This is a genomic window from Billgrantia antri (assembly GCF_017868935.1).
GTDB lineage: Bacteria > Pseudomonadota > Gammaproteobacteria > Pseudomonadales > Halomonadaceae > Halomonas > Halomonas antri.
The window spans coordinates 906,696-1,017,675 of the sequence record NZ_CP053383.1; the positions used below are offsets into that span (position 1 = coordinate 906,696).

Genomic DNA, 110,980 nt, shown 5'->3' on the forward strand with positions numbered 1-110,980 from the left:
GCATGAAGCGGATCACTTCGATATCGCGGCCCGAGTCCGGCTCCAGCGCTTCGAGTTCCTGCTTGTCGAACACCACCAGGCTGCCCTCGTCGGTGCGATAGGCGCGGCGGGTCTCGGCGTGGGGTACGATCTGCTCGGTGTCGGGATTGACCATGGCCTGCTTGACCGGCGAGCGGTCCTTTTCGTGCAGCAGGCGGAAGTGCACGCTGCGATCCTGTACCGCAGAGTAGAGCTTTACCGGTACCTCCACTTCACCGAAGCGGATCACGCCCTTCCACATCGCTCTGGCTGCCATCAGCCTTTCCCCCCATGGTTTACGCCTTCTTCATGGCATTCGGGGCACAGCGTCTCGCGGCTCTCGAAGCGTGTTTCGACGCAGATCGGACAGATCGGCCGATCACAATAGATGCAGTGATAGCCCGCCTCGTAGTGAAAGGTGCGCAGACAGAACTGGCAGGTCTCGGGACCGGATTCCATCCACCAGGGCACTTCGCTCATCTCGTTCCTCCCGCTCCTGACCCAGACTGCCGTCACTTCACGCCCACGGCCTTGAGCAGATCGGCTTCCAGCGGGCGTGCCGCCTCGTCGAAACCCGCCCAGGGGTCCTCGCGGAGGGCCGATAGCCGGCGACGCAGATTCTGTACGTTGTAGCGGTCGGCACGCAGCGCGGCGTTGAGTTCGTCCCAGCGAATCGGTACCGCCACCGGGGCGTTCTCGCGTGCGCGTACCGTGTAGGAAGCTACCGCCGTGGCACCGCGACCGTTGCGCAGATAGTCGATGAAGATACGCCCTTCGCGCTTGGCCTTGGACATGTTGGTGGTCAGCCGCTTGGGGTCATCCTTGGCGTGTGCTTCGGCCATCCCCTTGGCGAAGGCCTTGGCCTGATCCCACTCGGCGCTGGGCACGAGCGGTACCACCAGGTGCAAGCCCTTGCCGCCGGTGGTGCGCAGGAACGCCGTGAGGCCCAGCGATTCGATGCGCTCGCGCAGGGTGCCGGCAACACGCAAGATCTCCTTCCACGCGATACCTTGGTCCGGGTCGAGGTCGAACACCAGGCCGTCGGGCTGCTCGAGGTGGTCGATGCGGCTGCCCCAGGGGTGGATCTCCAGCGCACCGGCCTGGACCAGGCCGATAAGGTCGGCAGCCGTTTCGACGTAGACGTACTCGGCGCTGCCTTTCTTCTCCGGCACGTCGATGCGCGGCACGCTGTCGGGAATGGCGGTGCGCGGGTGCTTCTGGAAGAAGCATTCGTCGTTGCGTCCCTGGGGGCAGCGCACCAACGACAGTGGCCGGCGGACCAGATGGGGCAGCACCCAATCCTGAATCTGCTCGTAGAAGCGCGCCAGGTCGAGCTTGGTCAGGCCCTGCTCGGGGAACAGCACGCGGTCGGGGCTGGTGAGACGAACGCCGAGCAGCGAGGTCTCGTCCTTGCGCTTGCTGGGAGCCGGCTTGTCGGGCTTGGTATCCTGCTCCGGCGTGCCTTCGGCGGCCATTTCCTTGGTCGGGGTCATGCGGATCTCCTCGGGGTTGCGGTCCTCGCGCAGGCCGCGAAAGGCAGGGTGGCGCAGGCGACCGTCGCGGGTGCGCTCGGTGAACTCCACTTCGATCACGATTTCCGGCCGCACCCAATGTACCGAGCGGCTGTCCGGCACGCTGCCGTGGAAGGGCGAGCGTTTCACTTCGAGTTCCTGCAGGGTGGCGCTGAGCTGCTCCAGCAGCCGATTGTTGAAGCCGGTGCCCACGCGCCCGGCATAGGCCAGGCCCTGCTTGCCGTAGGCGCCCATCAGCAGCGAGCCGAAACCGCTGCGCGAGCCGCCGGGGTCGGTGTAGCCACCGATCACGAACTCCTCGTGGCTGACGCACTTGACCTTGAGCCAGTCGCGGCTGCGCTTCTGCCGGTAGTGGCTGTCGGCGCGCTTGCTGATGATGCCCTCGAGCCCCATCTGGCAGGCGCGTTCATGGAAAGCCGCGCCTTGTGCGTCGAGATGGTCGGAGTAACGGATGGTGCCGGTGCCCGATGCCATGTCCGCCACCTCGAGCAGCGCCGCGAGGGTGCGCTTGCGCTCCAGCAGCGCCACATTCTGTAGATCGTGGCTCTGGAGATAGGGCAGGTCGAAGAGCTGGTAGACCAGCGCGGCGGTACGCCCGCTGGAGAGTGCTTCCTGCAGGTCACCGAAGCGGCTGACTCCATCCTTGCCCATGGCGACCACTTCGCCGTCGAGCAGCGCCGAGTCCACCGGCAGCGACTCGAGCGCCCGGGCGATCTCGGGGAAGCGGTGGGTCCAGTCCTTGCCGTTGCGGGTGATCAGGCGCACGTCACCCTTGTCGAGGCGGGCGAGCAGACGGTAGCCGTCGAGCTTGATCTCGTGGACCCACTCGCCCTGGGCCGGCACCTCGCGGGCCAGAGTGGCGAGCTGCGGCTTCACTTCTTTTGGCAGCCTGGCCTTGCGTGCGCCGTCGAGTCGGCTGGGGTCGGGTGGGGCAAGCGTGGCCTCACCCGCATCGTCGGCCGAGCCCCAGGTGTCATCACGATCCTCGGCGATCTCGCGCATGCTGCGCCCGCTGGCGACGCTCGCGTCGAGTTCCACCGTGAGCGAATCCTCCATGCGCGCCCTGTCGTCGTGGCGCTTGATCATCAGCCAGTTGCGCCCATGCTTGTCCTGGCGCTTGCCGCTCATGCGGGTCAGGGTCCAACTGCCCTTGAGCCGCTCGCCGTCAAGCTCGATATCGATTCGATCCGGCTTGGCTTTGCCCTTGAGCTGCCAGGTGCCGCGGTCCCACAGCATGACGGTACCGCCGCCGTAGGCCTTCTCGGGAATGACCCCTTCGAAGTCGGCGTATTCGAGCGGGTGATCTTCCACCTCGACGGCCAGGCGCTTCTCGCCGGGTTCGAGGCTGGGCCCCTTGGGCAGGGCCCAACTCCTGAGCACGCCATCCTGCTCCAGGCGCAGGTCGAAGTGGTCGTGGCTCGCCGCATGCTTGTGCATCACGTAGAGGTTTCCCGTGGCGGCTTCACCTTGAGCCTCTCCAGCGGGTTCCCGGGTGCGCGTGAAGTCGCGCTTGCGGCGGTATTCCTCGAGTCGTTCCATCGGCTCCATCCTTGGCCGCTGTACTCAGGCAACGAGTCCTGCCTCTCAGCCTAGCCGCGCTCGAGGCAAGGGCCAAGTACACGGGCGCGGCAACCGACTACCTGGCTGCAGCAGTGGGTCTTGTAAGAAGTAGATGGGACTTTGCGTGCCGTTTTGTTTCCCCGGGGTTTGAAAGGGTAAAGAATCGCTCAGGTTATGGAACCTTGGACGTCGCCTACTTATCTTGAGGTGTGTATGGAAGAGAGGAGAGCCCATTACTGGGCTTTCCAACGATACTGTCATGGAGATAGACGGATGAAGCGGAACATCTTTGTCGTGGCTCTGGAAGACCAGCAGCGCCAGGAGCTGGAAACCCTGCGCCACTCGGAAAAGTTCAAGGTACACAGCCTGCTGTCGGTCAAGGAGGCCGTAGAAGCCCCAAGCTTCTCCTTCAATACCCTGCTGGACGAGGCGCGTAGCAAGCTCGAGGCGTTTTATGGCTCCGTTGACGCCATTGTGGCGCAGTGGGACTTTCCCACCAGTGTCATGGTTCCCATCCTGTGTCGAGAGTACGACATTCCCTCGCCTTCGGTGGAGAGCGTACTCAAGTGCGAACACAAGTACTGGAGCCGGCTCGAGCAGCAGAAAGTCGTTCCCGAAGTGGTACCGGCGTTCTGTGGCGTCGATCCCTTTGCGGAGGACCCGCTCTCTCAGGTCACGCTGGACTATCCGTTCTGGCTCAAGCCGGTCAAGGCCTTCTCCTCGCATCTGGGCTTCAAGATCGAGAACGACGAGCAGTTCCATGAAGCCATCAAGGAGATTCGCGAAGGCATTCGTCAGTTGGGCGATCCGTTCAACGAGGCGCTGAATCATGCCGAGCTGCCGCCGGAAATCCAGCACATGGACGGCAATTCCTGTATCGCCGAGCAACTCGTCGCAGGCGTGCAGGGCGCTCCGGAGGGGACCGTTTATCGCGGTGAATTCAACGTACACGGCATCATTTCCCAGCCCAGCACGGAAATGAGCGATGCTCCCTACGACCGTATCGAATACCCAAGCCACCTGCCGGAGCCCATCCATCGTCAGATGATCGATGTCTCCAAGAAGTTTCTCGAGCATATCGGTTACGACAACGGCTGCTTCAACGCCGAGTTCCTCTGGGATGAGTCGCAGGACAAGCTGTGGCTGATCGAGGTCAACACGCGTATCTCCCAGTCCCACAGCGAGATCTTCATCATGGTCGATGGAATGTCGAATCATGAAGTGGCCATCGATATCGCCTTGGGCGAGCGTCCCTCCCTGGCCAATCGCCTGGGCGAGCATGCCGTCGCCGCCAAGTGCTTCATCCCCTACAAGCATGAGGATGGTATCGTCCGGCGGGTGCCGAGCCGTGAGGAGATCGAGGCGCTTGCCGAGCGCTTTCCCGGCACCAAGGTGCGGCTCGACGTGCAACCGGGCGACCGTCTGGGCGATCTCATGCACCAGGACAGCTTTAGCTATCGCCTGGGAACCCTCTATGTTGCAGGGGAGGATCACGAACAGGTCGATCAGCGCTACAAGGCTTGCCTGGAGGCGCTCCAGTTCGAGATCGAACCCATTGAATGAACCAGCAAGGAGGCGCTGTGAGTGTCATAGACTCGTTTCCCTACCAGGTTCGCGAAATAGAGAACGTCTTCATCCCGATGCGTGACGGGGCTCAACTGGCAGCCAGGATCTGGCTGCCGGAGGAGGCCGAACGTGCGCCGCTGCCGGCGATCATGGAGTACATACCTTACCGCAAGCGCGACATCACCCGCGGCAGGGACGCCGCCAACCATGCCTACCTGGCCGGCCATGGCTACGTCTGCGTGCGGGTCGACATGCGCGGCAGCGGCGACTCGGATGGCGTGCTCACTGACGAGTACACCCAGCAGGAGCAGGAAGATGCCGTCGACGCCATTGCCTGGCTGGCCGAGCAGCCCTGGTGTGACGGCAATGTCGGCATGATGGGCATCTCCTGGGGTGGCTTCAACAGCCTGCAGGTAGCGGCCAAGCAGCCGCCGGCGCTCAAGGCGATCATCAGCATCTGCTCGAGCGATGATCTCTATGCCGACAACATGCACTACATGGGCGGCTGCCTGCTCGGCGACAACCTCTCCGAGGCGACCGTGATGTTCGCCTTCAATACCCTGCCGCCAGACCCCCAGATCGTCGGCAACCGCTGGCGCGACATGTGGTTCGACCGCATGGAGAACAGCGGGCTGTGGCTCGAGCAGTGGATCGAGCACCAGCGTCGCAGCGCCTATTGGTCCACCAGCTCGGTCAACGAGTACTACTCGGCGATCCAGTGTCCGGTCTATGCCATTGGCGGCTGGGCAGACGGCTTCACCAATACCGTGCTGCGCCTGATGCAGCATCTGGAAGTGCCGCGCAAGGGATTGATCGGGCCCTGGGGCCACAAGTACCCTCATCAGGGCATCCCCGGGCCGGCCATCGGCTTTCTACAGGAATCGCTGCGCTGGTGGGATTACTGGCTCAAGGGCAAGGACACCGGCATCATGGACGAACCCATGCTGCGTGCCTGGGAGCAACACAGCGTGCCGCCGGACACCTCGTACGACGAGCGTCCCGGCCGCTGGATAGGTGAGGCGAGCTGGCCGTCCGACAACATTCGCACGAGGCGCTATGGCCTGGGGCCCTATACCATTGCCATGGGCGAGGGGCATGGCGGCCCCCATCAGCAGGAGGGGCATGAAAGCGCGCTGGCGCTGCAGTCTCCCATCAGCGTGGGGCAGTCGGCCGGCAAGTGGTGCTCCTATGCCGCCACGCCGGACCTGCCTGGCGACCAGCGCGAGGAGGACGGCGGCTCGTTGATCTTCAGCAGCCGCCAGTTGGCCGAGCCGCTCGAGATCTTCGGCATGCCGGTGGTGGAGTTCGAGCTCTCCTGCGACAAGCCGCAGGCGATGCTGGCCGTGCGTCTCTCCGACGTGGCGCCGGATGGCAAGTCGACCCGCGTCACCTATGGCCTGCTCAACCTGTCGCATCGTGACAGCGACGCCGATCCCGAGCCGCTGGTACCGCATCGCCGCTATCGCGTGCGCATCCCGATGAACGGCATCGCCCAGTGCTTTCCGGTAGGTCACCAGTTGCGCCTTTCGGTCTCGACTTCCTACTGGCCGCTGGCCTGGCTGCCGCCAGAGCCGGCCCAGGTCGACATCTACCCGGACAGCAGCGTGCTGATACTGCCGGAGCGCACGCCGGGTGAGGAGGACGAACGCCTGCTGGCGTTCGATGAGCCGCAGGAGGCCTCTCCCCTGGACGTCCACACCTTCGCCGCCAGCGAGCACAACTGGCTGCTGCATCGCGACCTGGCGAGCAAGGAGTCCACTCTCGAGGTGATCAACGATCAGGGGCACTTCCGCATCGAGGACATCGGCACTGAGATCAGGCGCAGCACTCGCGAGTGGTACAGCACCGTCAATGATGACTTCACCTCGGCGCGCGGCGAAACCTATACGGAGCGTTCGTTCAAGCGCGATGACTGGAACGTGGAGATCTATACGCGCAGCATACTGAGCTGCGATGAGAGCAATTTCTTCATCCACGCGCAGCTCGACGCCTATGAGGACGATTATCGCGTCTTTTCCAAGAACTGGGAGAAGGTGATTCCCCGCGACCACATGTGACACCGTGAAGGTACAGCATGCAAACATGGCGCCGCTCCTGCGTGGGGCGGCGTTTTCTCGTTGAACATTCGGGTGTTCGCCAGGCAAAAAGCCCCGGCGAGGAGCCGGGGGAAGCGAGGGGGCTATCTAAATCGTTGAAAAAATACGTGGCAACGTCCTCTGAAGCTCGCTGTGTCTTCAGGTCTTGGCGCGCAGATCGCTGTCCTCGGAGCGCTCCAGGAATTGGCGTGTGGTTGCGTCGAGATGCTGGCCCAGCCACTCGGCCATGGCTTCCTCTTCGCGCAGGATCTGTTCGCAGATGCGAGCGATCTCGGGCTTGCCGACCTTTTCTGCAGCCTGGATCAGCGCCTTGTAGCTGGCGATCTCGAAGTGCTCGAAGGCGTAGCTGGCGAGGCCGCCCTTGACCACCTCGTCGCCTGCCATCATGCCGCCTATGGCTTGGCCGAAGGCGGCCAGCTTACCGCCGATGTCTTTCATGGAAGAGAGGTCGGCGCCGAGCAGCGAGATACACTGTTCGATCTTTTCCGCCTGGCCGCGAGTCTCTGTCAGGTGCTGCTCGATGCGTGCCTTGAGTTGTGGATAGTGCTCCAGCCGGCTGGCCTGGGCTTCGAGCATCTTCTCGGCCTGCTTTTCCATGGCGTGAGCATCGCGTAGCCAGTCTTCCAAATGCTTCGGGGCTTGCGGTTCAGTGCCCATGGGCTATCTCCTTGCGGTTGCGATAGGGTATCCGCTCACTTGGACGGATGGATCTGCTCTTCACACGTGCTTGAGTGCGGCTTGGCGGGGCCCAGCTTGGGTTCTTGGCTTGCGGTGCAGACTGGTTCATGACCGTATATTTGCTGCGACCGGCCAAAGCGGCTCGAACCGCGCATCCGACCTGCAAATAGGGTGCGGATGGCATGTTCATACCGTTCGGTGCGGGAGAAGAAGCTGCCGGAGGCAGGCTCCGGCAGCTTGAGTCGGTCAGCGCTGGATCAGACCAACGCCGAGGGCTGAAGAGAGCGGCAGCACTCAGCTGTTCTTGCCGCCCTTGCGACCGGCTTCGGAGGCTTTCTGGCGGTCGTTGGCGAAATTGCCGCCGCTGTGCTGGCCGCCTTTCTGGCCGGCCTGGGAGGCCTTTTGCGGGTCGTTGGCGAAGTTGCCGCCACTGTGCTGGCCGCCTTTCTGGCCGGCCTGGGAGGCCTTCTGCGGGTCGTTGGCGAAGTTGCCGCCGCTGTGCTGGCCGCCTTTCTGGCCGGCCTTGGAGGCCTTCTGTGGATCGTTGGCAAAGTTTCCGGGGTTCTGGTTACGCTGTGCCATGGGTTATCTCCTTGAATCCTTTCCGCATGTTTCCATGCTTGTACTTCCATTTACCGGGAATCCGGCACCGCTGGCGTCTGCCATCGTCTTTGAAGATAGAAGCGGCTTTAAACGATCGGCAAGGGGATTGCTGTTTCCAAGTGAAAAGAAAATTGTCCCGGTTCGCTTGGCCTTTCTCCTTGCACTCATATTTTCTCGAACGTTGTCGACAACTGCTGCCGTACGCTTGGGAAGCGCCCAAGCATGGGGTAACATGCGATGAACAATCGATGAGCCCTAAGAGGCGGCCCCAGGCCCCGAGCTCGAGGAACCGGAGGAGTATCCATGGCCTTTGCCCAGAAATTCATCGTTGCCGATGACCATCCGCTGTTCCGTGCGGCGCTGACGCAGGCGCTGCGCCAGCTGGCGCCACAGGCCGAGATCGTCGAGTCCGACACCATGGAGGCCACCTGCGAGGTTGTCACCCGGCATCCCGACGCCGATCTGATACTGCTCGACCTGCACATGCCGGGTGCCCATGGCTTCTCCGGCCTCATCCAACTGCGTGGCCAGACGCCGGACATCCCCGTGGCGGTGGTATCCGGCAGCGACGAACCCCACGTGGTGCGTCGCGCGATCGACTATGGGGCGTCGGGCTTCATCCCCAAGTCCTCCTCCCTGCAACTGATCGCCGAGGCGGTGGGCGAGATCCTCGATGGCGAGGTGTGGCTGCCCCAGGAACTGGCCGACGCCATGGGCGATGCCAACGAGGAGGAGACCCGCTTTGCCGAGGCCATCGCCTCGCTGACGCCGCAGCAGTTTCGAGTGCTCAACATGCTCACCGAAGGCCTGCTCAACAAGCAGATCGCCTATGAGCTGAACGTCTCCGAAGCCACCATCAAGGCCCATGTCACTGCCATCCTGCGCAAGTTGGGCGTGCACTCGCGCACCCAGGCGGTCATCGCCGCGCAGAGGCTCGAGGTGGAACCGCCGAAGGTCGAATCCTGAACACCGCACGCCAAGCCTGAACACAAGACAGGACCGCCGGATGGAAACATGCGGCGGTTTTTCTTTACCTGGGCCTGCTGTCGGCGTCGCGGCTTGCCCCGTCAGCGGGACGTGACCCTGTTCTAACTCTCTTGCCGGGCAGCCCGGCTGGCCTGCAGCGTTCGGGTCAGCAGGGCGCGCAGCGCGGCAGGGCGTACCGGTTTCTGCAGCAGATGATAGCCGCTGCGACGTATCTCTTCGGCCACCTCCTCGGTGCGGTCGGCGGTGATCACGATGCCCGGTACGGCGCCCTGAAGCCGCTCGCTGAGTGCCTCCAGCGCCATCAGGCCGGTCACTTCGTTGTCGAGGTGGTAATCGGCCAGTATGGCATCCGGCTCGCCGTCGAGGTTGCGCAGCACCGACTTGGCCCCGCCGATGGTAGTGGCGGTGTAGACCTCGCAACCCCACCCCGACAGCATCGCTCTCATGCCTTCGAGAATCAGCGTCTCGTTATCGATGCACAGGATACGGGAGCCGACCAGCTTGTTGCCCACGCGGCGCGGCGAGGCGGCTTCTTCGGCACGCTCGGCGGCACTGCGGGGTGCCACTACCGGCACGCCGACCGAGAACATGGTACCGATGCCTTCCCGCGAGAAGACCTTGATCGGATGATCCAGCACGCGGCTCATGCGATCGGCGATCGATAGTCCCAGGCCCAGCCCCTTCTCGCTCTCCTTGTGGCGCGTGGCCTGGTCCAGGCGACGAAACTCCTGGAAGATCTCGGCCTGCTTGGATTCGGGAATGCCCGGGCCCGAGTCCCACACTTCGATGGTCAGGCGCGCCCCGCGGCGCCGGCAGCCCAGCAGTACCCGTCCTTCCTGGGTATAGCGCAGCGCATTGGAGAGAAAGTTCTGGATGATCCGGCGCAGCATCTGCGGGTCGCTATCGACCCATTGACGGGTCGGGACCACCACCAGGTCGAGGCCACGATCCTCGGCCATCACCTCGAACTCGGCGCGCAGGGGCTGGAAGATGTCGGCCAGGGCGAAGTGGCTGCGCCTCGGCGTCAGGGCGCCGGCATCGAGCTTGGAGATGTCGAGCAGGGTGCCGAGCAGCTCCTCGGCAGCCTGCAACGAATTGTCGATATGGCCGATGGTGCGCTTCATGTCCTCGGCGTCCATCTCCTGCGACAGCGCCGAGGTGAACAGGCGGGCGGCGTTGAGCGGCTGCAGCAGGTCGTGACTGGCGGCGGCGAGGAATCGGGTCTTCGAGGCGTTGGCATCCTCGGCCACCTGCTTGGCCTGGCGCAAGGCCTGTTCGGCCTCGGCGCGCACGCGGTTCTCCTGGCGCAGCGCGGTGTTGGCCTCGGACAGCGCCTGGGTACGCTCCCGCACGCGCTCCTCCAGGGTCTCGTTGGTCTCTTTCAGCGCTATCTCCGCCAGGCGACGCTCGGTGATGTCCTGGTAGAGAGCGAAGAAGCCCAGAATCACGCCGCTATCGCCGAAGTGCGGGGTATAGGTCACCAGCATGTAGCGCAGATCCTCGGCAATGCGCATCGACACCTCGAAGCTGACGCGCTCGCCGGCCAGGGCGCGGCGAATCCAGGGGTCGCGCTCTTCGGCCATCTCGGCGCTGATGACGGCCTCGAGGGGCTTGCCGATTACCTCGTTGCGATCGATGCCGAAGGCCTGCTCATAGGCGCGGTTGGTGAAGAGGTAGCGGCACTCCTTGTCGAAGTAGGCGATCAGCGCCGGCACGTTGTCGGTGTAGATGCGAATGTTGTTCTCGGAGCGTATCAGCGCTTCCTCGATGCGCTTCTGCTGGGTGATGTCCTGATAGGTGTAGACGAAGCCGCCGCCCGGCATGGGATTGCCCTGTACCTCCAGTACGCTGCCGTCCTGGCGGTAGCGCACGTAGCGGTGAGGCTGGCCGTCACGGATGTTGTCGATCAGCAGCTGCACGTGCTCCTCCGGATCGCCGGGGCCGTACTCGCCGTTATGGGCGTTGTAGCGGAAGATCTTGTCCATCGGCGCACCGACCCGGATCAGGTGGTCGGGGAAGCGGAACAGTTCCAGGTAGCGCTGGTTCCACACCACCAGGCGCATGTTCTGATCGACCACGCTGATGCCCTGGTTGATGTTCTCTATGGTGGCTTGCAGCAGGGCGCGGTTGAACTCCAGTACCTGCGAGGCTTCGTCGACGATGGAAATCACGTCGGAGATACCGATGCCGCGCCCCTGTAGCGCCGAGTTGACCACGATGCGCGCCGATGACGCCCCGAGTACCGAAGCCAGGAAGCGTTCGGTGAACTGGATCACGTCGATGGAGGCGCGGTTGCCGTCCTCCAGCGGTTTGCCGGTGCGTCGGGCGTAGTCGTCGAAGGCGCGCGACACCTGGCCGGCGGCGAGGAAACGCTCGCACAGCACCTTGAGGTCGCCGACGGTGGTGGCACCGGTCCAGGGGCGGTTGATCGAGGTCTGGCGGGTCTCGACGCTGTCGACGAACAACGAGGCCTGGATGCGTTCGACAACCCGCTGCGAGGTGATCTGTGAAACGAAGATGTAGCAGAACAGATTGACGCCGAGCGAGAGCATCACGCCATGGGTGAAGCTGTCGCCGAAGTTGAGCCCGAACAGCGCAGTGGGCGTCAGCCAGGGGTGGCCGAAGGGGCCACCGGCGAGCCACTCGGTCGGCAGCACGCCGGCCTGGATCATTCCCGGCATCAGCAGGCTGTAGGCCCAGATGGCAAACCCGGCGTTCATCCCCACCACCACCCCGAGGCGGTTGCCGCGCTTCCAGTACAGTCCGCCAAGTAGTGCGGGAGCGAACTGCGCGGCCGCGGCGAAGGAGAGCATGCCGATCGAGGCCAGCGAGGTGAACTCGCCGATGAGCCGGTAGAAACCATAGGCCAGCGCCAGGATCACGCCGATGGTGATGCGCCGCGCCTGAAGCACCAGGCGGCCATAGTCACGTGGCCGAGCATCCAGCCAGCGCAGCCGGAACAGCAGCGGTATCACGATCTCGTTGGAGATCATGATCGAGACCGCGACCGTGGCCACGATGACCATCCCGGTCGCCGCGGAGAAGCCGCCGATATAGGTGAGCAGGGTCAGCCACTGCTGGCCGGCGGCCATCGGCAGTGCCAGCACGAAGGTATCGGGTTCCACCGAGCCGTCGGGGAACAGGGCCAGGCCGGCGGCAGCGATGGGCAGAATGAAGAAGGCGAATGCCACCAGGTAGAGCGGGAACAGCCAGCGCGCCTTGGCGGCATCGTTGGGATGGGTGTTCTCCACCACGGCGACGTGGAACTGGCGTGGCAGGCAGAAGATCGCCAGCATGGCGAGCAGTGTCTGGGCCCAGAAGCCGCGGCCGAAATCCTGATCGGCGAGCTGGCGCTGCAGTTCCATCTGGGTGTCGGCGATGGCCATCAGCTCGCCAAGCCCGTCGAACATGCCCCAGGTGACATAGGCGCCCAGCAGCAGGAAGGCCAGCAGCTTGACCATCGACTCGAACGCGACGGCGTGAATCAACCCTTCATGATGCTCGGTGGCATCGGTGTGGCGGGTGCCGAACAGAATGGCGAACGCAGCCATCACGATGGCCACGAAGAAGGCCGTATCGGCGAACAACGGGGTACGGGTGATGTCGGCTGCATCCGTCAGCACGGCGAACGAGGTCGACACGGCCTTCAGCTGCAGGGCGATGTAAGGCAGCGTGCCGATCAGCGCGACCAGGCTGGCGAAGGCCGCCAGGGACTGCGCCTTGCCGTAGCGCGAGGCGATGAAGTCGGCGATCGAAGTGACGTTCTGCCGCTTGGCCACGCGGATCATCTTGGCCAGTATCGGCCAGAACAGCATGAAGGTCAGGATCGGCCCGACGTAGATACTGGCGAAGGACCAACCCGAGGTCGCTGCCTGGCCGACCGCACCGTAGAAGCTCCACGAGGTGCAGTAGATGGCCAGCGCCAGGATATAGATGACAGGACGCTGGCGACTGGTGCCACGCCGGCGTGCGTTGCGATCGCCCAGCCAGGCGATGCCGAACAGGATGGCGATGTAGAGCAGCGAAACGGCGACCAGCAGCCAACCGGCAAACATGATTTCTCCCCCCGGCAAGTGCCGATCATTCTATCGGGATATCGGCCCGAGGGCACTCGGGCCTGGCGGTGGCTTGGCAGGGGCTCCGCAACTACTCGGGCGAGCAGACCGCCTGATAGAGAGCGGATTCCCGATCGAGCTCACGCAGGGCATCGACGCGTGGCTGGCGGCTCTCTTCGGCGAGCGGCACCAGCTCGGCCGAGGCGCAGTTCATCAGGTACGGCTGGTGGTGGAGTCGATCCACATGGGCCCTCTGGAAACGATAAAGAATGAATTCAACCAGCTGATGATCGTCGGCCTGGCGTCGCTCCATGCTGCTGTGGTCGACCACGCTGAAGCCCACTGTCAAGGGAGAGGCGTAGGTCCACGGGCGCCAGAACATGCGGTCATGTTCGGTATCGACCACCTGCGCCGTTGCCGGCAGCTGATTGCGCTTGTGCTCGTACCAGCTGTACTCATGGTTGATCTGATAGCCAAGGATACCCAGGCCGGCAAAGACCGGGACGATCCAGCGGGGCAGTCGCTTGCCGCTCAGGGTCCGCAGCAGGAGTCCGACGCCTGCAGCGCCCAGTCCGGCGAAGACCGCCGCAATAAAGTGCCAAATCATATTGGGAGCTTCCTGACAGCCATCGGGCTTCCCGAAGGAAGCCCGATGTGAGATGGGTTCCGGCGCCAGGGTGACGCCGGGATAGGATTATGACTCAGTGGTCGACCGCCATGCCAGCTCCCTTGGGATAGCGAACGCTTTCCACCAGTTCCTGGATCTCCTGGGGCGGCTCCTGGGTCGCCTTGGAGAGGGCGAACGCCACGGCGAAGTTGATCAGGGCCCCGATCGCGCCGATGGAGAGCGGCGAGATGCCCAGCACCCAGTTGTCCGGGGTATCCGGCAGGTTGTTGGTGCCCGGGATGAAGAACCAGCCCTTGTAGACGAAGATGTAGCCCACGGTGAAGATCAGACCGGCCAGCATGCCGGCGATGGCCCCCACGTTGTTTACCCGCTTGGAGAAGATACCCATCATCAGCGCCGGGAACAGCGAGGCGGCGGCGATACCGAAGGCCAGTGCCACTACCTGGGCGGCGAAGCCCGGCGGGTTGGCCCCCAGGTAGGTGGCGACGATGATGGCCACGGACATGGAGATTCGCGCCGCCATCAGTTCGCCTTTCTCGGAGATGTTGGGATTGATCGAGCCCTTGATCAGGTCGTGACTGATCGCCGAGGAAATGGCCAACAGCAGACCCGCGGCCGTCGACAGTGCGGCAGCCAAGCCGCCTGCGGCGATCAGGCCGATGACCCAGCCGGGCAGGTTGGCGATTTCCGGGTTGGCCAGTACCAGAATATCGTTGTTGACGGTCAGTTCGTTGCCTTCCCAGCCGCGATCGGTGAAGTCGGCATTGCCGTTATACATCTGAATGCGGCCGTCGTCGTTGAGATCCTGGAAGGAGATCAGACCGGTCTCTTCCCAGGTGCGGATCCACTCGGGGCGATCCTCATAGAGGATGGGGTTGGTAGCGGCTTCTTCCATGTTCTCGACCTGGCCGGCCATCTCGGGATAGATGGTGGTCGCCAGGTTCAGGCGTGCCATGGAGGCCACGGCCGGAGCGGTCAGGTAGAGCAGGCCGATGAATACCAGGGCCCAGCCGGCGGACCAGCGTGCGTCGGCCACCTTCGGCACGGTGAAGAAGCGGATGATGACGTGGGGCAGACCGGCCGTACCGATCATCAGCGTCAGGGTGAACAGCACCATGTTGAGCTTGTTGTCCACATCCGCCGTGTACTCGTTGAACCCCAGCTCGGTGACCACCTCGTTGAGCTTGGTCAGCAGCGGTACGCCGGATTCGGCGTGATCGGAAAACAGGCCCAGCGGCGGAATCGGATTGCCGGTCAGCTCCAGGGAGATGAATACCGCCGGAATGGTATAGGCGATGATGAGGACGATGTACTGGGCCACCTGGGTGTAGGTGATCCCCTTCATGCCACCGAGTACCGCATAGAAGAACACTACCACGGCAGCAATGATCAGGCCGGTGGTCGCTTCGACCTCCAGGAAGCGAGAGAAGGCCACGCCCGCGCCCGCCATCTGGCCGATAACGTAGGTCACCGAAGCCACGATCAGGCAGATGACCGCAACCAGACGGGCCTGCTTGCTGTAGAAGCGGTCACCGATGAATTCGGGGACGGTGAACTTGCCGAACTTGCGCAGGTAGGGGGCCAGCAGCATGGCCAGCAGCACGTAACCGCCGGTCCAGCCCATCAGGAACGTCGAGTTGGCATAACCGCCGGCAGCGATGAGGCCCGCCATGGAAATGAACGATGCCGCGGACATCCAGTCGGCACCGATTGCCATGCCGTTGGTAATGGGGTGCACCCCACCGCCGGCGACGTAGAAATCCTTGGTCGAGCCGGCCTTGGCCCATATCGCGATACCGATATAGATGGCAAAGGAGCCGCCGACGAAGAGAACGTTGATCGCAAATTGACTCATGCTGGCTTACTCCCCGAGGCCGAACTGCTGATCGAGCCGGTTCATCTTCCACGCGTAGAAGAAGATCAGCACGATAAAGGTCAGGATGGATCCCTGTTGGGCAAACCAGAATCCAAGGTCGGTGCCGCCGACAGGAATGCCTGACAGCAGGGGGCGGAACAGGATGGCACAGCCGTAAGAGACGAATGCCCAGACGATCATACAGCCGGTAATCAGGCGTAGGTTCGCCTTCCAATATGCAGTCGCGTTGGATTTGTCATCTGCCATAGTGATGCTCTCCACTTGTTGTTAAGGTTGGGAAGCCGCCAAGAGAGTTGCCAAGCTTCATCAGGGGGCGCTCCAAGCGAGTCGAGCGGTAAGGACTATAGATGCTAGCCAGCATCAGTTGACCCATGATCCCTGCGGACGAGCCGCACTTCCCACCACGTCTGGTTACCTGTCATCGAGCCGCTTTAAACAGGCGCGTTTTCCCCAATGGCTCAAGAGCAATAGTGGTCAATAAATCAAAAAATTAAAATCCCAGACTTTCGTATCATGAGCAAACTGCGATGCTCTCATCTTTGTATAATATTTTTAAATTCAGAAAGTTACGTTTACTTGACATGTATATTGCGATACCGCTTCCGTTGATGGTAGGACGATTGTCTAGCATAGAACTTTTGTCTATCTCACTGGCTCGTAAGACCATTGTCTAGTGCGGATGGAAAGTCTTCGGAGTCGGTGCCCTTTGACGTTGGTCTAGGTTATGTCTTGAAAGTCGGGACTGTTATTCTGCCACTGTAAGGCCGGTTAGGCGTAAGTCCCCCAAATGGGAAGACGTGTTTCTTCGAGTTTCAGGCGGCGGGGCGTGTATGCCCAGGCTTGAGTGGTCCCTCGATACCGCGACTTGCCAGCCAGGCTTCTCTTTCGGACTCGTTCGAGTGCTGACGGCGATGACGGCCGCACCACGAGGGTTACCAATATGGTCGATGTCGATCTTTCTCAGCCCCCTTTCTCCTTTTTGAACGAAGAGGGGCGTGAGCGTGTCCGTCATGGCATCGACCTGGCTTACTTCGACCGCGACGAGATCATTCTCGAAACCGGCCAGCCCGGCGAGTACGTCTTTCTCATTCACAAGGGTGAGGTGGCCGAGCTGGACACCACCCAACCGGGAGCCCGCGAGCGAATCGGCCACTACACCGCGGGTGACCTGTTCGGTGCCATCAGTATCCTCAACGGCAAGAGTCGCTATCGCTTCCGCGCCGAGCAGGAGTGCCTTTGTTACCTGATGCCGAAGGCACTGTTCCTGCAGTTGTGCGATGACTATCCCCCCTTTGCCGAATTCTTTCGCCAGACCCTTGCCCACAAGGCGCGCCTGCTGACCGAGCAGCGCGCCGAGGGCGGAGTGACCATGGCCGGCTTCATGCTGGCGAGAGTCAGTGAATGCATGCGTCCGCCGCTGTGCATGGGGGCGCAGACGACCATTGCGGAGGCAGTCGCCAGATTGCACGAGAGCCATGCCGACAGCCTGCTGGTGGAAAGCGAGCAGGGCGCGGGTATGGTGACCAAGACCGATCTGCTCAATGCGCTGGTCCTGGAGGGGCATGACAGGGAGAGTCCGCTGCGTGAGATCGCTCACTTCGCGCTGGTGACGGTACGGCCCGAACAGTACCTGTTCGAGGTGCTGGTCATGATGACACGCCACAAGGTGGAGCGTGTCGTGGTGCAGGAGGCCGAGGGGGCGCCACCGACCGGCGTGGTCGAATTGACCGATGTGCTGAGCTATTTCTCCAGCCGCAGCTATGTCGTCAGCCTGCAGGTGGAGCAGGCCGATAGCCTCGATGCCCTGTTCCGCGCCAGCCGCCGAACCCCCGAGCTGGTCAAGGCGCTCATGGCGCAGGGCGTCAAGCTGCGTTTTGCCATGGGCCTGCTGGCGGCGCTCAACGGGCGCATCATGTCCAAGGCGTGGGGTTTTCTGATCGACGAGCGCTACCATCGCGACAGCTGCCTGATGGTGATGGGCAGCGAAGGGCGCGGCGAACAGATCCTCAAGACCGATCAGGATAACGGCCTGATTCTGGCCGACGGGCTGGAGTGGCCTGGAGTCAGCGAGCAGATGCAGCGCCTGACCGAGACGCTGATCGAACTCGGCTACCCGCCTTGTCCCGGACACATCATGGTCAACAATCCCGAGTGGGTGGGCACCGTCAGCCAGTGGCGCGAGCGTATTGCCCGTTGGGCGCAAAGACGCGATGGCGACAGCCTGATGAAGCTCGCCATCATGCTCGACTCCCACGCAGTGGCGGGCAACCCGGCGCTGCTCGAGCGGGTGCGCGAAGCGCTGTTCGAGCAGTGCTCGCGTGACGAACTGCTGCTCTCCTATTTCGCCCGCACTGCGCTGCGCTTCTCCACGCCGCTGACGCTGTTCGGCTCACTCAAGAAGCCCCAGCACGGCATCGACATCAAAAAGGGCGGCATCTTCCCCATCGTGCATGGGGTCCGCACCATGGCGCTGGAGCGCAAGATCAAGCCGACTTCGACTTTGGAGCGTCTCGAGGCATTGACGGCGGACGGCAGGCTGGAAGAGCGCGTTGCCGAAAATCTGGCCGAGGCGCTGTCTTTATTCACCGAGCTGCGCTTGAAGCAACAGCTCGAGCGCCTCGACGGCGACGGCAACGGCAAGAGCCCCGACCGTGTAGTGGTCCAGCAGCTATCGTCACTGGAGCGCGACCTGCTGCGTGAGGCGCTGCATATCGTCAAGGACTTCAAACAGAGCCTGTCGCAACGCTACCACCTCGAATATTCGTGAGGTTCGTGGCGGCGGGAGGCGGACAGATACAAAGGAGGTAGGCATGTTTCGAGCGCTGCGTCGGGCCAACGACCGTCGGCGCCATGCAGGTGGCGAGTATGGCTGGCTTTTTCGTCCCTATACCGGGGACGAGCTGGTCGCCATCGACTGCGAAACCACCGGTATCGATACGCGCACCGCCGAGCCCGTCTCCATCGGTGCGGTCAAGGTCCGCGGCGACAGGGTGCTCACCAGCGAATCGTTGGATCTGCGCCTTAGGCGACCCGCGACACTGACCGGCGACTCCATCCGCGTACATGGGCTGCGCGGTGTCGATCTGGACGATGGGGTCGGCCTGGACGACGCGCTGGCGACCCTGCTCGACTTCATCGGCAACCGGCCGCTGCTGGGCTGGCGGCTCGACTTCGACATGACCATCCTCAATCGCCAGATCCGTCCCCGCTTCGGCTTCGACCTGCCCAACAGCGGAATCGATGTCGCGCAGCTGTACCATCGGCAGCAACGTCGCAGCGTCATGGAGCCAGAGTCACCTGCGCAGCGATTCGAGGCAGTGGCGGAAGCGCTCGGCGTTCCGATCATGGGCCGCCATACTGCGCTCGGCGATGCCGTGACCACGGCGCTCATGTACCTGCGCCTGGAGCGGGCCGGCATGCAGGACCGCCGCGAGGCATGAGACAGTAAGTCGCTGCCATGGCGTCGCCTACGGGCGGCGTCGATGGTAGCATGTGCGGCCTCACCCACCGTTCGCTCTGGCAGTGCCCCGACCATGCAAGACGCCGTCTCATTCGACCCCCGTGCCGTTGCCGATCTCGATGTCTCTCTGCCGCAGGACGAGGCGCACGCCCCGCTGGAGCAGCTCGATGCCAAGGGGCGGCGAGAATTCAACAAGCTGCAGAAGCGCCTGAGGCGCCAGGTGGGCAATGCCATCATCGACTACGGCATGATCCATGAAGGCGATCGTGTCATGGTTTGCCTGTCGGGCGGCAAGGATAGCTATACGCTGCTCGAGATACTGCGCAATCTGCAGCGCAACGCACCGGTGAACTTTTCTCTGGTGGCGGTCAACCTCGACCAGAAGCAGCCCGGCTTTCCCGAGCACGTGCTGCCCGAGTATCTCGAGACCACCGGCATCGAGTACTACATTCTGGAGCGCGACACCTATTCGGTGGTAAAGGAGAAGACGCCGGAGGGCAAGACTACCTGCGCGCTCTGTTCACGTCTGCGGCGTGGCTCCCTCTACGGCTTCGCCGAGGAGATCGGGGCGACCAAGGTAGCGCTGGGCCACCATCGCGAGGACATTCTCGAGACGCTGTTCCTCAACATGTTCTATGGCGGAAGCCTTAAGGCCATGCCGCCCAAGTTGCTCTCCGACGATGGCAAGAACATCGTCATCCGGCCGCTGGCCTACTGCCGTGAAGCGGACATCGCCGAATTCGCGCGGCTTATGGCTTTCCCCATCATCCCCTGCAACCTGTGCGGTTCCCAGCCCAACCTGCAGCGTCAGGTGGTCAAGGAGATGCTGGCCGAGTGGGAGCGTAAGCACCCCGGCCGCATCGAGTCGATGTTCAAGGCGGTGTCCAACGTGGCGCCGTCGCAGCTGGCCGACCGCGAGCTGTTCGACTTCGAGGGGCTCGAGGCCAAGCAGGCGCGACTGCGCGACAGGCGCATTGATGCATTGAATGTTGCGCACGACAGCTGAGCCGTCAGTCCATCCCGAATAGTTCGTCCGAACGTAAACCGCCCGGCATTGGCCGGGCGGTTTGCGTTTGCTCGTGGTGACGGCAAGGATCAGTGATCGTCCTGGGCCTGTGCCACCAGCGCTTCGAGATTGAGGATGTTCACTTCGCGCCCCGACACCTCGACCAGCCCCTGCTGCTGGAAGCGCCCGAGAATGCGGCTCACCGTTTCCACGGCCAGCCCCAGGTAGTTGCCGATATCGGCCCGCGACATGGAGAGGCGGAAGCTGTAGGGCGAATAGCCGCGACGACGGAAGCGGTCCGACAGGCTGGTGAAGAAACTGGCCAGGCGCTGGTCGGCCGTCTTGCGCGACAGCAGACGCATCATCTTGCGGTCGTCGCGCAGCTCCTTGCTCATGCTGCGATAGAGTTGGCCGCGCAGCTCCGGCAGCTGCTCCGAGAGCGAGTCGAGCCGGTCGAAGGGAATCTCGCAGACGGTGGTGGTCTCCAAGGCGATCACGCTGCCGGGGTACTGCTGCTCATCGATCCCGTCGAGACCAACCAGTTCGCTGGGTAGATAGAAGTTGGTCACCTGGTCCTCGCCCGAGCCCTCGGTAGTGACCTGTTTGAGGCTGCCGGAGCGCACCGCGAAGACGCTGCTGAAGGCACTGCCCTGGCGGAACAGCGACTCGCCCTTCTTCAGCGGTGAGCGACGCCGAATGATGGCGTCGAACTGCTCCATGTCCTCGAGCTCCAGCGCAAGAGGCAGGCACAAGGAGCTCAGGCTGCAGTTCTGACAACGAGTCTCATGCAGCAGCGAACGACGCTTGCCGAGTGCATTGGCCGCGTTGACCGGCATGCTCCACCTCCTCAATCACAATCTTGAGGGCATTATGGGACATTATTCATGTAGGTGAAATGCCCCTTGCGACTATTGGCCGCAATGTAGTTAATCTTTAGTGTGCTACCGGGCTCTCAGACGATGCGTGAGAAACGTTCGTCGGGAGTGGGGGACAGGTGAGCGTCGAAGGCCATGGCCAGGTGGCGGATCAGCAGCCGACCGAGCGGCGTGGCCACGATCCTATGGCCTTTCATTGTCAATAGACCATCGCGCTGGAGTGCTTCCAGCCGTGACAGGGCATCCGCCAGGTAGCGCGGGGCGTCGATACCGAACGTTTCGCTCAGCTCGTCAAGGTCGAGCGTCATGTCGCACATCAGGCGCTCGATGGCATGCCACCTCAAGCGATCGTCGAACGTCAGACGGATGCCGCGCGCAATAGGCAGGCGGCTGGCGTCGAGCGCCGCTTCGTAATCGGCGAGATGGGTATGATTCTGGACATGGACGTCATCGATGCTGGAGATGGCCGAGACCCCCAGTCCCACGAGGTCGCACTGGGCGTGGCTGGAGTAACCCTGGAAGTTGCGCTGCAGGGTGCCTTCGCGCTGGGCGATCGCCAGGCTGTCGTCGGCGCGGGCGAAGTGATCCATGCCGATGTGCACGTAGCCCGCTCCGGTGAGCATGGCGATGGTGGTGCGCAGGATTGCCAGCTTCTCCTTGGGGCCGGGCAGGTCCTCGGTGTTGATGAGACGCTGGGCCGCGAAGCGCTCGGGCATGTGCGCATAGTTGAAGACCGAGATGCGCGCCGGCGCCATGGCGATCACCTGCTCCAGGGTGGCGGCGAACGTGTCCCGGGTCTGCAACGGCAGGCCGTAGATCAGATCCAGGTTGAGCGAATGAAAGCCGAGACGGTCGGCCTCGTCGAGCAGCGCTTCGGTGAGAACGCGCGGCTGTACCCGGTTGACGGCGCGCTGTACCCGTGGATCGAGATCCACCACGCCGAGACTGAGACGATTGAAACCCAGTGCCTGCAGGTGGCGCAGGGTGAAGACGTCGGCCTCGCGGGGGTCGATCTCGATGGCGTAGTCGCGATCGCGGGCATTGGACAGTCCGAAGCGGGCATCGAGTCGGTCGATCAGATCACTCATCTGATCGAGGCTGAGAAAGCTCGGCGTGCCGCCACCCCAGTGCAGCTGGGCCACTTCACGGCGCGTATCCAGATGCGGCTTGATCAACACCATCTCGCGATCCAGGCGCGAGAGATAGGGCTCGGCCAGCTTGCCGCTTCGGGTGGCGATCTTGTGGCAGGCGCAGTAATGGCATGCCTTGCGACAGAAAGGAATGTGCACGTAGAGCGATAGGGGCCTGGCATCGGTGTTGCTGCGGCTCAGGGCGGCCAGGTAATCCTGTTCGCCGAATGCCTCGCTGAAAGAATAGAGGGTGGGGTATGACGAATAGCGTGGTCCGTGGGTGTCGTAGCGTTGCAAGAGGGCTTCGTCCCAGGCGAAAGGATCGGCCATCGCTTGATGCACGCAGCGTGCGGGGACGGACATGATGACACTCCGAAAGGCTAACGGTTACCTCATGCTAGCGGTATGCTGCCCAAGGCGGATTGAGCTGCGTCAAACGAAGTGGTAATGCCGCTTCGCGGCGGCGCCATCAGTGGCCCGTGGCACTCTGCGGCAGCAGCGCGACGAGCTGCCACAGGGCAAAGGCGATGATCGCAAGGGCAGCCAGGGTGCGGGTCGCCGGGTGGCGAATCAGCGTGCTGAGCTGGCGCGCGGCGAAGCCGGTGACCAGTAGCGCAGGTAGAGTACCGAGCCCGAAGGCGCCCATCAGCAGCGCACCGCGCAGCGGATCCGCCGTGGCCAGGCTCCAGGCCAGCATCGAGTAGACCAGGCCGCAGGGCAGCCAGCCCCACACCGCGCCGAGGCCGATGGCCTGGGGTATCTTAACCACCGGCATCAGCCGCTTGCCGACCGGCTCCAGGTAGCGCCACAGGTGCCGGCCCAGGGCTTCCACCTTGAGCAGTCCCTTCCACCAGTTGGCGATATAGAGCGCCATCAGGATCAGCATGAGCGCGGCGAATAGCTGCAGGCCGACTCGCGCCGTCGATGACAGCGCCACCACGGTACCGAGCGAGGCCACTAGGGCACCGGCCAGCGTGTAGCTGGCGATGCGCCCCAGGTTGTAGCCGAGCAAGAGCCCCGACAGGCGTGCCGGGCTGCGCATGCTGGGCGGCACGGCGAAGGTCAGCGCGCTCATGATACCGCCGCACATGCCGATGCAGTGGGCACCGCCGAGCAGGCCGAAGACGAAGGCCGCCAGCAGCGGCGGCAGGCCGAGGCCGGTAGGATCCATCAGCGCTCCACCGGGTCGTCGCCATCCGCGCCGGCCGACTTGTGCCGGCTGGCCTGGCGTCGCCGCTCGCGCTCTTCCGGCGTCAGGTCGTTCTCGTCCTCGTCGAAGAGAATGCGGTGGGCCGGTCCTTCGAGATCCTCGAACTGGTCGTTCTTCACCGCCCAGAAAAAGGCCCACACGGCCAGGCCGAGCAGGATCAGCGAGAGCGGAATGAGAAGATAGAGGATCGTCATGCGTTCACCCATCGTGCGTCGGGAGTCGGTGTCTGGCTAGGGCGCAGACGAAATCGGTTCAGCCGCAGCGCGTTACCCACCACCACCAGAGAACTACCCGACATGCCCAGCGCCGCGACCCAAGGCGGTACGATGCCGATGGCGGCCAGCGGCAGCGCCGAGAAGTTGTAGCATACCGACCAGATCATGTTCTGGCGCATGACACGCCGGGTGGCCCGGGCGATCTCGATCGCCTCGACGATACGCATCAGCCGTGGGCTCAGCAACACCGCATCGGCGCTGGTGCGCGCCAGATCGGTGGCGCCGTTCATGGCGATCGACACGTCGGCACCGGCCAGTACCGGCACGTCGTTGATGCCGTCGCCGATCATGGCGACCTTCTCACCGGCCGCCTGGCACGCGCGGATGCGCTCGAGCTTGCCCTCGGGACCGACGCCGGCGTGCCAGGTGTCGAGGCCCAGCTGTTCGGCCATGCCGCGTACGGCGTCGCTAGTGTCGCCGGAGAGCAGCTCGACGTGTATGCCTCGCGCCACCAGCTCGGCAATGGTCTGCGCGGCGTCGTCGCGCAACCGGTCGCGCAGGGCGAACCAGGCACGCGGCTCGCCGTTCTCGCTGAGCAGCAGCCATTGCCCCTCGCCGGGGGCGGCCAGGGAATGGTCGGGCGCGGCGAAGTCGGCGCGCCCGAGACGCCAGCGCCGGCCGTCGATCGTGCCCTCCACGCCCTGGCCGGTAAGGCTCATGCGTTCGCGTGCCTCTACCGTCGCTTCGCGCCAGGGGCGGAAGGCGCGGGCGATGGGGTGCTCGGAGTGGGCCTCCAGCGCTGCACCGATCACCCTGGCCCGCTCCGCCGGCAGGTTGCCGAGCGGGCGGGTGTCGACCAACTGCATCTCGCCGCAGGTCAGCGTGCCGGTCTTGTCGAAGATCACCCGGTCGACCTGGGACAGCGATTCGATGGCATCGGCGCGGGTGATCAGCACGCCGCGCCGACGCAGTTGGCCATGTCCCGCGGTGAGCGCGGTGGGCGTGGCCAGCGCCAGGGCGCAGGGGCAGGTCACCACCAGCACCGAAAGCGTCACCCACAGCACGCGGCTGGGATCGATGAACCACCAGGCGACGCTGACGCAGGCGGTCACCACCAGCAGACGCAGCACGAACAGGTGCGCCATGCGCGCGGCCATCTGCGCAAGGCGCGGGCGGCTGGCGAAGGCACGGTCGGTAAGGTCGACGATGCCGGCCACCCGCGCCTGCTTGCCCGCGTGGGTGACACGCACCACCAGCGGGCTCTCGATGTTCTGGCTGCCGCCGGTGACGCTGTCGCCGACACGCCGAGTCACCGGCAGGTACTCGCCGGTGAGCATCGATTCGTCGAGGCTCGACTCGCCCTCCTCGATGACGCCGTCCGCGGGTACCCCGTGGCCGGGCTTGATCACCACCCGGTCGCCGGCGACGAGCTCGCTGGCCGGCAGGATGCGCTCCTCGCCGTTCGCCTCGAGGCGCACGGCGGAGATCGGCAGGGCGCCGGTCAGGGCATTGCCGGTATGGCCGCTGCGGCGTCGTGCACGGGCTTCCACGTAGCGGCCGAAGAGCAGGAAGAAGGTGAACATCGTCACCGAGTCGAAATAGACCTCGCCGCTGCCGGAGAGTACGGCATAGCCGCTGGCGAGGTAGGCACCGCCGATGGCGATGGAAACCGGCACGTCCATGCCCAGCACCCGCGCGCGCAGGTCGCGCGCGGCATTGCGGAAGAAGGGCATGGCGGAGAAGAACACGACCGGGGTGGCCAGGGCGAACGACAGCCAGTGGAACAGCGCTAGGAAGTCCTCGCTGATCTCGCCGGGACCGGCCGTATAGATCGGGATCGAGAACATCATCACCTGGGCCATGCCCACCGCCGCCACGATGAGACGGCGGATGTTCATGCGCTCCTCGAACTGCAACCGCTGCTGGGCCGCATCCGGCTCGTAGGGCTGGGCGCTATAGCCGATGCCGGCCATCTCGGCGAGAAGGCGCGACAGCTTGAGGCGGGCCGGGTCCCAGGCCACGCGGACGCGATGATGGGTGAGGTTGACGGCGCTGGCGGTCACGCCTTCCAGGGCGTTGAGGCGATGCTCGATCAGCCAGGCGCAGGCGGCGCAGGTGATGCCGTCCACTGCCAGAGTGGCGTGTACCTCGCCATCGTCGCCTTCGGCATGCACGAACTGCTGCTGCAGGCCCGGATCGTCGAATACCGCCCAGGTCTCGGCCTTGACCGCCTGGCGTTCGTCGGGCCGCTCGGGCAGCTCGGTGCGAAAGCGATAATAGCTGGCCAGGCCGCCCTCGACGATGGCGTGGGCCACCGCCTCGCAGCCGGGACAGCACAGGGGGTGCGTTGCCTCGTCCAGAGTGATCGACCAGGGCGCCTGGGCAGGCACCTGGTTGCCGCAGTGATAGCAGCACTGGCCCGGGGGTTGCTGGCCGGCAGCCAGACTCATGTCGTCAGGCGTCAAGGGTCGTCACTACGCTCATCAGCTGCTCCGCTCGACGCCGGGGGTGAGGCTGAAGCTCTCGTCGCTGGGAAAGCGCGCCTCGCCCACCAGGCGCCACTCGGGCGTCTCCGCGCTGGGCTGCAGCTGCAGATACCAGCGGTGGCGCAAGTTGTCGGGCGCCTGACCCAGGTAGTGCCCGTCGCGCACATGCTCCAACGTCAGGTCCTGGTCGCGGTTGTCCTGGGTGGGGAAGATCAGGCGCAGGTGGAGCCGCTCGGGACGGTCGTCGCCATCGAGCTGGACGATGATGTCACTGGTCAGCGGGTCGATACGCAGGTCGGCGGCAAGGTTGAGCGCATGGGCGCGCTGCTGCTTGGCCAGCACCATGTTGATGGCGCGGCCATGCTCATAGTAATCCTCCTGCACCATGCCGTCGAAGGAGCGAACCGAGAGAACGGCAAAGGTGGAGCTGACACCGATTGCCGAGAACAGCAGGCCGATCAGAAACCACGGCCAGAACTGCTTGTACCAGGGCGTGGGGGTGGACATGACGGTCATCTCCGGATATTTCCGATGAAGCGGGTTTCGCGCTTGAGAGCGATGCTTTCGTCGTGCTGCGCTTGCAGCAGCAGCTCGATCGGATGGCTGGGCATCTCCAGCGCCGCGGGATCGACGGTGGCCTGTACGGCGAACAAGCGCGTGCTGCCGGCCGGCACCTCCAGCGTCGCGGTATCGAGCGTGAGACCTGGCAGGCCGCGTGCATCGAGTCGATAGACATGATCCCGTTCGTCGAGGTTGCGCACCGTCAAGGTATAGACATTGCTGATACGCCCGTCACGGGTCATCTGGTAGAGCTGGCCGCGCTCGCGCTCGACTTCGACATTGAGCGGCATGCGATCGCCCAGCGCCCAGGCGAACAGGCCGATCATGACCACCAGGGCGGCAAAGTAGCCGAGCAGGCGAGGTCGCAGGATATGCGACCGCTTTCCTTCCAGCGCGTTCTCGGTGGTGTAGCGGATCAGCCCGCGTGGGTAGTTCATGCGGTCCATGACGCTGTCGCAGGCATCGATGCAGGCGGCGCAAGTGATGCACTCATACTGCAGGCCGTCGCGAATGTCGATGCCGGTGGGGCAGACCTGCACGCACAGATCGCAGTCGATGCAGTCGCCATGGCCGGCTGCACGCGCCTCGGCGTGGCTCAGACTCTTCTTGCGTGACCCTCTGGGTTCGCCGCGCTCGGTGTCGTAGGAGACGATCAGGGTGTCGGCATCGAACATCACTGACTGGAAGCGTGCATAAGGGCACATGTAAATGCATACCTGCTCGCGCAGCCAGCCGGCATTGAGGTAGGTGAAGACCAGGAAGAAGCCGACCCAGAAGTAGGACCAGCCATGGGCCTCGAGGGTGGGCAGCTCGGCGACCAGCTCGCGGATCGGCGTGAAATAGCCGACGAAGGTGACCCCGGTGGCCAGCGCGATGGCCAGCCAGATGGCGTGCTTGGCCCCCTTGCGCCAGGCCTTGTCGAGGCTCATCGGCGTGCGGTCGAGCTTGATGCGGCGATTGCGCGAGCCCTCCAGGCGATGCTCCACCCAGATATAGAGGAAAGTCCACACGCTCTGCGGACAGGTATAGCCGCACCATACGCGTCCGGCGAATACGGTGATGAAGAACAAGCCGAAGGCGCAGATGATCAACAGCCAGGAGAGCAGCACGAACTCCTGCGGGTAGAAGGTGGCGGCGAAGATGTGGAACTCTCGCCCGGGCAGATCGAACCAGATCAGCGGACGGTCGCTCCAGGTCAACCACGGCAGGCCGAAGAAGGCCAGCATCAGCAGCCAGTTCGCCACACGGCGCACGCGCTGGAAGACCCCTTTTATCTCCCGCACGTAGATGTGGCGACGCCTGGCGTACATCTCCTGGCGAACCGTCGTCTGGGGCGTGTGGTGGCCCACGGCGTCCGGGGTCACGTCTCGAGTGGGAATCTTGTTGCTCATGTCGGACTCGCGACGGGCCGCGCTGGCCCGCTTGGGAAGGCAATGAAGTGGGCTTCATTGTATCGGGAGCCCGTCGGGTGGCGGGGCAGTGCGACGGTGGGTCGCACTGCCCCGCCCGGGCGGAGTCGTCAGTCGTTCAGGCGCAGGCTGTAGATATAGGCGGCCACCAGGTGCACGCGCTCGGCACCGATGTAGGCCTCCTGGGCCGGCATATGGCCGTTACGGCCGTTACGCAGCGTCTGGCGTACCGAGTCGAGGACGCTCTGGCCAGGTGCCTGATAGAGCCAGGTGTCGTTGGTCAGGTTGGGTGCGCCCAGCGCCTGGTTGCCGGTACCGTCGGGCCCGTGGCAAGCCGCGCACACCGAGGTGAAGACCGAAGAGCCCAGCTCGGCGCGCTCGGCGTCGTGCTCCAGGCCGGAGAGCGACAGCACATGGTTGGCGACGTTCTCGATGTTCTCCTCGCCGAGCTGCTGCCAGGAGGGCATCAGACCGTTGCGCCCGCGGACCAGCGTGGTCAGGATCTGTTCCGGCTCGCCGCCGTACAGCCAGTCGTCGTCGGTCAGGTTGGGAAAGCCGTAGCCGCCTTGAGCGTTGGCGCCGTGGCATACCGCACAATTGTTGAGGAAGATCCGCTCGGCCACTTGCATGGCCTCGCCGTCCTGAGCCAGCTCGGGGATCGGGATCTCCTCGTACTGAGCGAAGATCGGCGTGAAGCGCTCCTCGGCGCGGGCCACCTCCTCTTCCCACTGGCCTTCCTGGGTCCAGCCGAGCAGACCGGCGAAGTTGCCTAGCCCCGGGTAGAGCAGCAGGTAGCCGAGCGAGAACACCACGGTGGCGACATACAGCTGGAACCACCAGCGCGGCAGCGGGTTGTCGTATTCCTCGATCTCGTCGGCGGCATGGCCGGTGGTTTCCACGTTGCCTTCGGCATCGGGCACCTTGTCGGTCTTGCGGTTGGCATACAGGATCCAGAAGGCGAAGGCGATAGAGCCCAGCGTTATCAAGATGATCCAGGCGCTCCAGAACCCGGAAAGGGAGTCATCCCATAGATTGCTCATGCGTTTTCGTCTCCCCTGTCTTTACGGGAATCGGCTTCGCCTGCCTGCTCGCGATGCGAGCCCTGCTGCGAGGCGCTGCGGTCTCGGTTCGATTGTTCGTCTTCGTCGGCGAAGGGCAGCTGGGCCGCTTCGTCGAAGTCCGGCTTGCGCCGCCGGGAATAGGCCCACCACACGATGCCGAGGAAGGCGATGATCAGCAGACCGGTGATAATGCCGCGAAAGGTACCGGTATCCATGATCAGCGCGTGCCCTCGAGTACGGTCCCCAGCTGCTGCAGGTAGGCGACCAGCGCCGTGATCTCCTGCTCGCCGCGCACCTCACGGGTGGCATTGGCGATGTCCTCGTCGGTGTAGGGCACGCCGAGGCTGCGCAGCACCTCCATCTTGCGCGGCGTGTCCTCGCCGTCGAGGGTGCGCTCGAACAGCCAGGGGTAGGCCGGCATGATCGACTCGGGCACGACGTCGCGCGGGTTGTACATGTGGGCGCGGTGCCAGTCGTCGCTGTAGCGGCCACCGACGCGGGCCAGGTCCGGGCCGGTACGCTTGGAGCCCCACAGGAAGTTGTGCTCGTAGACCGATTCGCCGGCCACGCTATAGTGGCCGTAGCGCTCGGTCTCGGCGCGGAATGGACGCACCATTTGCGAATGGCAGCCGACGCAGCCTTCGCGGCGGTAGATGTCACGCCCTTCCAGCTCCAGGGCGGAGAGAGGGCGCAGGCCGTCGACCGGCTCCGTGGTCTGCTTCTGGAAGAACAGTGGAACGATCTCGGCCAGGCCGCCGAAGCTGATCACCACCAGAATCAGCACGGCGAGTAGGCCAACGTTCTTTTCGACGATCTCGTGTTTCATTGGTGTCGGTTTCCCCGGTTACTCAGGCAGACTGCGGAATCGGCTGCTGGCTGGCGGCTTCACTGCGCTTGACGGTCATGAAGACGTTGTAGGCCATGATCAGCATGCCGGTGACCCAGAACAGACCGCCGATCAAGCGCACGATGTAGCCCGGGCCGCTGGCCTCGACGGCCTCGATGAAGGTGTACATCAGCGTGCCGTCCGGGTTGATGGCGCGCCACATCAGGCCCTGCAGGATGCCGTTGACCCACATCGAGGCGATGTAGAGCACGGTGCCGATGGTGGCCAGCCAGAAGTGCACGGCGATCAGCCCGACCGAGTGCATCTCGGTGCGGCCGAACAGGCGCGGAATCAGGTGGTACATGGAGCCGATCGTGATCATCGCCACCCAGCCCAGGGCGCCGGCATGGACATGGCCGATGGTCCAGTCGGTGTAGTGGGACAGCGCGTTGACCGTCTTCACCGCCATCATCGGGCCTTCGAAGGTGGACATGCCGTAGAACGACAGGGCCACGACCAGGAAGCGCAGGGTCGGATCGGTGCGCAGCTTATGCCAGGCCCCGGAGAGGGTCATCATACCGTTGATCATGCCGCCCCAGGAGGGCGCCAGCAGGATGATCGACATCACCATGCCCAGCGACTGCGCCCAGTTGGGCAGTGCGGTGTAGTGCAGGTGGTGCGGACCGGCCCACATGTAGATCATGATCAGCGCCCAGAAATGGACGATCGACAGGCGATAGGAGTAGACCGGACGCTCCGCCTGCTTGGGCACGAAGTAGTACATCATGCCGAGGAAGCCGGCGGTCAGGAAGAAGCCCACCGCATTGTGGCCGTACCACCACTGCACCATGGCGTCGATGGCGCCGGCGTAGATCGAGGTGGAGTACATCCATGACACCGGGATGGCGGCGTTGTTGACGATGTGCAACACCGCCACGGTCAGGATGAAAGCAGCGAAGAACCAGTTGGCCACGTAGATGTGGGAGGTCCTGCGCTGCTTGATGGTCATCAGGAAGACGATGGCATAGCTGACCCAGACCACGGCGATCAGAATGTTGATCGGCCACTCGAGCTCGGCATACTCCTTGGTGGTGGTGTAGCCCAGCGGCAGCGTGACGACGGCGGACAGAATCACCGCCTGCCAGCCCCAGAAGGTAAAGGCGGCCAGTCGGTCGCTGAACAGCCGCGTCTGGCAGGTGCGCTGTACCACGTAATAGGAGGTGGCCATCAGCGCGGAGCCGCCGAAGGCGAAGATGACTGCGTTGGTATGCAGCGGGCGCAGGCGGCCGAAGCTCGTCCAAGGCAGGTCGAGGTTGAGTTGCGGCCAGACCAGTTGTGCGGCAAGGATGACACCGAGGAGCATGCCCACGATGCCCCACACCACTGTCATGATCGCGAACTGCCGAACTACCTTGTAGTTGTAGGTCGGATGCTCTAGTGCTGTGCTCATGTCAGGTTCCCGTCGAACGCGAATCGAGAGCTCGCGGTGGCGCAGGCCACGGCAAGATTCCCGGTTGAGGGTGATGCAGGTTAGAAAGCAGGGCGGATTCTAGCGCAGCCGCCTGACAGACTGAACCAAGGATACAGGCGAAACTGGTATAGGAAATTGACGTGTGTCCAACTTTGCTCGATTAGATGCGGTTCCCATTGAGGTAATTCAGATGCATGAACAGGGAGGCGTATGGGAGCCAGGACGCTGGTACTTCGAGGGACTCGGGCCGTTGGAGGTGAAGGGGGATGGCGGTGCCGGACGCCTGCTGATCGCCCATGGCGCGGGGGCTGGGCAGCACTCTCTTTACATGAATCAATTGCGTGATGCGCTTGCCGAACGGGGCGTGCAGACCCTGGCCATCGAGTTCGCCTACATGCAGCGTGCCGAGCATGAAGGCAGGCGAATACCGCCACCACCCGTTGAGCGCCTGGTAGAAGAATTATCACGCTGGTGCGACATTCTGACACATCCTCAAGGGGGTACGTTGTGGCTCGGCGGCAAGTCGATGGGCGGCCGGGTAGCCAGCCTGTTGGCGGCGCGCCAACGAGCGGCTGGGTTGATACTCTGCGGCTATCCTTTCCATCCTCCCGCCAAACCGGAAACCTTGCGTCTCGCCCATTGGCCGCAAATCGACAGTCCCACCCTGGTGGTGCAGGGCAGTCGCGACCCGTTTGGCACCCGTGAGGAGGTCGAGAGCTATGTATTGGGCGAGCGGGCGTGCGTCCACTGGTTGGAAGATGGCGATCATGACTGGAAACCGCGGCGACGCTCGGGTCGTACCCAGGCGGAACTGATCGAAGAGGGGGCGACCGCGATCGCCGCTTTCATGAAAGCGCATCGGGTGCCGCAGTGAGCAAAGATACGAACGACGCGGGGTTGAGCCACTTTCGTCTCGAGAAAACGTGCTGCCCTGGTCGTTTTGCACGGCCAGGGCATTGACAACCAAGCCGATCCCTGTAGAATTCAGCGCCACGTGACCAGGGGTGGTTAGCTCAGCTGGGAGAGCACCAGCCTTACAAGCTGGGGGTCACAGGTTCGAACCCTGTACCACCCACCATCGCGCTCAAACATGGGCGATGGCGAATCCTGAACACGTAGGAAACATGCAGCGGACCGGTAGTTCAGTCGGTTAGAATGCCGGCCTGTCACGCCGGAGGTCGCGGGTTCGAGTCCCGTCCGGTCCGCCATCGTTTCCATCACTGGTGTCATCTGTTGTGGACCGGTAGTTCAGTCGGTTAGAATGCCGGCCTGTCACGCCGGAGGTCGCGGGTTCGAGTCCCGTCCGGTCCGCCATGATGTCCTGGTTTGGCAAGTCCTCATCGCAGCAGTGCGATATCCGTGGGTGATTAGCTCAGTTGGTTAGAGCACCAGCCTCACATGCTGGGGGTCACTGGTTCGAGTCCGGTATCACCCACCATGCGGACCGGTAGTTCAGTCGGTTAGAATGCCGGCCTGTCACGCCGGAGGTCGCGGGTTCGAGTCCCGTCCGGTCCGCCATTCGATTTCAGGCCCCGAGCTTATGGCTCGGGGCCTTTTCGTATCGTCTATACTCCCTCCGTCTTCGCTTTCGCCCGTTGGGCATGAGCCGCGGCACCTCCTGTCGCGAGAGCCAGACGCACTTCGTCTTTGGGCGAAAGCGTCGCCTTTTCTTTGCGCCTGCCGTCTGGCTATCATACAGTTGTTTGAAATTACCGTGACTCGACCCAAGGAGGAGTTCGGCGTGCGCTATCCTCATCTGTTTCGCCCGCTCGAGGTAGGCCATCTGACGCTGCCCAATCGTGTGCTGATGGGCTCCATGCATACCAACCTCGAGGAAGCGCAAGGTGGCTTTGCGCGCCTGGCGGCCTTCTATGCCGAGCGCGCCCGTGAAGGCGTCGGCCTGATCGTCACCGGCGGCATCGCGCCCAACAAGGAGGGTGCCGTCTTCCAGGGTGCCGCCACCTTGGAGCGGGCCGAGCAGGTAGCCGACCATGCCGGCGTGGTCGAGGCGGTGCATGCCGAGGGCGGTCGCATCTGCCTGCAGATCCTGCATGCCGGGCGCTATGCCTACTCACCCGAGCTGGTGGCGCCGTCGCCGATTCAGGCGCCGATCAACCCGTTCACGCCGCACGAACTCTCCGACACGGAGGTGGAGCAACAGATCGAGGCCTACGTGCGCTGCGCTTCCCTGGCGCGGGAGGCGGGCTACGACGGCGTCGAGGTGATGGGTTCCGAAGGCTACCTGATCAACCAGTTCCTGTGTCTGCGCACCAACCAGCGCGAGGATCGCTGGGGTGGGCCGTTCGAGAATCGCATGCGCTTTGCGATCGAGATCGTGTCGCGGATCCGCGCGGCGGTGGGCGACGACTTCCTGATCATCTTCCGCCTGTCGATGATCGACCTGGTGGAGGAGGGCAGCACCTGGGAGGAGGTCGTGACCCTGGGGCGTGCCATCGAGGCAGCCGGGGCCAGCCTGATCAACACCGGTATCGGCTGGCACGAGGCGCGCGTACCCACCATCGTCACCAGCGTGCCGCGGGCGGCCTTCACCGAGGTGACCCGGCGCATGAAGGCCGAACTCGCCATCCCGCTGATCACCACCAACCGCATCAACATGCCCGGGGTGGCGGAACGCGTGCTCGCCGAGGGCCATGCCGACATGGTCTCCATGGCGCGCCCCTTCCTCGCCGACCCGGCCTGGGTCAGCAAGGCGGCCGAAGGGCGCGACGACGAGATCAATACCTGTATCGCCTGCAACCAGGCGTGCCTCGACCATACCTTCCAGGGCAAGCTCACCTCCTGCCTGGTCAACCCCCAGGCGTGCCACGAGACCGAACTCGTGATCGAGCCGGCCGAGACGCCGCGTGACGTTGCCGTGGTCGGTGGCGGCCCGGCCGGCATGGCGGCGGCGCTGACCGCTGCCCAGCGTGGCCATCGTGTGGTGCTGTTCGAGCGTACCGGTGAGCTGGGCGGACAGTTCAACCTGGCGCGCAAGATCCCCGGCAAGGAGGAGTTCGACGAGACCCTGCGTTACTTCAAGGTCATGCTCGACAGGCACGGCGTCGCGGTGAAGCTTGGCAGCGAACCCGACGTGCAGACGCTGCGTGGCTTCGATGCGGTGATCCTGGCCAGCGGCGTGCGTCCGCGGCGCCTCGATCTGCCGGGTATCGAGCACCCCAAGGTGATGAGCTATCCCATGGCGATCCTGCATCCCGAGCGGGTCGGGCGACGGGTGGCGATCATCGGTGCCGGTGGCATCGGCTTCGACGTGGCCGAGCTGCTCACCCATGTGGGGCATCCTTCGCTGGACCGCGAAGCCTGGTGCGCCGAGTGGGGCGTGGATCTCGCGGTTACCGAGCGTGGCGGCATTCGCCCCCCCGAGCGTCCCGAGACGCCGCGTCAGGTCTTCCTGCTGCAGCGCAAGTCTTCCAAGCCCGGCAAGGGGCTGGGCAAGTCTACCGGCTGGGTGCATCGGGCCTCGCTGCGCCACCGCGGCGTCGAGGCGTTGGCCGGCTGCGAATACGTGGGCATCGATGACGACGGCCTGCATATCCGCCATCTCGAGGAGCCGCGCCTGCTCGAGGTCGACAACGTGGTGATCTGCGCCGGTCAGGATCCGGTCCGCGAACTGCTTGAGCCGCTCCAGGAGGCCGGCGTGGCGGTGCACCTGATCGGCGGGGCCGACGAGGCCGCCGAGCTCGATGCCAAGCGCGCCATCGACCAGGGCACGCGGGTGGCGGCGGGGCTGTAGACCGTCGCCTTACCCGCTGGCCATCAGTCGGCGCAGATCGCTCACCACCGCCTCCCTTGCGTCGTCCTGGCGAATGAGCAACTGCGCCTCGCCGTCGGGAGCGAAGGCAAAGATCGCGCTGGGGTGGGACACCATGTAGTGTCCCTCGGCATTCTTTTCCCCATAGCCATAGGTCACGCGGTAGCGGCGTGTCAGGGCATCCAGTTGGTCGTCGCTGCCGGTGAGTCCGATGAACTCGGGGCCGAAATTCGCGGTGTATTCGCGCAGGGACGCGGGATCGTCGCGGGCCGGGTCCACCGAGACGAACAGTACCCGAAGGTCGTCGCGTGCCTCTGCGCCGAGCGCATCCAGGATCGAATCGAGACGCGCCATGGTAGCCGGGCAGACGTCATGGCAGTGGGTGAAGCCGAAGAACAGCAGCGTCGCATCGCCGCGAAAGGCCTCGGCCTCGACTACCTCTCCCGACTCGTCGGTGAGTTCGAACGCCAGGGGTGGCATAAGGCCGGAGATGTCCTTGGTCTGCCAGCCCGGATCGGTGCAGCCCGTCAGCAAGACGCCCAGCGCCAGAAGCCCTGCCAGCGCTAGAGCCCGAGCGTGGCGCAGGGAGCGTCGCTTCGGCGAAGCGTAACGGGGCATCATGAATGTCATGGCTGCGGGACTCCTTTTTCCTGCTCCGGTTCGCCCAGGCGCGTGTCGCCCTTGCCGGAGAGCATGCTGCGGATCACGATCAGCACGCCGGCCACGCTCATCATCGAGGCGGGGATCCAGGTAATCAGGCCGCCCAACTGCTGGTCCGTCAACGGTGAGAGCGGCCAGGCGCGACCGCAGACGGCGTAGACGTCGAACAGGACGTTCTCGCTGAAGGTCAGGTAGGCCCCCAGCAGAATCTGGGGGGGAATCACCACCAGCAGCGCCAGGATGCGCATCCCGTACCCCAGGCCGCCCTGTTGCGGCGTGCGTGGATCGAGCACGAGGAACCAGAACAGCAGCCCATCCAGCAGCATGCTCCAGTTCATGATCTGGTAGAGCTCGCGGCTGAGCATGGCATCGAAGTGGATCTCTGGAATGAGCCAGAAGTAGATCAACCCCACGAACAGCAGTGGCGCCATCGCCGGATGTTGCAGCAGACGGTACGCCGGTCGCAAGGTCCGGGCAATCGCGGCCCGACCCGGAGGGTGGTGAAGACGATTCGGCATGCCGGTCGCCAGAACCGGCAACGGCGCGGCCAGGGCAATGAGGAACGGGGCCGCGTGATGCAGGACCAGGTGCTGGGCACGATGGGTGAAGAACATGTACTGCGACAGGTAGTCGTAGTGGGTTTGCGTCACCGCATATACGGCACCAACGCCCAGCAGAAAGGCGAACGGGCGCCAGAAGCCCACCGCCCGGCCCTGATGGCGGTGACGCTGCAGGCCACGCAGATACAGGCCCGCTGCAAGCAGACAGGCAGCGATCCAGGACGGTGAGAATTCCCAGGGCAGCAAGACGCCCAATGTTTGCTCGAATTCAAGCATTTGCTTCCTTTGCCGTGGCGGCGGGCAGCCACCTGAAGTTTGCCAATCAGCATAGCGAACTTCACCGCTGGTGAAACGCCAGGCCGGCAGTGGTAGGAGAGCTGTCGCCGCCAGGGGTCAATGTAATCGCTGGTTGGGTAAGCGTAATAAACGGTGACCACTGCCTGCAGCGATGAGCAGGCCACGCCAACCTGTACTAGGGTGAAGGCGGAGCAGGGCGACGAACCGGCTCCGAATCCTCGACGCGCCCACAGTGCGTCTATCGAATATGCATGGAATGCACCCGCAACTGTCGCTTCGCGCACGCACGTTGCAATGGATTGTCACCGCGATGTCCTTCAGCAAGCACATACGTTCAACCGGACTGGTCGGGGTTGCCGCCCCGTTGCTGGCCGCCTGCGAAGGCCCTCAGTCGACGCTCGATCCGGCGGGGGCGGCCGCCGATCTGATCGCCAGACTGTGGTGGCCTACGCTGCTGGTTGCCACCTTCGTCACGCTGCTGGTGCTGAGCCTGCTGGCGGTGGCCGTGCTGCGTGCCCGGCGCAAGCAGATCGCACTGCCACTGAACGCCCGTCAGAGCCGCAACCTCGTGATCGCCGGCGGCATCATTCTGCCCTTGGCAGCGACGATTCCCTTCGCCCTGTCGAGTTTCTCCATCGGCCGGGTGATCGATGCCCCACTGCCCGACGATGCCATGACCGTGGAGGTCATCGGCAAGCAGTGGTGGTGGGAGGTCCACTACCTGGACGAGGCGGGAGAGCGTATCGCCACGACCGCCAACGAGATCCACATCCCCGTCGGCGAGCCGGTGCGCTTTCTGCTCAAGTCGGACAACGTCATTCACAGTTTCTGGGTACCCAACCTGCAGGGCAAGACGGACATGATGCCGGGGCGTACCAACGTCACCTCGCTGACGGCGGACGAACCCGGCGTCTACCGCGGGCAGTGCGCGGAATACTGCGGTACCCAGCATGCGCTGATGGCCTTCCTGCTGGTGGCCGAAGAGCCCGAAGCGTTCGACGCCTGGCTGGAGGGCCAGCGCCAGCCGGCGTCCGCACCGCAAATGCAGGCGCAGGTAGACGGCCAGGAGGTGTTCATGCAGGCCGGCTGCGCCGGGTGCCATGCGATCCGCGGCACATCGGCCAGCGGCGAAGAGGGGCCCGACCTGACCCATCTCGCCAGCCGCCGCACGCTGGCGGGTGCCACGGTGCCCAACCGCATCGGCCACCTTGGCGGCTGGATCTCCGATCCGCAGCACGTCAAGCCGGGCAACAAGATGCCACCTAGCGAACTGACACCGGAGGAGCTGAAGTCACTGCTCGCCTACCTGGAGAGTCTGGAATGACGCGCGAGAAACCCGTCGACCCTTACGCGGTGACCGATTCGCCGGACGAGACCGCGAGGCTGGAGCGCACCTGGCACTCGCCCGGCGGGTTGCTAGGCTGGTTCACTCACGTCAACCAGCGCATGATCGGCAAGCGCTTCATCATCACCGCCTTTATCTTCTTTATTCTGGCGGGGATCCTCGGCATCCTGATTCGCCTGCAGCTGGCCGGCCCCGAGCAGCAGCTGCTCGGGCCGGAGCTCTACAACCAGTTCTTCACCATGCATGGCACGGTGATGATGTTCTTCTTCGCCATTCCGGTGATGGAGGGCTTCGCCATCTACTTCGTGCCGCTGATGGTCGGTACGCGCGACATGGCCTTTCCCCGGCTCAACGCCTTCGGTTATTACGTCTACCTGATCGGTGGCATCGTGCTGTTCGGTTCGCTGCTGCTGAGCATGGCGCCCAATGCCGGTTGGTTCAACTACGTGCCGCTGTCGAGCAAGCTCTACTCGCCAGGCTACGGGGTCGACGTCTGGACGACCATGATCACCTTCATCGAGGTATCGGCGCTGACCGCGGCGGTGGAGCTGATCGTCACCACACTGCGGATGCGCGCACCGGGCATGTCGCTGAATCGCATGCCGCTGTTCGTCTGGGCGGCGCTGGTGATGTCATTCATGATCGTCTTCGCCATGCCGGCGGTGATCGTCAGCAGTACGCTGCTGATCCTCGACCGGCTGGTGGACACCCAGTTCTTCATCGTCGAGAGCGGCGGTGAGCCACTGCTATGGCAGCATCTGTTCTGGTATTTCGGTCACCCCGAGGTCTACATCATCCTGGTGCCGGCGCTGGGCATGATTTCGACCATCATCATCACTTTCACCCGGCGCCCGATCTATGGCTACACGGCACTGGTGCTGTCGGTGGTGGCCATCGGCTTCGTCAGCTTCGGCCTGTGGGTGCACCACATGTTCACCACCGGCCTGCCCCAGCTCGGCATGAGCTTCTTCACCGCCGCCAGCGCTACCATTGCCATTCCCAGTGGGGTACAGATTTTCTGCTGGATTGCCTCGCTGTGGGGGGCCAAGATCCGCTTCGCCACGCCGATGCTGTGGGTGCTGGGATTTTTCGCCATCTTCGTCATCGGCGGGCTGACAGGCGTCATGGTGGCGTCCATCCCCTTCGACACCCAGGTGCACGATACCTTTTTCCTTGTCGCTCACTTCCACTACGTGCTGATCGGCGGGGCGGTCTTCCCGCTGATCGGCGCGACCTACTACTGGTGGCCCAAGATCACCGGCCGCATGATGAGCGAAACGGCCGGCAAGTGGAGCTTCTGGCTGGCCTTCATCGGCTTCAACGTGACCTTCTTCCCCATGCACCAGCTGGGGCTCGAGGGCATGCCGCGGCGCATCTACACCTACGTCGAGGAGATGGGCTGGGGCGACCTCAACCTGCTGGCGACGTTCGGCTCCCTGGTGCTGGCGGCGGGTTTCGGCGTCACACTGATCAATGCCATCTGGAGCCTGTTTCGCGGTCGGCGGGCCGAGCCCAACCCCTGGGGGGCGCCGACCCTGGAGTGGGCGGCGGACTCGCCGCCGGCCTCCTACAACTTTCGCCATATCCCCATGGTTGAGAGCCGCTGGCCGCTGTGGGACTGGGAGAAGGCGGGTGAACGTGCAGTGGTGACCGGCCTGCGCAACGACCGCCGCGAGGTGGTGCTCACCAGCATGCTGGACGCCAAGCCCGTGGGAGTGCAGGTGCTGCCCGAGCCGACCATCTGGCCGTTCGTCTCGGCGCTGGCCGCCTCGATGGGATTCATCGGCATCATCTTCCATCCGATCTTCTTCGTGATCGCCTTCTTTCTGGTGGCCTTCACCCTGGTGGCCTGGTTCTGGCCACGCCGGCCCTGGAGGGACGATTGATGAGAGTCGTGCAAGGTATCGACGTCGCGGAAATGATTCGCTTCAACCCGGACCGGCGGGCACCGCTGTGGTGGGGCATCCTCGGTCTGATCACGATCGAGTCCGCGGTAGTGCTGACCTTCTGCGTCAGTTACATGTACCTGGCGGCCTATGCCGACGTCTGGCCGCCGAGCGGCGAGTCGGCTCCCCCCATGCTGTGGCCGAGCATCAATCTGGGGCTGCTGATGCTGAGCAGCTTGACCATGTTCCTGGCTGGCCAGGCGATCAATCGTGGCAACAAGCGAGGGCTGGCCATCGGCGTCACCGCCAGCGTGCTGCTGGCGACGGCGGTGCTGGTGCTGCGCTCGCTGGAGCTCATGGCCTATGAATTCAGTTGGAAGGACCACGCCTACGGTTCGATCGTCTGGACCATCTCCGGTTTTCACTACGTTCACGTGACGTCGATCGTCTTCGGCAGTGCGGTGGTCGCCATCCTCGCCTGGCGCGGCTATTTCACCCAGCAGCGACAGATCGGCGTCGTGGTCGATACCAACTACTGGTATTTCGTCTGCTTCGCCTGGATTCCCTTTTATCTACTCCTGTACTGGGGGCCGCGCGTCTATGGCCAGTGAATCGAAACGCGGCGTGCTGCTGCACCCCTTGATGCTGTGGCTCGGCTGGGTGATCGGCCCCGGCGCCTGGGCGCTGCACCTGCTGGGCAGCTACCTGCTGGTATCCCGGGCCTGCGAAGCCGGCTCCATGTGGATGCTGCACGCCACGACCCTGGTCACCTTGTTGCTGAGCCTGGCGGGCGTCGCGGTGGCCTGGCGACAGTGGGGCCGCGCCGGGCGGCACTGGCCGGGCTCCGGCGATGGCGAGGCGGGGCGAATCCGCTTCATGGCGGTCATGGGGCTGCTCATCAGCGCGTTGTCCGCGCTGCTCGTCGTGGCCGAAGGTGTTCCCAACTTCTTTCTGGGGCCGTGCCTATGACAGCGAGAACTGTGCTCCTCTTGCTGCTGCCGCTGCTCATTGCCAGCGGCTGCAGCAGTGACGAAGCCGAGCCGCCGCCAGGCGACCCGGAAGTGGGCCAGGCGGCGGTCCGTGAGTACGGCTGCGGCAGCTGCCATGTCATCCCCGGCATCGGCGGAGCAGATGGGCGCACCGGGCCGTCACTCGAGCGCATTGCCAAGCGTGTCTACCTGGCGGGGGTGCTGCCCAACACGCCCGACGACATGATGCGCTGGATTCGCGAGCCGGAAGCGGTCGACCCGCGCACGGCCATGCCGAACATGGGCGTCAGCGAAAGCGACGCACGAGATATCACCGCCTACCTGTACACACTGAAATGAAGAATCAGAACCGCCAAGACTCCGTCCGGAAGATCCGCAAGCGGATCGAGATACATGTCGGCATCGCCATTGCGGCGCTGGTGGTCGCCATGGGGGTAGGTGCGGCAGGCTTCGTCTATTGGGGCGCCTATAACGTCTCGGCGCTGCAGCAGCATACCGAGCCCGTCTTCACCGTGCTCAACATGGCCCTGGATCGTTCCATTCGCCAGCGCGCCGAAGAGGTCGAGACGCCCAGGTTGACGGCGGAAATGGCAGAGCAGGGCCGGCCCATCTTCCAGCGCAAGTGCGTGCAGTGCCATGGGGCACCTGGGGTAGGTCGCGACGACGTGGGCAAGGGCATGACGCCGGTACCGCCCAATCTGGCGCATACGGCAAAAGCCAAGAGTGCTGCCGAGGTGTTCTGGTCGGTCAAGCACGGCATCAAGATGACCGGCATGCCGAGCTGGCGCTTCAAGTACACCGACGAGCAGATCTGGAATATCACCGCCTTCGTCATGCGCCTGCCCGAGCTAAGCCCTGCCGAGTACCAGGCCATGGTGACCGAGGAACGCGCCGAGGAGGGCGCCGACAGGAATGACGTCAGTGCCCCTGCGCAGGCGCGACGGGCCGCGACGCCCGACGCCGAGCGCGGCAAGATGGCCATGTACGGCTATGCCTGCATCGCCTGTCATCGTATTCCGGGCACGGTGGGACCGCATTCTGACGTCGGCCCGCCGCTCGCGGGCATCGGCGGACGGCGCTATATCGCCGGGGTGCTCGCCAACACGCCCGAGAATATGGTGCACTGGCTGCGCCACCCCACCGAGGTGGATCCGCTCACTGCCATGCCGGATCTGGGCGTGACCGAGCAGGACGCCCTGGACATGGCGGCCTACCTCGAGACGCTGGAGTAGGGCTGCCAGCCCCCCGGGCGACAGCAACCTGGTCGTGAGGGAGGGCCATGCGCGACGTTTGTTCCTGTCGAATGCGGCAACTACCCTATGAGGGACCCGGACCTGATAATCGCCCAAGGGGATGGAAACCCCTCTTGATTCCTGCTGGGTTTCGTGAACGCAACGCGAGGGATTCGCATGGCGCTTCTCACCCTGACAACCGTTCTGATGGCCACCCTGGGCCTTGGATGGCTGCTGCAATGGTTGCCGGCCCGCGGACAGCCAAAGCCAACCTACTCCCAGCGGGCACCTTTCCTTGGTGGTGGCAGCCCCGATACCCATGCCTGGAGCCGCTACCATATCCGTTACTATCCCATGACGTTGCTCCTGATCGCCTTCGAGATGGAGATGATGTTCATGTATCCGTGGGCGGTGGTGTTCGTCGAGAAGGGCGCCACGGCGGTCATGGAGATGGGCATGTTCCTGGCCATCCTGTCGGTGGGCATCGTCTACGCCTGGCGTGAGGGGGTGTTCCGGTGGCAGTGAGCTGGCAACGTCGCCTGGCGGCTCGTGCGCCGGCGGCCGTCTTCCTGGCCGAGGGGGCGCGAATCGGCCCGCTGCGCGAAACGCTCGCGCTCTCGCCGGGCATTCGCCTCGTCGACACGCCTCGCCATGCCAGCATGCTGCTGGTGGCGGGCGATATCCCGACCGGCTGGCGCGATGACCTGCGCCGTGTCCACGACCAGTTGCCCGCCCCGTTCGCCAGCGTGTGGTGCTGTTGCGAGCCGTTCGAGGCATTGCGCGACCCCATACGTATCGACGTCATCGAGGCGCTGCCCCAGACACTGGTCGAAACGCATCGCGAGCTGGTGCTGGGCGGGCGTGACAGTGCGCCCCGGGTGCTGCCGGACGAGCCGCCGAATCCCTGGGAAGGGCTCGGCGACGATGGTCATGGCGGCGAGGGCATGATGGGGGGCACACCCTACGGTCGGCCCATGGCCATGAACATGCAGGACGATCTTCGCGATGGCCTGACCCTGGATACGCTGACCTTCCGGCTGGGGCCGTTTCATTCCGCGTTGCCGTCGGGCCTGCAGGCAGAGGTCAGCCTGCAGGGCGACCTGGTGCAGGCCTGGACGGTCACGCGCAAGCCCTTCGCCAGCGTCGTCGAGCCGATCTTCCATGCGGCTCGCCAGGCGCCGGTGCCAATCGCCGAGCTTGAGCTGAGCCGGGCTCGCCATCACCTACGCCGGCTTTACCGGGGGCTATGGATCGCGGGCTGGCCGAGGCTGGCTGAACGAACCTTGCGCATGGCGGGGCAACTGAGCCCCAACAGCGATATCGCAGGCCTGCGCCGCTCCTTGGAGCGCGGGGGATTGTGGCGGCTGGCGTTGCCCGAGCCAGGTCGCGGTGTTTTGGACAAAGAGCAGGCGCGGCAACTCGGTGGCCCGGCGGCACGGGCGGCAGGCCTCGATCAGGACCTGCGCAGCCAGGACACGCACTACCGCCGGCTCGGCTTTGCGCCGATCTGCCGCGACGCGGGCGATACGGCGGCTCGCTGGCAACAGTGGCTCGACGAGATCGAGCAGTCGCTGGCGCTGGCCGGACAGGCCGCTCGCCACGACCTGAAGACCGCCGAGACCGCTGCCGTCGAGACCCCACGCGGCCCCTGGACCGATGCCTTTCCTCACGACAAGAGCGACCTGCTGGGCGAGGTCCTGCCGGGGCTGGAGTGGGGCGAAGCGCTGATGACCCTGGCCAGCCTGGACGTCAGCGCCCTCGATCTGCATCCCCTTGAGGAGCCTTGGCAGCCTCATCGTGCCACCGGCGACCGGGAGGGGCGCGTATGATCCTCGATCAACTGATCCTGCCGTGGCTGATAGCCTGGCTGGTGGCCGGCCTGGGCGCCTATCTCGTGGCGGTGCTAGACCGTTTGATGGCGACGGGCCCGACCCAGGCGGGAAGCGTTTGGCTCGCTCCCCTGGCCAGCGCCGCCTGGTTGATGACGCAGCAGGCCACGACCACCGAGGCACCGGACGCTCCCGCCTGGCGGTTGGCACCGGCGCTCTACCTGGCCTTGGCCGCCACGGGGCTGGCGCTGGTGCCGTGGTCGCCGACGCTGGTCGGGGTCGACCTGGCGACCAGCCTGGTGCTGTGGGGCAGCCTGGAAGCGCTGGCCACGGTGGTGATCTTCCTGCACGGCTGGTCGGCCAACTCTCACCTGGCCCTGATCGGCGCCTACCGCTACGTCGCCCTGGGGCTCTCCTACCTGCTGATCAGCATGTTCGTGCTGATCGGCGTGGCGCTGCCGGCCGAGTCGCTGCGCTTGACCGAGGTGGTAGCGGCGCAGACGTCGCTCTGGCACGTGGTTTCCCAACCGTTGGGGCTGCCGCTGTTTCTGGTGGTGGGTCTGGGGCTGACCTTCTGGGGGCCGCTCGACCTGGCCGACTCGACGGACCTCTCAGGCGGCACCGCGGTGGAGCGCTCGGGCCCGCCGCGTCTGGTATGGGCGCTGGCGCGTGCCGCCATGCTGGTGGCCTTCAGTGCCATCGCAGCTACCGCTTTCCTTGGAGGTTGGTTGGGTCCCTGGTTGCCGGGGCCGGCCTGGTTGCTGATCAAGAGCCTGGCGGTACTGGTCGCGCTGCTGTGGTTGGGGCGCCGGCTGCCCAGGCTCGCGCCCGAGCGCTGCGTGACGCTGATGTGGGTGGTGCTGCTGCCGCTCTCCTTCGTCGACTTGATCTGGGCCGGGGCAGTAGCCCTATGGATGGCCTGAGCGAGGCCAAGGAGATGTCATGACGCCGAGTCTCGGTACACATATCGCCTTTGGGGTGCTGGCGACGTTCTCCGTTCTCACCGGCTGGCGAGTGTTCTGCACCGATTCGATGGTGCGAGCTTCGTTCTTCCTGCTGCTGTCGTTCATTGCCGTGGGCGGGATCATGATCCTGCTGACCGCCGAATACCTGGGCGTGGCGATGTTCTTCATGATGGCCGTCGAGATGATGGTCATGGCGCTGTTCATGGTCATGTTCATGATGAACCCGGCCGGGCTCAATCCGATGAAGATGGTTCACCAGGAGCGCGTCGCCATTGTTGCCGGTGTTGCTGCCTTTTTCGTGCTCTCGGCGGTGGCCGTGCTCAGCGATTTTCCCGATGCGCCGCTGCCGGTGGAGCATGCGCCGGTGATCTCGCTTGGCCGCGAGCTGCTCGGTGATTCGATGCTGGTCTTCGAGACCGCCGGTGTCGTGCTGCTGACGACCATGGTCGGTGTGGTGGTGCTGTCGAGTCGACGTGGACGCTACGGTCGCGCCGACGAGGGGTCGATGCCGCCAGGCCTCGAGCCCGGCGGCGAGCCGGCTGGTCAGCCGAGCGAAGAGGAGGAGGAAGAGCACGCTCACCACCATCATTGAATGACGAAGACAGGGAACGATGAAGGACGAGGCCAGGAGGGCGACATGACACTCACCACACTTCTCATTCTTGCCGCAGCGTTGATCGGGATCGGCCTCTACGGGGCGCTATCCCAGCAATCGTTCGTGATGCTGATGATGGGCCTCGAGCTGATGCTCAACGGGGTGATGCTGGCCGCAGTGGCTTTCTGGGCCTATAGCGGCACCGGTGCCCCCGAAGGGCAGCTGTTGACCATCGTGGTCATGGCGGTCATGGCGATCGAGATGGCGCTTGGCTTTGCCCTGGTGGTGGCCGTGTTTCGCGCCAAGCAGGCCGACATGACCGAAGCCTTGAGCGAGCTGAAGCAATGACGCTCTGGGTCGTACCGCTGACGCCGTGGCTGCTGGCGCTGCTGCTGTATGGGGCAGGGCGACGCCTTGGGCCGCTGGCTCTCGGACTCTCGGCGGGAGTGGCGCTAGTGCTGGCCCTTGCCGTGACGGGCCTCTCGCTGAACGCCGGGACGGCGGCGAGCTTTCGCTGGAGCGAGTCCCTGTCGCTGGGACTGGAGCGCTCCACGGCAGGCGACATCTTCGCCTGGCTGGTACCGCTGGTGGCATTGCCGGTAGCGCTCTATGCCGCGGTCCATGTCAGTCAGGCGCCGCGTCGCCTGGTGGCACTGCTGCTGGCGTTCGTCGGCGCCATGCAGCTGCTTGTGCTGGCAAGCGACCTGCTGACCCTGCTGGTGGCCTGGGAGCTGGTCGGGGCCTGTTCCTGGGGCTTGATCCTGCATCGCTGGCAGGAGGAGGGTATCCCGAGCCAGGCGATGCAGGCATTTCTCGTCACTCGACTGGGTGACCTGGGGCTCTACATCGCCGCAGCGGCCTTGTTTGCCGGCACCGGCGGCTTCGGCTATGCCGCCCTCGGCGAACTCTCGGGTGGGCTATTGCAGGTCGCCGTGGCCGGCATCGTACTGGCGGCGGCGGCCAAGTCCGCGCAGCTGCCGTTCAGTGCCTGGCTATTCGCCGCCATGGCCGGCCCGGTCCCGGCCTCGGCATTGCTGCATTCGGCGACCATGGTCGCCGCCGGTACCTTTCTGCTCGCTCGGCTGGCGCCACAGCTCGAGCAGGCCGCCTGGTTTTCTCCCTTGGTGGTTTTCCTGGGACTGGCCACGGCGCTGATCGGAGGCCTGGTGGCGAGCTTTCAGGGCCACGCCAAGCGGCTGCTGGCCGCTTCCACATCGGCGCAGTATGGGCTGATGTGGGTGGCCGTGGGGGCTGGGTTCCCCGGCGTGGCGCTGCTGCACGCCATCACCCATGCCTGCCTCAAGGCGGGGCTGTTCCTGGTTGCGGGGCTGGCCGAGCGGCGCGTCGACAGCTACCGGCTGGCCGACATGCGTCTGGGGCGTGTGCTGCCTGGCGTGGCGGGACTGAGCCTGGTGCTGTGCCTGGCACTGGCCGGCGTGGCGCCGCTGGGCGCGGCCTGGAGCAAGGAGCAGATCGCCTCCGCCGCAGCCGACGTCTCGACCTGGCTGGCCCTGGGCATAGCCTTTGCGGGCGGACTCAGTGCGCTGTATGCCACGCGCTTCCAGCGGCTGGCCTTCGGTCGCTCGCAACGGCAACGCTCCTCGGGCCGGTCGCCAGCGTGGGGGGAGCGGATTGCGCTGACGGGGCTGGCACTTGTCACGCTGATGCTTTCATTGCTCTGGTGGCGGCCGTTCTCCGAGGCAATCGCCGCGTTCTTGGGAATCGTACTGCCCAAGGAGCATGCATGGCTGATGGTGGTGTCGCTGATACTCGTGGCGCTGGGTATCGGCGTGGGGCTTTGGGCCACCCGCAGGAGCGCACCTGAGGCCAAGCCGGCATGGCAGGCCGTATTGGCCGGCTGGCTCGGCCTGCTGACGCTGCATCAAGGGGTGGCAGATGGCGTCATGCGATTCGCCCACTCTCTGGCACGCTTCGATGACTGCGTATTCGATGCTCCTGCCACCCAGCTCGCCTTGGGCATTCGCGGCACTGCCCGAGGCCTGGCACGCGGTGACGATCGGGTCGTCGATGCCGGCCTGATGATGACGGCCCGCTGCTGGCAATGGCTTGCCGATTTCAACGCTCGACGCGGCGAGTGGCTGGCCGACGGCCTGCCTAGCGGGCTGACAAAAGGGGTCGATGCCGGAGGACGCTGGGCCCAGGCCACCCAATCCGGCCAGACCCACCACTACTACACCATGATGGTTGCCGGACTCGCTGCGTTTTTCCTGTTTCTGCTGTTAGGAGCCTTTCTGTGATGCTGACCGTCGCGCTGTTCGCTCCCTTGCTGGGCGCCCTCGTGCTCGCTGCGATCCCACGCTGGAGCGCCAGTCAGGCGCGCTGGATCGCGGCGGGTTGGTCCGGCGTTTCGCTGCTGGCCCTGGTGGTGGCCTGGCTGGCGTTCGATCCGAGCGGTGCCTTGTTCCAACACGTCGACGAGGTGCAGTGGGTGCCGTCGCTGGGCATGGCCTATCGGGTCGGCGTCGATGGCATTGCCCTGGCCGTAGCGACCATGAGTGCCGTACTGTTCTTGGCGGCCATTGTCTATCCATTCGATACACAAGGACGGGCGCGCCAGTACTATGCCTGGCTGTTGTTCCTGCATGGTGTGTCGCTGGGTGTCTTCCTGGCCCTCGATCTGCTGATGTTCTACGTCTGCTTCGACCTCACCCTGGTGGGCATGTACTTCCTGATTGGACGCTGGGGACATGGCGAGCCCCAGCTCGCCGCCTTCAAGTTCTTCCTCTATACCTTTGCCGGTTCGCTGGCGCTGCTGCTCGGCATCATCGCGCTATATCTCTCGCTCGACTCGCCGACATTCGACATGCGCACCATCATCGAGCAGCAGCCGCTGGCGGGCAGCGGTGCCTATGCCAGCCTGGTGTTCCTGGCCATGATGCTGGGGCTGGCGATCAAGACGCCGCTGGTACCGGTGCATACCTGGCTGCCCCAGGCCCACGTCGATGCGCCGGGGCCGGCCTCGGCGATTCTCGCCGGGGTGATGCTCAAGATGGGGACCTACGGCATGATCCGGCTGCCGTTGGCCATGCTCGGCGAAACCTTCGCCCGCTTCGCATTGCCGGTGGCGCTGCTGGCGCTGGTGGCGATCCTCTACGGCGCCCTGGTGGCGCTGGGCCAGAGCAACCTCAAACGGCGTATCGCCTACACCTCGATCAACCACATGGGCTACACCGTGCTGGGGATCGCCGTGGCCGCTTCGCTGGTCGGCGGGCATGACGAGGCGCGGCAACTGGCGCTGACAGGTGCCACGGTGGAGATGGTTGCCCACGGCCTGATCACCGGTTCACTGTTCCTGATCAGCGGTTCGCTGTGGCAGAGCACGGAGGACTATGCCATGGCGCGCTACGGTGGCTTGGCTCGTCGGGCGCCGCAGCTGACCGCGTTGACCGTGCTGGCCGCCTTCGCCAGCCTCGGAATGCCGGGGCTGGCCGGCTTCGTTGCCGAGTTTCAGGTGTTTACCGGAACCTTCGCCGTCTACCCCTGGTTGGCAGTGCTGGGGGTACTGGGCATCGTGATCACCGCGGCGCTGTTTCTGGATTTGCTGTGGCGGCTGTTCTTCGGTCGGCTGCCCGAGCACCTGGAAAATTTCCCCGACCTCAACCGTGCCGAAATCGGTGTGCTCGGTGTCCTGGCGCTGGGTATCGTGGCGATCGGTGTGGCGCCACACTTTCTGCTCGACGTGGTTGAGGCCTCGGCGAGCCTGCTGAGCGGAGGACGCTGATGCCCGTGGCGGACCTGACCCCCGAACTTGCGCTGCTGATCGGGGCGGTGGTGATCGTGCTGGGTGCCGCCTTCATGCCGCACTCGCGCCAGGGCTGGCTGGCAGGGGCGGCGCTGGTGGCGCTGACGATCGCCTTGGTCGCCGTGATCGTACAGTGGCCGGCAGCGCCTTCGTTGACGTTCACGGGGGTGTGGATCCTGGATGCGCCTGCCTCGTTGGCCAAACTCATCATACTGGGTAGCGGCGCGCTCGCCGTAGCCATGTCTCCGGACTGGATGCGCAGCGACCCGCGGCATGGCGAGTATTATGCGCTGTGCCTGTTCGCGCTGCTGGGCGCTATGGTCATGGCGGCGGCAGGCGATAGCATGGAGCTGCTGCTCGGCGTGCTGCTCTCCTCGGCGGCCAGCTACCCGCTGGTGGCCTACCACCGCGGGTTTGCGCCGGCGCTGGAAGCGGGCATGAAATATTTTCTGATCGGCGCCCTGGCCAATGCGCTGCTGTGTGTCGGGGTGGTCCTGCTGTTCGGCCTGGTCGGCGACACCGACTACCGCGTGCTGTCCGCCTTCCTGGCCCAGAGCGACCGGTTTGCTCTCAGCGTGGCCATGGGCTGCGTGATCCTGGGGCTCGCCTTCAAGCTGGCGGCATTCCCCGCGCATGCCTGGATGCCCGATGTCGCCCAGGCGGCGCCAGCGCCGATCGCTGCGCTGCTTAGCGTTGCCCCAAAGGTGGGGGCAGCGCTGGCGCTGGCGCGTCTGGTGGCGCTATTGCCCGTCGAGCAAGGGCTGACCTGGCTGCTGGCCCTGGTCTCGGCGACCACCATGACCCTGGGCAACCTGGCGGCACTCCGCCAGAACGATGTTCGCCGGCTGCTGGGCTGGTCGTCGGTCTCTCAGTCCGGCTATGCGCTGATGGCCGTGGCCATCATCGGACGCGCCACGGATGCCGCCACGGCACTGCTTGTCTTCCTTGCCGCCTATGCGCTGGCCAACCTGACGGCCTTCGCCGTGATCACGCATCTGCGCGGGCGAACCGATCTCGACGACTACCGTGGCCTGGCACGGACACAACCCCTGGCGGCGTCGCTGCTCATCGTCGCCATGCTGTCGCTGGTGGGCATTCCGCCATTGGTTGGCTTTTTCGGCAAGTTCCTGCTGTTCGAGGTGACGCTGGAGGCCGACCATGCCTGGCTGGCCGTAATCGCGGTGCTCAATACCCTGGTTTCGCTGTATTACTACCTGAGAGTGGCAGCCGTCATGACCTTCTCACGCCCACCCGGAGGCGTTTCCGTGCTGGGGCATCACTCAAGGTTCGCCATGCTGGCCGGGGGTTTGGGCCTCGTGGCGTCATCCCTGCTCATTGAATTCCTCATGAGGCCTGCAGGCGCGACCATGCTTGCCTTTCCCTCCTGAGATGTCGCAAGCACGACAATAGACATGCAACGGTTGCCTGAAGCGGGAGGGAGGCTATCGGCTAGGGGGCTGGGGCTGCGCGGGGCCGGGGCGGGCAGTTCGTGGCGTCTGCGTTCAAGTAGCGTTTAATTATCACCATGCGCTGATCGAACCCTTGGCACGCCCTGCGTTCTCATGATTATCCTTACCTTGCGTTGATTCTTTGCCACCCACTCTGCCCCGAAGTGTCTAGGCTGATGAGTAACCCACGGTGGCCATACGGATCGATGGTCAGGGGGGTAAGGCAAACAGGAGGCTTCGATGAGCATCTTCGATCATGTGCAAAACCGCTTCTCCCGTGTCCAGCAGGAGGAAATGAGCCTGCAGGAGTACCTGGAGCTGTGTCGTGAGGACCCCATGGCCTACGCCAGCGCCGCCGAGCGGATGCTGAAGGCCATCGGCGAACCCGAGGTGATCGACACCGCCAAGGATCCGCGGCTCTCCCGAATCTTTTCCAACAAGGTGATCCGACGCTATCCCGCCTTTTCCGAGTTCTACGGCATGGAGGAGGCCATCGAGCAGATCGTGGCCTACTTCCGCCACGCCGCCCAGGGGCTCGAGGAGCGCAAGCAGATTCTTTATCTGCTGGGCCCGGTGGGGGGCGGTAAGTCGTCGCTGGCCGAGCGGCTCAAGCTGTTGATGGAGCGGATCCCATTCTATGCCATCAAGGGCTCGCCGGTATTCGAGTCGCCGTTGGGGCTGTTCTCGCCCGAGGAGGACGGTGAGCTGCTCGAGAAGGAATACGGCATTCCGCGCCGCTACGTGAAGAGCGTGATGTCGCCCTGGGCGGCCAAGCGGCTCAAGGAGTACGGTGGCGACATCTCGCAGTTCAAGGTGGTGCGCCTGTACCCGTCGCGACTCAACCAGATCGCCATCTCCAAGACCGAGCCGGGCGACGAGAACAACCAGGACATCTCCTCGCTGGTGGGCAAGGTCGATATCCGCCAGCTCGAACTCTACTCTCAGGACGACCCGGACGCCTACAGCTTCTCCGGCGGGTTGTGCAAGGCCAACCAGGGCCTGATGGAGTTCATCGAGATGTTCAAGGCACCGATCAAGGTGCTGCATCCGCTGCTGACCGCCACCCAGGAGGGCAACTACAACCCCACCGAGGGCATGGGGGCGATTCCCTTCGACGGCATCGTGCTGGCCCACTCCAACGAGAGCGAGTGGCAGGCGTTTCGCAACAATCGCAACAACGAGGCCTTTCTCGATCGCGTCTACATCGTCAAGGTGCCGTACTGCCTGCGAGTGACCGAGGAGATCAACATCTACAAGAAGCTGCTCGAACACTCCTCGCTGGCCGAGGCGCCCTGCGCCCCGGATACCCTGCGCATGCTGGCGCAGTTTTCGGTGCTCTCGCGTCTCAAGGAGCCGGAGAACTCCAGCATCTACTCCAAGATGCGCGTCTACGACGGCGAGAACCTCAAGGACACCGATCCCAAGGCCAAGTCGATCCAGGAGTATCGCGATGCGGCCGGGGTCGACGAGGGCATGGACGGGCTCTCCACCCGCTTCGCCTTCAAGATCCTGTCGAAGGTGTTCAACTTCGACAACCACGAGATCGCCGCCAACCCGGTGCACCTGCTCTACGTGCTGGAGCAGCGCCTCGAGCAGGAGCATCTGCCCAAGGAGACCTTCGAGCGCTACCTGCGCTACATCAAGGAGTTCATGGCGCCACGCTACGTCGACTTCATCGGCAAGGAGATCCAGACCGCCTATCTCGAGTCCTACTCCGAATATGGCCAGAACATCTTCGACCGCTACGTCACCTACGCCGACTTCTGGATCCAGGACCAGGAGTACCGTGACCCGGAGACCGGCGAGCTGTTCAACCGTCAGGCCCTCAACGAGGAGCTGGAGAAGATCGAGAAACCGGCCGGCATCTCCAACCCCAAGGACTTCCGTCACGAGGTGGTCAACTTCGTGCTGCGGGCGCGGGCGCAGAACAATGGCATGAACCCCAGCTGGCAATCCTACGAGAAGCTGCGCGGCGTCATCGAGCACAAGATGTTCGCCAACACCGAGGAGCTGCTGCCGGTGATCTCCTTCAATGCCAAGGCCTCGACCGCGGACCAGAAGAAGCACGAGGACTTCGTCGCACGCATGAAGGAACGTGGCTATACCGAGAAGCAGGTGCGGCTGCTCTCGGAGTGGTATCTGCGGGTGCGTAAATCGCAATAAGCGGCGCGAGCCAGGAGGTCGGCATGACCTATTTCATCGATCGACGCGCCAACGCCAAGAACAAGAGCGCCGTGAACCGTCAGCGTTTCCTCGATCGCTATCGCACGCACATCAAGCGTTCGGTCGAGGAGGCCGTCAACCGCCGTTCGATCACCGACATGGAGCGCGGCGAGAAGGTCTCGATTCCGACTCGCGACATCTCCGAGCCGGTGTTCCAGCATGGCCCGGGCGGCAAGCGCACCATCGTCAGTCCGGGCAACAAGGAGTTCGTCGAGGGCGATCGCCTGCGCCGCCCCAGCGGGGGTGGCGGTGGCGAGGGCGCCGGCGAGGGCGGGGCCTCCAACCAGGGCGAGGGCATGGACGAGTTCGCCTTCAGCCTGACCCGCGAGGAGTTCCTCGATTTCGTCTTCGACGGCCTGGAGCTGCCGCACCTGGAGCGCAAGGCGCTCAAGGACCTCGACGAGGTGAAGCCGGTGCGTGCCGGGGTGACCCGCGACGGCGTGCCGGCGCGGATCAACATCGTGCGCTCCATGCGCGAGGCCTATGCCCGCCGCATCGCCATGCGCGCGCCCATTCGCCGGGCGCTGCGCGAGGCGCAGGAGGCGCTGGAAGAGGAGGAGCGCAAGGATCCGGTGTTGCGCAACCCGTCACGGATCGCCGAGCTCAAGGCCGAGATCGAGCGCCTCGAGAAGCGCCTCGAGGCGGTTCCCTTCATCGATACCTACGACCTGCGCTACAACAACCTGATCAATCAACCGCAGCCTTCGAGCAAGGCGGTGATGTTCTGCGTGATGGACGTCTCGGGCTCCATGACCCAGGCCCACAAGGACATCGCCAAGCGCTTCTTCCTGTTGCTTTACCTCTTCCTCGAGCGCAACTACGAGAAGGTCGAGCTGGTCTTCGTGCGCCACCACACCGCGGCCAAGGAGGTCGACGAGGAGGAGTTCTTCTACTCGCGGGAGACCGGCGGCACCATCGTCTCCAGCGCCTTGACGCTGGTCGACGAGATCATCACCCGGCGCTACCCGCCCTCGCAGTGGAACCTCTATGTGGCTCAGGCCTCGGACGGCGACAACTGGGACGACGATTCGGTGAACTGTCGCGAGCGGCTGATGAAGTCGCTGATGCCGCGCTTGCAGTACTACACCTACGTGGAGATCACGCCCCATGCCCACCAGGCGCTGTGGGAGGAGTACGAGACAGTAGCCGCCGAGTTCCCCGACCGCTTCGCCATGCGTCAGATCGTCGAGGCGGGCGACATCTACCCGGTGTTCCGCGAGTTGTTCAAGCGCCGCGCCGCCCATTGACGTGGACGAGGAGGCAGCATGACCCGACGCAAGCCGATTGCCACCGGTTCCGACTGGAACTTCGAGATCCTCGAGGCGTATGAGCGAGAGTTGTCCAGGCTGGCCGACGAGTATCGGTTGGATACCTATCCCAACCAGATCGAAATCATCACCACCGAACAGATGATGGATGCCTATGCCAGCGTGGGGATGCCGGTGGGCTACCATCACTGGTCGTTCGGCAAGCAGTTCCTGGCGGTCGAGCAGGCTTACCGGCGCGGCCAGATGGGGCTGGCCTACGAGCTGGTGATCAACTCCGACCCCTGCATCGCCTATCTGATGGAGGAGAACACGCTGATGATGCAGGTGCTGGTCATGGCCCACGCCTGCTACGGTCATAACTCCTTCTTCAAGGGCAACTACCTGTTCCGCACCTGGACGGACGCCAGCTCGATCGTCGATTACCTGGTCTTTGCCCGCCGCTACGTCGCCGAGTGCGAAGAGCGTCACGGCGTGACGGCCGTCGAGCAGCTGCTCGACGCCTGCCACGCGCTGCAGAATTACGGTGTCGACCGCTACAAGCGACCTTCGCCGATCTCCGCCGAGGAGGAGGTGCGCCGCCAGGCGGAGCGCGAGGAGTACCTCCAGGCACAGGTCAACACGCTGTGGCGTACCATTCCCGGGCGTCCGCAGGCGGATGCCCTACCCGGCAGCCTGGACAGCGAGGAGGACCCCCTGGGGCTGCATGCAGGAGGGCGCTATCCCCCCGAACCCCAGGAGAACCTGCTTTACTTCCTCGAAAAGAATGCCCCGCTGCTGGCGCCTTGGCAGCGCGAGATCGTGCGTATCGTGCGCAAGCTGGCGCAGTACTTCTATCCCCAGCGCCAGACTCAGGTGATGAACGAAGGCTGGGCCTCGTTCTGGCACTACACGCTGATGAACCGGCTCTACGACGAGGGGCTGGTCGACGAGGGGCTGATGCTGGAGTTCCTGCAGTCGCATACCGCGGTGGTCAGCCAGCCCGGTTTCGACAGCCCGTTCTACAGCGGTATCAACCCCTATGCGCTGGGCTTCGCCATGTTCAGCGACATCAAGCGCATGTGCGAGAACCCCACCGACGAGGATCGCGAGTGGTTTCCCGACACCGCGGGCAGCGATTGGCTCGAGGCGGTGCACTTCGCCATGCGCAACTTCAAGGACGAGTCCTTCATCCAGCAGTTCCTCTCGCCCAAGGTGATGCGCGACCTCAAGTTGTTCAGCATCGTCGACGACGATCAGGAGGAGATGCTCGAGGTCACGGCGATTCACGACGAGCGTGGCTATCGTCGGATCCGCGAGGCGCTGGCGCAGCAGTATGCGCTGTCACTGCGCGAGCCTAACATCCAAGTCTTCGAAGCCAATATCCGCGGCAATCGTTCGCTGACCCTGCATCACGTGCAGGACAGCAGGCGACCAATGGGCCGCAGCGTCTACCCGGTCATACGTCACCTGCACCAGCTGTGGGGATTTCCCGTGCGGCTGGAATCGCTCTCCGAGGACGGGACGGTGGCGCGGCGCTATCAATGGCCGCTACCCGACGAGGAGGGCAAGGAGTAATTCGGACGCAAGGGCGGCGGGCCTTGAGGCCCGCTCAGTCCGCGGTGACCCAGGACTGGCACCAGCCGCCGGATTCGACGCTGTTCTGCGGGAACAGTTGGCAACTCTCGTTGCGGCGTTGGAAGAACATGCAGTTGTGGCAGGCTTCACCCTCCTCGTAGGCGGGGTGGTCGCTGGCTTGCTCGGCCACTTCGACATAGTTCAACGCCTGGGCCTGCTCGTCGCTGGGATCGAGCTTCGGCAGGCTCTGCGCAAAGGCTTGGCGCGACAGCACGCCGATGCCCAACGGCAAGGCGGCGATGGCCACCAGGCTACGGCGTAGGAAGGTACGTCGGCTATGCACAACCTGAGGCCGGCTCTCTTTGGCCATGGATCTCTTCTCCTGCTTCGACACGGTCCAGACTATCCGCTTCGGCCCAGACTGGCGCCATGGTCGCTGCTTCACGCACCAACCGATCTATCTGACTCAGCGCAGGGCCCGAAGTTCTTTCGTGTCACGCAGGGAACACCTTTTCTCTCGGGGGCGCAATTGCCAAGTGTATCGCGCCGTTGCCGCCTGGTGTCGGAAGGTTTCGGAATAATGGCGCAGGTAACCGTGCAGCCTTGTCGAGGCTTGCAATGCAGGGCGGTAAACCTGGCCCCGCTACCCTACATTGGTTAGGGTGGGTTCACACCGCTGCTGCAAGGATGCCGTGATGCCGTGGATCAAGGTGCTGCACATTGCCACGCTGCTGTGCTGGTGCGCTTCTCTGCTCTATTTGCCCGCGATGCTGCTGGCCGGCGCCAAAGGGCGGGAGGCGGCGACTTTCGACACCCCCGTGCCGGTATTGCTGCGCTTTCTCTTCACTTACGTCGCCACCCCTTTCGCCCTGCTGGCGATCATGAGCGGCACGGCGCTGTTTCTCGTCGGGCAGATAACCGGCGGCTGGCTGGTGCTTAAGTTGATGGCGGTGAGCGGCATGGTGCTGTGCCATGTCCTGTGCGGTGCCTTGATCGTGCGGCTGGAGCGGGAGCAGTTTCGATTCCTGGTCTCTGCCAGTGGGCTGCTCGCTGCCACCTCCGCGGCGCTGATGCTCACCGTGCTGGTGCTGGTACTGAGCAAGCCGTTCGCTTGAGGCATGACAAGGAGAGTCACGATGCCGGATCCTACTCAGCCTGCCTCACTTGTCGTCGATCTCGACGCCCACCGCCTTCTCATAGACCAGAGTGCCCCCCAGGGCGCCGGTGAGGCCGACCAGGACAGCAGTGAGGAGGGACAGAGCGATGGCCCAGGGCAGCAGGTCGGTGGCCTCGAGGAAACGCCACAGCCAGTTGAGCGAGGCCAGCGACAGCATCATCACCGCCATGATGGCGTGACACCAGCCGAGCAGCTTGCGTCGGATCCGATGGATCGTGACCAGGTCGATCAGTCCCACGGTGCTGGCAATCCAGCCGCTAAGCGCACCAACACCGGCCAGCCACAGGCCCGCCTGCGCCCAGAACACATCACCCGTATAGAGATAGGCAGCATCGCTGCCGACCAGCAGCAGCAGGCAGGCGACCGGGAAATGCACCAGGGTCGGGTGCATCGGGTGGCCGAAGATGGCAATGCGGCTATTGATGGTGCGGATCGGTTGGTCGGCCATGTTCGCGTCCTTTGCGATCGGTTCAGGGCTCTCACTGGCATTCAACGCCCTGGCCGGCATCGGGTCAACCGCCCGGGCCGGCCCCTTCGGTGGCCCCTGTGGCCCCTGTGGCCGGCAGGCCTGCTGGCCGGCTGCGGCGGCGAGATGTCGATCCTGGACGCCGCGGGGTCGGCCGCTCGCCAGCAGTTCTGGGTCTGGTGGGCCATGCTCGCCGTCGCCGTCGCCGTTTCTCTTGGCGTTTATGCGCTGTGGTTCTACACCTTTTGTCGCCGCGAGCCTGCGTCGCGTACGCCGCGAGAGGAGCGCCGCATCATGCTGCGCTGGGTGTTGGGTGGCGGCATCGCGCTGCCGGTGGTCAGCATCGTTGCGCTGCTGGTGTTCGCCGCGCCCACCGGCCGTGGCATGCTGCCGTTCCCTGAGGGCGAGGCCGAGCGCATCGAGGTGATCGGCCACCAGTGGTGGTGGGAGGTGCGCTACCCCGGCGAGGGAGAGGAGCGCGAGGTGGTCACCGCCAATCGCCTGGTGATGCCGGCCGGCGAGCCCGTTGACTTCCACCTCACCAGCGACGACGTCATCCATGCCTTCTGGATACCGCGGCTGGGCGGCAAGCGCGACATGGTCCCCGGACGCGACAGCATCGTTCGCCTCGAGGCCGATTCGCCCGGCGTGTTCGGCGCGCAGTGCGCCGAGTACTGCGGTGCGCAGCATACCCACATGCTGCTCCACGTCGAAGCACTCGAGCGCGACGCCTTTGACGCCTGGCTCGCCGAGCGCCGCTCTTCGCCCGAGCTGCAGCCAGGGTTCGATCAGGCGCGGGAGGCCTTCGGCGAGCACTGTGCCGCCTGCCACGCCGTCGCTGGGTTTCCCGACGAGCTCGTCGTCGACGACCTGGAGCACGACATTCGCGGACCCGATCTCAGCGACATCGGCTCCCGTCCCACGCTGGGCGCCGGCGTGTTGCCCATGGAAGAGGGCGCCATCGCCTACTGGCTGCAGCACCATCAGACGCTCAAGCCCGGCAACCGGATGCCGCCCCATCACCACATCGATACCGAGACATTACACGAGATCGGTGCATGGCTGGAGACGCTGGAACCATGAGCGATGACAAGGACGTAACCCTGACTCCCGAAGTTCGTCGCCTGCACGAGGGCATGACCGACGTCTGGGCCAACCCGCGCGGCCTGGGTGCCCTGACCGTGGTCAACCATACCAGCGTCGGGCTGCGCTTCATGGTCACCGGGGCGATCTTCTTCCTGATCGGTGGACTGCTGGCAATGCTGATCCGCACCCAGCTCGCTTTCCCCGACAACGATTTCATGTCGCACGAGATCTATAATCAGGTCTTCACCATGCACGGCACGGTGATGATGTTCCTGTTCGCCATTCCCATTCTCGAAGGGCTGGCGATCTACCTGATTCCCAAGATGATCGGCGCGCGTGACCTGGTCTGTCCGCGACTCTCTGCCTTCGGCTACTTCTGCTACCTGTTCGGCGGCATCATCCTGGTATCGAGCCTGCTGTTCGAGATGGCCCCGTCCAGCGGCTGGTTCATGTACACCCCGCTGAGCAGCGGCGACTACTCACCCGGACGTGGCTCGGACTTCTGGCTGCTTGGCATCACCTTCGTCGAGATCTCGGCGCTTTCCGCCGGGGTGGAGCTGGTGGTGTCGATCCTGCGTACGCGTACCGAAGGCATGGCCCTGCACAAGATGCCGCTGTTCGCCTGGTACATCCTGGCCATGGCGCTGATGATCGTGGTCGGCTTTCCGCCGCTGATTCTCGGCAGTATCCTGCTCGAGCTGGAGCGTGCCGCCGGCATGCCGTTCTTCGACGTGGCCGGCGGCGGCGACCCGGTGCTGTGGGCGCACCTGTTCTGGCTGTTCGGCCATCCCGAGGTCTACATCATCTTCCTGCCGGGGGCGGGCATCGTCTCGACCCTGATCCCGGTCTTCGCCCGGCGCCCCATCGTCGGCTACGGCTGGGTAGTGGCGGCGATCGTCATCATGGGCTTCGTCAGCTTCGGTCTGTGGGTGCACCACATGTTCACCCTGGGCATCCCGCAGCTGGCGCTGGCGTTCTTCTCGGCAGCGAGCATGCTGGTGGCGATTCCCACCGGCATTCAGATCTTCGTCTGGCTCGCGACGCTGTGGCTGGGGCGACCGGTCATGTCGCTGCCGATGCTGTGGGTCGCGGGGTTCCTGGTGATCTTCGTGCTGGGTGGGCTGACCGGGGTGATGCTGGCGCTGGTGCCGTTCAACTGGCAGGTCCACGACACGCATTTCGTGGTGGCGCACATGCACTACGTGCTGGTGGGCGGCATGCTGTTTCCGCTGATCGCCGGGCTCTACTACTGGCTGCCGTTGATCTCGGGACGGATGCCCTCCGAGCAACTGGGCAGGTGGAGCTTCTGGCTGCTCTTCCTCGGCTTCAATACCACCTTCCTGGTCATGCACTGGACGGGGCTGCTGGGCATGCGTCGACGCGTGTATACCTACGACTCGGCAATGGGCTGGGACATCTACAACCTGATCTCGTCCGTCGGCGGGTTCATGATGTCCGCCGGCGTAGCGCTGCTGATTCTCGATGTCGCGCTGCACTTCCGCTTTGGCAGGAGGGCGCCGCAGAACCCCTGGAATGCCGGTGGTCTGGAGTGGGCCATGCCCAAGCCGCCGACGCCCTACAACTTCGTCAGCCTGCCGCGGCTCGAGACGCGCCACCCGCTATGGGAGGTTCCCGAGCTGCCGCGCACCATTACCGAGGGCCGCCATGGACTCAACACCATCGACCACGGGCGTCGCGAAACCTGGGGCAGCGACCCCTTGACCGGCAAGCCGCGCGAAGTCGTTCATTTGCCCACCAACTCCTGGTGGCCCTTCTTAGCCGCTCTGACCCTGGCGGTGGTATGCATCAGTCTGCTGATCAAGATCTACCTGCTGGCCGCGGTGGCGACGCTGGTGGCCGCCGTGCTCCTGCTACGCTGGTCGTGGGAGAACGGCGCTCATCCCAAGGCGGCACCGGACGCCACGGTGGCGCCCGGCCAACCGCCGCTGCATTCGCGCACCCTGAACGGGCCCGGGGTATGGTGCATGTCGGTCTCGCATCTGGCCAACGGCTCGTTCTACCTCTCGCTGCTGTTCGGCTGGTTCTACCTGTGGACCGTGGCGCCCGAGTGGCAGATGCCGGCATCTTCTCCGCTCTCTCTGCCGCTGCTGGCGGGGGCGGGTCTCGTGCTGACGCTGGGGGCTGCGTGGCTGGCCAGGCTGGTGCGACGCCTGCAGCGCGGCAGCGACGCCGGGCTCGGCGGCGGCATGTACCTGACGGCTGGGCTTGGCGCGCTGCAAGCGATGCTGCTTGGCGTGGCGATCTGGCAGGCACCGCTGGCACCCAGCGAAACCGCCCACGACGCCACGCTGCTGGTGGCGTTGATCTACGTCCTGATTCATGCGCTGCTGGGAGCCGTGCTATGTCTGCTGCAGGGACTGCGGGTGGGGTATGGCTACGTGGGGGCCGAGGCGCCCATGGAACCCGTGGTAGTGCTGCGCCTGTGGTCCTACAACCTGGTCGTCTACTGGTCCCTGTTCGCTGCCATCTGGCTGCTGCCGGTACTGCTGGGAGGGACATCATGAAGCGCCTGCTGAGACTGACGCATCCCATTCACCTGGTCAGCGGCGTCACCCTCTGGGGCATCTGGTTCGTGGCGATCTATGCCGGTCTCTCGGTGGCCTGCTCGGTGGCGCCGCCCGACCCCGAACGTGACATGCTGACCGGCATCAATATCGGGGTGGGACTGGCCACGCTCTTCACCGTGTTGCTGCTGCTGTGGTTGGCCTGGGCCAGCGTAGTGGCAGGGCGAAGGGCGGAGCCCCGGCGTGAGCGCTTCTTCGCCTACGTCTCGGCGGGGATTTTCCTGTTCTCGGCGGGCGGCACCGTGTTCGTGGGCTATCCGATCGTATTCCTGCCCCCCTGTCTCTGAGGGGGCGATTCAGCCGCCGCGGCCGGCCTGCTATACTCGCGCCAGGTCGCGGCGATGTCTGCCGCGGTGGAGCCCGACGGGGACAAGACAAGGGAGAGCCCGATGCAGAATGCCGTGATCCTGATCAATACCGACAAGGGCCAGGTCAAGGCGGTGGCCGAGCGGCTCGCCGACGTCGAAGGAATCAGCGAGGTCTACTCCACCTGTGGCCGCTATGACCTGGTGGCGATCGCTCGCACACCGGATTTCGAGAGCCTGGCCGAATTGGTGACCGAACGCCTCAACGCCGTTGAAGGCATTCGCGATACCGAAACCCTCAATGCCATGCAGGTGCACTCCCGGCACGACCTCGAGACCATGTTCTCGCTGGGCTGGTAGCCCGGCGAGCACCCTCCGCGACCGTTATTCAATGCCGGCGCTTCCGGTCGCCGGCAGTGGCACCCTCTGGACCGATTCATGGCTCTTGCACGTTCCCGCAGCAGGCGGCGTCGCTCGCCGCTGTCACGCTGGCGCTCCCGCACCCGGCAGTTCATCATCACGCTTGTTTTCGTCGTGGTCGGCAGCGGCCTGTGGTACACCCAGGAACAGGAGTACCGCGACCAGCTGAGCTGGATGGGCGTGCCTACTTGGGACGATCCGACGCCGTTGAGCGTGCACCGCGTGCTGCGCAACGACGGCTTTCTTGTGGGCTGGTCCGACGTGCGCGTCAATCCGCTGTGGGTCAGCTACCTGCTGTACGAAGTAGAGGATCCTCGCGCCGGTCCGCGCCCCGATTTTCGCCGGGACTGGCGCACCCTGTGGCCGATCGGTACCGACAGCTATTTCGACAGCGGCTACGATCGCGGCCACCTGGCGCCCAACTATGCCGTTGCCACGGTGTATGGTGCCCGTGCCCAGCAGCAGTCGTTCCTGATGAGCAATATCTCGCCCCAGCGGCCCAATCTCAATCGCCGGCTCTGGCAGCGCCTGGAGGAGGTAGTGATCGATCACTTCGTGCCGCGCTTCGGGGTGGTACAGGTGATCACCGGCCCGGTCTTCCCCGAGCGCTTCCTTGACAACGTCACCCACCGGGTGGGGCTGGTCGAGGTGCCCGAGGCCTTCTTCAAGATCGTCGTGGTGCCGGCCGAGACGCCCAGGGCGCTGGCCTTCATCATGCCGCAGGAGGTACGCGGTGACGAGCCGTTGGACGACTACCTGGTGAGTATCGACGAGGTGGAGGCGCGTACCGGGCTGAACTTCTTCCCGCGCTTGCCCGAGGCGGTGGCTGAGGTGCTGGAGGGGGGAGTCGTGACCGAGGGATGGGCGCTCGACGAGGTGGCGCGCCTTCCTTCTCGTTATTGAAAGTCGCTGCGAGAGCGAATCACAGGCACAAAAAAACCGCGATTGGTCGCGGTTCTTTTCACTCGTTGCTTCGCTCTGGAAGTGTTCAGCCTGCATGACGCGTCCGCTCGAAGAGCGGTGGTGCCCAGGAGAGGACTTGAACCTCCACATCCGTAAGGATACTAGCACCTGAAGCTAGCGCGTCTACCAATTCCGCCACCTGGGCGCATCATGCCGTTGTCGTCATCGCCGAGTGTTCGCGTGTCTGGGATGGTGCCCAGGAGAGGACTTGAACCTCCACGTCCGTAAGGACACTAGCACCTGAAGCTAGCGCGTCTACCAATTCCGCCACCTGGGCGAACACGAGCGATTCGAGCTGACAAAGAGCAGGGGGCCTGACCCGACCAACGCTTCGCAGGAAGCGATGGTGCCCAGAAGAGGACTTGAACCTCCACGTCCGTAAGGACACTAGCACCTGAAGCTAGCGCGTCTACCAATTCCGCCATCTGGGCAGGCGACGCGTATCTTACCCAAATTGTGGCCCAATGCAAGAGCGCCCGGCGAAATTTCACCTCGTCGACGGCGTGAAAAAGACGCAATGCTCTGCGCGATTGCGTAAGGATCTTTCCTCGGATCGTACCGCCATGGTTGGGCCGAACCGGCACCGGCGCTATACTGCGGGCATGACAAACGACTTCATTAGCAACACCCTACGCACGCGGGCTCTTTTCCGCGCCCTTCCCGGAACGCTGCTCCCGTTGCCAAGGATGCCCCACGCATGACTCATTGGACGCTCAGCGACGACCCCCACGCCAGCCGCGAAGCCCACAAGTACGACAAGCCGGCACCCAGCCGCGAGTACCTGTTGGCGCGACTGGAAGAGTACGGCAAGCCGATCACCCATGAGAAGATGAGCCGCATGCTGGGCCTCGATGACGAGGATCTCCAGGAAGCCGTGCGTCGCCGGCTGGCGGCCATGGAGCGCGATGGCCAGGTGTTGCGCAACCGCGCCGGGGCCTATGCGCTGATCGACAAGCTCGACCTGATCAAGGGCAAGGTGCTGGGGCATCGTGACGGTTTCGGCTTCGTGCTGCGCGACGACGGCAAGAAACCCGATCTGGTACTGCCGCCGCGGCAGATGCGGCGGGTCTTTCATGGCGACTACGTGCTGGTGCGTATCAGCGGTCGCGACCGCCGCGGTCGCGACGAAGCGACCATCGCCGAGGTGCTGGCGCGCAATACCCAGACCATCGTCGGCGTCTATCGCGCCAACACCCCCGAGTTCGGCGTGCTGATCCCCGAGAATCCGCGCATCACCCAGGAGGTGATCATCCCCCACAGTGCCTGCAGCGGAGCTCAGGATGGGCAAGTGGTGTCGGCCCGTATCGTGCAGCAGCCCGAGACCCGGGTGCAGCCGGTGGGCGAGGTGGTCGAGGTGCTCGGTGAGCGTATGGACCCGGGTATGGAGATCGACATCGCGATCCGCAGCTACGAGATCCCGGCCGAATTCCCTCCCGAGGTGCACGATCAGATAGCCGGGATGTCTGCCGAGGTGGCCGAACAGGACAAGCAGCATCGTATCGACCTGCGCCATCTGCCGCTGGTGACCATCGACGGCGAGGATGCCAAGGATTTCGACGACGCGGTATACGCCTGGAAGACCAAGTCCGGGAGCTGGAAGCTGATCGTCGCCATTGCCGACGTGTCGCACTATGTGCGTCCGGGCAGTTCGCTCGACGAAGAAGCGATTCGCCGCGGCAACTCGGTCTATTTCCCCGGGCAGGTGGTGCCGATGCTGCCCGAGTTGCTCTCCAATGGGCTGTGCTCGCTCAATCCGCACGTCGACCGCCTGGCGATGGTATGCGAGATGAACATCTCCAAGAGCGGGGCAATCAGCCGCTATCACTTCTACGAGGCCGTGTTCCAGTCGCATGCCCGGCTCACCTACACCAAGGTGGCGGCGATTCTCGACGAGGACGATCCCGATAACGATGCGCTGCGTCGCGAGTATCGCGAACTGGTCAAGCCGCTCCAGGAACTGCACCAGCTCTACAAGGTATTGCGTCAGGCCCGCGAGGAGCGCGGCGCCATCGATTTCGAGACCACTGAAACGGCGATCGTCTTCAACGAGGAGCGCAAGATCGAGAAGATCGTGCCTCGGCAGCGTAACGACGCCCACAAGCTCATCGAGGAGTGCATGCTGGCGGCCAACGTGGCCACCGCGCGCTTTCTCGACAAGCACGACCTGCCGGCGCTCTATCGCATCCACGAGCGTCCCTCGCCGGAGCGTCTCGACAAGCTGCGTCTGTTCCTCAACGAGCTGGGCCTGTCGGTGGGCGGCGGCGACGAGCCGACGCCGCAGGATTACCAGGCCCTGGCCGAGGCGATTCGCGGGCGCCCGGACGCCGACGTGATCCAGACCGTGATGCTGCGCTCGATGAGTCAGGCGGTCTATTCGCCGCACAATGAAGGCCATTTCGGCCTGGCCTACCCGGCCTATGCCCACTTCACTTCGCCGATACGCCGCTACCCCGACCTGCTGGTGCACCGGGCGATACGCTCGGTCATTCGCGGACCGCGTCAGACCAATACCGTGCTGCGTGCCGAAGGTGCGCCGGTGGAGCCGCCCAGCAAGTGGTGCCCCTACACCTTCGAGCAGATGCTCGAGCTCGGCGAGCACTGCTCGATGACCGAGCGTCGTGCCGACGACGCCACTCGCGACGTGGAGGACTGGCTCAAGTGCGAGTTCATGTCCGACAAGCTGGGCGAGGTCTATGAAGGCACCATCGCTTCGGTGACGCAGTTCGGTATCTTCGTGCGTCTCGACGAGGTCTACGTCGAGGGGCTGGTGCACGTCACCTCGCTGCCTTCGGACTACTACCACTACGAGCCCGAGAAGCATCGCCTCAAGGGCGAGCGCACCGGCATGAGCTACCGTCTGGGCGACGGCGTCACCGTGCAGGTGGCTCGCGTCGACCTCGATGAGCGCAAGATCGATTTCGTGCTCGAGGACGAGAAGCCGCGGCCCAAGCGTCAGCCGCGCAAGCGGCGTGGTGAGGGTGAGGCAGCGTTCACGCCAAAGCCTGGTGCCGGCAAGGGAGCGTCCGATGACAAGGCTGGCAAGGGCAAGGGTGGCAAGCGGCGCCGTGGCCCGCGCAAGCCGAAGGCACGTGGCTGATGGCTTCAGGTCGCCAGGGCAAGCCGCGTAACGCGGGAAGAGGGGCAGCACGCCGCAAGCCGAACCTGTCGGGCATGCCTGCCGGGCTCGATGCGGTGTTCGGCGTGCACGCGGTGCGCGCCCTGTTGCAGCGAGGCGATAGCCCGCGTGTACTGTGGGTGCAGGATGGCGAGGCGCAGCAACGGCTGGCCGAGCTGGTCGACATGGCTCGGCAAGGCGGGGCACGAATCGAACGGCACCCGCGCGACGAACTGGACCGCCTGGCCGGAGAAGCCTCGCACCAAGGCGTCGTTGCCTTCACTGCACCGCTCGCTTTCGAGAGCGAGGCGTCGCTCTGGTTCAAGCTCGAGGCCTGGCCTCACGAGACGCCTCCTCTGTTGCTGGTGCTCGACGGCGTCACTGACGTGCACAACTTCGGCGCCTGTCTGCGCAGTGCCGATGCCGCCGGTGTGCACGGCGTGATCGTACCCAAGGACAAGGCCGCGCCGCTCAACGCCACGGTACGCAAGGTGGCTTGCGGTGCCGCCGAGAGCGTGCCGGTCTACCAGGTGACCAACCTGGCCCGAGCGCTGGCCCGGCTCAAGGAATTCGGTGTGTGGGTCACCGGCACCGCAGGCGAGGCGGAGGCGATGCTGTTCGAGGCCGATTTCGCCGGGCCTACGGCGCTGGTGATGGGCGCCGAGGGCAAGGGCATGCGCCGCCTGACCCGCGAGGCCTGCGACGGGCTGGTCAAGCTGCCCATGGCCGGCAGCGTCTCCAGTCTCAACGTTTCGGTGGCCACCGGGATCTGTCTGTTCGAGGCGGTGCGCCAGCGTCGCGGCGGTTGAGTCGCGGACTCGCCCTGCTCTTGCAACTGGGGGCGCGGGTCACTAGAATGCAGGCGCCCGTTCCTGTGTGAGCGGGCGTCATTATTTGACTATCACTCCTTGCTTCCCTTGAGCGCCTGTCCTGGACGGGTGTCACGCGGAAGCTGCCAACCCGAAAGGAGATCCCATGCGTCATTACGAGATCGTGTTCATGGTCCACCCGGACCAGAGCGAGCAAGTGCCGTCCATGGTCGAGCGTTACTCCAGCATCGTTACCGAGAGCGGTGGTACCGTGCATCGTCTGGAGGACTGGGGCCGTCGTCACCTGGCCTACCCGATCAACAAGATCCACAAGGCTCACTACGTGCTGATGAACGTCGAGTGCAGCGGCGAGACCCTCGAGGAAATCGAGAACATCTTCCGCTTCAACGACGCCATCATTCGCAGCCTGGTGGTGCGCTGCAAGGAAGCCATCACCGAAGCTTCGCCGATGATGAAGCCGGCAGACGACAAGCGTGCGCGTCGCGAAGAGAAGCCGCGCACCGAAGAAACTGCCGAAGCCAACTGATCGCACGTACCGAGGAGTCTTTACATGGCACGCTTTTTCCGCCGTCGCAAGTTCTGCCGTTTTACCGCTGAAGGCGTGAAGCAGATCGATTACAAGGATCTGGACACGCTGAAGGCCTACATCACCGAAACCGGCAAGATCGTACCCAGCCGCATCACGGGTACCAAGGCCCGTTACCAGCGTCAGCTGGCAACCGCCATCAAGCGCGCGCGCTACCTGGCTCTGCTGCCCTATACCGACAGCCACCAGTAAGTCGCGACTCGATGTTGCCGATAGCCCGATGGCTGATGCGCGGCACGCCCTACGCCGTAGGCGGAGCGGCATTGGCAGCGATCGTACCCTGGCTGTTCTGGCTGAGCGGTGCCATCGTTGCCCTGGTCACGCTGCGGCGCGGCCTGTCGCCAGCGCTGCCAGTGCTGGCAGCGGCTGCCATCCCTGCCGGATGGTGGTGGACGCAGGGCGACGTCATCCCGCTGGCCAGCGTGTTGCTGGTCACGCTGATGGCGGTGGTGTTGCGCTCCCGCATGCGCTGGGGCGAGGCACTGATCGTCGGCACTCTGGCCACGGCGGTGCTGGTCCAGCTCGGCATCTTCGTACCGCCGGGCGGCACCGGGCCACTGCTGGAGCAGCTGCGCCAGGGCTCGGACGAGATCGATCGCATGCTGGCGGAACTGGTACGCCAGGGCTATGACACCGAGCAGCTGGCATCGCTGCTGATCGGTGGCATTACCGGCCTGGTGGTGTTGATTGCCGCCATTGGCTGCCTGGCGCTGGCTCGTGCCTGGCAGGCGGGGCTCTACAACCCCGGCGGCTTTCGGCGGGAGTTCCATGCGCTGCGCCTGGCGCCGCGCGAACTCGGTCTGCTGGTGCTGTTCGGTGTGGTGGGCATGGTGCTGGGATTGCCGTCGCTCTCCATGCTGGTGTGGGTGCCGTTGCTGATAGCCGGCATGGCGCTGGTGCACGGCTTCATCGGGATAAAGGGCATGAACGGGCTGTGGCTGATCGCCTTCTACGTACTGCTGATCACCACCTGGCCCATGATTCTGATAGTGCTGCTGGCGGCCTTCATCGACGTGTTCGTGGATTTCCGCGGCCGTCTGGCCCCTCGCGGCGACTGACAAGAGGTTAACGAGATGGAAGTCATTCTGCTCGACAACATTGGCAAGCTGGGCGGCCTGGGTGACAAGGTGGCCGTGAAGCCCGGTTATGGTCGTAACTACCTGGTGCCCTACGGCCTTGCCGTACCGGCTACCAAGGACAACGTGGAAGCCTTTGAGGCGCAGCGCGCCGAGCTCGAGGCCCAGGCCGCCGAGCGCAAGGCGATCGCCGAGTCCCGTGCCGCCCAGCTCGCCGAGATCGAGCTGTCGCTGGTGGCCAAGGCCGGTGACGAAGGCAAGCTGTTCGGCTCCATCGGTCCGCGTGACCTGGCCGAGGCGCTGGGCCAGGCCGGTATCGAAGTCGCCAAGAGCGAAGTTCGCATGCCGGAAGGTCCGATCCGTCAGACCGGCGAGTACGACATCGACCTGCACCTGCACGCCGAAGTCGACGCCACCGTTCGTGTGGTCGTAGTGGCCGAGTAAGCCGCCGAGTCGGCTTCTAGCTAGCTAGATTGCGACGCCAAGGGGCGCGGGAGTTCTCCCGCGCCCCTTGTTCGTTTGGCCCGACATCGGCGCACGCGGATTTCGGCTTAGACATTGGTAGTAATATTACGGTTTGCCTTTGCGTCACGACTCTTAAACGATTAAGTTTTTGCCTGGTCTGGATGCGTTGGGCTTCAGGCTAGGGCAGCAGGGCCGTAAGGCATCGTCGCGATGCTTGTCTGAAACGATACAGTGCCGTGTTTCGCCCCGTCTCTCTTGTGAAACAAACGAACATACAACCATAAAAGGAACCACTGCGATGAAGACTGCCTTGCTACGAACCCCGCTTGTCACCGCCGTAGCCGTGGCCAGCTTCGGCATGATGGGGCACGCCGCTGCCGATACTGCCTCTCTCGAGCAGCGCCTGCTCGAGCTCGAGAACCGCATCGCCGCCGCCGAGCAGCGTGCCGCTGCCGCGGAGCAGCGTGCCGAACTTGCCGAGGCCCAGGTCGAGGGGCGTCTTTCCGCCGACGAGGTGGAGGAGCGACTGGCCAAGGTCGAGCGTCAGGCCAGCGGCGAGGAGGGCTTCTCGTTCAACGTCTATGCCCGTTCGGGGCTGCTGCTGGGCGAAGACCGCAAGAGCATCGAGGGCGGGCCCTACGTGACCCCGGCCGGCGGGCTGGGCGGCGCCGTGGGGCGGCTGGGCAACGAGCCGGATACCTACGCCGAGGCGATCCTCAACTACCGCATGCAGTTCGACAACGGCGCCAAGGCGCACTACCGCACCATGCTGGCCAGTGGCACCACCACCAGCAACGATTGGGACGACGACTCCAACCTCAACGTGCGCCAGGTCTACGCCGAGTTCAGTGAGCTGCCGAGCTTCACCGGTGCCTTCGAGAACGCCTCGATCTGGGCCGGCAAGCGCTTCGACCGCGACAATTTCGACATCCACTGGCTCGACAGCGACATCATCTTCCTCGCCGGTACCGGTGCCGGTATCTACGACATGCAGCTGGCCGACAGCTGGCGTTCGAACTTCTCGCTCTACGGGCGCAGCTTCAGCGACTTTCCCGTCGATAGCGAGAACCCCGACGATACCGGTTCCACCGATAGCCTGATCGTCACCTCCAACAACTACTTCGGCAACTGGCAGTGGATGGTCAACGGCCTGTCGGCGGCCGACAACGAAGAGCGTGACATCGACGAGGGACAGACCGCTGCCGACAGCGGCTTCCATACCATGGTGGCCTATCACGGCGACAGCTTCTTCGGCCTGGGCGAGGGCAACTTCAAGGCCGCGGTGCTGCACGGTCAGGGCCTTGGCGCCCAGGTCAAGGGGCTCGGCAGCGACGGCGACCTCACCGACGACGCCGCCGCGACGCGCCTGGCCCTCTACGGCACCACCTACGTGGCGCCGCGCTGGCGCGTGGCCCCGGCGATCCTCGCCGAGACCAGCGAGGACCGCTACGTCGAGGGCGACCAGTACGACTGGGCCACCTTCAACGTACGCCTGGCCAACGAACTCACCCAGAATTTTGAGATGCAGTACGAGGCCAGCTACCAGTGGATGGACCTCGATCCCCGCGGTCGCGGCGGCAACAGCGCGGTGGAGGGCGACTACACCAAGTTCACCATCGCACCGACCTTCAAGCCCCAGGTGGGCGGCTTCTGGCAGCGCCCCGAGATCCGCCTGTTCGCCTCCTGGAGCGACTGGGACGAGGAGCTCAACGGTTTCAACGGCGACGACGCCTTCGGAAGCGACGGCTTTACCGGCGGCCAGTGGAGCTTCGGCGTGCAGACCGAGGTCTGGTTCTAGGTTCCCAGTGCGGCCCGGCCATGGCCGGGCCACTGCTCGCGCACGGTTTCGATCCCTTGCCGCGACCGCTTTCGGTCGCGGTTTTTGTGGTTTTGAAAGGTAGGGTGGGCCCCGGCCATCGGGTAGAATGGCACGGCCCGTTCTCATCAAGGTTGCCGCACCATGAACGACACGCTCGAGCTCGATCAGGAAACCGCTGCGCTCAAGGTGCCGCCGCACTCGCTGGAGGCGGAGCAGTCGGTGCTCGGCGGCCTGATGCTCGACAACCAGGCTTGGGACAACGTCGCCGACCGGCTGGTGGCGGACGACTTCTACCGCTACGAGCATCGCCTGATCTTCAACGCCATGATCGGCCTCGCCGAAGCCGCCAGGCCGCTCGACGTGGTCACGCTGTCCGAGGCGCTGGAGGGGCGCGACCAGCTCGACACCGTCGGCGGGCTCGCCTACCTGGCCGAGCTGGCGCGCAATACGCCCTCGGCGAGCAACATCCGCGCCTACGCCGACATCGTGCGCGAGCGGGCCACGCTGCGCAAGCTGATCCGCGCGGCCAGCCAGATCGCCGACGGCGCCTTCAGTCCTCAAGGCCGGCCGGCCGACGAACTGCTCGACGAGGCCGAACGGCTGGTGTTCCAGATCAGCGAGGAGCGACCCAAGTCGGGCGGCCCCATCGGCATGAGCGAACTGCTGGCCAAGGCGGTGGACCGCATCGACGAGCTGTTCAACATGAAGGGCGAGATGACCGGTCTCTCCACCGGCTTTCGCGACCTCGACGAGATGACCTCGGGCCTGCAGCCCTCGGACTTGGTGATCATCGCCGGGCGCCCCTCCATGGGCAAGACGACCTTTGCCATGAACGTGGTGGAACATGCCGTTATCTCGAGCGACAAGCCGGTGATGGTGTTCTCCATGGAGATGCCGGCGGATGCACTGATGCTGCGCATGCTGTCGTCGCTGGGGCGTATCGACCAGACCCGGGTGCGTACCGGCCAGCTCGAGGACGAGGACTGGCCGCGACTGACGTCGGCGGTAAACCTGCTCAAGGACAAGCAACTATTCATCGACGATACGGCGGCGCTGTCGCCCAACGAGATGCGCTCGCGCATGCGCCGCCTGGTGCGCGAGCACGGCAATCTGGCGTTGGTGATGATCGACTACCTGCAGCTGATGCAGATCCCCGGCTTCTCCGAGAACCGCACCGGCGAGATCTCCGAGATCTCGCGCTCGCTCAAGGGGCTGGCCAAGGAGTTCGGCTGTCCGGTGATCGCACTCTCCCAGCTCAACCGCTCGCTGGAACAGCGACCCAACAAGCGGCCGGTGATGTCGGACCTGCGCGAATCGGGCGCCATCGAGCAGGACGCCGACGTGATCGCCTTCGTCTACCGTGACGAGGTCTATAATCCCGACAATCCCGACAATCAGGGCCTGGCCGAGTTGATCATCGGCAAGCAGCGTAATGGTCCCATTGGCACGGTGCACATGGCTTTCATCGGCAAGTACACCCGCTTCGAGGACCTGGCGCCGGACAGCTACGGCGATGCGTTCGGCGAATAAGCCTGGGCGGCGGTTGAGCCTGACGCCCGGCACCGTATAATGCCGAGCCCCCGACAGTCGTTTTCGAGGAGTGACCATGGCAGGCGGATTTCGGCGCGGCAAGCGCCAGCGCACCCCAAAACTGGAAGCGCGCGGCGAACTTCAGGCGTTGGAGCGTGAAGGTCCCTTCAAGGAGTGGCTGGGCATGCCGGACCTTTACCGTTTCCAGTTGGTCGTGGACGGCGAAACCTACAGCTACCAGACCGAGGACGCCGAGCTCGCCGTGGCGGTGGGTGACCGCGTGGTGTTCCGCTACAAGGAGACCAAGGCGGGCAAGTGGGTCGACCGCAACTCGCTGGCCAAGGCGATCGATCCCTCCGATTATCAGTAGCGCCACGGGCGCGAATAGCGGAACCCTCGGACGTCTCGGCTGTCATAATAATGATATGCCAGCGTCATGCAGATCACATCGGGCACAGTCATGCTGTGCCCGACGCATATCTCGCATAGGCCAATGGAAACAATTCCAGGACATGGAGGGAACCATGGAATTCGAACAGCTGAAACAATTCGTCTCCCGACACGACAACTTCGAGGTGCGGGTCATCACGCACTCCGGCAGCCACTGCTATCAGGTGGAGCTGGAGGATGTGGAAGGGGGGCGTCACCTGCTGACCCGTCGCGGCAAGCCGACCGTCTTTCGTTCGTTGGAGGACGTCTATCTCGAACTGCAGCGCGCCGGCATTCATCGCGCCTTCCTGGTTCAGCACGTACCGCAGGACGAGGTGATCGGCCGGGACACTCATTATCACGACCCGCTGACGTCACGCATGCCGCTCGTGTTCTAGCGTCTGTGCTGGTCTATTCTTTAACCTTGATCCAAGTTATACAAATCGTCTTTATAGTATAACTTCATGCCCTGTGCGCTCCTCGCCTGATACAATGAACGCTTCTTTCTTCACGCATGAGGAGCGCAGCGCATGGCCGCATCGCAAGTGCAACCGAGCCCGGCGGAACGCCAACGTCCGGCTCATGCTCCGGCGGATCACCCCGCGGTACCAACCCCCCGGATCGGCATCGTGCTGGCCAACCTGGGAACGCCGGACGCTACCGACTACTGGTCGATGCGCCGCTACCTCAACGAGTTCCTTTCCGACAAGCGCGTGGTGGACTATCCGAGCTGGAAGTGGCAACCACTGCTGCAGCTGATCATTCTGACCCGGCGTCCGTTCAAGTCGGGGGAGGCCTACCGCAGCATCTGGAACACGCAGCAGGACGAGAGCCCGCTGCTGACCATCACCCGCGAGCAGACCCGCAAGCTGGCCGAGACGTTGACGGCGCGTCATGGCGATCGCGTGCTGGTGGACTTCTGCATGCGCTACGGCAACCCTTCCACCGATAGCGTGCTGCGCCGTATGCAGGCCGCAGGCTGCCAGCGCATCCTGTTCTTCCCGCTCTACCCCCAGTACGCCTCGCCGACCACCGCCACCGCCAACGACCAGGCCTTTCGCACCCTGATGAAGCTTAAGTGGCAGCCGGCGCTGCGCACCGTGCCGGCCTACTTCGAGCATCCGGCCTATCTCGAGGCGCTGGCCAACTCGGTGCGCGAGACCTATGCCGCCACCGAGACACCGCCCGAGGTGCTGGTCGCTTCCTATCACGGCGTGCCCAAGCGCTTCCTGCGCGAGGGCGATCCGTACCATTGTCAGTGTCAGAAGACCACGCGGCTGCTGCGTGAGCGGCTGGGATGGGAGGAGGGGACGGTACAGACCGCCTTCCAGTCGCAGTTCGGCCCCGAGGAGTGGGTCGGCCCGCAGACCGTCGATCACGTGGCCGAACTGGCGCGCCAGGGCAAGCGGCATATCGCGGTGATCTCGCCGGCGTTCGCCTCCGACTGCGTGGAAACCCTCGAGGAGATCAACGAGGAGATCCGCGAGAGTTTTCTCGCTGCCGGCGGTGAGCAATTCACCTACGTTCCCTGCCTCAACGAGCGCGACGATCATGTCGCCGCGCTGGTCGCGATCGCCGAGAACGAGCTGGGCGGCTGGCTGTAGCCAGCGGCCCGACGTCAGCCGTGGCCGCGGTCGGGGTGGGGCACGGGCTTCTCGCCGATTTCCTCGGGACGTAGCTCGGGTGGGCGCCCGCCGGTCTCGTCGATGTGCTTGAGCTGCATGTGCAGCCCGGTCTTGGCCAGCAGGTGGGCGCTTACCGGTGCGGTGATGAACAGGAACAGCGTGATCAGCATTTCCTGGATGTCGGGCTTGCCCTGGGTGACCCAGAAGTAAAGCATCGAGGCGATCAGCATGCAGCCGATGCCCAGGGTAGTGGCCTTGGTGGGCCCGTGCAGGCGCATGTAGAAGTCGCGCAGGTGGGCCATGCCCAGCGAGCCGATGAAGGCGAAGGCGCCGCCGGCAACGAGGAAGAAGGCGATCACGCCTTCGAGGATCACGTACAGGGTCATGGAGCCTCCTACTCGATGATATCGCCGCGCAACAGGTACTTGCACACTGCCACGGTGCTGATGAAGCCGAGCATGGCGATCAACAGCGCCGACTCGAAATAGGTCTTGGTGTTGAGCCATAGCCCCATCAGCACGATCAAGGCAATGGAATTGATGTACATGGTGTCCAGCGCCAGGATGCGGTCGGGCATGTCCGGCCCCACGGCGAGTCGGTAGACGTTAAGCAGCAGGGCCAATACCACCAGCGTCAGGCTGATCGTCAGCGCGATGTCTAGCATTCGTAGATCTCCTTCAGCGGCCGCTCGTAACGCTCGCGTATATGGGCGATCAGGGCCGCTTCATCCTTCGCGTTCAGGGCATGGATCAGCAGGCTCTTGCCGTCCAGGCGCAGGTTGGCCGATACCGTGCCCGGCGTCAGGCTGATGGTGTTGGCCAGCAGCGTGATGGTGAAACGATCCTGCAGCATCAGCGGGTATTCCACGAAATGCGGATGCAGGCGGCGGCGGGGGTTGATGATCAACCAGGCGACCTCGAGGTTGGCGACCAGGATGTCGCCCAGCACGCGCAGCACGAAGCGCAGCAGCAGCCAGGGCTTGGCGATGTGCGGTTGGGCATCCCAGAAGCGGTGGGTCGCCAGCGGGATCGTCACCGCCAGAAAGCCGCCCAGCAGAAAGTGACCGAAGGCCAGGCTACGCACCAGCAACAGCCAGACCACGAGCAGCAGGAGCGACAGCAGCGGTGTCGGCAGCCAAGGACGAGGCTTGATCATGGAGCACCTCCGGCGCTGGGCAGCAGCGCATCGATCAGGGCTTGGGGAGCCGCCAACTGGTCGGCGGTGGCCTCGGTGTAATCGCTGACGGGGCCGGCCAGCGCCACCAGCAGCGGCGAAGCAGCCAGCAGCCAGGTCACGCCGAACCATTTGCGCCACGTCAATCTTTCACCGGCAGGCTCGCCCTGGCTACGCCAGAACAGGGTGGAGCCGGCACGGGAGAGTGCAATCAGTGCGCAGAGCCCGGTGAGCAGCAGGATTGGCCACAGCCAGAGGCGCTGTCCGCCCTCGGCAGCGGCCAGCAGCAGCGCCTTGCCGAGCGCCCCGGAGAGCGGGGGCAGGCCGGCCACCGATACGGCGCCGAGGAAGAACAGCCCGGCCAGCCAGCCGCCCTGCTGCAGCGGACGGCCCCGCACCAGGCGAGTGCCGGCCTTGCCGCGCTGCTGACCGATCAGTTCGGCAAGCAGGAACAGTCCGCCGGTGATCAGGGTGGTATGGATCAGGTAGTAGAGCAGGGCGGAGACCGCCCGCGGCGAGCCCATGCCGATTCCGGCGAGCAGGGTGCCCACCGAGACCAGCACCAGGTAGGCCACCAACAGGCGCAGGTCGCGCGCCGCCAGTACGCCGACGCCGGCCGCGACCAGAGTGGCCAGCGACAGCCACCAGACCCAGGCCTGCTCCAGGTCGGCCAAGGGCCCCGCGGCCTCGCCGAAGATCAGCGAATAGACCCGCAGGATGGCGTAGATGCCCACCTTGGTCATGATCGCAAACAGCGCCGCTACCGGCGCCGGGGCGGCGGCATAAGTGCGCGGCAGCCAGAAATAGAGCGGCAGCATGGCGGCCTTGAGCCCGAATACCACCAGCAGCATCAGTCCGCCGGCGGTGACCAGCCCGGCCCGCTCGGCGGGCAGCTCGGCAAGGCGCGCCGCCATGTCGGCCATGTTCAGGGTGCCGGTGGCGCCGTAGAGCACGCCCACGGCGATCAGGAACAGCGCGGAGCCGGCCAGGTTGAGTACCACGTAGTGCACGCCGGCCTGAATGCGTGACTTGCCGCCGCCGTGCAGCAACAGGGCATAGGAGGCCAGGAGCAGCACCTCGAAGAAGACGAACAGGTTGAACAGGTCGCCGGTGAGGAAGGCGCCGTTGATGCCCATCAGCTGCCACTGGAACAGGCCATGGAAGTTGCTACCGCGCTCGTCGTCGCCATCGCAGGCAAAGACCACGGCGCCCAGTGCCAATACGGCGGTGAGCAGCACCATCAGGGCCGATAGTCGGTCGAGCACCAGCACGATACCGAAGGGGGGCTGCCAGTCGCCCAGGGCATAGTAAGCTACCTCGCCGCTCCCGGCACGCTCGACCAGGGCAACGCCGACCAGCACCAGCAGGGCGGTGCTGCCCACGCCGACCAGGCGTTTCAGCCGGGTGCCGCCTTGGCGGCGGTATAGCAGCAAGATGCCTGCTACCAGAGGCAGCACGATGGGCAGTACGATGAGATGCATCATCGGCTGCGCTCCTCGTCGTCGCCATGCGAACGGCCGTCGACATGATCGTTGCCGACTTCGCTGCGGGCACGCATCGCCAGTATCACCACGAAGGCAGTCATGGCGAAGCCGATGACGATGGCGGTGAGTACCAGGGCCTGCGGCAGCGGGTCGGCATAGTGACCGGCACCGTCGACGATGGCCGCGCCGTCGGTAGTGAGCCCGCCCATGGAGAACAGGAACAGGTTCACCGCATAGGAGAGCAGGGTCAGGCCCACGACGACGGGGAAGGTGCGACCGCGCAGGGTCAGATAGAGCCCGCAGGCGGTCAATACGCCGGTGGTGATGGCGTAGAGGCTTTCCATCAGGAGGTCTCCTTGCTGGGGCGCTGGTGGGCATCGGTGTGGCTCTCGACGGGCTCCTTGGCCGGCCGGTGCGGCGTGGTGACCTTGCCCAGGTTGGCCAGTATCATCAGGGTCGCGCCGACCACCGCGAGGTACACGCCAAGGTCGAAGAGCAGCGCGGTCGCCAGCTCGAACTTGCCCACCAGCGGCAGGCTGAAGTAGCCGAAGGCCGAGGTCAGGAAGGGGTAGCCGAACAGCCAACTGCCGAGGCCGGTCAGGGTGGCGATGCCGACCCCGGCGACGGCCACCGGCTGATAGGGAAAATCGAGCCGCGCCTGGGCCCATTCGACCCCGCGCGCCATGTAGAGCAGGATCAGTGCCACGGCAGTGATCAGGCCGGCAATGAAACCGCCGCCGGGCAGGTTGTGGCCGCGCAGGAAGATAAAAGCGGATACCAATAGGGCCAGCGGCAGCAGTGCCATGGAGATCGAGGTGAGGATCGCCGGGTAGCGGTCCGGCGACCATACTCGCCCCTCGCCGTCGCTGTGCGGCATGAACAGGCGCAGGCGGTTGAGCAGCTTGAAGATGGCCAGGCCGGCCAGCGCCAGCACGGTGATCTCGCCCAGAGTATCGAAGCCGCGGAAGTCGACCAGGATGACATTGACCACGTTGTGGCCGCCGCCGCCGGGCACGCTGTTCTCGACGAAGAAACCGGCGATGGAGGCGTTGTCGCGGGTCAGCACGGCATAGTTGAGGCTTGCCACCACCAGGCCGAGCGAGCCGGCCAGCACGACGTCACGCAGGCTGCGGCGGTTGGAGGACTCCGGCGGCGTCTTCTGCGGCAGGAAGAACAGCGCCAGCATAAGCAGGATCATCGTCACCACTTCCACCGAGAGCTGGGTCAGGGCCAGGTCGGGGGCGGAGAAGCGGGCGAAGGTCAGTGACACCACCAGGCCTACCACAGACAGCAGCAGCAGCGAGACCAGACGATACCGATGCGTGACGGCCGTGCCGATGCCGCCGAACAGCAGCAGGCCGGCGCCCAGCACCAGGACACCGTCCAGGGGCTGGTTGCCCTTCTCCCCGGTAAGGCCGGTCATCTGAGCTAGCCCCAGCCCACCGACCACTAGAGTGGCGAGCAGCAGCCAGGTCATGTAGCGCTGCAGCGAGGCCCCGTCGAACCAAGCCAGGCCGGCTTCGGCGGCATTGCCCAGGCGCTGCATGGCAGCCTCGAATACCAGGCGGGCGTCGAGCGGACGAAAGCTGCGCACGAAGCGCTGCAAGTCCGCATGGCGCCAGTAGGCGACCGCCCCCGCAACCAGTGCCACCAGGCTCATGATCAGCGGCAGGTTGACGCCGTGCCAGATCGCCAGATGGAACTCGAGCGGCTCGCCGAGCGCCGCTCGCACGGCCGGGGCAAGGATGCCTTCGGCCAGCACCGGGACGAGCCCCACCGCCACACACACCACGACCAGCAGCTCGACGGGAGCCCGCATCAGGCGCGGCGGCTCATGGGGCGTCTTGGGCAGCGGCTGTTGGGCGGGCTTGAAGAAGAGTGCGTGAACCAGGCGCAGGGAGTAGGCGACCGAGAGGACGCCGCCCAGCGTGGCCAGCGCCGGCAGCAGCCAGCTCAGCCCGCCCAGCACCGGGGTGGCCAGGGTCTCGGTGAAGAACATCTCCTTGGAGAGAAAGCCGTTGAGCAGCGGGACGCCGGCCATGGCGGCCGCGGCCAGGGTCGTCAGAATGGCGGTCACCGGCATGGGGCGGCGCAACCCGCCCAGGCGGCCGAGTTCACGGGTACCGGTCTCATGGTCGACGATGCCCGCGCTCATGAACAGTGCCGCCTTGAACGCGGCGTGGTTGAGGATATGGAACAGCGCGGCGAGTACGGCCATGGGACTGCCGATCCCCAGCAGCAGAGTGATCAGCCCCAGATGGCTCACGGTGGAGAAGGCCAGGATCCCTTTCAGGTCGGTCTTGAGCAGCGCGAACCAGGCCCCGTAGAGCAGCGTGGCGGCGCCTATCAGTGAGACCGTCACCGACCACAGGGCGCTGTCGGCGATGGCCGGATGGAGTCGCGCCATCAGGAAGATGCCCGCCTTGACCATGGTGGCGGAGTGCAGGTAGGCCGAAACGGGGGTCGGTGCCGCCATGGCGTGCGGCAGCCAGAACTGGAACGGGAACTGGGCCGACTTGGTGAACGCCCCCAGCAGCACTAGCACGAGCATGATCGGGTAGCGCGGATCGGCAACAATGAGGTCGCCGCTGGCGAGCACCTGGTCCATGGAGAAGCTGCCCGCCATGTCGCCCAGCAGCAGCAGGCCGGCGAGTAGGGCGAGGCCGCCGGCGCCGGTCACGGTCAAGGCCATGCGCGCGCCCTTGCGCGCGTCGCTCTGGTGGGACCAGAAGCCGATCAGCAGGAAGGAGGAGATGCTGGTCAGTTCCCAGTAGAGCCACAGCAGGATCAGGTTGTCGGCCATGACGATGCCGACCATCGAGGCCATGAACAGAATGAGATAGGCGTAGAAGCGCCCGAAGGGCTCATCGGGCGAGAGGTAGTAATGCGCGTAGAGCAGGATCAGCAGCCCGATGCCGAGGATCAGCAAGTTGAACAGCAGCGACAGCCCGTCCAGCCGAAAGGCGAGATCGAGGCCCAGCGCGGGCAGCCACTCCAGCGAAAAGCGCAGCGCTTCGTCAGCCGCCAGTGCCGGCCATTGGCTCAGTGCCAGGAGCAGAGCCAGGGCCGGTGCCACGGCCGTGGCCAGCGTACACAGGCGGCGGCCTTTGTGCGCGCTGAGCATGGGCACCAGCATGCCCAGCAGCGGTAGCAGGGGTATCCACAACAGTGTCATCGTTTGCTCATCCTGCGCGGGTCCGTGAGGAGAGGGGCATAGTTTGCCTGCCGGACGGGAGGACGCAAGCATCAAGCGTTTGTTTCCCGTCCTTGGGCCAGAACGCCCTATAATGCCGCCTCTCGCTACGTCAACGCAAAGCGTAGGCGGCTGCGCTTCCTTGCCTTTCAATACCTTGTCTCTATAAAGTGAGTGCGTCGAGGTGAGGAGCGATGCCAAGGCATGGCTCCGTCCATTGATCGGGAGGGTGCCGTATGCAGCTGGCCGTGCTGGGTGGCTTCGTGGTGGCGGGGATGGCGCCGCTGCTCCATCGCTGGTTCGGTGCCCGAACGCCACTGGTGCTGTCGCTGCTGCCGGCCTCGATGACGATCTGGCTGCTCGGGCACTGGCCCGCCATTGTCTCGGGCGAGGCGGTGCTGCTCGAATGGGCCTGGGTGCCGGGGCTCGACATCACGCTGACTTTCCTCATCGACGGCCTGTCCTGGCTGTTTGCCCTGTTGATCACGGGGATCGGGGCGCTGGTGCTGGTCTACACCGGTGACTACCTGCGCGGTCATCAAGACCTGCCGCGCTTCCTGGTCGTGCTCATCGCCTTCATGATGTCGATGCTCGGGCTGGTGCTGTCCGATAACCTGGTGACCCTGTTCGTGTTCTGGGAGCTCACCAGCATTACCTCCTTTTTGCTGATCGGTTTCCATCATGGCGACCTGTCGGCGCGCAAGGCGGCACAGCAGGGGCTCTACGTCACCGCCGGAGGTGGGCTCGCGCTGCTGGCCGGCTTCGTCATGCTGGCGCAGGCCGGGGGCAGCTGGTCGCTGGCCGAACTGACGATCCGGGGCGATGCCCTGCGCAGCCATGCCCTCTATCTGCCGATGCTGTTCTGTCTGTTGATCGGCGCTTTTACCAAGTCGGCTCAGTTTCCGTTCCATTTCTGGTTGCCCAGTGCCATGGCCGCACCGACGCCGGTCTCGGCCTACCTGCACTCGGCGACCATGGTCAAGGCGGGTGTCTTTCTTTTGGCGCGGCTGCATCCGGCCCTCGGCGGCACCGACGCCTGGACGCTGAGCCTGTCGCTGGTAGGGGCCTTCACCATGGCCACGGGCGCTTTCCTGGCGATCCAGCACACCAACATCAAGAAGCTGCTGGCCTATTCCACGGTGATGGCGCTCGGCACCCTGACCATGCTGTTGGGGCTGGGCACGCCGGAGGCGCTGGTGGCGTTCGTGGCCTTCCTGTTGGCGCACTCGCTGTACAAGGGGGCGCTGTTCATGGTGGCCGGCATTCTCGACCATGAAACCGGCACCAAGGATGTCACCCACATGGGCGGGCTGCGTCACGTGATGCCGCGTACTGCCGTGGTCGCCGCCGTTGCCGCGCTATCGCTGGCCGGCATGCCACCGCTACTGGGCTTCGTCGGCAAGGAATTGATGCTCGAGTCGGCGCTGGCCGCTACGCAGTACCGTGTGGTCATCGTCGGGCTGACGTCGGTGGCCGCCTTTTTGACTCTGGCGGTGGCGGCCATCGTCGCGTTTCGACCGTTCTACGGCGCCTTGCGGCGCACGCCGCGTACGCCCCATGAGGCGCCGCCGGGCATGCTGGCGGGGCCGGCGCTGCTGGCTGGGCTGTCGCTGCTGTTCGGCCTGGCGCCGGGGTGGCTCGACGGCCTGGTGGTGGCGACGATCGCCGGGCTCGGCGCCACCGATCATGACGTGCACCTGGCGCTCTGGCACGGCATCAACCTGCCGCTTGTGCTGTCGCTGGTGAGCCTGGCCCTGGGCCTGATGGTGTGGCGCCGCTGGGATCGCCTGCGCGCGCACCTGGCCCGGCTCAGGCCGTTCATGGCGCGCGGGCCAGAGGCCGGCTACGAGGCGCTGATGGCGGGGATGGTGGCGGCTGCCGAGTGGCAGACCCGCATGCTGCAGAACGGCCACATTCGCAACTATCTGATCGTGACCCTGCTGACCCTGCTTGGGTTGGTTGGGCATGCGCTGTTGTTCCGTCATGCGCCGAACCTCAACGTGCCCGTGGCTGCCTACCCGCACGAGGCAGTGGTCGCCGGCTTGATGGTGGCCGGGGCGGTGGCTGCCTGCGTGATGCGCTCACGCCTGGCTGCCGTCGCCGCGGTCGGCATTATGGGATTCTCCGTCGCGCTGGTATTCGTCCTGTTCAGCGCGCCGGATCTGGCCATCACCCAGCTGCTGGTCGAGACCTTGACGGTGATCCTGCTGGTGCTGGTGCTGTTCCGCCTGCCACGCTTCGCCACACTCTCCACGCCCACCGAACGCGCCCGCGATCTCGTGGTAGCGGGGCTATCCGGGATCATGATCACGCTGCTGATGTTCTCGGTGCTTGCCGGCGAACGGCTGCCGCGCATCTCCGACTTCCTGGTCGCCAACAGCCAGCCGCAGGGACATGGCCACAATATCGTCAACGTGATACTGGTGGACTTCCGCGCCCTGGATACGCTGGGCGAGATGTTCGTACTGGCACTGGCGGCCATCGGCGTGCTGGCCATGCTGCGCTTCCACGCCGAATCGGGTGGCACCGCGCCTACCCCGCCGCGGGAGAGCGAGAATGGTTAGGTCCGGTACCCTGATCCTCAGCGTGGCGGCGCGGCTGCTGCTGCCGCTTCAGCTGCTGTTCTCGCTGTTCCTGCTGCTGCGCGGCCATGACGAGCCGGGTGGCGGTTTCATCGCCGGGCTGGTGGCGTCGGGGGCGTTCGCGCTCTACCTCTTCGCCTATGGGGGGCGGGCCACGCACGCCATGCTCAAGGTCTCGCCGCGCGATCTGATCGGCCTCGGCCTGACGCTCGGCGTGCTCTCGACCCTGCCGGCCTTGTGGCAGGGCGAACCGTTCTTCACCGCTCAGTGGTGGACGATACCGGTGGTCGGCTTCAAGGCCTCTACGCCACTGCTATTCGACATCGGGGTCTATCTGGTCGTGATCGGCTCCGTGCTGACCGCTATCACCGCCTTGGTGGACACCGATCGCGAAGATGCCTGAGACCGAGGAGTCAACATGGAACCCCTGCTCGCCATTGCCATAGGCATCCTGTTCGCCGCGGCCATCTACATGATGCTGCGGCGTTCCATCGTCAAGCTGGTGATCGGGCTGATGCTGCTGTCCAACGCCGCCAACCTGCTGATCTTCGTCTCCGCGGGGCTGACACGCGGCGGGCCGCCGCTAGTCCCGCAGGGCCTGACCGCTCCGCAGGGGACCGTGGCCGACCCGCTGCCGCAGGCGCTGGTGCTGACCGCCATCGTGATCGCTTTCGGCGTGCTGTCGTTCGCCGTGGTCCTGGTGCGCCGCGCCTGGGAGATCGTGCGCGCCGATGACCTCGACCGCATGCGGGATACCGACACGTGAACGTCCAGGTCGCGCTACCCATCCTGATCCCGCTGCTGGCCGGGGCCGTGTCATTGCTGTTCTGGCGCTCGCGCCTCATGCAGCGTGTGGTCGCCGTGGCGGGAACCGGCCTGCTGTTGGTCACGAGTGTCTGGCTACTGTTAACGGTCAGTCGGGACGGCATCCAGGTACTTCAGGTGGGCAACTGGCCGGCGCCCTTCGGCATCAGCCTGGTGGCCGATCTGCTCGGCGCCATCATGGTCGTGCTCACCGGCATCATCGGGTTCGCGGTGGCGCTCTACTCCCTTGCCACCACCGGACGCGGCCACGAGGCCTACGGCTACTTCCCACTGATGCACCTGTTGCTGGCCGGGGTGGCGGGTGCCTTCCTCACCGGCGACATCTTCAACCTCTACGTCTGGTTCGAGGTAATGCTGGTGGCCTCCTTCGCCCTGCTGATCCTGGGCAGCGAAAAGGCGCAGATGGAGGGGGCGATCAAGTACGTCACCCTCAACCTGCTGTCGTCGGTGATCTTCCTGGTGGCGGTGGGGCTGCTCTATGGCATGGTCGGCACGCTCAACATGGCCGACATCGCCCGGCGTCTGGCGAGCCTCGAGGACAACGGCATGGCAGACGTGCTGGCGATGATGTTCATGGTCGCTTTCGGCATCAAGGCGGCGGCCTTCCCACTGTTCTTCTGGCTGCCGGCCTCCTACCACACGCCGCCGGTCGCGGTATCGGCACTGTTTGCCGGGTTGCTGACCAAGGTCGGGGTCTATGCGCTGTACCGGGTATTCACGTTGATTTTTCACCATAGCCCGGGCTACACCCACGAGATCCTGCTGTGGGGAGCGGGGTTCACCATGCTGTCGGGGGTGCTGGGCGCGGCGGCTCAGTTCGAATTCCGGCGCATCCTGTCGTTCCATATCGTCAGTCAGATCGGTTACATGATCCTGGGGTTGGCGCTGTTCACCCCGCTGGCCATCGTCGGCGGGGTCTTCTACATCGCCCACCATATCCTGGTGAAGACCAATCTCTTCCTGGTCAGCGGTATCGTCCATCGCCTCCAGGGCAGTTACCGGCTCAAGCGCCTGGGCGGGCTTTATCGCAGCCATCCATGGCTTGCCGTCCTGTTCCTGGTACCGGCGCTGTCGCTCGCCGGTATGCCGCCGCTGTCGGGCTTTTTCGCCAAGTTCATCGTGATCCGTGCCGGCATCGAAGCCGAAGCCTACGGCGTGACGGCCATCGCGCTGCTGGTGGGGCTGCTCACGCTCTATTCAATGGTCAAAATCTGGTCCGAAGTGTTCTGGAAGGCTGCCCCCGGCGATGACGCGGCCGAGTCTTATCCGACGGTCGGCCAGCGTGAGCTGTGGCTGATGTCGCTGCCAGCGGTGGGACTGGCACTGTGTACGCTGTTCCTCGGGCTGAATGCCGGGCCCTTGTATGCGCTGGCCGAGGCCTCGGCGGGCGAACTGATGGCGCCCGAGCGCTATATCGAAGCGGTGCTGGGGCCAAGCCGGGAGGGCTCGCCATGATCGGAGCCGCCTGGAACCTGCTGCTGGGCGTCGCCTGGGTGGTGTTGACCGGCGATTTCAGCGGTCGCAACCTGCTCGCGGGCCTGGCCTTCGGCTACCTGGTGCTGGCGTTGATCCAGCCGCAGGTGCCGGCGCTGGCGGGATACGCCCAGCGCCTGCCGCGGCTGATCCGCTTCGTCGGATTCTTCTTCAAGGAACTGCTGCTGGCCAATCTGAAGGTCGCCTTCGATGTCGTCACGCCGCCCTGGTACATGAGACCTGGCGTGATCGCCATGCCGCTCAAGGCGCGCAGCGAGTTCGAGATCGCGCTGGTGGCCAACCTGATCTCGCTGACGCCGGGTACCCTGAGCCTGGACGTCTCCGACGACCGCCGGGTGCTCTACATTCACGCCATGTTCCTCGACGACGAGGCTGAGCTGCGCCGCAACCTGGCGGAGCTGGAGCGCCGCGCGCTGGAACTGTTTCACTGACCGAGGAGACAAGCCGTGTCGACCGTGATCCTGGCGAGTCTGGCGCTCATGTCCCTGGCGCTGTGCCTGGCCTTCGTGCGTCTCTACCGTGGACCCAGCCTGCCGGACCGGGTGGTGGCGCTGGAGCTTTTCTCCTCGATGATCGTCGGCATCATCGGGGTGGTGGCGATCGCCACCGACGTGCCGAGCCTGCTGGACGTGGCCATCGTCATGGCGTTGATGGCGTTCATGGCGGCCATCGGCTTCGCTCGCTTCCTGGAGCGCGGGGGGCCGCGCGATGATTGAGATGTTCAAGGCCAGCCTGATCCTGACCGGGGCTCTTTTCATGTTCCTGGCCGCGCTCGGGCTGGTACGCCTGCCTGATCTGCTGACGCGCATGCATGCCACTACCAAGGCGGCCACCCTCGGCGCCTCGCTGATCATGCTGGCGGTGGCATTGCACTTCGGCGAGGTGGCGGTAGTGGCGCGCGCGCTCGGGGTCATCCTCTTCATCATGATGACGGCGCCGGTGGCGGCCCACGTGATCGGCCGGGCCGGCTACTTCGTCGGTGCCAAGCTATGGCACGGCACGATCAAGGACGAGCTGCGACCCAATTACGATCCGCTCACTCATGAGCTCAAGAGCGGCCTGGAAACGGACGCCAACGCCGTGCATCATCCCCGCGAGAGCGACCCCAAGTGACGTTCGAGCCGGCGGGTTGGTTGGTTACACAAAACGACGCTTCACCCGGCTCGGAGGGCTGGTCTGGAGGCCGCTTCTGAGCCATTATCGGTGGCCTTCGATGTAAAGGAATACGTGCCATGACTCGTCCGCTTTTCTCTGCTGCTCTTCTCATGCTGCTGTTGGCCGGATGCCAATCCGGTCCTATTCAGGACGTCGTGGCCGACGACCGGCAGGAGCAGGCTGCTACAACGCCGGCCGCTGCTGAACCTGCTTCCGGTGAGGCCGAACGTGCCGAGCCGGGCGACTTCCAGACCTGGCTGCGCGATTTCCGTCGCCAGGCCCGCAGCGAGGGGATCGGTGAGGCGACGTTGGCGCGCGCCCTGGACGGAGTACGCTACCGGCCCCGCGTGATCGAACTCGACCGCTCGCAGCCGGAATTCGTGCGTCCCATCTGGCAATACCTGGATAGCGCCGTCTCCCAGACCCGCATCAGCCAGGGGCGGGCCAGGCTCGACGAGCACCGCGAAACTGCTCGGCGCATGGAGCAACGTTATGGGGTGCCGGCCGAGGTCGTGGTGGCGATTTGGGGCATAGAGAGCAACTACGGGGGCAATTTCGGTGATTTCTCCACGCTCGAGGCGCTGGCGACTCTGGCATTCGACGGGCGTCGGCGCGACTTCGCTCGCGGCGAACTGCTCGCCGCGCTGCGTATCCTCGAGGCCGGCGACATCTCGCCGGAGCGCATGATCGGCTCCTGGGCCGGCGCCATGGGGCATACCCAGTTCATTCCCTCCAGCTTCGAATCCTACGCCGTCGATGGCGACGGCGATGGGCGTCGCGACATCTGGGGCAGCATTCCGGATGTGATGGCCTCCACCGCCAACTATCTGGCGCGAGCCGGCTGGCAGCCCGGTCTGCCCTGGGGGGTAGAGGTACGGCTGCCGCAGGATTTCGACTATGCCCAGACCGAGCTTTCCACGCGACGTTCGAGCCGCGAATGGGCGCAGCAGGGCGTGAGTCGCAGCGGCGGTGGCACTTTGCCCGATTTCGAGCAGGCATCGGTGATCGCGCCGGCGGGTGCCCGGGGGCCGGCCTTCCTGGTGGGACCCAACTATCGCGCCATCCTGCGCTACAACAACGCCACCAGCTATGCCCTGGCGGTGGGCACGCTGGCCGACAGCATCGCCGGACGCGAGGGCGTCCGGGCTGGGTGGCCACGCGACGTGCAACCGCTGTCGCGCAGCCAGGTGCGTGAGCTTCAACAGGCGTTGAATGCGCGTGGTTTCGACGTCGGTGCCCCGGATGGCGTGATGGGGCCCAACACGCGACGTGGACTGCGCGAATACCAGCAAAGCATCGGCATCACGCCGGACGGCTTTGCCACGTTGAGCCTGCTGGAGCGGCTTCAGCGCCACTGACCTGTCGGCCGGGGCCTGCGTGGCGCCCGGCTGCGGGACGATCAGCTGTCGCTATCGCTGGTCCACTGGTCGAGAACCTCACTGATGCGGCGTCCGGCTCGTTCGGCCCCTTCCTGGGTGCGCTCCCAGGCATCCTCGGCGCCCTCGCCGATGCGGTCCAGCCCCTGTCGGGTCCGGTGCCAGGCGCTTTCGGCCCCTTCGCCGGCGCTGTCCCAGGCTTCGCGGGCACGCTCCTGGGCGGTGTTCATCCACTCCTGGTCATAGCGAGGCATGGCGTCGAGCGCCTCGGTGTCGGTCTCGACAATGATGTCATGCTGGGTCTTGCCGTTCTCGTCGAAGTTGACCAAGCGATAGTGCTGATTGGTGATCACCACGGTATCGCCATCCAGGCCTACCGAGTCGTGGGTGTCGACCACGATGGCTTGCACTTTCCTGTCGTCGCCGAGGAGGATGTCGACCACCTCGCTAGGCTCGCTGGCCGGGGCACTCTCGAAATGTACCTCGGCATCGAGGATCGCATGGGTCGAGTAGAGGCCCTGTGGGTCGAACTGGGCCTGTGCGGCGCCGGCAAGCCCGGTGAGGAACAGACTGGCCGAAACCGCCAGGGTCGTCCTTGTAGTGCGTGACTGCGTCATCGTGTTGCCCTCCTTATCCTTGGTGACACGCACAGTGTAGTAAACGTAACGTTTGGGTTCAGGCGACTGGAACCGGCTTGCCGAAACAAGGTCCATGAAGCGATGACGAACATAGGAGGTGAAACCATGCCCGTTGAGTGGCAGATGATATTCCGTCAGGTTTGTCGTTTACCCCTGTGCTGGAAGACCGTGGCAGGGGTGCTGTTGGTGACTGCTCCGATGTCGGCCATGGCCGAGGAGGCGTCTGTGTTCGGCTGGGTCGAGAAGAGCACACTCGAGCCTTGGGGGGTCGAGGTGAAGGCCAAGCTGGACAGCGGTGCGCTGACCTCGTCGCTCGATGCCCGCGATATCGAGCGTTTCGACAAGGAGGGCGAGGAGTGGGTGCGCTTCCGTCTCAGGCTGGAGGACGAGGCGGACGGCGAGATGTTCAGCGAGAGGATGGAACTGCCGCTCTATCGCAGCCTGAGGCTGCGCGGCGCCGGTGGTGTCGACCGGCGCCCAGTGGTGTTGATGAAAGTGTGTTTGGGCGACACCGTCTACGAGGAGCAGTTCAGCCTGCGCAATCGTGAAGAGATGAATTATCCGCTTTTGCTCGGTCGCCGCACCATCGGGCACCTGGGTCTGCTGGACGTGCGCGAAACCTTTCTCACCGAGCCGAACTGCGATGAGAACTCCCCGTTGGTCGAGCACGACCCCGAGGAGGACGCGGACTTCGACGACGGAGGTTCGTCCGATTGACCGGTTGGCCCAGGCGGTCGTGACAGCTCGTTAGAACAGCCGGGCCAACAGGGCGACGATGGCCGTCTCGACCCTCAGGATGCGCGGCCCCAGGTGAATGCCTTCGCAGCCGGCCGCGAGCAGGCGCTCGACCTCGAACGGTATGAAGCCGCCTTCCGGTCCGATAAAGAGAAGGGTGGGTGTCCCGATCCCGGTCGGACACGCCTGGGCCAAACCGGGGTGGGCCACCAGGCCTCGCCGGCCTTCGAGCAGTGTCGGCAGCCGCTCCTCGACGAAGGGGCGAAAGCCCTTGGCCAGGGTCACCTCAGGCAACTGCGTATCCCTGGCTTGTTCGAGTCCCAGCACCAAGTGCTCGTGAATCTTGGCCGGATCGAGTTCCGGGGATTGCCAGTAGCTTTTTTCTACCCGTCGGGTATGCAGCAGGGTGATCTGCTTCACGCCCATGGCCGTCATGTGTTCGAGGCTTCTAGCCAGCATGCGCGGACGCGGCAGGGCGAGCACGAGATGTACCGGCAGCGCAGGTGGCGGTGGCGTGTCGAGCCCCTCGAGCGTGAAGCGGGCCTCGTCGCCCGAGAGCAGCGTGAGCTCGCCGCGGCCGATGCCGCTGCCCACCACGCCCAGGGTCAGACGATCGCCGACCTTGGCGCGATGTACCTCCTTCAGGTGGCGCAGGCGGCGCGGGTCGCGCAGGCACGCCAGGCGTTCGTCGCGTATCTCCTCGGGGGTAAGCAGGATCAGGTTCATCGGGCCTCGTTGGTCGCTTCGATTTGCAAGGGCGGTGGCGCGGTGCACAATAGCAGCCAAGGGCTGTCTGCCTTTCCAACAAGGAGTGCCATCGTGCGCGTGATTCGCAAGTATGCCAACCGCAGGCTCTATGATACCCAACAGAGCCGCTATGTGACGCTCGAGGATCTTCGGCGTCTGGTTCTCGACGACGAGCCGTTCCGGGTCGAGGATGCCAAGAGCGGGGAGGACCTGACCCGTACCATCCTGCTGTCGATCATCATCGAGCAGGAGCAGGCCGATGGCGAGGCCGAGGTGTTTTCCAACGACCTGCTGGCACAGTTCATCCGCGTCTATGACATGGCACAGCCGCTGCCGTTGGCCCGCTACCTCGAGCAGGGCACGCAATTGATGCTCGAGCAGCAAAAGCGCATGCAGGATCAGTGGCAGCAGGCCATGCGCCACTCCCCCATGGAGCTGATGCGCGAAATGGCCGAGGAGAACATGCGCTTCTGGCAGCAGGCGATCGGTCAGGGCCAGCCCGGCAAGCCGGAGTCGAAGGAAAAGACGGGCAAGAACGACGATAGCGACAAGTGAAGCACGCCATTCCTGCAGAGCGAGGCGGCGTAGCGGGCTGCTTTCTGCCATAATGCCGCGACGTCTTCCCAGCCGAACATCGGGCCCGTACGTTCGCGGGCCTGCGCAGCAAGAAACAGGAATAGCAAGCGGATGAAGGTTCTGATCATCGGCGGCGGTGGCCGCGAACATGCCCTGGCCTGGAAAGTCAGCCAGTCGTCCCGCGTCGAGCGGGTCTTCGTGGCGCCCGGCAATGCCGGCACGGCGCATGAGCCGGGCCTGACCAACGTGGCGATCGAGGCGACCGATCTGGAGCGTCTGGTGGCGTTCGCCCGCGACGAAGACATCGCGCTGACCATCGTTGGTCCCGAGGCGCCGCTGGTCGAGGGCGTGGTCGATCGCTTCCGCGAAGCCGGCCTGGCCATCTTCGGCCCAACCCGGGGCGCCGCCCAGCTCGAGGGGTCGAAATCCTTCACCAAGGATTTCCTCGCGCGCCACGCCATTCCCACGGCCGCCTACCGGACCTTCACCGAGGTCGAGCCGGCGCTGGCCTATCTTGCCGAGCAGGGCGCGCCGATCGTGATCAAGGCCGACGGTCTGGCCGCCGGCAAGGGCGTGATTGTGGCCATGACCCTGGCCGAAGCCGAGGCCGCTGTGCGCGACATGCTCGAAGCCAACGCCTTCGGCGGTGCCGGGGCGCGCGTGGTGATCGAGGAGTTCCTCGAGGGCGAGGAGGCCAGCTTCATCGTCATGGTCGACGGGACCACGGTATTGCCCATGGCCACCAGTCAGGACCACAAGCGGGCGCTCGATGGCGATGCCGGTCCCAATACCGGGGGCATGGGGGCCTATTCACCGGCGCCGGTGGTCACCGAGAGCGTGCATGAGCGCATCATGCAGCAGGTGATCATGCCCACCGTACACGGCATGGCGGGCGAGGGCCTTCCCTATACCGGCTTCCTCTACGCCGGGCTGATGATCGATGCCGAGGGCAATCCCAAGGTCATCGAATACAACTGTCGCTTCGGCGATCCTGAGACCCAGCCGATCATGCTGCGTCTCCAGTCGGACCTGGCCGAACTGTGCCTGGCGGGAGCGCGCGGCGAACTGGCTGGCCATACCTGCGAGTGGAATACCGATGCCGCCGTCGGTGTGGTGATGGCCGCGGGCGGTTACCCCGGCAGCTATCGCAAGGGCGATGTCATCGAGGGGATCGATGCTGCCGAAGCGACGGGCTGCAAGGTGTTTCATGCCGGTACCGCCGAGGATGACCAGGGGCGGATGGTGACCAGCGGCGGCCGGGTACTGTGTGTCACTGCGCTGGGCCATGGAGTGTCCCAGGCCCGCGATCTGGCCTACCAGGGGGTGGCGGCGATTCGCTGGGAAGATGCCCAGTTCCGTCGCGACATCGCCTATCGGGCCATCGCCCGGGAGCGGCAGGCCGGTTGAGCCACGGCCAAGCGTCCGCATCGACCCAATAACAAGATTCAGGGAGTGGGCATGGAGCGAGTCAAGCTGGAGTTTCCCGAGTCCGCTATCGTGCACCGGCAGCCGCTGTCGGTGCGCATCACCGACATGAACTATGGCCGGCACCTGGGCCACGATACCTTGGTGTCGTTGCTCCACGAGGCGCGCACTCAGGCATTCGGCGCGCTCGGGCTGAGTGAGTGGGACATGGGGGGCTACCCCAGCGTGGTGGCCGACCTCGCCGTGCAGTACCAGTCCGAGGCGCGCTGGCCGGATGCCCTGGTAGTGGAGACCGCGATGCCGGCGCCAAGCGGCAAGGCCATCGCCGTCTACCACCGGGTACGCCATGCCGAAGGCGGCCGGCCAGTGGCGACGGCGCGTCTCAACGTCGTTCTGGTCGATCCTGCCCAAGGGCGTAGCGTGGCCATTCCCGAGGCCGTGCAGCAGGCCATTCTCGGAGCGGAGAACGCCTGATGTCGCGCGAATATCCCATCATCGCCGTGACCGGCTCGTCAGGGGCCGGCACCACCACGGTGAAGCGTACCTTCGAGCGCATGTTCACGCGCGAGGACGTGCATGCCGCCTTCGTCGACGGTGATGCCTTCCATCGCTATACCCGCGAGGAGCTGGCACGGATCTTCCGCGAGGAGCCCGAGCGCAAGGACCAGCTCTCTCACTTCGCCGTGGAGGCGAACCTGCTCGACCGCCTGGAGACGCTGTTTCAGGAGTACGGCGAGCACGGCAGTGGTACCTACCGCCATTACATCCATGCCGAAGACAAGCAGATGATCGAAGCTGGCCATCAGGTGGGCACCTTCACCGAATGGCAGCCGCTGCCCTGTGGTACCGATCTGCTGTTCTACGAAGGGCTGCACGGCGGGCTGGTGACGGCGGAGCACGATATCGCCCGCCACGTCGACCTGCTGGTGGGCGTGGCTCCGACCATGAACCTGGAGTGGATCCAGAAGATCGACCGCGACATCAAGCTGCGCGGCTATTCCCAGGAGGCGGTGATCGACACCATCCTGGGTCGCATGAACGACTACGTGCGCTACATCCAGCCGCAATTTTCACGGACCCACATCAACTTTCAGCGCGTGCCCACGGTGGACACCTCCAACCCCTTCGAGGTGCAGGATATTCCCAACGACGCCGAGTCGTTCGTGGTGATCCGCTTCCGCGATCCCTCGACGGTGGACTTCCCGTGGCTGCTGGCGATGATCCAGGATTCGTTCATGAGTCGACCGCATACCCTGGTGGTGCCCGGCGCTCGCATGTCGTTGGCCATCGAACTGATCCTGGCCCCGCTGGTGCGCCACCTGCTGGCCCAGCGCCGCTTCCGCTGAGGGCGCTCGCGATCGCAAGGCCCCGTCTCAGGGGATCGATAGGAGCTCGAGCCGATGCAAGACTGCCTGTTCTGCAAGATTGTCAAACGCGAGATTCCCGCCGACATCGTCTACGAGGACGAGCAGGTACTGGCGTTCAACGACATCAATCCCCAGGCCCCGACGCACATCCTGATCATTCCCAAGCAGCACATCGCCACGCTCAACGACGTCGAAGCGAGCGATCAGGCGCTGGTCGGCCGGTTGCCGTACGTTGCGGCCCGACTGGCCGAGGAGCGCGGCTTCGCCGCTGACGGCTATCGCGTGGTGATGAACTGCAATGACCAGGGCGGCCAGACGGTCTATCATATTCACATGCACCTGATGGGCGGTCGACGCTTTACTTGGCCGGCTGGCTAGCCGGCGCTATGCGGAGCAAACCGCGCGCGTCGAGGCGTGCGACGCATCAGGTGCATCCCGCTTCGTGGCGCCACCCCTATGGGTGGCGCTGCCGTGCTTATGGCACCCTCGCGGGCGCTTTCGCCACCGTTGTGCCGCGTACAGGAACCGAGTGAGATGAACCGCCACTACTCCCACGCCGATAACCTGATCCATCAGTTCGATACCGTGCTGCGCACCCTGGTGCCCCATGCGGCCGTTGCCTCGCGCCCCTCGCCGGCCACCGCAGGCATTCAGGATGATGACATGAGCGCCGAAGAGCGTCGTCATGCCGCAGGCTTGATGCGGGTCAACCACACCGGCGAGGTGTGTGCCCAGGCGCTCTATCAGGGGCAGGGCTGCACCGCCAAGCTGCCCGAGGTACGCAGCCAGATGGAGCACTCCGCCCAGGAGGAGATCGACCACCTGGCGTGGTGCGATGAGCGACTGCAGGAACTCGACAGCCACACCAGCCTGCTCAACCCGCTGTTCTACGCTGCCTCCTTCGGCCTCGGAGCGGTGGCCGGCGCCATTGGCGATCGCATCAGCCTGGGCTTCGTCGCCGCTACCGAGGAGCAGGTGGGCAAGCATCTGGAGGATCACCTGGTCAAGCTGCCTGCGGGCGATCACCGCTCACGCGCCGTGCTGCACCAGATGGCAATCGACGAAGCGCACCATGCCCAGCTGGCGCTCGAAGCCGGCGGGGCGCGCTTCCCGGCACCGGTCAAGTTCGGCATGTCGCTGATGTCGAAGGTGATGACCAAGAGCGTCTATCGGGTCTGAGTGGCGCAGCATGTCCGCGAAGATCCATCTGCGCTTCGTCGAGGTCGCTCGAGAGCTGAGTCCTGGCCTTGCCGATGCCTTCGAGCGCGGCGGGCCGGTCACGCTCCAGGCCGATGACAGCGAGCCGCTGGCCGAACGCCTGTGCCGCTCGATCGCCGGACAGCAGCTGTCGGTCAAGGCGGCGCGTTCGATCTGGACACGGGTCGTCGATGCCGCCGGCGAGACGCCTCTGATGGAGTTCTTCGTCGAGCCGAACCAGGCAGCGCTGCGTGGCTGCGGCCTCTCGGGAGCCAAGTCCAAGGCGCTATGCCTGATCGCCGAAGAGGCCCGGGCCGGGCGGCTCGAAGCCGATGACCTTCGCGGTTTGGATCATGCCCAGCGTTCACAGCGGCTGACCGCGCTGTGGGGCGTGGGCCAGTGGACCGCCGACATGATCTCGATCTTCTACTTCGGTGAACCGGATGTATGGCCGGAGGGCGACGTGGCGGCGCGCAAGACACTGGAGCGACTGACCAGCCCACGACGCAAGACGCTGCGTACCGCCGCCCGCTTCGCTCCCTACCGCTCGCACCTGGCGCTATACCTCTGGCGACACGTGGATGCACCGCCCGTCTAGCAGCACGTCACGCACCCTATGCAGCACAAGGCCCGCAGGTGCGGGCCTTGTGCTGTCACGTACTGTGAACCTTGTCCTCAGTCGTCGACGATGCTGTAGGAGTGGGTCACCTCGACGCCACCCTTGGCCAGCATGATCGAGGCGCTGCAGTACTTCTCGGCGGAGAGTTCCACCGCGCGCTTGACCTGGTTCTCCTTGAGGTTGTGGCCGCTGACGGTGAAGTGGACGTGAATGCGGGTGAACACGGACGGCACCGTGTCGGCGCGTTCGGCTTCGATGCTCGCCACGCAGTCGGTCACGCCGGCGCGCGACTTCTCGAGGATCTCCAGCACGTCAAAGGAGGTGCAGGCGCCCATGCCCATCAGCAGCATCTCCATGGGGCGCGGGCCGGTATTGCGGCCGCCGTGGTCGGGAGGGCCGTCGATCACCACGCTGTGGCCACTTCCGGATTCGGCGACGAACTGGCGACCATCGGTCCATTTGACGCTGGCTTTCACGAGCTGAACTCCTTCCTATTGGTTAGATGCGCTGATCCACGACGGCCACCGTGGCCGCTTCCCGCTCTCTACAAACCCAGGCGACGAACTGGCGACTATCGGGCCACTTGACGCAGGCTTTCATGAGCAGGGTTTCGTTATCGCAGCGTTCATATTGAGCAGCTTAACATTGAGCCACCTCGGGCTCAGCCCCGGCGTTGGCGCAGCGCCCGGTCGAGCTCGGCCAGTCGCTCGGGCGTGCCCACGTCGATCCAGCCGCCGCGGTAATGCGTGCCGCCGACGCGGCCGGCGCGCATCGCGTCGCGCAGCAGCGGGGCCAGAGGAAACTCGCCGGGCGGTTGGCCGGCCACCAGGGCTGGGTCGAGCAGGCTGACACCGGCGAAGGTCAGACGCGGCTCGCCCAACGCATGCACCCGGCCGGTGGCGTCGAGGTGGAAATCTCCCAGGGGATGGTGGCCGGGGTTGTCGACCAGCACCAGGTGGGCCAGGTCCTCGCCCAGCGGCGGCAGAGTGCGGAGATCGAGTTCGCACCAGACGTCGCCGTTGATCAGCAGGAAAGGCGCGCCGCCCAGCTGCGGCAGCGCCTGGCGGATGCCTCCGCCAGTCTCCAGCGGGGCTGTCTCGCGGCTCCAGTCAATGCGGACGCCGTAGGCACTGCCGTCGCCAAGTGCCTCGACGATCTGTTCGGCGCGATAGCTGACGTTGATCACCACGTCGGAAATGCCCGCAGCGGCAAGCCGCTCCAGGTGGTGTACGATCAGCGGCTTGCCGGCTACCGGCAGCAGCGGCTTGGGGCAGTGGTCGGTCAATGGCCGCATGCGCTTGCCGAGGCCGGCGGCGAGGATCATGGCCTTCATGTCGTCTCCGAATCGGCGTGACCTGCCAGGCGTCTCTCCAAGGCCGGGCGGAAGGTATCGGCGAGCCAGGCATTGAAAGCCGCGTGTTCGGGCAGCGCCATGAGGCTCTCCTCGAGGTGGGCGAGGAAATGCGGCAGGCGCTCGAGGTAGCCGCTACGGGCGTCGCGGAGGGTGAGGCGACAAAAGATGCCGAGTACCTTGAGCGCGCGCTGGGCGGCCATGGCCTGCGCCTGCTGCTGGAAGGCCTCGCTCGTGGTGGCCCCGGACAGCCGGCCATCGGCGATTGCTTGCTGGCGGAACGCCTCGATCCAGTTGGCGACACGTGCGGCCGGAAAACGGCAGTAGCGGCCGCGCAGCAGCGAGATCAGGTCGTAGCTGATCGGGCCGGCCACGGCATCCTGAAAGTCGATCAGGTAAAGCCGTTCGTCGAGCACCATCAGGTTCATGGCGTCGAAGTCGCGGTGCACGGTGACCACCGGCTGGGCCAGGGCGGAGTCGATCAGTGCCTGGCGCAGTCCGGTCCAACCGGGCGGGGGGGGGCAGACCGAGCCAGCGTTCGAGACACCACTCGGGAAAGAGGTCCAGCTCGCGACCGAGCAGGGCCGCGTCGTAGGTCGGCAATTCGTCAGGGCCGGCGCGATTCTGCAGTGCATGGATCAGTTCGATGGCGCGATCGTGCCAGGCCAGAGTGTCGGCGGCGTCGCTGCCGGCGAAGCGGTGCTGCAGCGGGGTGTCCCCCAGGTCGTCGAGTTCGAGAAAACCGGCCTCGAGGTCCACCGCATGCAACGCCGGCACCGGCAGGCCGCCGGCCTGCCAGCGCCGAGCGATGTCGACGAAGGGACGGCTATCCTCCTGGGCGGGGGGGGCGTCCATCAGCATGCGCGTACCGCCGTCGGGCAGGCGCAGGCGAAAATAGCGCCGAAAGCTGGCGTCACCTGCGGCCAAGTGCAGGTCTACCGCTGCGACAGACAGGCGATGGCGAGCAGCTGCCCAACGGCGCAGGGCGTCCAATCGCGTCGAGGTGTCGGCCGTGGTCATGCTGGCTCCTTCAGTTGTGCCGGGCGCTGGCTGTTGACGCTCGTGGGGCGCCGCCGCATGCTGAGCGGTCAGTCGCCTACGACAGGCTGGGTGCGGTCTGTATAATACCGATTCTCTTCGCCAAGGACATCGAGGGACCATGGGCAAGCGACATGCAGGCGCGGCATTGGCCGGCTTGATTACATCCGGCCTGACGTTCGGCGCGTCACAGACGATGGCGCTCGAACCGCTGCCGGCGTGGCAGCTCGACTGGCACCCTTGGGCCGAAGATCGTCCCGCCGAAGCACTGTGCCGCGGCACTTACGTGATGCCGGCCTACCGCCTGCCCGCCACCGACGAGCCCGGGCAGGTTCGTTCCGAGTCCGACAGCGCCTACTACGGCGATGAGGGCGAGACCATTCTCGGTGGCGAGGTGATACTGCGCCGCGGCGACAGCCAACTCGAGTCACCGCGGGTGAGTGTGCCCCCCGAACGCGACTGGGCCTACGCTGAAGGCCCCCTGGCCCTGCGCGATATCAACCTGCTGGTGCGCGGTGAAGCCGGCGAGGTGTCGCTGAACAGCGATGCCGCCAGCATCGACACGGCCCACTTCGTGGTGCACGACCAGCATCTGCGCGGCGATGCGCTGCAGTTGGAGCGACTCGAGGACGGTCGTTTCCGGCTCACCTCGGCGAGCTTCACCACCTGCGACCCCGGCAACAACTTATGGCAATTGGTCACCGGTGACCTGGTGCTCGACCGCGAGAGCGGCTTCGGCACCGCGCGTCATGCCCGCCTCGAGATGGGCAACGTCCCGGTGTTCTACTGGCCATGGGTGCGCTTCCCCATCGACGATCGTCGGCATACCGGCTTCCTGTGGCCCGTGCTGGGCTTCTCCAGCGACAGCCTCGACTACGCCCAGCCGTTCTACTGGAACATCGCGCCCAATCAGGATGCTACCATCACCCCGCGCTGGATCAGCGATCGAGGGCTGTTGCTTGCCGGTGAGTATCGCTACCTGTTTCCCAGCGATGCCGGGCAGATCGAGGGTGCCTATCTCGCCAGCGACGGCGGCGGCTCAGGCGGCTCGGGCTCGCGCTACGAGGGCGAGGATCGATGGTACGTCGACTACCTCCATCGCGGTCGCTTCGATGCGCGCACGAGCTACGACCTGCGCTACGGTGCGGCCAGCGACGGACGCTACTTCGACGATTTCGGCAGCCCCTTCGGTAACGGCCCCAACAACATGCAGCGCCTGGCGCGGCTCGACTATCGCGGCGACCTGTGGCACCTCGAGGCACGCGCCCAAGGTTTCCAGCGGCTTGAGGATCCGCTGCGCGATCGCGACAAGCCCTTCTATCGCCTGCCCAGCCTTACCGCCAATGCGCGCTGGTCGCAGCCGGGCGGGTGGTACCAACAGTGGCGCTCCAATGCGACCTACTTCTGGCGCGACGTGGACCGAAATCGTGTCCCGCTACGCGAAGCGGCCATTGGTACGCGCCTGCATCTCTCGCCGGTAACCGGCTGGCGCTTCGACGAGACATGGGGGCACCTGGAACCGCGGGTGGAGTGGCTCTACACCGCCTATGACCTCGACTATGGCGAGCGCCAGACGGAGCGCGATACCTCGCTGCAGCGTGCGGTCCCGGTCGCTTCGGTGGATGGCGGCCTGACCTTCGAGCGCGAGCTCGAACTCGGCGGGCGTGAGTACCGCCAGACCCTCGAGCCGCGGCTCAACTATGCCTACGTGCCGGCTCGCGACCAGAGTGAATTTCCGGAATTCGACAGCGACGAGCGCGCCTTCTCCTGGAACCAGCTGTGGTCACCGTACCGCTTCTCGGGCGTCGACCGCATCGGCGATCTCAATCGTCTCTCCTATGGGGTCAGCAGTCGCTTCCTCGAAGGGGCTGCCGGACGTGAGCGCCTCATGCTCGGCATGGGACAGGCCGTCTATTTCGAGGACCGTCATATCGACATGGCAGGCGATCCCGACACCTTGCCCTCTCCGACGGCCGACGGCGGGGAGCGCCTCTATCGCGCGACACGAGAACGATCGCCGCTGGTCACTCAGCTCGACTGGCGCATCAATGAGAACTGGAGTACGCGCTACGAATGGCTCTATGACGATCAGCGCAGCCGCACCGAGCGCAGCAGCGTCGGGGTGTCCTATCGTGATCCTCGTGGGCATGTATTGAACCTTGCCTATCGCTGGCAACTCGAAGGGTTCGACCCGTCGGGAGAAGATGAGGATCGCCTGGGGTACGATCGCGAGGAGTACGATCTCTCCTTTGCCTACCGCGTCAATCCAAGGGTGGATATCATCGGCCGCTACCTGTACGACCACACCAACCGCCGTAGCCTGGACCAGATGGCCGGCGTGCAGTGGAACGACTGCTGCTATGGCGTACAGCTGGTCTGGCGCGAGTGGGTCGAGGACAGCGATACCGCCAACACGATCGAGGACGATACTACCGATCGCGGAATCTTCCTGCGCTTCGTGTTCAAGGGTCTGGGCGGCGTCGGCGGCGATGCCGGCGATTACTTCGAGCGTGCCGTCCCGGGCTACCGCACCACGGCTTTCTGACGGGATCGGGACGCCACACCAGAGAGACAACATGAGAGGAAAGAGAGACATGCGGATACCGCCTATAGCCACTCTGGGAGCCCTGGGGCTGGCCTTGTGCCTGGGTGCCGTGCCGCTGACGGTACTGGCCCAGGGCCAGGATTTCCAGCCGGTGCAGCGGCAATCGCTGGACCGCATCGTGGCCGTGGTGAACGAGCAGGCCATCATGCAAAGCCAGCTGGAGGAGCGCATGGAACAGGCGCGCAGCCAGATCGCCGCCCAGGGACAGGGACTACCGCCCGAAGGGGTACTGCGGGAGCACGTTCTCGAGCAGGTGATTCTCGAGGAGATCCAGCTGCAGATGGCGGCGGATGCCGGTCTCAGCGTCGACGATACCGCCCTCAATCGCCAGATTCGCGAGATCGCCGAGAGCAACGGCATGACCCTCGACCAGTTCGCCGATGCGCTGGAGGCCGATGGGTTGAACATGGCGAGCGTACGCGAGGAGATCCGCCGTGAGATGCTGCTGCGCGAACTGCACCAGCGCCAGGTGGGTGGCCGCGTCAATGTCAGCAATCGCGAGGTGGAGCGCTTCATCGAGCAGCAGGGCGGCAACGTCAGCCCCGAGCAGGCGCGTCAGATGGTGTTTCAGCGCAAGGCCAACGAGGCGCTGGACGCCTGGCTTCAGGAGATCCGTGCCGAGGCCTTCGTCGACAACCGGCTCACCAGCGGCAGCTGAGCACCATGCCCCCCACCGCCCCCGTATTGGCCGTGACCTGCGGCGAGCCCGCCGGCATCGGTCCCGAGCTGATGCTGCAGCTGGCACTGGGCGAGCCGCCGCCCGCCAGAGTGGTGGCAGTGGGCGACCCGGCGCTGCTGGCCGAACGGGCCGAACGGCTCGGTCTCAAGGTCGGCCTGCTCGAACTGCAGCCGGGCGAGCCGGTACCGGCAGTGCGTCCCGGCGTGTTGCCGGTGTGGCCGGTAGCGCTGCGCGAGCCGAGCCGGCCGGGCCGGCTCGACGTAGCCAACGCCGGCTACGTGCTCGAGACCCTCGATGTGGCGATCGCGGCCTGTCGCCAAGGGCAGGCGGATGCCATGGTCACCGCGCCGCTGCACAAGGGAGTGATCCTCGATGCCGGCCACGTCGGCTTTCGCGGTCACACCGAATATCTGCGCGACGCTTGCGGTGTCGACGAGGTCGTCATGATGTTGGCGACCGACTCCGCCCTGCATGCCGCGCAGCCCGGCTGGCAGGGCGGTGCTGCACTGCGCGTGGCCCTGGCGACCACGCATCTGCCTTTGCGGGAGGTGGCCGACGCGATCAGCGCCACCAGCCTGGAGCGTATCCTGCGCATCCTGCACGCGGACCTGATCCGCTGGTTCGGGGTAGCGGCGCCGCGCATCGCCGTGTGTGGCCTCAATCCGCACGCCGGCGAGGGGGGGCACCTGGGGCGCGAGGAGATCGAGGTGATCGCGCCTTGCCTCGAGCGCCTGCGCAAGCAAGGTTTCGTGCTTGACGGTCCGCTGCCGGCCGATACCCTGTTCACGCCTCGCCACTTGGCCGGCGTCGATGCCGTGCTGGCGATGTATCACGACCAGGGGCTACCGGTGCTCAAGTACGCCGGCTTCGGCCGGGCCGCCAACATCACCCTGGGGCTGCCGATCGTGCGCACTTCGGTGGATCATGGCACGGCGCTGGACCTGGCCGGCCGTGGCCTGGCTGATGCAGGCAGCCTGAGGGTCGCCGCGGCACTGGCCGCCGAGATGGCCTGCCGTGGTTCGGCCGCGGCCACTTCCTGACGAAACGACTGACAAGGATTCTTGCATGGCATCGCGCCCGCCGGTTCATCGCGCTCGCAAGCGCTTCGGCCAGAATTTCCTGCGTGACCCCGGCATCATTTCGCGCATCGTGCGCGCTATCGCGCCGCGCCCCGGCGACCGGCTGGTCGAGATCGGCCCCGGACAGGGCGCCCTGACCGAGCCTCTGCTCGAAGCGACGGGCGGCCACCTCGAAGTGATCGAGCTGGACCGCGACCTGATTCCGGGGCTGCGCGTGCAGTTCTTCAACTACCCGGGCTTCGTCGTGCACGAGGGGGATGCGCTGAAGTTCGATTTTCGCGAGCTGCGCAGCGACGGCGAGCCGCTGCGGGTCGTAGGCAATCTGCCCTACAATATCTCGACGCCGCTGATCGGCCATCTGCTGGAAGCGGGCGATGCCATTGCCGACATGCATTTCATGCTGCAGAAGGAGGTGGTCGATCGCCTGGCCGCCGAGCCGGGCGGCGCCGACTGGGGGCGGCTCTCGGTGATGGCGCAGTACCGCTGTCGTGTCGATTATCTGTTCACGGTGCCGCCGGAGGCGTTCGTGCCTCGCCCCAAGGTCGATTCGGCCATCGTGCGGCTGACTCCCTTTGCCGAGCCGCCATGGCCCGCCAGCGACGAAGCGTTGCTGTTCCGGGTCGTGCGTCAGGCCTTCGCCCAGCGGCGCAAGACCCTGCGCAACAACCTCAAGGGCGTGATCGATGGCGATGCTCTGGCGGCGCTTGACATCGATCCCGCCCGCCGCCCCCAGACGCTCGGGGTGGAGGAGTTCGTTCGCATCGCCAACCACCTGGCCATCGAGGAGGAGGCTCCATGACCCAGGCACCGGACATGCCTCTGGAGCAGCAAGTGCTGGTCGACGTGGAGCCCGACTTTCGCGACGATGAATCCTCTCGCGACGAGTCGCGCTACGTGTTCCGCTATACCGTGACGATCCACAACCATTCCAAGCGCAGCGTCCAGCTGCTGGCGCGACACTGGCGCATCACCCAGGGCAGCGGCAAGGTGCAGGAGGTGCGCGGCAAGGGTGTGGTGGGCCAGCAACCGCTGATCGGTCCCGGTCAGACCTTCCGCTATACCAGCCGAGCCATCCTCGATGGGCCGGTGGGGGTGATGGAAGGCGCCTATACCTGTGTCGACACCGCCAGCCAGCGTCCCTTCGAGGTGGCCATCGCCCCCTTCCGTCTGGCCGGCCCCAACCAGGTACACTGACGGCAGCGGCTCGAGGAAGCCTTCGGGCTGGTTGGGAATTCAAACCGTACCGCAAGGGAAAGTGCCATGACCGTCTATGCCATCGGGGACCTGCAGGGCTGTCACGCCGAGTTCGTCGAACTGCTGGAGCGGATCGAGTTCGACCCCGCCCGCGACCGGTTGTGGTTGGCGGGCGATCTGGTCAATCGCGGCCCCGAGTCGCTCGCCTGCCTGCGGGAGGTACGCGCGCTGGGCGATGCCGCGCTCAGCGTGCTTGGCAATCACGACCTGCATCTGCTGGCGGTAGCGCGTGGCGGCGCCCGGCTCAACCGCAAGGATACGCTGGATACCATACTCGCTGCCCCCGACCGCGAGGCGCTGCTCGACTGGCTTCAGGCGCGCCCGTTACTGGTGCACGAGTCTTTTGCGGGGCAGGGAGAGACGCTGATGACCCATGCGGGGCTGTTGCCCGAGTGGTCGGCCGAGCAGGCGGCAAGCCTGGCCGCCGAGGTCGAGGAGCGGCTCGCCAGCGAGCGCAGCGGGGCGTTTCTCGAACGGATGTACGGCAACGAACCCGCCTGTTGGGAGGCGTCGCACGACGGCATCGAACGACTGCGCGTCATCGTCAACGTGCTGACGCGGATGCGTTTCATCGATGCCGACGGCTGTCTGGATTTCAGCGCCAAGGAGGGCCTCGACAGCGCACCTGATGGCTTCGCTCCCTGGTTTTGCTACCCTCGCCGCGATGACGTGCGGCTGCTGTTCGGCCACTGGGCGGCGCTGGAGGGGCGTGCCGAGGGTGCCCTGGTGCGCGCCGAGGCGCTGGATACCGGCTGCGTCTGGGGCGGCAGTCTCACTGCGCTGAACCTCGCTACCGGTGAGCGAATTGGCGTGCCTAGCCGCCAACGCCACTGATCACGATCCGTCATTCGGGAGGCCAAGATGGCGACCCCCATGTTTCAACACCTGTCGATCGAGACTCTGACCGCCTGGATCGACGCCAAGACCGAGCTCACGTTGGTCGATATTCGCGATCCGATGAGCTTCGCCGGCGGCCACATTCCGGGCAGCTTGCACCTCGACAATGACGGTGTCCCGGCACTGCTCGAGTCGACGCCGAGGCAGCCGCCGCTGGTGGTGGTGTGCTACCACGGTCACTCCAGCCAGCAGGCGGCGGCCTGGCTGGCAGGCCAGGGCTTCGCCGACGTCTACAGCCTCGATGGCGGCTTCACCGAGTGGGAGCACCGCCTTCCTGAACGGGTGGAGCGCGGGCATTCATGAAGGCGACACGCGGACGCTGCCTCGAAGGGCTTGAGGTCTACCGCGTGGGAGGTGCCGTGCGCGATGCCCGGCTTGGCTGGCCTATCGTCGATACCGACTGGGTGGTGGTCGGGGCGACGCCCGAGGAGATGCAGCGTCGAGGCTTCCGCCCGGTGGGGCGTGATTTCCCCGTCTTCCTGCACCCCGACACCCATGAGGAATACGCACTGGCGCGGACCGAGCGCAAGTCGGGCCACGGCTACACGGGCTTCGAGGTGCACGCCAGCCCCGACGTGACGCTGGAGGAGGACCTGGCTCGCCGTGACTTGACCATCAATGCCATGGCCGAAACGCCGGAAGGCGAGCTGGTCGATCCCTACGGCGGCCTGCAGGATCTTCACGCCAGGCAGCTGCGCCATGTCTCTCCGGCCTTCATCGAGGACCCGCTGCGCGTGCTGCGCACCGCTCGCTTCCTGGCGCGCTATGCCCGGCTCGGCTTCACCATCGCCGAGGAGACGCGGGCTCTGATGGTGGAGCTCGCGGCGAGCGGCGAGCTCGACCACCTGGTGGCCGAGCGGGTCTGGACCGAGACCGAGAAGGCGCTGGGTGAAGCGGACCCGGCGGTTTACTTCCGTACCCTGCATGAATGCAATGCGCTGGCGGTTCTGATGCCGGAACTGGTCGAGGAGGCCGCAGCGCTTCCCGAGGCGCTGGCGAGGCTTGCGAGACTGCCCGACGACCTGCCTGGGGAGGAGTGCCCCCGCTGGCGCTGGGCGCGGCTGGTGGAGCACCTCGACGATGCCCGGCAGGCGACGTTGGCCGAGCGTCTCCGCTTGCCGCGTCGCTATCGTGACCTGGGGCGTCAGGCCGCTCTCACCCGATGGTTGCGATACCGGAGCGAGCCCGAGGCGGATGACGTCAAGGCCTGGCTGGACGGCATCGACGCCTGGCGGCGGGAAGAGCGCGTGCCCCCCTTGCTTGCGCTGCTGGCGGTGGATGCCCCGGCTCTGGCCGAGCGGCTCGAGCGAGCCTGGCAGGCGGTCTCGCAGATCGAGCCGCGGGAGCTGGTCGCGGAAGGGTTTCGCGGTGGCGAGCTGGGGCGGGAGCTGGCCCGCCGGCGCCGGGCCATCCTCGTGCAGGAGTTCTCGGGCGCATGACCCTGCCGCGCGGGTTGGTGCAGCCTAACGTGAGAACGTGCGCGGCCAGTCGAACGTGATCGGCCAGAGTCGCTGTTGGTCGTCGTCGAAGGCCGACCACAGTTCGGCGTAGGTTCGCCCATCCACGGGGTGCGGTGTGTCCGGCAGCAGTTCGGACAGCGGCAGCAGCACGAAGGCGTGATGCAAGATCTCGCCGCGTGGCAGCCGGACGCCATCGTGCTCTCCGACGAGATCGCCCACCGTGAGCAGGTCGATGTCCAGCGTGCGCGGGCTGAACTTGGGGGTCCCCTCCCGGCGGCCGTGTTCCCGCTCGATGCGCTTGCACCAGGCCTGCAGTTCCCCCACCGACCAGTCGCTGTCGAACACCGCTACCAGGTTGTAGAAGTTGTGACCATCCTCGAAACCCACCGGCTCGCTCTCGTATACGCGAGAGACGGCGAGACCGCGGAAGGTGGCGTCAAGCACGTCCAGGCAGCGCCGTACGTGATGGTCGCGATCGATGTTGCTTCCTATGCTGACGCTGACGCGGGTCATCCGGCGCGCTCCCGACCACGTTCGATTCGCACCCCTACGGCCGCGGCGGCGGGCACGGCACCGGGCTTGCGCAGCGTCAACCGCAGCCAGGGCACGCCAAACTCCTCCATCAGCAGTTGGGCGAGGCGCTCGGCGAACGTCTCGACCAGGGCGACATCGTGCTCGGCAGCGAAGCCGGCGATGCGTTGGCTGATGGCAGCGTAATCGAGCGTCTTTGTCAGGTCGTCGTCGGCCGCCGCCGGACGAATGTCGGTGTCCAGTTCCAGGTCGAGCGTCAGCCGCTGGCGAATGGTGCGCTCCCAGTCATAAACGCCAATCACCGTCTCGATCTCGAGAGACTCGATCAGTATGCGGTCCATGCGCGGCTCCCATCGAAAAAAGGAGGCCCGATTGTACTGAGCGACGTGGAGGAATGACAGTTTGCTGTCCCCGCGGCGTCGCGGCTGGCATCATGCAGCGATAGGCGTGGGTAAGGAGGCGGGACCGGGTGACGGTCGAAGGGTTACTGCTGCTGTTGACGCTGGTGCTGCTGGGCTACGCCAGCGGCTCCTGCTTGGGAGCGCTATGGGTCTGTCGCCTGGCGGGTGTCGGCGATCCTCGCCGGGAAGGCTCGGGCAACCCGGGGTTCTCCAACGTGCTGCGCCTGCATGGGCGCCGACTGGCGGCGGCGACGCTGCTGCTGGATGCGCTGAAGGGCATGCCCGTGCTGTGGCTGGCCATGGGGTTGGACTTGGCGCCATGGGAGCAGGGCGTGGCAGGGCTGGCCGTGCTGCTGGGACACAGTTATCCGCCCTGGCATCGTTTTCGCGGCGGCAAGGCGGTGGCCAGCGCCTTCGGCGTCATGCTGGTGCTGACGCCTTGGGTGGCATTGTGCTGTGCGGCGCTGTGGACGCTGCTAGCCTGGCGCGTGCGCACCGCCGCGGTAGCGTCACTGGCCAGCGCCGGCATCGCCCCGCTGGCCAGCGTGTGGTTGGCGCCCGACTACGTGTGGGTCGTGATGGCCTTCACCGCCCTGGTGCTGGTGCGGCACCTTCTCAATATTCACCGACTGCGGCACGGCGAGGAGCCGGGCATCTAGTCGCCGACAGGGGCCTCTAGGGTTTCCATGGGCCAGCGCGGCACGGCCTTCATCAGGCCGATCTCGTCACGCTCGCCGGCTAGCAGGCGTCGGGCGCCGGCAAGCGCGATCATGGCGCCGTTATCGGTGCAGAAGCGACCGCGAGGATAGTAGACCTGTGCGCTGCGCTTCTCGGCCTCATGGCCCAGTCGCTCGCGCAGGCGCGCGTTGGCGCTCACGCCGCCGGCCATGACCAGGCGCTTGAGCCCGGTGTCGTCGAGCGCCCGGCGGCACTTGATGACCAAGGTGTCGACCACGGCCTCCTCGAAGGCCAGGGCGACGTCGGCGCGGGCCTGATCGTCGAGTTTGCCGGCTGCGTCGAGCTGGCGCAGGGTGGTCAGGGTATGCGTCTTGAGCCCGGAGAAACTGAAGTCGAGACCCGGGCGGTCGGTCATCGGCCGCGGGAAGCGAAAGCGCCCGGGATTGCCGGTTTCGGCCAGGCGGGCGACCTGCGGCCCGCCGGGATAAGCCAGGCCGAGCATCTTGGCGGCCTTGTCGAAGGCTTCTCCGGCGGCGTCGTCGACCGACTCGCCGAGTAGGCGGTACTGTCCTTGCCCCTGAACTTCCACCAGTTGGGTATGTCCGCCAGACACCAGCAGCGCCACGAAGGGAAAGGCGGGCGGCGACGCCTCGAGCATGGGCGCCATGAGGTGACCTTCCATGTGATGGACCCCGAGCACCGGAATATCGAGAGCGCGTGCCATGCCATGGGCGGTGCTGGCGCCGACCATCAGGGCGCCGACCAGGCCGGGGCCGGCGGTATAGGCGATGGCATCCAGCTCGCCGCGGGTCATGCCGGCCTCGTCGAGTACCTGCTGGATCAGCGGTAGCAGGCGGCGGGTATGGTCGCGGGAGGCGAGTTCCGGCACTACCCCGCCGTACTCGGCATGCATGGCGATCTGGCTGTAGAGCGCGTCGGCCAGCAGGCCGCGGTCGGTGTCGTAGATCGCGACGCCGGTCTCGTCGCAGGAGGTCTCGATGCCAAGGACTCGCATGGTTCAGGCTCGTGCAGCGTGAAAGCCGGCATTTTAGCAAATCGGGGCGCCGCCATCCCTTTTTCCGCAGCGGGAATTTGCAATGCTTGGTATCGCCGACTAAACTACCGTGCGCTGTACAATTGGGTCGCGTACCCGGCCAGGGTATGCGTTATGACCGAACTCAAGATTCTAAGGTAGGTGAGTGCTTAATGCCTTCTGTCAAAGTACGTGATAACGAGCCGTTTGACGTCGCGCTGCGTCGCTTCAAGCGTTCCTGTGAAAAAGCCGGCATTCTGTCCGAGGTGCGTCGTCGTGAGCACTACGAGAAGCCGACTGCAGAGCGCAAGCGCAAGGCGGCAGCTGCGGTGAAGCGTCACGCCAAGAAGCTCCAGCGTGAGCGCAAGCGTTTCGAACGGCTCTATTGATCCGTACTAAGGAAGTGCCGACGCCTCGGGCATCGGTCCTTCTGGAAGGATGACCAAGCGGCTGCCGTCAGGTGGCCGCTTGTCTTTCGCGACCCGTTCCTCTCTTGTTTCATCCATCCCGCCGGGAGGTGGCGAGACCTGCATGGCCGGCCAGATCCCTCAGCGTTTCATCGATGACCTGCTGGCGCGCGTCGACGTGGTCGAGGTAGTCGGCGAGCGGGTGCAGCTGAAGAAGGCGGGGCGCAACTATTCGGGCCTGTGTCCCTTCCATCAGGAAAAGACGCCATCCTTTACCGTTAGCGCCGACAAGCAGTTCTACCACTGTTTTGGCTGCGGCGCCCATGGCAATGCTCTGCGCTTCCTGATGGAGTACGACAAGCTGCGTTTTCCCGAGGCGGTGGAGCAGCTGGCTTCGCGACTTGGTCTCGAGGTGCCGCGCGAAGGCGCCGACGATCCGCGCGCTCAGGCGCGGGAACGCAAGCGCCAGGAAGGGGTCAACCTGCTCGAACTCGCGGCCAGTTTCTATCGCGAACGGCTGAGGATGCCCGAAGGGCAGTCGGCACGGGAATACCTGGCCCGGCGCGGTCTCTCGGAGGAGGTGCAGCGCGACTTCGGCATCGGGTATGCCCCGAATGACTGGGAGGCGCTGAAGCGCCACCTGAGCGCGAGGGAGATTGTAGAAGCGGTGCAGGTCGAATACGGCCTGCTGGTGCAGCGTGAGGACAGCGGACGCACCTATGACCGTTTCCGCGACCGGGTGATGTTCCCGATCCGCGACGTGCGTGGACGCACCATCGCCTTTGGCGGCCGGGTGCTCGGGGACGCCAAGCCCAAGTATCTGAATTCGCCCGAGACGCCGGTCTTCCACAAGGGGCGCGAACTGTACGGGCTGTTCGAGGCCAGGCAGGCCAATCCACGGCTGGAGCGCGTGATCATCGTCGAGGGCTACATGGATGTGGTGGCACTGGCGCAGTACGGTATTCGTTATGCCGTTGCCACCCTTGGCACCTCCACCAGTGAGGAGCACCTGTCGCGGCTGTTCCGCATGGTCAACGAAGTGGTGTTCTGCTTCGACGGCGACAAGGCGGGGCGCCAGGCGGCCAGCCGCGCGCTGGAGACGGTATTGCCGCAGATGATCGACGGTCGCGAGGCGCGCTTCCTGTTCCTGCCAGAAGGGGAGGATCCGGATACGTTGGTGCGTCGCGAAGGGCGTGAGGCCTTCGAGGATCGCATCACCTGCGCCAGCCCGCTGTCGGAGTTCCTGTTCGATCAGGCGGCGCGGGGGCGAGACCTGGCGCGAGTCGAGGAGCGTGAGCGTTTCGCCAGCCAGGTGCTCAAGGCGGCCAGTCGCTTGCCGCGAGGCATGCTTCAGACGGTGCTGCTGGGGGAACTGGCGCGGCGTACCGGTGTCGATCAGTCGCGCTTCGAGGCGCTCTTGGCGCGGGACGAACAGACGGTGCCTGCCGAGTTCAGCGAGGAGCCTGCCACGGCTTCCGCCGGGCCAGTGACGGTCAGGCGTGCCCCATCGGCGAGGGAGGCTTCGCTGGGGCTGGTGGCCAGGGTGCTGCAGCTCCTGGTGCATGAGCCGACCCTGGTCGAGCGACTGCCGGCCGAGGACGATTGGTGCCCCGAGGGAGACGGCGATGCGGGGCTGTGCCGTGAGTTGATTCGGCTGTTGCGTGCCGGACGCTATCGCAGCCCGCAAGTGGTGTTGGCCCATTTTCAGGGAAGCGCCCAGGGTGAGCGGCTGGCGCTGCTGGCCCAGCGTGAAATGCTGATACCTCGCGAGGCAAGGGCCCAGGAGTTGGAGGGGCTGGTCGACTACCTGGTGCGCCATCGCAAACGGCAGTCGCCGCAGGAAGAGTTCGAGACGCTGCTGGCGAGGGAGCGCGGGGGCGAGCGCCTGCCGATGGAGGCGAGGCGGCGGCTGCAGGAATTGCTGGTTGAGCTCAAGCGCTGATGGCGGGGTTGTTTTTCCCGCCGTCCACCCCCACACAGAAGGAAGTGCGGACGAGGCGCAGACGGCGTAACCGTTTAACCTAACACACCTGAGTGATCGAGAAAATGGGCCGCACTGGCAGGCTCACACTGTTTCCCGCTATACTATTGGGCTTCATGAGTTTTCTCCACCCCAGCGCTTCAGGTGCTTCATTCTTCTTCGTCGAGATAGGGTTTCTATGGCTGGAAATGCGCAGCAGCAGTCACGTCTGAAGGAGTTGATCGCGCGTGGCAAGGAACAGGGCTACCTGACCTACGCCGAGGTCAACGACCACCTCCCCGAGGATATTGCCGACCCCGATCAGGTGGAAGACATCATCGGCATGATCAACGACATGGGTATCAGCGTCGTCGAGGAGGCCCCCGATGAAGATACCCTGATGATGTCCGATCATTCCGCCGACGAATCGGCGGCTGAAGAGGCCGTGGCTGCCCTGGCAGCGGTGGAGAGCGACGTAGGCCGTACCACCGACCCCGTGCGCATGTACATGCGCGAGATGGGAACCGTGGAGCTTCTGACCCGCGAGGGGGAGATCGAGATCGCCAAGCGCATCGAGGAGGGTACGCGCGAAGTGATGTCGGCCCTGGCCTGGCTGCCCGGCGCGGTGGATTCGATTCTCGAGGCTTACGACGCGACCCAGGATGAAGAGGCCCCCGGCCGCCTCTCCGATCTCTTTTCCGGTTTCATCGACCCTGACGAAGGTATCCCCGGCGTGGCCGAGGCCGAGCTGCCCGAAGAGGAGATCAGCGCTACCGACGACGATGACGACGCCGGTGACGAGGATGACGACGACACCGGTGAGGCGGAGGAGGAGAGCTCCGGCGGTCCGGA

General features: G+C 65.0%; 107 protein-coding genes, 8 tRNA genes and 1 pseudogene (2 of these 116 only partly in view). 75 read left to right on the plus strand and 41 right to left on the minus strand.

Going from position 1 to position 110,980, the window contains the following annotated elements:
* The 3 genes in view from ku to ligD are tightly spaced (at most 32 nt apart) and all read right to left on the minus strand, a layout consistent with a single transcriptional unit that may run on beyond the window.
* Positions 1-295, minus strand: partial view of a non-homologous end joining protein Ku gene (gene ku, locus HNO53_RS04315; RefSeq protein WP_209476547.1) — the 5' end (the start) only. The gene continues 482 nt to the left of window position 1, outside the view; the window shows 295 of its 777 coding nt (coding positions 1-295); it begins with the start codon at positions 293-295; its stop codon lies off the left edge, out of view.
* On the minus strand, positions 295-498 hold the full coding sequence (locus tag HNO53_RS04320) for a hypothetical protein (RefSeq protein WP_209476549.1): 204 nt from the start codon (positions 496-498) through the stop codon (positions 295-297). Before HNO53_RS04320 ends, ku begins: the two co-directional genes overlap by 1 nt.
* A 32-nt stretch (positions 499-530) precedes the next feature.
* On the minus strand, positions 531-3,089 hold the full coding sequence (gene ligD, locus HNO53_RS04325; protein WP_209476550.1) for a DNA ligase D: 2,559 nt from the start codon (positions 3,087-3,089) through the stop codon (positions 531-533).
* 294 nt (positions 3,090-3,383) lie between these two features.
* Here ligD and HNO53_RS04330 point away from each other — a divergent pair, with 294 nt between their 5' ends.
* Both HNO53_RS04330 and HNO53_RS04335 read left to right on the plus strand, forming a co-directional pair.
* The gene (locus HNO53_RS04330) at positions 3,384-4,673 is read left to right on the plus strand and encodes an ATP-grasp domain-containing protein (protein WP_209476552.1); all 1,290 of its coding nucleotides are present in this window, start codon (positions 3,384-3,386) and stop codon (positions 4,671-4,673) included.
* Positions 4,674-4,690: 17 nt separating this feature from the next.
* A complete protein-coding gene (locus HNO53_RS04335) occupies positions 4,691-6,733 on the plus strand; it encodes a CocE/NonD family hydrolase (RefSeq protein WP_209476554.1) in 2,043 nt (680 codons plus the stop codon).
* Positions 6,734-6,910: 177 nt separating this feature from the next.
* Here HNO53_RS04335 and HNO53_RS04340 read toward each other — a convergent pair whose 3' ends face one another.
* Positions 6,911-7,429 carry a ferritin-like domain-containing protein gene (locus tag HNO53_RS04340; RefSeq protein WP_209476556.1) on the minus strand — a complete coding sequence of 173 codons (519 nt, stop codon included), beginning with the start codon at positions 7,427-7,429 and terminating at the stop codon, positions 6,911-6,913.
* A gap of 315 nt (positions 7,430-7,744) precedes the next feature.
* The gene (locus HNO53_RS04345; protein WP_209476558.1) at positions 7,745-8,032 is read right to left on the minus strand and encodes a con-10 family general stress protein; all 288 of its coding nucleotides are present in this window, start codon (positions 8,030-8,032) and stop codon (positions 7,745-7,747) included.
* Positions 8,033-8,356: 324 nt separating this feature from the next.
* Between HNO53_RS04345 and HNO53_RS04350 the strand changes: the two genes are divergently transcribed.
* Positions 8,357-9,019: a LuxR C-terminal-related transcriptional regulator gene (locus HNO53_RS04350; protein ID WP_209476560.1), complete on the plus strand. Its 663-nt coding sequence runs from the start codon at positions 8,357-8,359 to the stop codon at positions 9,017-9,019.
* A 122-nt stretch (positions 9,020-9,141) separates the two neighbouring features.
* Here HNO53_RS04350 and HNO53_RS04355 read toward each other — a convergent pair whose 3' ends face one another.
* The 4 genes from HNO53_RS04355 to HNO53_RS04370 form a co-directional block, all read right to left on the minus strand.
* The gene (locus HNO53_RS04355) at positions 9,142-13,095 is read right to left on the minus strand and encodes a hybrid sensor histidine kinase/response regulator (RefSeq protein ID WP_209476561.1); all 3,954 of its coding nucleotides are present in this window, start codon (positions 13,093-13,095) and stop codon (positions 9,142-9,144) included.
* 91 nt (positions 13,096-13,186) lie between these two features.
* Complete coding sequence (locus tag HNO53_RS04360; protein WP_209476562.1) at positions 13,187-13,702, minus strand: hypothetical protein; 516 nt, start codon at positions 13,700-13,702, stop codon at positions 13,187-13,189.
* Positions 13,703-13,796: 94 nt separating this feature from the next.
* Positions 13,797-15,578 carry a sodium:solute symporter family protein gene (locus HNO53_RS04365; RefSeq protein ID WP_209476563.1) on the minus strand — a complete coding sequence of 594 codons (1,782 nt, stop codon included), beginning with the start codon at positions 15,576-15,578 and terminating at the stop codon, positions 13,797-13,799.
* Between the two features lie 6 nt (positions 15,579-15,584).
* Positions 15,585-15,845, minus strand: coding sequence for a DUF4212 domain-containing protein (locus HNO53_RS04370; protein ID WP_197449805.1), 261 nt, complete (start codon positions 15,843-15,845; stop codon positions 15,585-15,587).
* 694 nt (positions 15,846-16,539) lie between these two features.
* Here HNO53_RS04370 and HNO53_RS04375 point away from each other — a divergent pair.
* The 3 genes from HNO53_RS04375 to ttcA all read left to right on the plus strand — a co-directional run bounded on the left by HNO53_RS04375 (position 16,540) and on the right by ttcA (position 20,065).
* A complete protein-coding gene (locus tag HNO53_RS04375) occupies positions 16,540-18,366 on the plus strand; it encodes a DUF294 nucleotidyltransferase-like domain-containing protein (RefSeq protein ID WP_209476564.1) in 1,827 nt (608 codons plus the stop codon).
* Between the two features lie 43 nt (positions 18,367-18,409).
* Positions 18,410-19,039 (plus strand): 3'-5' exonuclease, encoded by a 630-nt coding sequence (locus HNO53_RS04380; RefSeq protein WP_209476565.1) that lies wholly within the window; start codon positions 18,410-18,412, stop codon positions 19,037-19,039.
* A 93-nt stretch (positions 19,040-19,132) separates the two neighbouring features.
* A complete protein-coding gene (ttcA, locus tag HNO53_RS04385) occupies positions 19,133-20,065 on the plus strand; it encodes a tRNA 2-thiocytidine(32) synthetase TtcA (RefSeq protein ID WP_209476567.1) in 933 nt (310 codons plus the stop codon).
* A gap of 89 nt (positions 20,066-20,154) precedes the next feature.
* On the opposite strand, the gene fnr is transcribed toward ttcA, so the two are convergent.
* From fnr to ccoN, 11 genes are all read right to left on the minus strand, one after another.
* Positions 20,155-20,901, minus strand: coding sequence for a fumarate/nitrate reduction transcriptional regulator Fnr (fnr, locus tag HNO53_RS04390; RefSeq protein ID WP_209476568.1), 747 nt, complete (start codon positions 20,899-20,901; stop codon positions 20,155-20,157).
* Between the two features lie 116 nt (positions 20,902-21,017).
* On the minus strand, positions 21,018-22,433 hold the full coding sequence (gene hemN, locus HNO53_RS04395; RefSeq protein ID WP_242597540.1) for an oxygen-independent coproporphyrinogen III oxidase: 1,416 nt from the start codon (positions 22,431-22,433) through the stop codon (positions 21,018-21,020).
* Between the two features lie 106 nt (positions 22,434-22,539).
* The gene (locus HNO53_RS04400; RefSeq protein ID WP_209476570.1) at positions 22,540-23,241 is read right to left on the minus strand and encodes a sulfite exporter TauE/SafE family protein; all 702 of its coding nucleotides are present in this window, start codon (positions 23,239-23,241) and stop codon (positions 22,540-22,542) included.
* Positions 23,241-23,474: a cbb3-type cytochrome oxidase assembly protein CcoS gene (ccoS, locus tag HNO53_RS04405; protein WP_209476572.1), complete on the minus strand. Its 234-nt coding sequence runs from the start codon at positions 23,472-23,474 to the stop codon at positions 23,241-23,243. Before ccoS ends, HNO53_RS04400 begins: the two co-directional genes overlap by 1 nt.
* Positions 23,471-25,945 (minus strand): heavy metal translocating P-type ATPase, encoded by a 2,475-nt coding sequence (locus tag HNO53_RS04410; protein ID WP_209478514.1) that lies wholly within the window; start codon positions 25,943-25,945, stop codon positions 23,471-23,473. The genes ccoS and HNO53_RS04410 overlap by 4 nt, the downstream gene beginning before the upstream one ends.
* 33 nt (positions 25,946-25,978) lie before the next feature.
* Positions 25,979-26,488: a FixH family protein gene (locus HNO53_RS04415; protein ID WP_209476574.1), complete on the minus strand. Its 510-nt coding sequence runs from the start codon at positions 26,486-26,488 to the stop codon at positions 25,979-25,981.
* A gap of 5 nt (positions 26,489-26,493) precedes the next feature.
* Entirely contained in the window at positions 26,494-27,933 is a 1,440-nt protein-coding gene (ccoG, locus tag HNO53_RS04420; protein WP_209476576.1) for a cytochrome c oxidase accessory protein CcoG, read from the minus strand.
* A gap of 128 nt (positions 27,934-28,061) precedes the next feature.
* Positions 28,062-28,991, minus strand: coding sequence for a cytochrome-c oxidase, cbb3-type subunit III (gene ccoP / locus HNO53_RS04425; RefSeq protein WP_209476578.1), 930 nt, complete (start codon positions 28,989-28,991; stop codon positions 28,062-28,064).
* Positions 28,988-29,227: a cbb3-type cytochrome oxidase subunit 3 gene (locus HNO53_RS04430; protein ID WP_197568002.1), complete on the minus strand. Its 240-nt coding sequence runs from the start codon at positions 29,225-29,227 to the stop codon at positions 28,988-28,990. The genes ccoP and HNO53_RS04430 overlap by 4 nt, the downstream gene beginning before the upstream one ends.
* Positions 29,228-29,229: 2 nt before the next feature.
* Positions 29,230-29,838, minus strand: coding sequence for a cytochrome-c oxidase, cbb3-type subunit II (gene ccoO, locus HNO53_RS04435; protein ID WP_209476580.1), 609 nt, complete (start codon positions 29,836-29,838; stop codon positions 29,230-29,232).
* 22 nt (positions 29,839-29,860) lie between these two features.
* Positions 29,861-31,288 carry a cytochrome-c oxidase, cbb3-type subunit I gene (gene ccoN, locus HNO53_RS04440; RefSeq protein ID WP_209476581.1) on the minus strand — a complete coding sequence of 476 codons (1,428 nt, stop codon included), beginning with the start codon at positions 31,286-31,288 and terminating at the stop codon, positions 29,861-29,863.
* A 211-nt stretch (positions 31,289-31,499) separates the two neighbouring features.
* Here ccoN and HNO53_RS04445 point away from each other — a divergent pair, with 211 nt between their 5' ends.
* From HNO53_RS04445 to HNO53_RS04475, 7 genes are all read left to right on the plus strand, one after another.
* Positions 31,500-32,183 carry an alpha/beta family hydrolase gene (locus tag HNO53_RS04445; RefSeq protein WP_209476583.1) on the plus strand — a complete coding sequence of 228 codons (684 nt, stop codon included), beginning with the start codon at positions 31,500-31,502 and terminating at the stop codon, positions 32,181-32,183.
* A gap of 128 nt (positions 32,184-32,311) precedes the next feature.
* A tRNA-Val gene (locus tag HNO53_RS04450) sits at positions 32,312-32,387 on the plus strand.
* A 53-nt stretch (positions 32,388-32,440) separates the two neighbouring features.
* Positions 32,441-32,517 (plus strand) — tRNA-Asp (locus HNO53_RS04455).
* A gap of 29 nt (positions 32,518-32,546) precedes the next feature.
* Positions 32,547-32,623, plus strand: a tRNA-Asp gene (locus HNO53_RS04460).
* Between the two features lie 47 nt (positions 32,624-32,670).
* Positions 32,671-32,747, plus strand: a tRNA-Val gene (locus HNO53_RS04465).
* Between the two features lie 3 nt (positions 32,748-32,750).
* Positions 32,751-32,827 (plus strand) — tRNA-Asp (locus HNO53_RS04470).
* Positions 32,828-33,023: 196 nt separating this feature from the next.
* Positions 33,024-35,060 carry an FAD-dependent oxidoreductase gene (locus HNO53_RS04475; protein ID WP_209476585.1) on the plus strand — a complete coding sequence of 679 codons (2,037 nt, stop codon included), beginning with the start codon at positions 33,024-33,026 and terminating at the stop codon, positions 35,058-35,060.
* A 9-nt stretch (positions 35,061-35,069) separates the two neighbouring features.
* Here the strand turns inward: HNO53_RS04475 and HNO53_RS04480 are convergent, their stop codons facing one another.
* Together HNO53_RS04480 and HNO53_RS04485 are read right to left on the minus strand one after the other, a co-directional pair.
* Positions 35,070-35,708 carry an SCO family protein gene (locus tag HNO53_RS04480; protein ID WP_242597541.1) on the minus strand — a complete coding sequence of 213 codons (639 nt, stop codon included), beginning with the start codon at positions 35,706-35,708 and terminating at the stop codon, positions 35,070-35,072.
* Complete coding sequence (locus HNO53_RS04485) at positions 35,705-36,574, minus strand: cytochrome c oxidase assembly protein (protein ID WP_209476587.1); 870 nt, start codon at positions 36,572-36,574, stop codon at positions 35,705-35,707. Before HNO53_RS04485 ends, HNO53_RS04480 begins: the two co-directional genes overlap by 4 nt.
* Before the next feature lie 331 nt (positions 36,575-36,905).
* On the opposite strand from HNO53_RS04485, the gene coxB (HNO53_RS04490) reads away from it, so the two are divergent.
* The 17 genes from coxB (HNO53_RS04490) (at position 36,906) to HNO53_RS04570 (ending at position 55,692) form a co-directional block, all read left to right on the plus strand.
* Positions 36,906-37,919 carry a cytochrome c oxidase subunit II gene (gene coxB, locus HNO53_RS04490; RefSeq protein ID WP_209476589.1) on the plus strand — a complete coding sequence of 338 codons (1,014 nt, stop codon included), beginning with the start codon at positions 36,906-36,908 and terminating at the stop codon, positions 37,917-37,919.
* Positions 37,916-39,826 (plus strand): cytochrome c oxidase subunit I, encoded by a 1,911-nt coding sequence (gene ctaD, locus HNO53_RS04495; RefSeq protein ID WP_209476590.1) that lies wholly within the window; start codon positions 37,916-37,918, stop codon positions 39,824-39,826. Before coxB (HNO53_RS04490) ends, ctaD (HNO53_RS04495) begins: the two co-directional genes overlap by 4 nt.
* Complete coding sequence (locus HNO53_RS04500; RefSeq protein ID WP_209476592.1) at positions 39,826-40,437, plus strand: cytochrome c oxidase subunit 3; 612 nt, start codon at positions 39,826-39,828, stop codon at positions 40,435-40,437. Before ctaD (HNO53_RS04495) ends, HNO53_RS04500 begins: the two co-directional genes overlap by 1 nt.
* A complete protein-coding gene (locus tag HNO53_RS04505) occupies positions 40,427-40,795 on the plus strand; it encodes a hypothetical protein (RefSeq protein ID WP_209476594.1) in 369 nt (122 codons plus the stop codon). The genes HNO53_RS04500 and HNO53_RS04505 overlap by 11 nt, the downstream gene beginning before the upstream one ends.
* On the plus strand, positions 40,792-41,154 hold the full coding sequence (locus tag HNO53_RS04510) for a c-type cytochrome (protein WP_209476595.1): 363 nt from the start codon (positions 40,792-40,794) through the stop codon (positions 41,152-41,154). Before HNO53_RS04505 ends, HNO53_RS04510 begins: the two co-directional genes overlap by 4 nt.
* The gene (locus HNO53_RS04515; RefSeq protein WP_209476597.1) at positions 41,151-42,047 is read left to right on the plus strand and encodes a c-type cytochrome; all 897 of its coding nucleotides are present in this window, start codon (positions 41,151-41,153) and stop codon (positions 42,045-42,047) included. Before HNO53_RS04510 ends, HNO53_RS04515 begins: the two co-directional genes overlap by 4 nt.
* A 177-nt stretch (positions 42,048-42,224) precedes the next feature.
* On the plus strand, positions 42,225-42,572 hold the full coding sequence (locus tag HNO53_RS04520) for an NADH-quinone oxidoreductase subunit A (RefSeq protein WP_209476599.1): 348 nt from the start codon (positions 42,225-42,227) through the stop codon (positions 42,570-42,572).
* On the plus strand, positions 42,563-43,876 hold the full coding sequence (locus HNO53_RS04525) for an NADH-quinone oxidoreductase subunit D-related protein (protein WP_209476600.1): 1,314 nt from the start codon (positions 42,563-42,565) through the stop codon (positions 43,874-43,876). The genes HNO53_RS04520 and HNO53_RS04525 overlap by 10 nt, the downstream gene beginning before the upstream one ends.
* The gene (locus HNO53_RS04530; RefSeq protein WP_209476601.1) at positions 43,873-44,799 is read left to right on the plus strand and encodes a complex I subunit 1 family protein; all 927 of its coding nucleotides are present in this window, start codon (positions 43,873-43,875) and stop codon (positions 44,797-44,799) included. Before HNO53_RS04525 ends, HNO53_RS04530 begins: the two co-directional genes overlap by 4 nt.
* A gap of 19 nt (positions 44,800-44,818) precedes the next feature.
* A complete protein-coding gene (locus tag HNO53_RS04535; RefSeq protein ID WP_209476602.1) occupies positions 44,819-45,433 on the plus strand; it encodes an NADH-quinone oxidoreductase subunit J family protein in 615 nt (204 codons plus the stop codon).
* Positions 45,434-45,478: 45 nt separating this feature from the next.
* A complete protein-coding gene (nuoK, locus tag HNO53_RS04540; protein WP_209476603.1) occupies positions 45,479-45,784 on the plus strand; it encodes an NADH-quinone oxidoreductase subunit NuoK in 306 nt (101 codons plus the stop codon).
* Positions 45,781-47,694 (plus strand): NADH-quinone oxidoreductase subunit 5 family protein, encoded by a 1,914-nt coding sequence (locus HNO53_RS04545; RefSeq protein ID WP_209476604.1) that lies wholly within the window; start codon positions 45,781-45,783, stop codon positions 47,692-47,694. Before nuoK ends, HNO53_RS04545 begins: the two co-directional genes overlap by 4 nt.
* Positions 47,694-49,178: a complex I subunit 4 family protein gene (locus HNO53_RS04550; RefSeq protein WP_242597616.1), complete on the plus strand. Its 1,485-nt coding sequence runs from the start codon at positions 47,694-47,696 to the stop codon at positions 49,176-49,178. Before HNO53_RS04545 ends, HNO53_RS04550 begins: the two co-directional genes overlap by 1 nt.
* Positions 49,178-50,587 (plus strand): NADH-quinone oxidoreductase subunit N, encoded by a 1,410-nt coding sequence (locus HNO53_RS04555; protein WP_209476606.1) that lies wholly within the window; start codon positions 49,178-49,180, stop codon positions 50,585-50,587. Before HNO53_RS04550 ends, HNO53_RS04555 begins: the two co-directional genes overlap by 1 nt.
* Before the next feature lie 300 nt (positions 50,588-50,887).
* On the plus strand, positions 50,888-52,810 hold the full coding sequence (locus HNO53_RS04560; protein ID WP_197449834.1) for a PrkA family serine protein kinase: 1,923 nt from the start codon (positions 50,888-50,890) through the stop codon (positions 52,808-52,810).
* A gap of 23 nt (positions 52,811-52,833) precedes the next feature.
* Positions 52,834-54,117, plus strand: coding sequence for a YeaH/YhbH family protein (locus HNO53_RS04565; protein WP_209476608.1), 1,284 nt, complete (start codon positions 52,834-52,836; stop codon positions 54,115-54,117).
* 18 nt (positions 54,118-54,135) lie between these two features.
* Complete coding sequence (locus HNO53_RS04570; RefSeq protein ID WP_209476610.1) at positions 54,136-55,692, plus strand: SpoVR family protein; 1,557 nt, start codon at positions 54,136-54,138, stop codon at positions 55,690-55,692.
* Positions 55,693-55,726: 34 nt separating this feature from the next.
* Here HNO53_RS04570 and HNO53_RS04575 read toward each other — a convergent pair whose 3' ends face one another.
* On the minus strand, positions 55,727-56,062 hold the full coding sequence (locus HNO53_RS04575; RefSeq protein ID WP_209476612.1) for a high-potential iron-sulfur protein: 336 nt from the start codon (positions 56,060-56,062) through the stop codon (positions 55,727-55,729).
* Between the two features lie 325 nt (positions 56,063-56,387).
* Between HNO53_RS04575 and HNO53_RS04580 the strand changes: the two genes are divergently transcribed.
* Positions 56,388-56,807: a CopD family protein gene (locus tag HNO53_RS04580; protein ID WP_209476614.1), complete on the plus strand. Its 420-nt coding sequence runs from the start codon at positions 56,388-56,390 to the stop codon at positions 56,805-56,807.
* 45 nt (positions 56,808-56,852) lie between these two features.
* On the opposite strand, the gene HNO53_RS04585 is transcribed toward HNO53_RS04580, so the two are convergent.
* A complete protein-coding gene (locus tag HNO53_RS04585; protein ID WP_209476616.1) occupies positions 56,853-57,317 on the minus strand; it encodes a DUF2231 domain-containing protein in 465 nt (154 codons plus the stop codon).
* 144 nt (positions 57,318-57,461) lie between these two features.
* Here HNO53_RS04585 and coxB (HNO53_RS04590) point away from each other — a divergent pair, with 144 nt between their 5' ends.
* The 5 genes from coxB (HNO53_RS04590) (at position 57,462) to HNO53_RS04610 (ending at position 62,634) form a co-directional block, all read left to right on the plus strand.
* Complete coding sequence (coxB, locus tag HNO53_RS04590) at positions 57,462-58,418, plus strand: cytochrome c oxidase subunit II (RefSeq protein ID WP_242597542.1); 957 nt, start codon at positions 57,462-57,464, stop codon at positions 58,416-58,418.
* A complete protein-coding gene (ctaD, locus tag HNO53_RS04595) occupies positions 58,415-60,946 on the plus strand; it encodes a cytochrome c oxidase subunit I (RefSeq protein ID WP_209476620.1) in 2,532 nt (843 codons plus the stop codon). Before coxB (HNO53_RS04590) ends, ctaD (HNO53_RS04595) begins: the two co-directional genes overlap by 4 nt.
* Positions 60,943-61,293 carry a hypothetical protein gene (locus tag HNO53_RS04600; protein ID WP_209476622.1) on the plus strand — a complete coding sequence of 117 codons (351 nt, stop codon included), beginning with the start codon at positions 60,943-60,945 and terminating at the stop codon, positions 61,291-61,293. The genes ctaD (HNO53_RS04595) and HNO53_RS04600 overlap by 4 nt, the downstream gene beginning before the upstream one ends.
* 102 nt (positions 61,294-61,395) lie before the next feature.
* Positions 61,396-61,671, plus strand: coding sequence for an Lrp/AsnC family transcriptional regulator (locus tag HNO53_RS04605; protein ID WP_209476624.1), 276 nt, complete (start codon positions 61,396-61,398; stop codon positions 61,669-61,671).
* A gap of 78 nt (positions 61,672-61,749) precedes the next feature.
* Positions 61,750-62,634: a DNA/RNA non-specific endonuclease gene (locus HNO53_RS04610; RefSeq protein ID WP_209476626.1), complete on the plus strand. Its 885-nt coding sequence runs from the start codon at positions 61,750-61,752 to the stop codon at positions 62,632-62,634.
* A 118-nt stretch (positions 62,635-62,752) separates the two neighbouring features.
* Here the strand turns inward: HNO53_RS04610 and HNO53_RS04615 are convergent.
* From HNO53_RS04615 to HNO53_RS04625, 3 genes are all read right to left on the minus strand, one after another.
* Positions 62,753-62,839: transfer RNA gene (locus HNO53_RS04615), tRNA-Leu, on the minus strand.
* Positions 62,840-62,884: 45 nt separating this feature from the next.
* Positions 62,885-62,971: transfer RNA gene (locus tag HNO53_RS04620), tRNA-Leu, on the minus strand.
* 67 nt (positions 62,972-63,038) lie between these two features.
* Positions 63,039-63,125: transfer RNA gene (locus HNO53_RS04625), tRNA-Leu, on the minus strand.
* 266 nt (positions 63,126-63,391) lie between these two features.
* Here HNO53_RS04625 and rnr point away from each other — a divergent pair.
* The 11 genes from rnr to hemH all read left to right on the plus strand — a co-directional run bounded on the left by rnr (position 63,392) and on the right by hemH (position 74,148).
* Positions 63,392-65,791 (plus strand): ribonuclease R, encoded by a 2,400-nt coding sequence (gene rnr / locus HNO53_RS04630; protein WP_209476628.1) that lies wholly within the window; start codon positions 63,392-63,394, stop codon positions 65,789-65,791.
* A gap of 74 nt (positions 65,792-65,865) precedes the next feature.
* A complete protein-coding gene (gene rlmB, locus HNO53_RS04635) occupies positions 65,866-66,618 on the plus strand; it encodes a 23S rRNA (guanosine(2251)-2'-O)-methyltransferase RlmB (RefSeq protein ID WP_209478516.1) in 753 nt (250 codons plus the stop codon).
* A gap of 166 nt (positions 66,619-66,784) precedes the next feature.
* Complete coding sequence (gene rpsF, locus HNO53_RS04640; protein WP_209476630.1) at positions 66,785-67,165, plus strand: 30S ribosomal protein S6; 381 nt, start codon at positions 66,785-66,787, stop codon at positions 67,163-67,165.
* A 24-nt stretch (positions 67,166-67,189) separates the two neighbouring features.
* On the plus strand, positions 67,190-67,417 hold the full coding sequence (rpsR, locus tag HNO53_RS04645) for a 30S ribosomal protein S18 (RefSeq protein WP_010629658.1): 228 nt from the start codon (positions 67,190-67,192) through the stop codon (positions 67,415-67,417).
* Positions 67,418-67,428: 11 nt separating this feature from the next.
* Positions 67,429-68,283: a YybS family protein gene (locus HNO53_RS04650; RefSeq protein WP_209476632.1), complete on the plus strand. Its 855-nt coding sequence runs from the start codon at positions 67,429-67,431 to the stop codon at positions 68,281-68,283.
* A gap of 15 nt (positions 68,284-68,298) precedes the next feature.
* Positions 68,299-68,745 carry a 50S ribosomal protein L9 gene (rplI, locus tag HNO53_RS04655; RefSeq protein ID WP_181515385.1) on the plus strand — a complete coding sequence of 149 codons (447 nt, stop codon included), beginning with the start codon at positions 68,299-68,301 and terminating at the stop codon, positions 68,743-68,745.
* A 319-nt stretch (positions 68,746-69,064) separates the two neighbouring features.
* Entirely contained in the window at positions 69,065-70,564 is a 1,500-nt protein-coding gene (locus tag HNO53_RS04660) for a carbohydrate porin (RefSeq protein ID WP_209476634.1), read from the plus strand.
* Positions 70,565-70,726: 162 nt separating this feature from the next.
* Positions 70,727-72,115, plus strand: a complete 1,389-nt coding sequence (dnaB, locus tag HNO53_RS04665) for a replicative DNA helicase (protein WP_209476636.1) — start codon at positions 70,727-70,729, stop codon at positions 72,113-72,115.
* Between the two features lie 76 nt (positions 72,116-72,191).
* Complete coding sequence (locus tag HNO53_RS04670; protein WP_209476637.1) at positions 72,192-72,485, plus strand: hypothetical protein; 294 nt, start codon at positions 72,192-72,194, stop codon at positions 72,483-72,485.
* 154 nt (positions 72,486-72,639) lie between these two features.
* Positions 72,640-72,942: a DUF6482 family protein gene (locus HNO53_RS04675; RefSeq protein WP_209476639.1), complete on the plus strand. Its 303-nt coding sequence runs from the start codon at positions 72,640-72,642 to the stop codon at positions 72,940-72,942.
* Positions 72,943-73,074: 132 nt separating this feature from the next.
* Entirely contained in the window at positions 73,075-74,148 is a 1,074-nt protein-coding gene (hemH, locus tag HNO53_RS04680) for a ferrochelatase (RefSeq protein ID WP_209476641.1), read from the plus strand.
* 14 nt (positions 74,149-74,162) lie between these two features.
* Here hemH and HNO53_RS04685 read toward each other — a convergent pair whose 3' ends face one another.
* From HNO53_RS04685 to HNO53_RS04710, 6 genes are read right to left on the minus strand one after another with little or no spacing between them, the layout of a single operon-like run.
* Complete coding sequence (locus HNO53_RS04685; RefSeq protein WP_209476643.1) at positions 74,163-74,555, minus strand: Na+/H+ antiporter subunit G; 393 nt, start codon at positions 74,553-74,555, stop codon at positions 74,163-74,165.
* Positions 74,556-74,563: 8 nt separating this feature from the next.
* Complete coding sequence (locus HNO53_RS04690; protein WP_111413250.1) at positions 74,564-74,833, minus strand: K+/H+ antiporter subunit F; 270 nt, start codon at positions 74,831-74,833, stop codon at positions 74,564-74,566.
* Complete coding sequence (locus HNO53_RS04695; protein ID WP_209476644.1) at positions 74,827-75,324, minus strand: Na+/H+ antiporter subunit E; 498 nt, start codon at positions 75,322-75,324, stop codon at positions 74,827-74,829. Before HNO53_RS04695 ends, HNO53_RS04690 begins: the two co-directional genes overlap by 7 nt.
* A complete protein-coding gene (locus HNO53_RS04700) occupies positions 75,321-76,826 on the minus strand; it encodes a monovalent cation/H+ antiporter subunit D (protein ID WP_209476646.1) in 1,506 nt (501 codons plus the stop codon). The genes HNO53_RS04695 and HNO53_RS04700 overlap by 4 nt, the downstream gene beginning before the upstream one ends.
* The gene (locus HNO53_RS04705) at positions 76,823-77,170 is read right to left on the minus strand and encodes a Na+/H+ antiporter subunit C (protein ID WP_209476648.1); all 348 of its coding nucleotides are present in this window, start codon (positions 77,168-77,170) and stop codon (positions 76,823-76,825) included. Before HNO53_RS04705 ends, HNO53_RS04700 begins: the two co-directional genes overlap by 4 nt.
* Positions 77,170-80,001 carry a monovalent cation/H+ antiporter subunit A gene (locus tag HNO53_RS04710; RefSeq protein WP_209476650.1) on the minus strand — a complete coding sequence of 944 codons (2,832 nt, stop codon included), beginning with the start codon at positions 79,999-80,001 and terminating at the stop codon, positions 77,170-77,172. Before HNO53_RS04710 ends, HNO53_RS04705 begins: the two co-directional genes overlap by 1 nt.
* Before the next feature lie 254 nt (positions 80,002-80,255).
* On the opposite strand from HNO53_RS04710, the gene HNO53_RS04715 reads away from it, so the two are divergent.
* The 8 genes from HNO53_RS04715 to HNO53_RS04750 all read left to right on the plus strand — a co-directional run bounded on the left by HNO53_RS04715 (position 80,256) and on the right by HNO53_RS04750 (position 87,433).
* Positions 80,256-82,583: a putative monovalent cation/H+ antiporter subunit A gene (locus HNO53_RS04715; RefSeq protein ID WP_209476652.1), complete on the plus strand. Its 2,328-nt coding sequence runs from the start codon at positions 80,256-80,258 to the stop codon at positions 82,581-82,583.
* Positions 82,576-83,004: a Na+/H+ antiporter subunit B gene (locus tag HNO53_RS04720; protein ID WP_209476654.1), complete on the plus strand. Its 429-nt coding sequence runs from the start codon at positions 82,576-82,578 to the stop codon at positions 83,002-83,004. Before HNO53_RS04715 ends, HNO53_RS04720 begins: the two co-directional genes overlap by 8 nt.
* Positions 83,005-83,019: 15 nt before the next feature.
* Positions 83,020-83,367 (plus strand): Na+/H+ antiporter subunit C, encoded by a 348-nt coding sequence (locus tag HNO53_RS04725; protein ID WP_209476656.1) that lies wholly within the window; start codon positions 83,020-83,022, stop codon positions 83,365-83,367.
* Positions 83,364-84,881: a Na+/H+ antiporter subunit D gene (locus HNO53_RS04730; protein ID WP_209476658.1), complete on the plus strand. Its 1,518-nt coding sequence runs from the start codon at positions 83,364-83,366 to the stop codon at positions 84,879-84,881. The genes HNO53_RS04725 and HNO53_RS04730 overlap by 4 nt, the downstream gene beginning before the upstream one ends.
* The gene (locus HNO53_RS04735) at positions 84,878-85,351 is read left to right on the plus strand and encodes a Na+/H+ antiporter subunit E (protein ID WP_209476660.1); all 474 of its coding nucleotides are present in this window, start codon (positions 84,878-84,880) and stop codon (positions 85,349-85,351) included. Before HNO53_RS04730 ends, HNO53_RS04735 begins: the two co-directional genes overlap by 4 nt.
* Positions 85,352-85,366: 15 nt before the next feature.
* Complete coding sequence (locus tag HNO53_RS04740) at positions 85,367-85,636, plus strand: MrpF/PhaF family protein (protein WP_209476662.1); 270 nt, start codon at positions 85,367-85,369, stop codon at positions 85,634-85,636.
* Positions 85,629-86,033: a monovalent cation/H(+) antiporter subunit G gene (mnhG, locus tag HNO53_RS04745; protein WP_209476664.1), complete on the plus strand. Its 405-nt coding sequence runs from the start codon at positions 85,629-85,631 to the stop codon at positions 86,031-86,033. Before HNO53_RS04740 ends, mnhG begins: the two co-directional genes overlap by 8 nt.
* A gap of 119 nt (positions 86,034-86,152) precedes the next feature.
* On the plus strand, positions 86,153-87,433 hold the full coding sequence (locus HNO53_RS04750) for a lytic murein transglycosylase (protein WP_209476666.1): 1,281 nt from the start codon (positions 86,153-86,155) through the stop codon (positions 87,431-87,433).
* Positions 87,434-87,474: 41 nt separating this feature from the next.
* Here the strand turns inward: HNO53_RS04750 and HNO53_RS04755 are convergent, their stop codons facing one another.
* Positions 87,475-88,068 carry a hypothetical protein gene (locus tag HNO53_RS04755; protein ID WP_209476668.1) on the minus strand — a complete coding sequence of 198 codons (594 nt, stop codon included), beginning with the start codon at positions 88,066-88,068 and terminating at the stop codon, positions 87,475-87,477.
* Positions 88,069-88,287: 219 nt separating this feature from the next.
* Here HNO53_RS04755 and rloA3 point away from each other — a divergent pair, with 219 nt between their 5' ends.
* Entirely contained in the window at positions 88,288-88,806 is a 519-nt protein-coding gene (rloA3, locus tag HNO53_RS04760; RefSeq protein ID WP_242597617.1) for a retropepsin-like aspartic peptidase RloA3, read from the plus strand.
* A gap of 30 nt (positions 88,807-88,836) precedes the next feature.
* Here rloA3 and HNO53_RS04765 read toward each other — a convergent pair whose 3' ends face one another.
* The gene (locus HNO53_RS04765) at positions 88,837-89,550 is read right to left on the minus strand and encodes a 16S rRNA (uracil(1498)-N(3))-methyltransferase (protein ID WP_209476672.1); all 714 of its coding nucleotides are present in this window, start codon (positions 89,548-89,550) and stop codon (positions 88,837-88,839) included.
* Between the two features lie 93 nt (positions 89,551-89,643).
* On the opposite strand from HNO53_RS04765, the gene phaR reads away from it, so the two are divergent.
* The 7 genes from phaR to HNO53_RS04800 all read left to right on the plus strand — a co-directional run bounded on the left by phaR (position 89,644) and on the right by HNO53_RS04800 (position 94,734).
* Positions 89,644-90,126, plus strand: coding sequence for a polyhydroxyalkanoate synthesis repressor PhaR (gene phaR, locus HNO53_RS04770; protein WP_209476674.1), 483 nt, complete (start codon positions 89,644-89,646; stop codon positions 90,124-90,126).
* A gap of 132 nt (positions 90,127-90,258) precedes the next feature.
* Complete coding sequence (purD, locus tag HNO53_RS04775) at positions 90,259-91,554, plus strand: phosphoribosylamine--glycine ligase (RefSeq protein ID WP_209476676.1); 1,296 nt, start codon at positions 90,259-90,261, stop codon at positions 91,552-91,554.
* A 51-nt stretch (positions 91,555-91,605) separates the two neighbouring features.
* Positions 91,606-92,046 carry an acyl-CoA thioesterase gene (locus HNO53_RS04780; protein ID WP_209476678.1) on the plus strand — a complete coding sequence of 147 codons (441 nt, stop codon included), beginning with the start codon at positions 91,606-91,608 and terminating at the stop codon, positions 92,044-92,046.
* Positions 92,046-92,918 carry a phosphoribulokinase gene (locus HNO53_RS04785; protein ID WP_209476680.1) on the plus strand — a complete coding sequence of 291 codons (873 nt, stop codon included), beginning with the start codon at positions 92,046-92,048 and terminating at the stop codon, positions 92,916-92,918. Before HNO53_RS04780 ends, HNO53_RS04785 begins: the two co-directional genes overlap by 1 nt.
* Before the next feature lie 54 nt (positions 92,919-92,972).
* Positions 92,973-93,317, plus strand: a complete 345-nt coding sequence (locus HNO53_RS04790; protein WP_209476681.1) for a histidine triad nucleotide-binding protein — start codon at positions 92,973-92,975, stop codon at positions 93,315-93,317.
* 156 nt (positions 93,318-93,473) lie between these two features.
* Positions 93,474-94,118: a 2-polyprenyl-3-methyl-6-methoxy-1,4-benzoquinone monooxygenase gene (gene coq7 / locus HNO53_RS04795; RefSeq protein ID WP_209476683.1), complete on the plus strand. Its 645-nt coding sequence runs from the start codon at positions 93,474-93,476 to the stop codon at positions 94,116-94,118.
* A 10-nt stretch (positions 94,119-94,128) separates the two neighbouring features.
* Complete coding sequence (locus HNO53_RS04800; RefSeq protein ID WP_209476684.1) at positions 94,129-94,734, plus strand: DNA-3-methyladenine glycosylase family protein; 606 nt, start codon at positions 94,129-94,131, stop codon at positions 94,732-94,734.
* A gap of 77 nt (positions 94,735-94,811) precedes the next feature.
* Here the strand turns inward: HNO53_RS04800 and HNO53_RS04805 are convergent, their stop codons facing one another.
* From HNO53_RS04805 to HNO53_RS04815, 3 genes and pseudogenes are all read right to left on the minus strand, one after another.
* Positions 94,812-95,231 carry an OsmC family protein gene (locus HNO53_RS04805; RefSeq protein ID WP_167111327.1) on the minus strand — a complete coding sequence of 140 codons (420 nt, stop codon included), beginning with the start codon at positions 95,229-95,231 and terminating at the stop codon, positions 94,812-94,814.
* Between the two features lie 185 nt (positions 95,232-95,416).
* Positions 95,417-96,088: an N-acetylmuramate alpha-1-phosphate uridylyltransferase MurU gene (gene murU, locus HNO53_RS04810; protein ID WP_209476686.1), complete on the minus strand. Its 672-nt coding sequence runs from the start codon at positions 96,086-96,088 to the stop codon at positions 95,417-95,419.
* Positions 96,085-97,126 (minus strand): annotated as a pseudogene (locus HNO53_RS04815) (aminoglycoside phosphotransferase family protein). Before HNO53_RS04815 ends, murU begins: the two are co-directional and overlap by 4 nt.
* 139 nt (positions 97,127-97,265) lie before the next feature.
* Here HNO53_RS04815 and HNO53_RS04820 point away from each other — a divergent pair.
* From HNO53_RS04820 to HNO53_RS04855, 8 genes are all read left to right on the plus strand, one after another.
* Positions 97,266-99,689 carry an LPS-assembly protein LptD gene (locus tag HNO53_RS04820; protein WP_209476687.1) on the plus strand — a complete coding sequence of 808 codons (2,424 nt, stop codon included), beginning with the start codon at positions 97,266-97,268 and terminating at the stop codon, positions 99,687-99,689.
* A gap of 49 nt (positions 99,690-99,738) precedes the next feature.
* Positions 99,739-100,407 (plus strand): SurA N-terminal domain-containing protein, encoded by a 669-nt coding sequence (locus HNO53_RS04825; RefSeq protein ID WP_209476688.1) that lies wholly within the window; start codon positions 99,739-99,741, stop codon positions 100,405-100,407.
* Positions 100,408-100,412: 5 nt separating this feature from the next.
* On the plus strand, positions 100,413-101,468 hold the full coding sequence (gene pdxA, locus HNO53_RS04830) for a 4-hydroxythreonine-4-phosphate dehydrogenase PdxA (RefSeq protein ID WP_209476689.1): 1,056 nt from the start codon (positions 100,413-100,415) through the stop codon (positions 101,466-101,468).
* 25 nt (positions 101,469-101,493) lie between these two features.
* Entirely contained in the window at positions 101,494-102,306 is an 813-nt protein-coding gene (rsmA, locus tag HNO53_RS04835; RefSeq protein ID WP_209476690.1) for a 16S rRNA (adenine(1518)-N(6)/adenine(1519)-N(6))-dimethyltransferase RsmA, read from the plus strand.
* Positions 102,303-102,701, plus strand: coding sequence for a Co2+/Mg2+ efflux protein ApaG (gene apaG, locus HNO53_RS04840; RefSeq protein WP_209476691.1), 399 nt, complete (start codon positions 102,303-102,305; stop codon positions 102,699-102,701). Before rsmA ends, apaG begins: the two co-directional genes overlap by 4 nt.
* 66 nt (positions 102,702-102,767) lie before the next feature.
* Positions 102,768-103,595, plus strand: coding sequence for a symmetrical bis(5'-nucleosyl)-tetraphosphatase (locus HNO53_RS04845; protein WP_209476693.1), 828 nt, complete (start codon positions 102,768-102,770; stop codon positions 103,593-103,595).
* A 27-nt stretch (positions 103,596-103,622) separates the two neighbouring features.
* Positions 103,623-103,961: a thiosulfate sulfurtransferase GlpE gene (gene glpE, locus HNO53_RS04850; protein ID WP_240549089.1), complete on the plus strand. Its 339-nt coding sequence runs from the start codon at positions 103,623-103,625 to the stop codon at positions 103,959-103,961.
* A complete protein-coding gene (locus HNO53_RS04855) occupies positions 103,958-105,097 on the plus strand; it encodes a tRNA nucleotidyltransferase/poly(A) polymerase-related protein (protein ID WP_209476695.1) in 1,140 nt (379 codons plus the stop codon). The genes glpE and HNO53_RS04855 overlap by 4 nt, the downstream gene beginning before the upstream one ends.
* A gap of 24 nt (positions 105,098-105,121) precedes the next feature.
* On the opposite strand, the gene folK is transcribed toward HNO53_RS04855, so the two are convergent.
* A complete protein-coding gene (folK, locus tag HNO53_RS04860; protein WP_209476697.1) occupies positions 105,122-105,631 on the minus strand; it encodes a 2-amino-4-hydroxy-6-hydroxymethyldihydropteridine diphosphokinase in 510 nt (169 codons plus the stop codon).
* Positions 105,628-105,990: a dihydroneopterin aldolase gene (gene folB / locus HNO53_RS04865; RefSeq protein ID WP_209476698.1), complete on the minus strand. Its 363-nt coding sequence runs from the start codon at positions 105,988-105,990 to the stop codon at positions 105,628-105,630. The genes folK and folB overlap by 4 nt, the downstream gene beginning before the upstream one ends.
* 128 nt (positions 105,991-106,118) lie before the next feature.
* Here folB and plsY point away from each other — a divergent pair, with 128 nt between their 5' ends.
* Positions 106,119-106,709 (plus strand): glycerol-3-phosphate 1-O-acyltransferase PlsY, encoded by a 591-nt coding sequence (gene plsY, locus HNO53_RS04870; protein ID WP_420827855.1) that lies wholly within the window; start codon positions 106,119-106,121, stop codon positions 106,707-106,709.
* Here the strand turns inward: plsY and tsaD are convergent.
* Positions 106,706-107,743 carry a tRNA (adenosine(37)-N6)-threonylcarbamoyltransferase complex transferase subunit TsaD gene (tsaD, locus tag HNO53_RS04875; RefSeq protein WP_209476699.1) on the minus strand — a complete coding sequence of 346 codons (1,038 nt, stop codon included), beginning with the start codon at positions 107,741-107,743 and terminating at the stop codon, positions 106,706-106,708. The genes plsY and tsaD overlap by 4 nt on opposite strands.
* 191 nt (positions 107,744-107,934) lie before the next feature.
* Between tsaD and rpsU the strand changes: the two genes are divergently transcribed.
* The 3 genes from rpsU to rpoD all read left to right on the plus strand — a co-directional run.
* Positions 107,935-108,150 (plus strand): 30S ribosomal protein S21, encoded by a 216-nt coding sequence (rpsU, locus tag HNO53_RS04880; RefSeq protein ID WP_010629611.1) that lies wholly within the window; start codon positions 107,935-107,937, stop codon positions 108,148-108,150.
* Between the two features lie 142 nt (positions 108,151-108,292).
* A complete protein-coding gene (gene dnaG / locus HNO53_RS04885) occupies positions 108,293-110,110 on the plus strand; it encodes a DNA primase (RefSeq protein ID WP_209476700.1) in 1,818 nt (605 codons plus the stop codon).
* Between the two features lie 217 nt (positions 110,111-110,327).
* On the plus strand, positions 110,328-110,980 hold the 5' portion of the coding sequence (gene rpoD / locus HNO53_RS04890; RefSeq protein WP_209476701.1) for an RNA polymerase sigma factor RpoD. Its footprint extends 1,204 nt past the window's final position; only the first 653 of its 1,857 coding nucleotides appear in the window; it begins with the start codon at positions 110,328-110,330; its stop codon lies off the right edge, out of view.

What these genes read in the sequence shown, in the direction of transcription:
- HNO53_RS04320 (WP_209476549.1), bottom strand. Translation starts at nt 498, where the DNA reads ATGAGCGAAGTGCCCTGGTGGATGGAATCCGGTCCCGAGACCTGCCAG.
- ligD (WP_209476550.1), bottom strand. Translation starts at nt 3,089, where the DNA reads ATGGAACGACTCGAGGAATACCGCCGCAAGCGCGACTTCACGCGCACC.
- HNO53_RS04330 (WP_209476552.1), top strand. Translation starts at nt 3,384, where the DNA reads ATGAAGCGGAACATCTTTGTCGTGGCTCTGGAAGACCAGCAGCGCCAG.
- HNO53_RS04340 (WP_209476556.1), bottom strand. Translation starts at nt 7,429, where the DNA reads ATGGGCACTGAACCGCAAGCCCCGAAGCATTTGGAAGACTGGCTACGC.
- HNO53_RS04345 (WP_209476558.1), bottom strand. Translation starts at nt 8,032, where the DNA reads ATGGCACAGCGTAACCAGAACCCCGGAAACTTTGCCAACGATCCACAG.
- HNO53_RS04350 (WP_209476560.1), top strand. Translation starts at nt 8,357, where the DNA reads ATGGCCTTTGCCCAGAAATTCATCGTTGCCGATGACCATCCGCTGTTC.
- HNO53_RS04355 (WP_209476561.1), bottom strand. Translation starts at nt 13,095, where the DNA reads ATGTTTGCCGGTTGGCTGCTGGTCGCCGTTTCGCTGCTCTACATCGCC.
- HNO53_RS04360 (WP_209476562.1), bottom strand. Translation starts at nt 13,702, where the DNA reads ATGATTTGGCACTTTATTGCGGCGGTCTTCGCCGGACTGGGCGCTGCA.
- HNO53_RS04365 (WP_209476563.1), bottom strand. Translation starts at nt 15,578, where the DNA reads ATGAGTCAATTTGCGATCAACGTTCTCTTCGTCGGCGGCTCCTTTGCC.
- HNO53_RS04370 (WP_197449805.1), bottom strand. Translation starts at nt 15,845, where the DNA reads ATGGCAGATGACAAATCCAACGCGACTGCATATTGGAAGGCGAACCTA.
- HNO53_RS04375 (WP_209476564.1), top strand. Translation starts at nt 16,540, where the DNA reads ATGGTCGATGTCGATCTTTCTCAGCCCCCTTTCTCCTTTTTGAACGAA.
- HNO53_RS04380 (WP_209476565.1), top strand. Translation starts at nt 18,410, where the DNA reads ATGTTTCGAGCGCTGCGTCGGGCCAACGACCGTCGGCGCCATGCAGGT.
- ttcA (WP_209476567.1), top strand. Translation starts at nt 19,133, where the DNA reads ATGCAAGACGCCGTCTCATTCGACCCCCGTGCCGTTGCCGATCTCGAT.
- fnr (WP_209476568.1), bottom strand. Translation starts at nt 20,901, where the DNA reads ATGCCGGTCAACGCGGCCAATGCACTCGGCAAGCGTCGTTCGCTGCTG.
- hemN (WP_242597540.1), bottom strand. Translation starts at nt 22,433, where the DNA reads ATGTCCGTCCCCGCACGCTGCGTGCATCAAGCGATGGCCGATCCTTTC.
- HNO53_RS04400 (WP_209476570.1), bottom strand. Translation starts at nt 23,241, where the DNA reads ATGGATCCTACCGGCCTCGGCCTGCCGCCGCTGCTGGCGGCCTTCGTC.
- ccoS (WP_209476572.1), bottom strand. Translation starts at nt 23,474, where the DNA reads ATGACGATCCTCTATCTTCTCATTCCGCTCTCGCTGATCCTGCTCGGC.
- HNO53_RS04410 (WP_209478514.1), bottom strand. Translation starts at nt 25,945, where the DNA reads ATGAGTCTGGCTGCCGGCCAGCAACCCCCGGGCCAGTGCTGCTATCAC.
- HNO53_RS04415 (WP_209476574.1), bottom strand. Translation starts at nt 26,488, where the DNA reads ATGTCCACCCCCACGCCCTGGTACAAGCAGTTCTGGCCGTGGTTTCTG.
- ccoG (WP_209476576.1), bottom strand. Translation starts at nt 27,933, where the DNA reads ATGAGCAACAAGATTCCCACTCGAGACGTGACCCCGGACGCCGTGGGC.
- ccoP (WP_209476578.1), bottom strand. Translation starts at nt 28,991, where the DNA reads ATGAGCAATCTATGGGATGACTCCCTTTCCGGGTTCTGGAGCGCCTGG.
- HNO53_RS04430 (WP_197568002.1), bottom strand. Translation starts at nt 29,227, where the DNA reads ATGGATACCGGTACCTTTCGCGGCATTATCACCGGTCTGCTGATCATC.
- ccoO (WP_209476580.1), bottom strand. Translation starts at nt 29,838, where the DNA reads ATGAAACACGAGATCGTCGAAAAGAACGTTGGCCTACTCGCCGTGCTG.
- ccoN (WP_209476581.1), bottom strand. Translation starts at nt 31,288, where the DNA reads ATGAGCACAGCACTAGAGCATCCGACCTACAACTACAAGGTAGTTCGG.
- HNO53_RS04445 (WP_209476583.1), top strand. Translation starts at nt 31,500, where the DNA reads ATGCATGAACAGGGAGGCGTATGGGAGCCAGGACGCTGGTACTTCGAG.
- HNO53_RS04480 (WP_242597541.1), bottom strand. Translation starts at nt 35,708, where the DNA reads ATGACATTCATGATGCCCCGTTACGCTTCGCCGAAGCGACGCTCCCTG.
- HNO53_RS04485 (WP_209476587.1), bottom strand. Translation starts at nt 36,574, where the DNA reads ATGCTTGAATTCGAGCAAACATTGGGCGTCTTGCTGCCCTGGGAATTC.
- coxB (WP_209476589.1), top strand. Translation starts at nt 36,906, where the DNA reads ATGTCCTTCAGCAAGCACATACGTTCAACCGGACTGGTCGGGGTTGCC.
- ctaD (WP_209476590.1), top strand. Translation starts at nt 37,916, where the DNA reads ATGACGCGCGAGAAACCCGTCGACCCTTACGCGGTGACCGATTCGCCG.
- HNO53_RS04500 (WP_209476592.1), top strand. Translation starts at nt 39,826, where the DNA reads ATGAGAGTCGTGCAAGGTATCGACGTCGCGGAAATGATTCGCTTCAAC.
- HNO53_RS04505 (WP_209476594.1), top strand. Translation starts at nt 40,427, where the DNA reads ATGGCCAGTGAATCGAAACGCGGCGTGCTGCTGCACCCCTTGATGCTG.
- HNO53_RS04510 (WP_209476595.1), top strand. Translation starts at nt 40,792, where the DNA reads ATGACAGCGAGAACTGTGCTCCTCTTGCTGCTGCCGCTGCTCATTGCC.
- HNO53_RS04515 (WP_209476597.1), top strand. Translation starts at nt 41,151, where the DNA reads ATGAAGAATCAGAACCGCCAAGACTCCGTCCGGAAGATCCGCAAGCGG.
- HNO53_RS04520 (WP_209476599.1), top strand. Translation starts at nt 42,225, where the DNA reads ATGGCGCTTCTCACCCTGACAACCGTTCTGATGGCCACCCTGGGCCTT.
- HNO53_RS04530 (WP_209476601.1), top strand. Translation starts at nt 43,873, where the DNA reads ATGATCCTCGATCAACTGATCCTGCCGTGGCTGATAGCCTGGCTGGTG.
- HNO53_RS04535 (WP_209476602.1), top strand. Translation starts at nt 44,819, where the DNA reads ATGACGCCGAGTCTCGGTACACATATCGCCTTTGGGGTGCTGGCGACG.
- nuoK (WP_209476603.1), top strand. Translation starts at nt 45,479, where the DNA reads ATGACACTCACCACACTTCTCATTCTTGCCGCAGCGTTGATCGGGATC.
- HNO53_RS04545 (WP_209476604.1), top strand. Translation starts at nt 45,781, where the DNA reads ATGACGCTCTGGGTCGTACCGCTGACGCCGTGGCTGCTGGCGCTGCTG.
- HNO53_RS04550 (WP_242597616.1), top strand. Translation starts at nt 47,694, where the DNA reads ATGCTGACCGTCGCGCTGTTCGCTCCCTTGCTGGGCGCCCTCGTGCTC.
- HNO53_RS04555 (WP_209476606.1), top strand. Translation starts at nt 49,178, where the DNA reads ATGCCCGTGGCGGACCTGACCCCCGAACTTGCGCTGCTGATCGGGGCG.
- HNO53_RS04560 (WP_197449834.1), top strand. Translation starts at nt 50,888, where the DNA reads ATGAGCATCTTCGATCATGTGCAAAACCGCTTCTCCCGTGTCCAGCAG.
- HNO53_RS04565 (WP_209476608.1), top strand. Translation starts at nt 52,834, where the DNA reads ATGACCTATTTCATCGATCGACGCGCCAACGCCAAGAACAAGAGCGCC.
- HNO53_RS04570 (WP_209476610.1), top strand. Translation starts at nt 54,136, where the DNA reads ATGACCCGACGCAAGCCGATTGCCACCGGTTCCGACTGGAACTTCGAG.
- HNO53_RS04575 (WP_209476612.1), bottom strand. Translation starts at nt 56,062, where the DNA reads ATGGCCAAAGAGAGCCGGCCTCAGGTTGTGCATAGCCGACGTACCTTC.
- HNO53_RS04580 (WP_209476614.1), top strand. Translation starts at nt 56,388, where the DNA reads ATGCCGTGGATCAAGGTGCTGCACATTGCCACGCTGCTGTGCTGGTGC.
- HNO53_RS04585 (WP_209476616.1), bottom strand. Translation starts at nt 57,317, where the DNA reads ATGGCCGACCAACCGATCCGCACCATCAATAGCCGCATTGCCATCTTC.
- coxB (WP_242597542.1), top strand. Translation starts at nt 57,462, where the DNA reads ATGTCGATCCTGGACGCCGCGGGGTCGGCCGCTCGCCAGCAGTTCTGG.
- ctaD (WP_209476620.1), top strand. Translation starts at nt 58,415, where the DNA reads ATGAGCGATGACAAGGACGTAACCCTGACTCCCGAAGTTCGTCGCCTG.
- HNO53_RS04600 (WP_209476622.1), top strand. Translation starts at nt 60,943, where the DNA reads ATGAAGCGCCTGCTGAGACTGACGCATCCCATTCACCTGGTCAGCGGC.
- HNO53_RS04605 (WP_209476624.1), top strand. Translation starts at nt 61,396, where the DNA reads ATGCAGAATGCCGTGATCCTGATCAATACCGACAAGGGCCAGGTCAAG.
- HNO53_RS04610 (WP_209476626.1), top strand. Translation starts at nt 61,750, where the DNA reads ATGGCTCTTGCACGTTCCCGCAGCAGGCGGCGTCGCTCGCCGCTGTCA.
- rnr (WP_209476628.1), top strand. Translation starts at nt 63,392, where the DNA reads ATGACTCATTGGACGCTCAGCGACGACCCCCACGCCAGCCGCGAAGCC.
- rlmB (WP_209478516.1), top strand. Translation starts at nt 65,866, where the DNA reads ATGCCTGCCGGGCTCGATGCGGTGTTCGGCGTGCACGCGGTGCGCGCC.
- rpsF (WP_209476630.1), top strand. Translation starts at nt 66,785, where the DNA reads ATGCGTCATTACGAGATCGTGTTCATGGTCCACCCGGACCAGAGCGAG.
- rpsR (WP_010629658.1), top strand. Translation starts at nt 67,190, where the DNA reads ATGGCACGCTTTTTCCGCCGTCGCAAGTTCTGCCGTTTTACCGCTGAA.
- HNO53_RS04650 (WP_209476632.1), top strand. Translation starts at nt 67,429, where the DNA reads ATGTTGCCGATAGCCCGATGGCTGATGCGCGGCACGCCCTACGCCGTA.
- rplI (WP_181515385.1), top strand. Translation starts at nt 68,299, where the DNA reads ATGGAAGTCATTCTGCTCGACAACATTGGCAAGCTGGGCGGCCTGGGT.
- HNO53_RS04660 (WP_209476634.1), top strand. Translation starts at nt 69,065, where the DNA reads ATGAAGACTGCCTTGCTACGAACCCCGCTTGTCACCGCCGTAGCCGTG.
- dnaB (WP_209476636.1), top strand. Translation starts at nt 70,727, where the DNA reads ATGAACGACACGCTCGAGCTCGATCAGGAAACCGCTGCGCTCAAGGTG.
- HNO53_RS04670 (WP_209476637.1), top strand. Translation starts at nt 72,192, where the DNA reads ATGGCAGGCGGATTTCGGCGCGGCAAGCGCCAGCGCACCCCAAAACTG.
- HNO53_RS04675 (WP_209476639.1), top strand. Translation starts at nt 72,640, where the DNA reads ATGGAATTCGAACAGCTGAAACAATTCGTCTCCCGACACGACAACTTC.
- hemH (WP_209476641.1), top strand. Translation starts at nt 73,075, where the DNA reads ATGGCCGCATCGCAAGTGCAACCGAGCCCGGCGGAACGCCAACGTCCG.
- HNO53_RS04685 (WP_209476643.1), bottom strand. Translation starts at nt 74,555, where the DNA reads ATGACCCTGTACGTGATCCTCGAAGGCGTGATCGCCTTCTTCCTCGTT.
- HNO53_RS04690 (WP_111413250.1), bottom strand. Translation starts at nt 74,833, where the DNA reads ATGCTAGACATCGCGCTGACGATCAGCCTGACGCTGGTGGTATTGGCC.
- HNO53_RS04695 (WP_209476644.1), bottom strand. Translation starts at nt 75,324, where the DNA reads ATGATCAAGCCTCGTCCTTGGCTGCCGACACCGCTGCTGTCGCTCCTG.
- HNO53_RS04700 (WP_209476646.1), bottom strand. Translation starts at nt 76,826, where the DNA reads ATGATGCATCTCATCGTACTGCCCATCGTGCTGCCTCTGGTAGCAGGC.
- HNO53_RS04705 (WP_209476648.1), bottom strand. Translation starts at nt 77,170, where the DNA reads ATGGAAAGCCTCTACGCCATCACCACCGGCGTATTGACCGCCTGCGGG.
- HNO53_RS04710 (WP_209476650.1), bottom strand. Translation starts at nt 80,001, where the DNA reads ATGACACTGTTGTGGATACCCCTGCTACCGCTGCTGGGCATGCTGGTG.
- HNO53_RS04715 (WP_209476652.1), top strand. Translation starts at nt 80,256, where the DNA reads ATGCAGCTGGCCGTGCTGGGTGGCTTCGTGGTGGCGGGGATGGCGCCG.
- HNO53_RS04720 (WP_209476654.1), top strand. Translation starts at nt 82,576, where the DNA reads ATGGTTAGGTCCGGTACCCTGATCCTCAGCGTGGCGGCGCGGCTGCTG.
- HNO53_RS04725 (WP_209476656.1), top strand. Translation starts at nt 83,020, where the DNA reads ATGGAACCCCTGCTCGCCATTGCCATAGGCATCCTGTTCGCCGCGGCC.
- HNO53_RS04735 (WP_209476660.1), top strand. Translation starts at nt 84,878, where the DNA reads ATGATCGGAGCCGCCTGGAACCTGCTGCTGGGCGTCGCCTGGGTGGTG.
- mnhG (WP_209476664.1), top strand. Translation starts at nt 85,629, where the DNA reads ATGATTGAGATGTTCAAGGCCAGCCTGATCCTGACCGGGGCTCTTTTC.
- HNO53_RS04750 (WP_209476666.1), top strand. Translation starts at nt 86,153, where the DNA reads ATGACTCGTCCGCTTTTCTCTGCTGCTCTTCTCATGCTGCTGTTGGCC.
- HNO53_RS04755 (WP_209476668.1), bottom strand. Translation starts at nt 88,068, where the DNA reads ATGACGCAGTCACGCACTACAAGGACGACCCTGGCGGTTTCGGCCAGT.
- rloA3 (WP_242597617.1), top strand. Translation starts at nt 88,288, where the DNA reads ATGTCGGCCATGGCCGAGGAGGCGTCTGTGTTCGGCTGGGTCGAGAAG.
- HNO53_RS04765 (WP_209476672.1), bottom strand. Translation starts at nt 89,550, where the DNA reads ATGAACCTGATCCTGCTTACCCCCGAGGAGATACGCGACGAACGCCTG.
- purD (WP_209476676.1), top strand. Translation starts at nt 90,259, where the DNA reads ATGAAGGTTCTGATCATCGGCGGCGGTGGCCGCGAACATGCCCTGGCC.
- HNO53_RS04780 (WP_209476678.1), top strand. Translation starts at nt 91,606, where the DNA reads ATGGAGCGAGTCAAGCTGGAGTTTCCCGAGTCCGCTATCGTGCACCGG.
- HNO53_RS04785 (WP_209476680.1), top strand. Translation starts at nt 92,046, where the DNA reads ATGTCGCGCGAATATCCCATCATCGCCGTGACCGGCTCGTCAGGGGCC.
- HNO53_RS04790 (WP_209476681.1), top strand. Translation starts at nt 92,973, where the DNA reads ATGCAAGACTGCCTGTTCTGCAAGATTGTCAAACGCGAGATTCCCGCC.
- coq7 (WP_209476683.1), top strand. Translation starts at nt 93,474, where the DNA reads ATGAACCGCCACTACTCCCACGCCGATAACCTGATCCATCAGTTCGAT.
- HNO53_RS04800 (WP_209476684.1), top strand. Translation starts at nt 94,129, where the DNA reads ATGTCCGCGAAGATCCATCTGCGCTTCGTCGAGGTCGCTCGAGAGCTG.
- murU (WP_209476686.1), bottom strand. Translation starts at nt 96,088, where the DNA reads ATGAAGGCCATGATCCTCGCCGCCGGCCTCGGCAAGCGCATGCGGCCA.
- HNO53_RS04820 (WP_209476687.1), top strand. Translation starts at nt 97,266, where the DNA reads ATGGGCAAGCGACATGCAGGCGCGGCATTGGCCGGCTTGATTACATCC.
- HNO53_RS04825 (WP_209476688.1), top strand. Translation starts at nt 99,739, where the DNA reads ATGCGGATACCGCCTATAGCCACTCTGGGAGCCCTGGGGCTGGCCTTG.
- pdxA (WP_209476689.1), top strand. Translation starts at nt 100,413, where the DNA reads ATGCCCCCCACCGCCCCCGTATTGGCCGTGACCTGCGGCGAGCCCGCC.
- rsmA (WP_209476690.1), top strand. Translation starts at nt 101,494, where the DNA reads ATGGCATCGCGCCCGCCGGTTCATCGCGCTCGCAAGCGCTTCGGCCAG.
- apaG (WP_209476691.1), top strand. Translation starts at nt 102,303, where the DNA reads ATGACCCAGGCACCGGACATGCCTCTGGAGCAGCAAGTGCTGGTCGAC.
- HNO53_RS04845 (WP_209476693.1), top strand. Translation starts at nt 102,768, where the DNA reads ATGACCGTCTATGCCATCGGGGACCTGCAGGGCTGTCACGCCGAGTTC.
- glpE (WP_240549089.1), top strand. Translation starts at nt 103,623, where the DNA reads ATGGCGACCCCCATGTTTCAACACCTGTCGATCGAGACTCTGACCGCC.
- HNO53_RS04855 (WP_209476695.1), top strand. Translation starts at nt 103,958, where the DNA reads ATGAAGGCGACACGCGGACGCTGCCTCGAAGGGCTTGAGGTCTACCGC.
- folK (WP_209476697.1), bottom strand. Translation starts at nt 105,631, where the DNA reads ATGACCCGCGTCAGCGTCAGCATAGGAAGCAACATCGATCGCGACCAT.
- folB (WP_209476698.1), bottom strand. Translation starts at nt 105,990, where the DNA reads ATGGACCGCATACTGATCGAGTCTCTCGAGATCGAGACGGTGATTGGC.
- tsaD (WP_209476699.1), bottom strand. Translation starts at nt 107,743, where the DNA reads ATGCGAGTCCTTGGCATCGAGACCTCCTGCGACGAGACCGGCGTCGCG.
- rpsU (WP_010629611.1), top strand. Translation starts at nt 107,935, where the DNA reads ATGCCTTCTGTCAAAGTACGTGATAACGAGCCGTTTGACGTCGCGCTG.
- dnaG (WP_209476700.1), top strand. Translation starts at nt 108,293, where the DNA reads ATGGCCGGCCAGATCCCTCAGCGTTTCATCGATGACCTGCTGGCGCGC.